Below are 109,254 nucleotides of genomic sequence, written 5' to 3'. Positions count from 1 at the left end.
CTGGAGCTGGTGAGCATCATCGAGAAGTCGGGCGTGACCTGCGTGATGGTCACCCACGACCAGGAAGAGGCCATGACCATGGCCACCCGCATCGCGCTGATGGACCAGGGCTGGATCCGCCAGGTCGGCACGCCGGACGAAATCTACGAGCAGCCCACCAGCCGCTTCGCCGCCGAGTTCATCGGCTCGGTCAACCTGATCGAAGGCGTGGTGGAGGAAGACGAAGCCGACTACGTCACCATCCGTTCGCCGCAGCTGCCGGACCCGATCTACATCGGCCATGGCATCTCGGGCTTCGAAGGACAGGAGGTCGGCTTCGCGGTACGGCCGGAAAAGCTGGGCATCGGCAAGCAGGAACCCGAACAGCCGCACAACAAGGCGAAGGGCGTGATCGAGGACATCGCCTATTTCGGCAGCCACTCGGTCTACCACCTGCGCCTGCCGAGCGGGTACAAGTTCATGGCCAACTTCGCCAACGTGCAGCGCTGGGCCAGCGAAGGCCTGACCTGGAACGACGAAGTCTGGGTGTGGTGGGGCGACAACGACGGCGTGGTGCTGACCTCATGAACATCCTCCGTTCCCTGGGCAAGCGCCTGCCGGGGCCGCGCTGGGGCGTCATCTCGGTGCCCTACGTGTGGCTGCTGCTGTTCTTCGCCATCCCGTTCCTGATCGTGCTGAAGATCTCCTTCGCCAAGCTGGCGATCGCGATGCCGCCGTACACGCCCATCCTCGAGTACATCGACGAGGCGTTGACGCTCAAGCTCAACCTGGGCAACTACACCGCGCTGTTCACCGACTCGCAGTACTTCCAGGCGTATCTGAGCTCGATCAAGATCGCCGCTATCTCCACCTTCCTCGCGCTGCTGGTGGCGTACCCGATCGCCTACGTCATCGCACGCCTGCCGCCGTCGTCGCGCAACATCGCGATGATGCTGGTGGTGCTGCCGTCGTGGACGTCGTTCCTGATCCGCGTCTACGCATGGATCGGCATCCTCAAGAACAACGGCCTGCTCAACAACCTGCTGATGAAGATCGGCATCATCGACGAGCCCCTGCAGATCCTGTACACCCCGCTCGCGGCGTACATCGGCATCGTCTACTGCTACCTGCCGTTCATGGTGTTGCCGCTGTACACCAACCTGGTGAAGCACGACAACCGCCTGCTGGAGGCCGCCTACGACCTGGGTGCGAAGCCCTGGAAGGCGTTCTTCACCATCACGCTGCCCCTGTCCAAGGCCGGCATCATCGCGGGGTGCATGCTGGTGATGATCCCGGCGGTGGGGGAATTCGTGATTCCCGAGCTGCTCGGTGGCCCGGACACGCTGATGATCGGCCGCGTGCTGTGGGGCGAGTTCTTCAACAATCGCGACTGGCCCGCGGCGTCGGCGGTGGCCATCGTCATGCTGATCCTGCTGCTGGTCCCCATCCTGATCTTCAACCGCGTACAGCAACGCGAGCTGGAAGGGAGGCTGACATGAGCCGCGTCGGACAACGTACCGTCAACTGGCTGGTGCTCGGGCTGGGTTTCGCTTTCCTGTACGTGCCGGTCTTCATCCTGATGGTGTACTCCTTCAACGAATCGCGCCTGGCCACGGTGTGGTCGGGCTTCTCGTTCAAGTGGTACGGCGAGCTGTTCCGCGACGAGAAGATGCTGCGTGCCGCCTGGATCAGCATCAAGGTGGCGTTCTGGACCGCCAGTGCCGCGGTGGTACTGGGCACGATGGCGGCGCTGGTGATGACCCGCATGCGCCGTTTCCCCGGCAAGACCCTGTTCGGTGCGCTGATCACCGCGCCGCTGGTGATGCCGGAGGTGATCATCGGCCTGTCGATCCTGCTGATGTTCGTGTCGCTGGGGCAATTCATAGGCTTCAAGCCGGGCGGCATCCTGTCGATCTGGATCGCGCACGTCACCTTCACTCTGGCCTTCGTCACCGTCGTCGTGTCCTCGCGCCTGTCGGAACTGGACAAGTCGCTGGAGGAAGCCGCGATGGACCTGGGTGCCAACCGCATCAAGGTGTTCTTCCTGATCACGTTGCCCATCATCGCGCCCGCCCTGGTGTCCGGCTGGCTGCTCGCCTTCACGCTGTCGCTGGACGATGTGGTGATCGCCAGCTTCGTCGCCGGTCCGAGTTCGACCACATTGCCGATCGAGGTGTTCTCGTCGGTGCGGCGGGGCCTGAGCCCGAAGATCAATGCGCTCGCCACCTTGATGATCCTGGTGGTCAGCGTGGCGGCATTCCTGGGCTGGTGGTTCATGTATCGCGAGGAGAAGCGTCGCCAGCGCGACGTGCAACTGGCGTTGCAGGAGAACGGATAGCAATCGGGAGGAGGAGGGGCGGGTCGCCGATGGCACGTCGCAGCGCTTGCCCGTCATCCCAGCGTAGGCCGGGATCCAACTTGCTTCTGTCCTGGATCCTGTGGGATTACGCGAAAGTCAAAATGGATCCCGGCTTGCGCTTGGATGACGGTGGAGGAGTCCTGGAACGTCAACGGGCGTTGCAGGAGAACGGGTGGCAAGTTGGAAGCGGGTGGCAGGTCGCGGATGGCATGACCAGCGCTTGCCCGTCATCCCAGCGTACGCTGGGATCCAACTTGCTTCTGTCTGGGATCCTGCGGGACTGCGCGAAAGTCAGAATGGATCCCAGCTTGCGCTGGGATGACGGGGTGGGAGTGCCAGGGCGCGGCAAGCGGGACCCGCCACGGCGACGTAACGCCACGGCTCGCAGAATACACTCGGCTTTTTCCACGTATCACGACATCGAACGAACGCCATGACCATCGAAACCGTCAATCCCGCGACCGGACAGGTCGAGTACCGCCACGAACTGATGACTTCCGCGCAGATCGATGCCGTGCTGGCGGCGTCGCAGCAGGCGTTCCCGGCCTGGGCAGCGCTGTCGCTCGCCGAGCGGGGCAAGGTGCTGCGTGCGATCGGGGCCGAACTGCGCCGTCGCCGCGATGACATCCAGCGCACCACGACGGCCGAGATGGGCAAGCTGCGCAAGGAAGCCCTGGCCGAAGTCGACAAGTGTGCCGGCGCTTGCGACTACTACGCCGACCACGCGGCCGATTACCTGCAGGACCAGCCTGTCGCCACCGATGGCCAGCGCAGTTACGTGCGCTACGAACCCATCGGCTGCGTGCTGGCGGTGATGCCGTGGAATTTTCCCATCTGGCAGGTCTTCCGCTTCCTCGCGCCTGCCTTGATGGCCGGCAACGTGGCCGTGCTCAAGCACGCGAGCAACGTGCCGCGCTGCGCCGACGTCATCGGCGAGGTGCTGGCGACCGCCGGCTTGCCTGCGGGCGTGTTCGGTGTGCTGCACATCGACAACGACCAGGCAGCCGAGGTGATCCGCGATGCGCGCGTGGCCGCCGTGACGTTGACCGGCAGCGAACGCGCCGGACGCTCCGTGGCATCCAACGCCGGCAGCCAGTTGAAGAAGAGCGTGATGGAGCTCGGTGGCAGCGACGCCTTCATCGTGCTGGACGATGCCGACCTGGAGAAAACAGTGGCCGGCGCTGTCGCGTCGCGCTTCGGCAACGCGGGCCAGACCTGCATCGCGGCCAAGCGCTTCATCGTGCAGGACGCGATCGCGGACGAATTCGTGAAGCGCTTCGTCGAGGCGTCATCGAAGCTGCAGCTCGGCGATCCCCAGGACGAGGCCACCACGCTGGCACCGATGGCGCGCCAGGACCTGCGCGATGAACTGCACAAGCAGGTGCAGGCCAGCGTGTCGAAGGGCGCGAAGGTGCTGCTGGGCGGCGAGCCCGATGCGTCGCATGCGGGCTATCCGGCGTCGATCCTCGATGCCGTGGTGCCGGGCATGCCCGCCTACGAAGAGGAACTGTTCGGCCCGGTCGCCAGCATCCTGCGCGTCAGGGACGATGCCGAAGCCGTGCGCGTGGCCAACGACACCACGTTCGGCCTGGGCGCCAGCGTGTGGACGAAGGACGTGGAGCGGGGCGACCGCATCGCACGCCAGCTGCAGGTAGGCGCCGCCTTCGTCAACGCGATCGTGCGCAGCGATGTGCGTCTGCCGTTCGGCGGCACCAAGCGCTCGGGATTCGGTCGCGAGCTGGCCGGGCATGGCATCCACGAGTTCATGAACATCAAGTCGGTCTACGTGGCCTGACCTGCGTGGTGGAGCCTGGCTTGCCCGGCTCCGTCATGGTCGAGAAAGCCCCTCCTGCAGCGGGCATGCCATCGGTGGAACGGATGGTTACGTGGGTTGCCGTTCCTAAGCCGTCATGCCGGTGCCATCTTGTCGGCAGTTGAACTGGAGGCACCATGAACACTCTGACCGACACCACGCCCGCCCGGGTGATCCGCACGATCCGCGGCCGACCCACGTCCGATGGCGCGGGCGTCAAGCTGACGCGCGTGATCGGCGGCCCCGACCTGCCGGACCTCGATCCGTTCCTGCTGCTGGATGAGTTCGGCACGGACAAGGCCGAGGACTACCTCGCCGGTTTCCCCGAGCATCCGCACCGTGGCTTCGAGACCGTCACCTACATGCTGGACGGCCGCATGCGCCATCGCGACAACCACGGCAACGAGGGCCTGCTGACGCCGGGCGCGGTGCAGTGGATGACGGCGGGCCGGGGCCTGGTGCATTCGGAGATGCCCGAGCAGGAGTCCGGGCGGATGCGCGGGTTCCAGTTGTGGGTGAACCTGCCGGCGCGCGACAAGATGACGGCGCCGAAGTACCAGGAGTTCGCACCCGAGAAGATCCCGGTTGCGCACCCGGCCAAGGGCATCGACGTGAAGGTGATCGCCGGTGCTGTCGGCGATACGCAGGGACCGATCTCGCAACCGGCCACCGATCCGGTGTACCTCGACATCGCGCTGCAGCCGGGACATGCGTGGGAGTACACGCTGCCCGTCGGTCACAACGCGTTCGCCTATGTGTTCGAGGGTGCGGTGACGGTGGGCGAGGGCGACGAAGCCCGCCCGCTGGACACGCACGAGATGGGGGTGCTGGGCGGTGGCGACACGCTGCAGGTGCGTGCCGGCAGCCAGCCGGCACGGCTGATCCTGGTGGCGGGCCGGCCGCTGCGCGAACCGGTCATGCGGCATGGCCCCTTCGTGATGAACACGCGGCAGGAACTGATGCAGGCTTTCGTCGACTTCCAGGAAGGCCGGTTCTGACGCGAAGGGCGGCATGCCTTCCCGTCGAGGATGCCGCCGGCGGCGTCAGTTGCCGGCGGACAGTTGCGCGCTGGCCGCACGCACGTCGAGTTGCTGGGCCAGCGAAATCATCGAGCTGAGTTCCTGCGCGGAGTCCGCGTTGATCCAGACCTGCGCGTACTGGTCGTCGCCGAGTTCGACCACGGTGATGCGGCGGGACGCCATGGCCGGTATGGTTTCCTGTCCGCCCAGGTCCAGCTTGTACCAGTAGATCTCCTCGCCGGAGAACGTGCTCTCTTCTTCGCGCAGGCGCCGTTCCAGGCGGATCTTCGGATCGCGCGAGGTCAGCATCACGTTCAGTATCTGGCGTCCATCGGCGGTGATCGCCTTGCAGGCGATGAAGCTGGCATCGGCGCGCTGCTCCCACTGCAGGCCGGCGCTGGCGGGCAGGGTGGGGCACGAGGGTGCGGCCTGCGCCCACGCGGAGGCGGAAAAGAGGCCAAGGCAAACAGCAATCACGGTCTTCATGGATATCCCCTGGGTGGAGCGCCCCGGTAGGCGGAGCCAACTCGTCCGCGCGTCGTGGCAGGCCGCGTGCGGCCGCTGCGTAATCCCCTGGCATTCCACGACGTCGGCTGCCGTTTTCCCCCGGCAGTTGACCCGACCATAGCCCATGCTGCGTCGCAAAACAACGCAAGCGATGGCCGAACGGCGACACCCGTCACGCCGCGGGTCGGGCCTGTGCCCGGTGGTTCCGGGCACAGGCTGCAGGGCTCAGTCGCGATCCCGTCCCATCCAGCCGTAGAGCATGCCGCCGATCAGGCCGCCCAGGATCGGGGCCAGCCAGAACAGCCACAGCTGCCCGATGGCCGCCGGGCCGGCGAACAACGCCACTGCGGTCGAGCGTGCCGGGTTCACCGACGTATTGGTGACCGGGATGCTGATCAGGTGGATCAGGGTCAGCGCCAAACCGATCGCGATCGGTGCGAAGCCGGCGGGCGCGCGTCCATGGGTCGAACCCATGATGACGATCAGGAAGAACGCCGTGAGCACCACTTCGGTCAGGAACGCCGCCGCCACCGAGTAACCGCCGGGCGACATCGCGCCATAGCCGTTGCTGGCGAATGCGCCCGCCGAGTTCGGATCGACCGCGAAGGCCGGATTGCCGCTGGCGATCTGCCACAGGATGAAGCCGGCCGCGAGGCCGCCGAGCACCTGCGCCACGATGTACGGCACCAGGTCCTTGACCGGGAACCGGCCACCCGCCCACAGCCCGAAACTCACCGCAGGATTGAAGTGACCGCCCGAGATATGGCCGAACGCGTACGCGCCTGTCAGCACGGTCAGGCCGAACGCCAGTGCCACGCCGAGAAAGCCGATGCCGAGCGGGTTGCCGTCACCGCCGAAATGGGCTGCCAGGACCGCGCTGCCGCAGCCGCCCAGCACCAACCAGAATGTCCCCAGGAACTCCGCTGCGAGCTTCTTTGCCAGACTCATGCCAACCCCCATCGGTGTGCGTCCCGTCACATGACGGTGCGCGCACGATAGCGGAAGCCGCTCGCTGCAAGTGTTTGCTTTGCGTTATGCCGGGGGCATTCAAACGGCAATGAAGGAAGTGTCACATTGGCCGCGCGTGCGGGGTCCATCAGCGTTCGGGCAGGGGAATGAACTCGGTTTCGCCAGGGACATGGCCGAAGCGACCGTCCAGCCAGTCCTGCTTGGCCTGTTCGATGCGCTCCTTCGAACTGGAGACGAAGTTCCACCAGATATGGCGGGGCGCGTCGAGCGGTTCGCCGCCCATCAGCAGGCCCTTGAGCGGTGTCTTCGCGCGCAGCACCGGTCGGGTGCCACGGTCGAACACCACCAGGTGCTTCTCCGGGATGTCGGCGCCGTCCACCTGGGCGTCGCCTTCCAGGATGTAGAGCGCGCGTTCGGCGTGGCCGTTGTCGATCTCCAGTTCCGCGTCCGGCTGCAGGTCGACGGCGACATTGAACGTGCCGCTGAACACCTTCACCGGCGACTCTTCCCCGTACGCATGGCCGGCGATGACGCGCAGCCGGACGCCCGGGCGTTCCAGCACCGGCAGCGTGGCCGCCGTGTGGTGGTGGAACTCGGGCGCGACCTCTTCGTACGACGTCGGCAGTGCCACCCAGGTCTGCATGCCGTGCACCGTGTGCTGGCCGGTGCGGATATCCACCGGCGTGCGTTCGGAGTGGGCGATGCCGCGGCCGGCGGTCATCCAGTTGACGTCGCCGGGCGTGATCACCTGTTCCGAACCCAGCGTGTCCTTGTGGTTGATCGCGCCGGACCAGAGGAACGTCACCGTGGCCAGGCCGATGTGCGGATGCGGGCGGACATCGATGCCGCGCCCGGGCTCGAACACCGCCGGCCCCATGTGGTCGACGAATACGAACGGCCCCACGCTGCGGGCCTGCAGGCTGGGTACCGCGCGGCGCACATTGAAGCCGCCGCCGAGGTCGTGCACGCGGGGAGCGATGATCGTGGTCATGGGGGCGTCCTGATCGGGGTGGGCGGAAGCATCGCACGCGGGGCCGTGGCGCCGGCAGACGATACGGAAACGATCCGTTGCAGCGCATCCCCCATCAAGGGCATGAGCCGACGCCGGTCGCCGTCAGTCCCGTCGCGATGCCAGCCGGTCGGCCAGCCGCGTGGGTTCGGGCAGGCGATAGCCCCGCAAGGTCCGCAGAACGCCGTCGAGCGCGCCCTGCATCGACACCCGGTGGCCGGGCGAAACGATCAGCGGATTGCAACGCAGCTTGCTGCGCAGTGCCCAGCCGATCTGCTCGCCACGATGGATGAGCGGCGTGCGCTCACCGGGCGCCGCGCCGAGTGCATCGTGCTTGCCGCACAGCACGTTCTTCGCCACGCCGATGCTGGGCAGTCCGGTCACCACGCCGAAATGCGCGGCGATGCCCAGCCGGCGCGGATGCGCGATGCCCTGGCCATCGATGAAGGCCAGGTCCGGCGCGTGCGGCAGGCGTTCCAGCGCCGCCACCAGCGCGGGCAGTTCGCGGAAGCTCAGCAGGCCGGGGACGTAGGGCATGGAGGTGGGGACGCGCACCACCTCCGATGCGACGGGTTGCAGCGTGTCGGCGGCGAGCAGCACGGCAGCGGCGCGCGTGATGGCGCCTTCGTCTTCGAAACCGACATCGAATCCCGCCAGCCAGCGTGGTACCTCGGGCCTGTCGTCGCGCAGCACGACTTCCGCCGCCAGCAGCTCCTGCAGCCGGCGTGCGTGCGCGATGCTGCCATCCCAGTCGCCGAACAGGGCCTTCATCGCGCGGTCGGTGCGCCGTAGCGCTGCACCTCGAGGGTTGCCGGCCGATCGGCATGCACACGGACGATGGAGACGCGGTCGTACTCCGTCTCGTCCATCGGCGCTGCGGCGCATCCGCACAAGGCCGCGACCAGGTCGGGCACGGTATTGCTGTGGCCCACCACCAGCACGGTGCCGGCGCGATGCCGCTGTTTCCACTGCGCGGCGACTTCACCGGCCGGGCCACGCGCGTAGTACGCCTCTACCGGCAATCCGTGGGCGGTGGCGGCCGGATGCGCGGTCTGGCGGGTGCGGCGGAACTCGGTGGCATACACCGCGATCAGCGGGACATCGTGCAGGCGTTGGGCCAGTGCATCGGCGCGGGCCAGGCCGGCGGCGGAGAGACTCGGATTCTCCGGGTCGTCGGTGGCCTTTTCGGCGTGCCGCACCACGATGAAGGTCAGGGGGGCCGAGGCGGCCTCCCGCGCCGGTCCGGAAGCGCAGGCAGCGAGCAACGGGAGCATGAGCAGCAGGGCGAAAAAGCGGAGCAGGTACGGCAGGCGCATGGCAATCCCGGACATGACGGAGGCATCGAGCGTGCAACGGTGGGCAGGACCGCGCAAGCGGTGTCCTCACACGGCTGCGGCTACGATAAGGCTCCATGCGTGAAGAAGGGGACACCATGCGCAGGTGGTTGCGTCGGCTGGGTATCCTGCTGCTGATCCTGGTGGTGGCGTCGTGCACGGCGCTGTACAGCTACGGAAGGTTCGCGGAGGCCGCGCGTGGGCCTGCCTCGATGTCGCTGCCGATCGCCGCCGATGCCACGCCGCTCGACCGCGCCATCGCGCCCTTGCTGCGCGAGCATCCGGGGCGGAGCGGGATGGCCCTGTTGCAGGACAACCTGGACGCCTTCACCGTGCGTGCCGCCACGGCGCGCGCGGCAGGCCGCAGCCTGGACCTGCAGTACTACATCTGGAACCAGGACTTCACCGGCAACCTGCTGAGCTACGAGGCCCTGCGCGCGGCCGATCGCGGCGTGCGCGTGCGCCTGCTGCTGGACGACATGACCGCGCATGGCAAGGATTCCCAGCTCGCCGCACTGGATGCGCATGCCAACATCGAGGTGCGCCTGTTCAATCCCTCGCGCAGCCGTGCCGGCGTGCTGGGCCGTGCCAGCGAGATGCTGTTGCGCCCGGTCAGCATGAACCGCCGCATGCACAACAAGGCCTGGATTGCCGATGGACGCGTGGCGGTCGTGGGTGGCCGCAACGTGGGCGACGAGTATTTCGACGCCGCCGCGCAGACCAATTTCCTCGATCTGGATGCGGTACTCATCGGACCTGCGGTCGCGCAGGCAGCGGCGATCTTCGACGACTTCTGGAACAGCGCCTCGGTCATTCCACTCGCAGCGCTGACGACCGCGGAGAAGGGCGCGCTGGAGCGGCTGCGCGAGAACGGCGATGCCGGGTATGCGTCCGCACAGGCGGGCGACTACGTGGCGAGGTTGCGGCGTTCCCCCGGCGTCCGCGCGCTGGTGGGGGGCACCACGCTGCACTGGCTGGATGACGTGGGTGTGTATTCCGATCCCGCCTCCAAGGGCCAAGGGGAAGGACAGGGCCAGTGGCTGGTCCATCGGCTGGGCAGGGCGATGGGCGAGGCCAAGCGCCAGCTGCGGGTGATCTCGCCGTACTTCGTGCCGGGCGACGAAGGCGCGCGCTGGCTGGTGGCCAGGCGCGCGCAGGGCGTGGACGTCGGCGTGCTGACGAACTCGCTTGCCGCCAACGACGTCATGGCCGTGCATGGGGGTTACGCACCCTATCGCGTAGCGTTGCTGGAAGGCGGCGTGACGCTGTTCGAGCTGATGCCGCATGGCGAACAGGACAGCAGCCTGTTCGGTTCCAGCGGTGCCAGCCTGCATACGAAGGCGTTCGTCGTGGACGATGACGCCGGCTTCATCGGTTCCTTCAACCTCGACCCGCGCTCGGTCAACCTCAACACCGAGATGGGCGTGCTGTTCCGCGATCGCGGTGCCGCGGCCGCGCTGCTGCGCAGCTACCAGGCCAAGATCGCACCCGACCGGAGTTATCGCGTGTCCCTGAAAGATGGCGCGCTGCGCTGGGAGGACGCGTCCACGCAGCCGCCGAAGGTGTGGGAGCGTGAACCGGAAGCCAGCGCGTGGCGCCGATGGGTGGCGCGTGCCGTCGGCTGGCTGCCGATCGAATCGCAGCTGTAGCGCCAGGGTCGCACGCGGTCGCGACGGATTGCATCGGCTCACCCCCGCAGGAGGGGCTGGAGCCCCTCCTGCAAGGGCCAATTCGCATCACACCGCCAGCGTGGTCAGCAATGCCTTGGCCGCATTGAAACGGTCGGGCGCCTCCGGCAGCGGCACCTTGATGCGCAGCTTGTCCGGACCCTCCATCGTGTAGAGCTTGGGTTGCTTCTGGATCAGCTGGATCACGGCCATCGGGTCGATCTTCGGCTTGGCCTCGAACACGATGCGGCCGCCATGCTCGCCGAGTTCCAGCTTGCGTATGCCCATCTCGTTCGCGGCGAGTTTCAGTTCCGCCGTGGCGAACAGGTACTTGGCCGGATCCGGCAGCAGGCCGAAGCGGTCGATCATCTCCACCTGCAGGTCGCGCAGTTCGTCCTTGTCGCGCGCGCTGCTGATGCGTTTGTACAGCGTCAGGCGCGTGTGCACGTCGGGCAGGTAGTCGTCCGGGATCAACGACGGCACGTTCAACTCGACCTCGGCTCCGCGGCGTTCCTGGCCCAGGTCCACGTCGGGCAGGTGGCCGGCCTTGATCGAACGCACCGCGCGCTCGAGCAGTTCGGTGTACAGGCTGAAGCCCACCTCGGCCATCTGGCCGCTCTGGTCCTCGCCCAGCAGTTCACCGGCGCCGCGGATTTCAAGATCGTGCGTGGCCAGCGTGAAGCCGGCGCCCAGTTCGTCCATCGAGGCGATGGCTTCCAGCCGGCGTTGCGCATCGGCCGTGATGCTGCGCTTGTCCGGCACCACGAGGTACGCGTAGCTGCGGTGGTGCGAACGGCCGACGCGCCCGCGCAACTGGTGCAGCTGCGCCAGGCCGAACTTGTCGGCGCGGTTCATGATGATGGTGTTGGCGTTGGGAATGTCGATGCCGGACTCGATGATGGTCGTGCACAGCAGCACGTTGAAGCGCTGCTTCTGGAAATCCAGCATCACCTGTTCCAGCTCGCGTTCGGGCATCTGCCCGTGCGCGACGCCGATGCGTGCTTCGGGCACCAGCTCCTGCAGGTCGCGCTGCATGCGGCCGATGCTCTCCACGTCATTGTGCAGGAAGTACACCTGGCCACCGCGCGCGAGTTCGCGCTGGAACGCCTCCTTCAGCATGGCCGCGTCCCACGGCGTGACGAAGGTCTGCACCGCCATGCGGTTGGCCGGTGGGGTGGCGATGATGGACAGGTCGCGCAGGCCGGCCATCGCCATGTTGAGCGTGCGCGGGATGGGCGTGGCGGTCAGCGTCAGCAGGTGCACGTTCGCGCGCAGCGCCTTCAGCGCTTCCTTCTGGCGCACGCCGAACCGCTGCTCCTCGTCCACGATCACCAGCCCAAGGTCCTTGAATTTCACGTCCGATTGCAGCAGGCGATGCGTGCCGACGATGACGTCCAGCTTGCCTTCCGCCAGGCGGTCGAGTTCGGCCTTGATCTCCTTGGTGGTCTTGAAGCGCGACAGGACCTCCACCTTCAGCGGCCAGTCGGCGAAGCGGTCACGGAAGTTGCGGTAGTGCTGCTCGGCCAGCAGCGTGGTCGGCACTAGCACCGCCACCTGCTTGCCGGCGCTGGCCGCAGCGAAGGCGGCGCGCACGGCCACCTCGGTCTTGCCGAAGCCGACGTCGCCGCAGACCACGCGGTCCATCGGCTGGCTGCTGGCCAGGTCGCGGATGACCGCTTCGATGGCATGGTGCTGGTCGGGTGTCTCCTCGAACGGAAAGCCCGCCGCGAATGGCTCGTACATCGCGCGGTCCAGGTGCAGCGCCAGGCCGGCGCGGGCCTGCCGGCGCGCCTGGATCTCGAGCAGCTCGGCGGCCACGTCGCGCACCTTCTCCGCCGCCTTCTTCTTCGCCCTGGCCCAAGCTTCGCCCCCGAGCGAATGCAGCGGTGCCGTTTCCACCGACGCGCCCGAGTAACGGCTGATCAGGTGCAACTGCGCAACCGGCACGTACAGGCGATCGCCCTTGGCGTATTCGATCTCGAGGAACTCGCCCGGCATGCCGCCCACGTCCATCGCGATCAGGCCGCGATACCGGCCCACGCCATGATCCTCGTGGACGATGGGCGCGCCCTCGGTCAGCTCGCCGAGGTCGCGGATGATCGCTTCCGGTTCGCGGCCGGTGCGCTTGCGCCGGTGCGCCTGGGTGGCGCGCTCGGGGAACAGCTGGCGTTCGGTGAGTACCGCGATGCGCGGATCGTCCAGCGCGAAGCCATCGGCGAGCGGCGCTACCGCGATGGCGAAGCGAGGAAGCCCCTCTCCCTGCGGGAGAGGGGTTGGGGTGAGGGTGCGTGACGTGCGCGATGATTCGGTTGCCGGCGCCTTCGCCGCACCCTCATCCGACGCTTCGCGCCACCCTCTCCCGGCGGGAGAAGGGAGAAAGGCGCTGAAGTCTGCCACCACGTCGGGCTTCAACTCCGCCGCCTGCAGCACTTCCAGCAGCGCTTCGCGACGGCCGGGCGAGTCGGCGGCGATCAGCACGCGGCCCGGGTAGTGGCCGAGGAACGATTTCAGCGCATCGCCCGCAGGCGCGTCCTTCGCCGCGACCGGCAGCAGCGGCAACGGCTGGTCGCCCAGCGGCAGCGCATCGGCGTACCGGCTGTGCTGCGCGCCGCAGACCTCGATGCGCGCACGCCGGTTGAGCTGCTCGCGCAGGCCGTCCGGTGACAGGTACAGCTCGTCCGGCGGCAGCAGCGGGCGCTCGATGTCGTGGCGGCGCTGCTCGTATCGGTTGCGGGTCTGTGCCCAGAAGGCCTCGGCGGCTTCACCGAAGCCGTCGGTGAGCACGGGCAGCGTGTTTTCCTGCAGGTAGTCGAACAGCGTGGAGGTCTGGTCGAAGAACAGCGGCAGGTAGTACTCCACGCCCGCCGGTGCCAGCCCGGACTTCAGATCCTGGTACAGGGCACTGCGGCGCGTGTCCACGTCGAAGCGGTCGCGCAGCAGCGTCATCGCGCGCTCCACCGAACGCTCGTCCAGGGGTACTTCGCGCCCGGGCAGCAATTGCACGGCATCGGTCCTGTCGAGCGAGCGCTGGCTTTCCGGATCGAAATGGCGGATCGAGTCGATGCTGTCGTCCAGCAGTTCGATCCGCAGCGGCGCCTCCGCGCCCATCGGATAGACATCCAGCAGGCCGCCACGCACGGCGAAGTCGCCCGGGTCCAGTACCTGTGGCACGTGCCGGTAGCTGGCCGCTTCGAGCCGGCGCTTTTCGGCGTCGAAGTCCAGGCGCTGGCCGACCCGATAGTCGAAGCTGCCGCCGACGATGTGGCGCAGCGGCGACAGGCGCTGCATCAGCGTCTGCACAGGCACGACCACGATCGCGCGCGACAGCGTCGGCAGGCGGTGCAGCGCGGACAGGCGCTGCGACACGATGTCGGGGTGCGGGCTGAACTGGTCGTACGGCAGCGTCTCCCAGTCCGGGAACGGCACCACCGGCACGTCGGCCGCGATGCCCAGCAGCGTGTGCAGGTCCGCTTCCAGCTGGTGCGCCTCGTGGTTGTCGCGCGCGACCACCAGCACCGGGCCGGCATGCGCACGCGCGGCTGCGGCGATGGACCAGGCCAGCGCGGTGGGCGACGCGGGCGCGCGCCACCAGGCGCGGGATTGGCCGCCACGAGGCAGGGGCGGAGCGGGCAGGGAAGGTTTCTTGGTATCGGTCATGGGTACACAAAACAGCGGCAGCGCCGGACACCGTGGGGTGCCCAGCGCGAAGGGAGGTGGAGTTTACCAAGCGCGCGCCGGCCGGCCGTCACGCCCGGCTGGGGTCACTCGGCGGTCAGGGGGTCGATCACCTGCGTCACCGCGGAAATGCGGTTGGCCGGAAACCCACCGAGGCGTGCGTGTTCGCGGACCAGTGCTTCGCTGGGCGCGCGGTAGACGCAGTAGATCTTGTCGTCGGTGACGTAGCTGTGTTCCCACTGCACCTGCGGGCCGAGTTCGTCCAGCACGCTGCACGACTTCTGCGCGACCGTCCTGAGCTCGGCCGGCGTCATCAGGCCGGCACCTTCGATATCGCGTTCGATCAGGTAGCGGGGCATGGCGGACTCCTCGGCAAGGTTCAGGGACGGGCTTCCAGTACCAGGTTGAACGGCGTTTCCGCCGCGCGCCGGAAACGCCGGAATCCGCCTTCGGCCATCACCTGTTGCAACCGGGCCTGTCCGGCCTGGGCCCCCAGCGCGGGGCCGTGGCGGGCGAGGGATACCGGTACGCAGATCTGCGAAGAAGCGCCGTAATAGACGCGCCCCACCGGGTTGAGGTTGTCCTGTACGCGGTCGCCGGCGAACGGCTCCACCAGCAGGCAGTGGCCATCCGGCTTGAGGGCCTGGTACGCATGCCGGGCCGCGCCGATCGGATCGCCCATGTCGTGCAGGCAATCGAAGAATGTCACCAGGTCGAGGTCTTCTTCGTCATAGCCCACCGCATCGGCCACCTCGAAACGCGCGTTGCGGATGCCGGCGGCGCTTGCACGCTCGTTGGCGGTACGGACGGAATCGGCATGGTAGTCGTAGCCGACGAACTGCGAATGCGGGAAGGCTCTTGCCATCAGCAGCGTGCTGGCGCCATGGCCGCAGCCCACGTCGGCCACGTGCGCGCCGTGCCCGAGCTTCTCGACCGCGCCATCCAGCGCGGGCAGCCATTCGGTCAGCAGGTGGGCGTGGTAACCGGCACGGAAGAAGCGTTCCGTACCGTGGAACAGGCAGGCATGGTGTTCGCCCCATTCCATGCCCTGGCCGGTGCGGAAGTTCTCGGTCGTGCGTTCCAGCGCATGGAAGGCCGCTTCGACGATGTAGTAGGCGCCGGCCAGGTCGACGGGACTGTCGGGGCTGGCCAGGCAGAGCGTCTGCGCGTCATCGAGCGAGTAACGTCCGCTGTCGGCGTCGTAGGTGACGTAGCCGCCGGCCGCCTGGTTGGCCAGCCATTCGCGGATGTAGCGCTCGTGCGTGTGCGTGCGCTGCGCAAGGTCGGCAGGCGTGGCAGGGAATGCCGCCAGCGCGCGGTACAAGCCCAGGCGGTCGCCGACCAGCATCAGCGTAGCGCTGATCGCCGCGCCGAGATCGCCGACAGCGCGGCCGAGGAAGGTGTTCAGGCGATCATTGTCGATAGCCATGGGCCGTGACCTGGGCGAACACGGCAGGGCTTGCCGCCAGCCCCCTGCACGGCAGCCTACGCCTGCGCGCCGATGCCGGGGCGGCCGTTGATCGGAACGCCAGCGCTGCGCGCCTCAGGCTTCTTCGTTGAGATCCAGTACCACGCGGACCAGACCGGAGCCGTCGTTCTCGCGCACGCGCTTGAACCCCAGCGACTGCGCCAGCGCGAGCATCGGCTGGTTGGAATCCAGCACGTCGCCATACAGGCGGTCGAGCTTCTTCGAGCGCGCCCATTTGGCGAGCTTGCGCATCAGGTGGCGGCCCAGCCCCTGCCCGGCGATGAAGTGGCTGACCAGGATGGCGAACTCGGCATCGCGCGTACGCGGCACCATGGCCGCGCGGGCGACGGCGCCCACCAGCGCTTCGCCCGGCGGCAGCGTTTCGGCGGCGACCAGCGCGAATTCGGTATTGGGGTCGGGATGCGCCAGCCGCTGCGCCATCTCCGGCGTGAGTTCCTTCAGTGCGTAAAGGAACCGGTGGCGTATTTCCTCCGGACCCAGCAGTCCGAACGCGCCCTGGATGGGGCCGGCGTCTTCGGGCCGGATCGGCCGGATCAGCAATTCGCGCCCACTGGGCAGGCGGAAGTGTTCATGCCAGGGCGGGAGGCGTTTCGGCGCGGTCATGGTGTGATGCTCGCATGAAATCCGGAGACGGGGCGAGGGCCGTGGCGTCGCTGGTTCAGGCGCCGTGGCGTTTGCCGCGCAGGCGCGAGATGGCGGTGACCACGGCCACGATGATCGCACCGGCCACCACACCGACGCCTGCATTGAACAGGCCTTCCCACAACCAGCCCACGCTGCCTTCCGCGTAAGGCTGGATGAAGTGATGCAGTGCCGGGATGCTGTGGACGAGAATGCCGCCACCGACGAGGAACATCGCGGCGGTGCCGGCGATGGAAAGGAATTTCATCAGATAGGGCGCGCTGTAGAGGATGCCGCGGCCGAAGGCGCGCTTGAGCCGCGCCCAGCCGCTCTCGCGGGCATCGGAGGTCAATGCCAGGCCGGCATCGTCCAGCTTCACGATGCCGCCCACCAGGCCGTAGACGCCCACGGTCATGATCGCGGAGATCGCCACCAGCGTGAGCACCTGCTCCATGAAGGTGCGTCCCGTCAGCGTGCCCAGCGAGATGACGATGATCTCCGCCGACAGGATGAAGTCGGTGCGGATGGCGCCGCGGATCTTGTCCTTCTCGAACGCGACCATGTCCACGTTCGTGTCCTGCACCGCCTTGACCAGTTCGGCGTGGTGCTGGCTGTCCGTCTCCTTGCCATGCAGGAACTTGTGCGCCAGTTTCTCCACGCCCTCGAAGCACAGGAAGGCGCCACCCAGCATCATCAGCGGCGTCACCAGCGGGATGTTGTAGCCCTTGCCGTGCAGCCAGGTTTCCAGTGCGCTGATCGCCAGCGCGGCCGGCACCAGGATGGCCTTGTTGACCACCGATCCCTTCGCCACTGCCCACACCACGGGCAGTTCGCGGTCCGCCTTCACGCCGGTGACCTGCTGGGCATTCAGTGCCAGGTCGTCGCCCAGTACGCCTGCCGTCTTCTTCGCAGCGACCTTGGTCATCACGGACACATCGTCCAGCAGCGTGGCGATGTCGTCGATCAGGGCGAAGAGGCTGGATCCGGCCATGGATGAGGGTCGTCGTGAAGGGGAAGGGCGCGATTCTCGCACAGCGCCCTGACCGGGCCGCGTGATCCCGCCGCCGGGGTCAGTCCGGTGCGCGCAGCCACTCCAGCCGGTGGCTGGCGCCGGCCTCGCCCAGGGCGGCAGCGAGCGCCGGCAGCACCGGCGCCAGCGCCTTGTCCAGTTGCCAGGGCGGATTGAGCACCAGCATGCCGCTACCGGTGAGGCGCAGCGGCGAGTCGTCCGGCCGGACCTGCAACTCGGCGACGAACGCCCCCTTGGAGGGCAGCGAAGTCGCCTTGCGGAAGAAGGGCGACAACGTGCGCCGCTGCTTGATGGGATACCAGACCGCGTAGGTCGCGGCCGGCCAACGCTCCAGGGCATCGCGCAGCGAGGCGATGATCTGCGGGTACTCGGCATCCTGGGCTTCGTAGGGCGGATCGATCAGCACCAGGCCGCGAGCGATGCGCTGCGCGCCTGCACGGGGCGGCAGCAGCGCCTTCATCGCCGCGTAACCGTCGCGCGCATGGACGGCAACACGGTCGTCGCCGGCGAACAGGTCCTTCAGCGCCTGCGCCTCGTCCGGTTGCAGTTCGCAGGCCGCCAGCCGGTCCTGGGCGCGCAGGGCCTGCGCGGTCAGCAGCGGCGACCCGGGGTAGGCGACCAGCGCGCCGACCGGGTTGCTCGCCTGCACCGCACGAAGATAGGCCTCCACGAGTTCCGGCATGCGTGGCGCGTCGAGCAGCTTGAACACCCCTTCGTCGGCTTCGGAGGTCTTGCGGCTTTCCGAGCCGCCGAGCAGGTAACGGCCGCGCCCGGCATGCGTGTCCAGCACGAAGAACGGCGCGTCCTTGCGTTTCAGCGCATCGATCATGGCCAGCAGCACGATGTGCTTGAGGACATCGGCGTGGTTGCCGGCGTGGAAGGCATGGCGGTAATTCATGGCGCGCAGCATATATGCTTGCGCCATGCCCCGTGTATTGATTGCCGAAGACGAAGCCGCCATCGCCGATGCCGTGCTGTATGCCCTGCGCAGCGAAGGCATCGAAGCCGACCACTGCCTGCTGGCGCGCGAGGTCGCGCCGCGCGTGCGCGCCGGCGGCGTGGACGTGGTGGTGCTCGACGTCGGCCTGCCCGACGCCAGCGGCTTCGATGTCTGCCGCGAACTGCGCGGTTTCAGCGACGTGCCGGTGATCTTCCTGACCGCACGCAACGACGAGATCGACCGCGTGCTGGGGCTGGAACTGGGCGCGGACGACTACGTCACCAAGCCTTTCTCGCCACGCGAACTGGTGGCGCGCGTGCGCGCCCGCCTGCGGCGTGCCGGCGGCACGGTCAAGGCCGTGGAGGGCGAATGGACCGCGCGCGGTGACTTCGCCATCGACCGCGACGGCCACCGCATCCGCTACCGGCAGCAGTTGCTGGACCTGACCCGCTACGAGTACGCGCTGCTGGATGCGCTGCTGCAGCGGCCGGGCGCGATCCTCAGCCGTGCGCAGTTGATGGACCGCGGATGGGACAGCGACGCCGACAGCGCCGACCGCACCGTCGACACCCACGTCAAGACACTGCGCGCCAAGCTGCGCGCGGCTGGCGCCGACCCCGACCCGATCCGCACCCATCGCGGCCTGGGTTACGCGATCGAGGCCTGAGATGCGGCTGGGGCTGAAGCTCGTCCTCGGCTTCTTCCTGATCGTTGGCATCGCCGCGTTCTTCGTGATGCGGGTGTTCGTCAACGAAGTGAAGCCGGGCGTGCGGCAGGCGATGGAATCCACGCTGGTCGATGCGGCCAACATGCTGGCCGAGATGGCCGCCGACGACCTGAAGGCTGGCCGCATCGCCGGGGGAACCTTCGCCGGCAACGTGGCCCAGGCGCAGCAGCGTGATCCGAAGGCCTGGGTATGGCGTTTCCAGAAGCGTTCCGTGGACTATCGCGTCACCGTGACCGACGCGCGCGGCACGGTGGTCTTCGACTCTCAGGGACGCGATGTAGGCCGCGACAACTCGCGCTGGAACGATGTCTACCGCACCTTGCGCGGCGAATACGGGGCCCGTTCCAGTCCCGAAGCGCCCGGCGACGAGACCAATACGGTGATGCACGTGGCCGCGCCAATCTACGATCCGGCCGATCGCGCCACGCTGCTGGGCGTGCTGACGCTGTCGCAGCCCAACCGCAGCATCGAGCCCTTCATCGTCGCCAGCCAGCGCAGCATCCTGTTGCGCGGCGCCTGGCTGATCGGCATCTCCGCCCTGATCGGCGTGCTGATGACGTGGTGGCTGGTGCGCGGCATCGGCGGATTGAACCGCTACGCGCAGGCGGTCAGCGCGGGTGAGCCGGTGCCGCCGCCACGCCCGCGCGCCGACGAGATCGGCGACCTCGGCCGCGCACTGGAGACCATGCGCCGCAAGCTGCAGGGCAAGGCGTACGTCGAGCAGTACGTGCAGTCGCTCACGCATGAGATGAAGAGCCCGCTCGCCGCGATCCGCGGTGCCGCCGAGCTGCTGCAGGAGCCCCTGCCCGAAGCGGACCACCAGCGTTTCGTCCGCAACATCCAGACCCAGGAACACCGCCTCACCGAGACCATCGACAAGCTGCTGGCCCTGGCCGAAGTGGAACAGCACGGCTGGCTGCAGCGCCGCGAACGCGTGGATACCTCGGCGCTGGCGGACGAGGTGGTGCAGGGCCTGGACGCCAAGCTCACCCCGCACGGCGTGGACGTGGTACGTGTGCCGCAGACGGGGGCCTGGGCGGTGGAAGGCGACGCCTTCCTGCTGCGGCGCGCACTGGGCAACCTGCTGGACAACGCCATCGCCTTTTCACCGCCGGGCGGCACGGTGGAGCTCGCGGTCGAGGCCACGGACGGACTGGTGCGCTTCATCGTCCGCGACCGCGGGCCGGGCGTGCCCGACTACGCACGCGAGCGCGTGTTCGAGCGCTTCTATTCGCTGCCTCGGCCCGATGGCGGCCAGCGCAGTTCCGGCCTGGGCCTGCCGTTCGTGCGCGAAGTGATGCGCCTGCATGGTGGCGAAGCCACGCTGGACAACCGCCACGACGGTGGTGCCGAAGCGGTGCTGTCGCTGCCCAGGCTCTAGTCCGCACTTCACACAGCCTTCAAACACGCTTCCTGCCGGTTGCACACCGGCACCGGACGATGCATCCCGTATCCAACCGGGGCATCGACATGAAGTCATTGAAGTTGCTGTTGCGTTTCCTCACCGTCGGCGGGCTGGTCCTGCTGCTGCTCATTCCACTGGTGATGATCCGCGGGGTCATCCAGGACCGCGAGCGTTACCGTGCGCTGGCCGAAACGCGCGTCTCGCAGAGCATGGCCGGGCCACAGCAGGTGGTCGGCCCGCTGCGTGTCATCCCGTGGCGCGAAGAGCGCCTCGTCAACGCGTTGAACGAAGACGGCAAGCCCGAGGTGCGCCGGGATGTGAAGGAGGGCTACCTGCTGCAGACCCCTGCCACCCTGGCCGTGGACGGTCGCCTGCAGCCGGGCGAGCGGCGCATCGGGCTGTACACGGTCAATGTGTACGAATGGAAGGCGGCGATGAAGGCGAGCTTCGCACCCCTGCAGGTGCCGGGTGCCGACGGGCGCGTCTACGGGCAGCCCTACGTGGTGGTCGGGATGGCCGATGTGCGCGGCCTGGTCGGCACGCCGTCGCTGAAGGTCGATGGCGTGCCGCGGACGCTGGCCGCCGGCACCGGCGCGATGTCGTCGCGGATGGAAGGCATCCACGCGCTGCTGGAGGTGCAGGGCGGCGTACTACCCGCGAGCGAGGTGCACCTGGACATGGCATTGGCCGGCACCCAGACGCTCGGCATCGCGCCGATCGCGGACAGCAACGACATCGCGATGAGCTCCCCCTGGCGGCAGCCGCTGTTCGGTGGCCGCTTCCTGCCCAACAGCAAGACGCTGGGCGATGCGGGCTTCACCGCGCGCTGGCAGGTCTCTTCGCTGGCGAGCGCGGCGCAGAGCCAGCTGGAATCCGCATCGGGCAAGCTGACCCAGCCGCCGTCGTTGAGCGCCACGCCATCCGGCTACGCTGCCGACGACAGCAGCGACACCGCCATCGACAGCGCGGTGGTCAGCCTCGCGGATACCGTTGACGTGTACACGCAGGTCGACCGCGCCAGCAAGTACGGCATCCTGTTCGTGGTGCTGACCTTCGTCGGTTTCGCGCTGTTCGAACTGATCAAGCGCCTGCCGATCCATCCGCTGCAGTACCTGCTGGTGGGCCTGGCGCTGGCGATCTTCTTCCTGTTGCTGCTCAGCCTGTCCGAGCACATCGCGTTCTGGCAGGCCTATCTCGTCTCCGCGGCCGCCTGCATAGGACTGCAGTTCTTCTATCTGTCGGGGGTGCTGCAGAGCTGGCTGCGCGCGGCGGGTTTCGCCACCATGCTGACTGCGCTGTACGGCGTGCTGTACATCCTGCTGAAATCCGAGAACAACGCGCTGCTGATGGGCTCGCTGCTGTTGTTCGGCATCCTGGCCGTGATCATGTGGGTCACCCGCAAGGTGGACTGGTATGCGCTGGGTACGGAACTGCGCTGAGGCGGCCATGATTGATCCCGCCACCCTGCATCGGCGTGCCCGGCGCGTACTCCCCGAGAAGATCGGGACCGAGGCGGTCATCGTCGAGGCCATGGACGACGCCACGCTGGCCACGCTGCTGTTCCCGCTCGTGCATCGACGCAGAGGGTGTCTGCTTTTCAGGCTTTCGTCGCAGACGATCGCCGCCCTGGTATCGCGCGCGGCCGGTTATCTGCAGGACGCACGCCAGGCCAGGGAAGGCCTGGGGCGTTGGACGCATCCCCTGACGTACGCCGCGTGGCGCGACCAGGGCCAAGGCGCGTCGCAGCGGTTCGACACGCGCAGCGACGACGGCCGCGCGGCGTTGTGCCTGCTGCCTGCGGCGGCCTGCGCGGTGTACATCTGGGACGATCGCGGACTGCAACACATCGACGCATTCCCCGCACCCCGCTAGCGTCGGGACGCTGTGCGGTTGCCTCGCCCCGGCCGGTGGCGTGCGCTAGAGTTCAGGGATGAACTCTGCGCACACCATCGGCCTCTTCCGTGGGCCGGAAATCACGTCCTGGCTTGACGATGTCGCGCGCCTGCGCGTGACCGTGTTCCGCGACTGGCCCTACCTTTACGAAGGCGATCTGGACTTCGAGCGCGATTACCTGGCCGCGTATGCGCGCTCGGCGGAAAGCGTGTTCGTGCTGGCGATGCAGGGTGGGGAGGTGGTGGGTGCATCCACCGGCCTGCCGTTGGCGGACGACACCGAAGCCTTCCGCCAGCCGTTCCTGGACAGCGGCATGGATCCCGAGGACGTCTTCTACTTCGGCGAATCCGTGTTGCTGCCGGCCTACCGCGGCCATGGCATCGGCCACGCGTTCTTCGATCACCGCGAAGCGCATGCGCGGGCGCTGGGACGGTTCGGGTGGACGGCGTTCTGCGCGGTGGACCGTGAAGCGGACGACCCGCGCAGGCCCGTCGGGCATCGCACCCACGAGGCGTTCTGGGACAAGCGTGGCTACACGCGGCAGCCCGGCATGACCATGCGGCTGGCATGGAACGAGATCGGGCGCGGCGAAACCGAGCACGCGCTGACGTTCTGGCTGCGCGGGCTGGAGGGCGCGCGATGAAAGTCGCCGTGGCCAAGCATGTCGTCCAGGCACCAGCGGATTTCACCGCCTTTGCCGACCGACAGGCGACGGCATTGGGCGAGGTGGCCGCGCAGGGCGCACGCATCGCCGTCCTGCCGGAGTATCTGTCGCTGGAACTGGCCGCCACGTTCGACGCCGGCGTGCGCGGCGACCTGCACGCTTCGCTGGCTGCGATACAGCGTTATCGCGACGACTGGCTCGCGCTGTATGCACGGCTTGCACGGGCGTTCGATCTGTACATCGTGGCCGGTACGTTCCTGCTCGCCCACGCTGGCGGCCGCTACCGCAACCGCTGCGACGTGTTCACCCCCCAGGGCGCGTATGCGTGGCAGGACAAGCTGCAGCTCACCGGGTTCGAGAAGGCGCTGGGCGTCATGGAGGGCGGCGACGCGGTAAAGGTGTTCGACATGGACGGTGTGCGTGCCGCCGTGGCCGTCTGCTACGACAGCGAATTCCCGCTGCCGGTGCGTGCGCAGGCCGAGGCCGGCGCACGGCTGCTGCTGGTGCCCAGCTGCACGGATACGGCGGCCGGTGCCACCCGCGTGCGCGTGGGATGCCTGGCACGCGCGCTGGAGAACCGGATGTTCGTGGCGCAGTCGGTCACTGCCGGCGAGGCGGCGTGGAGCCCTGCGCTGGACATCAATACCGGTGAGGCCGCGATCTTCGCGCCGATGGATCGCGGGCTGCCCGACGATGGCATCGTGGCGCAGACCGCCGACCAGGCCGCCTGGGCCATCGCGGACCTGGATGTCGACGCCCTGGACCGCAGTCGCGCCAGTGCCCAGGTGGCCAACGATCGCGACTGGCCGGGCCAACTCCAGCCCGCTCTCCTTCGCGTGCGAGCCACCGCATTCGAAATGCCGTAGGAGCGCCCGTCGGGCACTCCTGCAGGCCCGTCGTGCTCAACGCTCCCAGCCGAACACTTCGACCAGCGGCTTGCCGAACACCTCGGCGATGCGGAACGCGCATTCCAGCGTCGGCGAATACTTGCCGGCCTCGATCGCGGCAATGGTCTGCCGGGTCACGCCCACGCGCTTGCCGAGGTCGGCCTGGGTCATTTCGCCGGCCAGGAAGCGCAGCGTGCGGATCTGGTTGGTGACCCGGGCCTCAGACACGTACGCCTCGACGATAGCCGTGGATGATCAGGCCGGAGTGGACGAACTCGGCGGCGGCGATCGCCAGCAGCGTTGCATGCACCAGCGTCCAGCCACCGGCAAGGAACGGCATCACGCAGCCCACGATGATGATGCCGGCCATCAGCACGTAATAGGCGTAGACCGACGCGCGCGACTCGATCCGGCGATCGCGCTCGTCGGTGGGCGTGGGCGAGCCGTCTTCCTCGCGCTGCCGGCCCAGCAGGTAGGTAAGCCCCGCGATGATCCCCAGCGATCCCAGCGCGAGCGCCAGCAGGCCGATGCGCTGCCCCATGTGCATTGCTGCGACGGCATTGGCATAGACCGCGAGGTAGGTGAAGTACAGCGCGAACACGACGGCCAGCGCCGTCAGCCAGACCCAGGCGAAACGTTCCTTCGACAGCATGGTGGTGCTCCCCGTTGGTGGATGGACGGGGAGTAAGGTAATGTTTAATTTACTCAATGTCAACAAAATATAACATTGAGATGACAAAAGATAACTCTGAGTTCGCTCTTCTTGTCGCTGTGGGCGTTGCCCAGCTCAGCCCAGCAGGCTTACGCCCGGCACCAGCCAGATCGAAAGCGTCGCCAGTGTGGTGCCGATGACCGTCGCTGCCAGCACGTCGCTGGGGTAGTGCAGGCCCAGTACCACACGCGAGACCGCCACGCAGGCGGCGAACGGGATCAGCAAGGGGGCCAGCACCGGGTAGTGCGCCAGCGCCACGATGGTGAAGGCCACCGCGTGCAGCGTGTGGCCGGACGGGAAGCTGAACTCGTCCAGCGGCGCGATCCATGCGCGGATGCGTACATCCGACGCGAACGGGCGTGGCCGCTTCGTCCAGCGCTTCAACGCCTTGTACAGCGTCAGCGCGATCACACCGGTCGCCGCCAGGTGCGCCGAAGCCGCCAGCCCGTCCAGGCCATCGGCGACCACCAGCGCCGCCATCAGCACGTACCAGAACACGCCGTCGCCCAGCCGGCTGACAAGGGCGAAGAAACGACGCACGCCGTTCCATTCGCCCCAGCGATTGGCGAGCAGGCACCAGCCGGTGTCCCGGCCGATGAGGGGATTACGCGGCAGCAACGGACGCATGGTGGCTTCTCCGTGTCAGGGCGAGATCGGTCAGCAGGGCATCGAAGTCGGCGGACACCTGGTCAGGGTGCAGTGCGCGCATCGCATCGCTGGCGGCATCGGCCATGGCGCGGCGCGCAGGGGCATCGCCCGCCAACCGCAATGCCGCCCCGATGAAGTCGTCGTCGTTGTCGACGGCGGCGCCGTGCACGCCGTCGATCAGGTGCTCGCGCGCGGCACCATAGTTGAACGCCACCGTCGGCACACCGCTGGCCATCGCTTCCAGCGTCACGTTGCCGAAGGTTTCGCTATGGCTGGAGAACAGGAACAGGTCGCCGCTGGCGAAGTGCCGCGCCAGCGCGTCGCCACGCTGCACGCCGCAGAAGATGAAGTCCGGATTCTCCTGCGCGAGCCGCTCGCGCACCGGTCCGTCGCCGACCCAGACGAATTTCGCCGTCGGCTGCAACTGCTGGATGCGGCGGAATGCCCGGATCGACAACTCGAGGTTCTTCTCCGCAGCAATGCGACCCACGTAGATCACGGCGAGGTCGTCCGGCCCCAGGCCCCACGCCGCACGCAGCGTCGCGTCGCGTCGCGATGGGCTGAAGTGGCGCGCGTCCACGGCGCGCGCCAGCCGCACCACGCGATGGAAGCCCTGCGACTGCAGGAAGTCGGCCAGTTCGCGCGTCGGCACCAGCGTAGCGTCCGCGCCGTTATGGAAGCGGCGCATCCAGCGCAGTGCGGTGTGCTGCAGGAAGCGCACGCCGTAGTCGCGCATGTATTCGTCGAAGCGGGTGTGGAATCCTGTCGCCACCGGGATGCCGAGCCGCCGCGCGGCACGCAGCGCCGACCACCCCAGCGGGCCTTCCGTCGCCACGTAGATGGCATCGGGAGGGGAAGCCTTCCACTGCGCCACCAGGCGGCGCGTCGCAGGCAGGCCGAACTTCAGTCCGGGGTAGCGCGGCAGGCTGGCGCCACGCACCAGCAGGGTGTCTCCGCTGTCGGCGGCGTCGGCGGGCTGGCGCGGCCGGATCAGGGAGACGGCATGCCCGCGCTGGCGCAGGCCGGTTTCCAGCCCCTGCACGGTCAGGGCCACGCCGTTGACTTCCGGCGGATACGTCTCGGTGACGATGGCAAAGCGCATGCGCAACTCCACGTTTTGCGCATGCTGGGGGCGGGAGATGTAGCGAGTATTGCGGTGCGGTTACCGCTACATGACGCTGCTGAAGAAGGCGACTCAGCGCTTCTTCGGCTTGTCTGAGCGGCGGCCGCCCGTGGTCGCCTGGCTCAGCAGATGCCGGAACCGTGGGCATTCCAGGTGGCTGGGGGCGGAGCAGGCCGCGGCGTGGCGCAGTCCGTCGCGCATCGCGGTCAGGCGCAGGATCATCACGTCCAGTTCGCGCGCCTTCGCGCGCAGGCTGCGGCGGTCGATGTCGGGTCGGCCATCGGCGCCGAACATCGCCGCGATTTCGTCGAGCGAAAACCCAGCCGTCTGCCCCAAGGCGATCAGCGCCAGGCGTTCCAGTACGTCCGGATGGAAGGTACGGCGCAGGCCATGGCGTCCGATCGACGCGATCAGCCCTTTCTGTTCGTAGTAGCGCAGTGTCGACGCCGGCAAGCCGGATCGTTTCGCAACCTCGCCGATGTCCACCAGAACCCCGCTTGACTTCAAGTCGACTTGAAGTGGCATCGTGCGCGCAACGGTCGTGCGGCACAAGCCAGCGCCGGACCTTTCTTGGAGATCGACATGGATTCTGTGATCCGCACGCTGCTCATCGGCATCGGCGCCACACTCGCAATGGATGCCTGGGGCCTGCTGCGGCGCGGCCTCTTCGGCGTGCCGACCGCCGACTATGCCCTGGTGGGCCGCTGGCTCGGCCATATGCCGACGGGGCGATTCCGCCATGCCGCCATCGCCCGGAGCGCCTCCGTCCGCAGCGAGCGGACGCTGGGCTGGTGCGCGCACTACCTGACCGGCATCGCCTTTGCCGGTGTGCTCCCCATTGTCTGGGGCGTTGCGTGGCTGCGTGACCCTACGCCGGGGCCGGCACTCCTGGTGGGCCTGGTCACCGTCGCCGTTCCGTTCCTGCTGATGCAGCCTGGCATGGGCGCCGGCGTCGCGGCGTCCAGGACGCCGCGTCCGGCCAATGCGCGCATGCACAGCGTGTTGAACCACCTGATGTTCGGTGCAGGGCTCTATCTGTCGGCCCTGCTCGTACGTCTGCTGTTTTCCTTCTGATCCCGTCCTTCCAGCAGGAGTCTCCCCATGCGTATTCCCGCCCGTTTCGCGCCGCTGCTATTCGGCGCGCTGCTCTCCGCCATCATGGTGTCCTTGGTGTCCGCGTTCGTGCTGCTGATCAACCAGGGACTGCATGCGGACTTCCTGGCAACCTGGGCGCGCAGCTGCGCCACGACGTGGCCGGTGGCCTTCATCGCCGTCACGCTGGTGGCGCCCTGGGTCCGTCGGGTCGTCGCGAAGCTGACAGCCTGATTCCATCGCGGATGAAGGCGGCCGCCTTCAGGCCGCGCGTTGCCCCCGCGCCGACATCCGGTGCCCCAGCCACGCCATTGGCAGGTAAGCGAACACCAGATCCACCACGGTGAACCAGAGCGGCGAGGGCAGCATGGTGATGGCGGCGATGCCGCCGATCAGGAAGCAGGCGCCGACCGCCCACGCGGGGCCGCGGGTCCGGCCGGGCGTCGCCAGCGTGGCGACGAAGGCGCCCACCAGCGTGCCGATGGCGTGGGCCAGGAAGGGGAACAGGAAATGCTTCGGTTCGAACAGCGGCATCGCCGCCTTGAGGCCTTCCGCCGTGGTGGTGTCCACGCCGGCCGGTGGCGGGATGACATGGCCACTGAGCATGACCAGCGCCATGTTGGCGATGCTGCCGACGAGCAGGCCGGCAATGACGGCAAGGATCAAACGGGACACGCGCTTCATGACAACCTCCGGCAAGGATGCGAGGGACTGCCCGTCGGCGTGGGGCCGGCCGCGACTGGGGGCGACTATAGCCGAGCCCGCGCCGGCTGAGCGACACGCTGTCGGACATGGGGGTTGATGCCACCCGGAACGCGCCACAGGGTCACCACGCGAACCCTTCCTTCCACGCGCTCTGCGGCAACCACGTCGTCTGGTCCGGTGAAGCAGCGTCGATGCAGCCTGATGCCACGCGACGCGCCACCATCGGCTCGATGTCCGCGAACCGGGTCGCGCGCGATCCGATCCCTGCACCGATCAGGTTGTTGTGGATGTCCATGGTGTTGGCGCGCTTTCCGCGCCGCTCCATGACGCCATTGACGAGGTGGACGGCACGCGCGTCCAGGGTGTAGGCCACGATCGCGCTGGCCAGGGTGTGCCGGTACGCGTCCAGCGGCCCATGCCGGCCACCCGGGAGTGGGCTCTGCAGGACATGGGACCAGGTGTAGGTCAGGACGGATGCGGGATATGCCGCCACGATGAGTGCGGCCAGCATGAGCCTGCGCAGCCACGGACGCTTGCGCTTCGACGGCTTCATCGGGGTCAGTAGTCGCGCGGCTCGACCACCACCGCCGTGCCGTAGCACAACACTTCGGTGAGGCCTGCCATCACGTCGGTGGCGTCGTAGCGGACGGCGATGATCGCGTTGGCCCCCAGTTGCCGGGCGTGCTGCATCATGTCGCGGTAGGTCTCGTGGCGCGCCTGTTCGCACAGCTCGGTGTAGATGGTGATGTTGCCGCCGAACAGTGTCTGCAGTCCGCCGAGGAAATTGCCGACGATCGAGCGCGACCGTACCGTGATGCCCCGCACCAGACCCAGGTTGCGAATGATGCGGTAGCCCGGCAGTTCCAGTGCCGTGGTGACCATCGTGTCGTTCAGAGGTGAAGCCGTCGGGCGCGCTGCCGGGGAGTTGTAGGGGTCAGCCATGCGGTCTGCCTGTGGTGGTGTCGGATGCTGGACGGCGTACGTCGGTAAGAGGATCGAGGTTCTTCGTCTCGCGTGTCCAGGTCCTTCCAGCATCCGATCCCCGTCGACCCATCAAATGATGCATGCGTATCGATCTGCCACGGATGCCGAACACCTCGGTCACGTCATGGACTGCTTTCCGGCGAGGATCTGGAAGCAATGTCAGGGTGAAACCAGCGATTGCGCCGCACCATTGCTGGCGCCTATCTCGCCGATGCTCGCGAGATCGATCCTCTCGATGCACGCCAGGTTGTAGCCGTATTCCGTCGGGACGCTGCGGCGCTGGTGATGCGTGTAGATGCCGCAGATGCTGCAGAAATAATGCCTGGCGATCTTCGTGTTCCACTGGTACAGGCTGAGCTTGTCCTCGCCACGCGTGACGCGCAACCGGTCCACGGTGACGCCCGCCATGATGGCGCCCCGGCGACTGCACATGGAGCAGTTGCAACGGCGTATGTTCTCGTGGCCGTTGATCAGGTCAACCTCGAACTCGACGGCCTTGCAATGGCAGGTTCCCTTGACGGTCTGCTGAGTGATCACCGCTGCGCTCTCTTTGTCGGCTGGCCGGCGGGGCCGCCGTGATGCGGCATCATAAGCGCGGACTGCCGTGGGTAGACAGGTGGGGCCAGGGACTGCCTCAGGGCACGCGTTCGCCGCGCGCCGCAGTGAACAATGCGTACCAGTCTTCCCGGCTCAGCTCGACGCTGTCGGCTGCGCAGCACGTTGCCAGGCGAACCGGGTCGGTGGTGCCGACGATGGGTTGGATGCCGGCGGGGTGGCGCAGCAGCCAGGCAAGCTGGATGGCCTCCGGGGCGACACCTTTTTCTTCCGCCAGTTGGCGGAGCAGGGTCGAAGTGTTGCGGACCACCGGATCGGCGAACTCCGAGGCAGTCGCGAACTTGCCGCCCGCCAGCGGCGACCACGCCTGCACGCGGATATCGTGCAGGCGACAGTAGTCCAGCGTGCCGGCCGCTGCCGCGTAGGCATGGCCGGTGGTGTTGGCCACCACGCCGTCGTCGATCAGGTGATGGTGCAACAGGCTGACTTCCACCTGGTTGGCAACCAGCGGCTGCCGCACATGCCTACGCAGCAGTGCGATCTGTCCGGCCGTGTGGTTGCTCAAGCCGAAATGGCGCACCTTGCCGGTGGCATGCAGCGCGTCGAATGCACGCGCGACCTCCTCCGGCTCCACCAGCGCATCCGGGCGGTGCAGCAGCAGCATGTCGAGATGCTCCACGCCCAGTCGCGACAGGCTGCGCTCGACGGAGGCCACGATGTGGGCCTGGCTGAAGTCGTAACGTCCCGGTGAGCCTCCCGGATCGTCGGCAAAGCGGATACCGCACTTCGACTGCAGCAGCATGCGCTGGCGCAGGCCGGGCGAGGCGCGCAGCACGTCGCCGAACACCTGCTCGGACTTGCCACGCGCATAGATGTCGGCATGGTCGAACAGCGTGATGCCATGGGCCAGCGCGGTTTCGACCAGACGCTGTGCCTGGCGGCGTTCGTCGGCGGTCACCGGCGTGCTGTCCCACGCGCGGCTCAGCTGCATGCAGCCGTAGGCGATGCGCGAAACCGGGGTGTCGTCGGCGAGGAGGAAGGTCTTCATCATGTGCGTGCGGAGGGAGGACGCGGCATCATGCCAGAGCGCTCCGGTGGTTCAGTTGCGCTGGCGTTCGGCCATGAGCTTCTGCGCCAACGCCTCGACCTCCAGCGGTCGCGCCAGGTAATAGCCCTGCACATCATCCACGCCGAGCGCCTGCAGGGCGGCCAGTTCCGACGCGGTCTCCACGCCTTCGGCGACCACGCGGGACTGCGTCTGGCGGGCGAACTCGATCAGCGCCGCAGCCAGCGCCCGCCGTGGTGAATCGGTGTCGATGTCGCGGGTGAGGCTGAGGTCGAGCTTGATGATGTCCGGATGGATGGCCAGCACGTGCCGCATGCTGGCGTAGCCGGCACCGGCATCGTCCACCGCCACGCGCACGCCGGCCTCGCGGAGCGGCACCAGGCGCTCGTTGAGCAGCTTGTAGTCTTCGACCAGCGAATGCTCGGTGATTTCCAGCACCACGCGATGCGGGTCCAGGTCGTCGATGTAGCCGTCGATGCCGCCACTGATGATGGTCTGCGGCGAAACGTTCAACGCCACGTAGAAATCGCCATGGACATGGCGGAGGCCATCCAGTGCCGACAGGATGGCGTTGAGCTCCAGGCGCACGCCCAGGCCGATCTCGCTGGCTTCGGCGAACCACACGTCCGGCGTGCGGCGGGGTTCCAGGTCGAAGCGCGAGAGGCATTCCACGCCGATGATGCGGCGCGTGCTGCTGCGGTAGATGGGCTGGTACACCATGTGCGGCTGGCCCAGTTCCAGCACCGCGGTGATGCGCTCCACCTTCGCCTCGTGTTCCTGCACGGCATCCAGGTCGCCGTCGATCTGGTAGGCCAGCAGGTCGGCGAAGGCACGCATCATGTGCAGGTCGCGCTGGCCCAGCGAGAGGTTGGACGACAGGCTGAAGCAGCAGAAGGTGCCGTACACGCGTCCGTCGCGCAGCTGGATGGGGACACTGATGTGCGCGCCGATCGGCACGGTGCGCGTTTCGGGCAGGTGCTCGAGCAGCGGGATGGCGGCGGTGTCGGGAATCAGCTGCGGGATGCTGCCTTCGACCACCCGCATGCAGTAGCCCTCGTCGAGTGGGCTGGAGTCGCCGGGCAGGATGGGCGCGCGGTCAAGCCGCGTGGCGACATGACGGAAGACGCGATGACGGCCATGGAATTCGCTGACGAAGGCCACGTCCATGTCGAGATGGCGGCGGACGGCATCCAGCAGGCGGTCCACGTTGCGGCTGATGGACACGGCTCCCGGGCCGCCTTCCAGCCAGGCGTCGGACAAGGGCGCCTCGGGATTGCTTCGATCGATCACGGCTTCCTCCTGAATGCACGTACGCGACGAATCATGGCCGTCGGACCGGCTCCCGCCACAGGAGCGGACGGGGAGGATGGCGTGGGGGGAAAGGGATGGGCCACGCCGCAAATCCGGGGCGGGTCCGAGTGTAACCTCAAGTCACACTAGAGGGGACGTGGGCCATTCACGCCACGAAGGGCTTGAACGCCACGCCCAGGCCCTGCATGTCTTCGGGTTCGCCGACCAGGTCGGAGCGGAGCAGGGGGCGCGAGTCGATCCACTTCTTGCTGACCACCAGGTCGAGACGATCGCCGTTTGCGGTCAGGTCCAGCCGCGGGATGGCCTCCGCATCATGCGAGCGGTGCAGCAGCACCGCCAGCCGCAGCAGCGCGGCCTTGCGCTTGGCGCTCAGCAGCAGGCGGTCGGGCAGGGCATCGAAGGCCGTCTTGGGTACGCCGCGGCGATGGGTGCGGACCAGCGCGGACAACACCTGCTGCTCCTGGCGCGAGAAGCCCTCGATGTCGGAATGCTCCAGCAGGTAGGCGCCGTGCACGTGGTACTGGCTGTGTGCGATGGCCAGGCCGATCTCGTGCAGGCGCGCGGCCCAGCCGAGCATCCGCGCATCGTCGTCGTCCAGGCTCCAGCGCTGTTCCACCTGCTCGAACAGGCGCATCGCGGTGGCTTCCACGCGCGCGGCCTGGAATTCGTCGATGCCGTAGCGCTGCATCAGCGCCGCCGTGGAAAGATCGCGCGGATCGTTGTCGCTGCCGCGGCCCAGCATGTCGAACAGGATGCCTTCGCGCATGGCGGCCTTGCTGACCATCAGGCGCTGCAGTCCCAACGCCTCGAAGGCCGCCTCCAGCACCAGCACGCCGCCGGCGATGATCGGCCGGCGGTCACTGGACAGGCCGGGCAGGTCGATGTCTTCGATGCGGTCGGCCTGCAGCAGGCGGTCGCGCACCTGCGGCAGGGCCTCGGCGGTCACCGCGCCCTTGGTCAGCTTCATCGCCGCGCAGATGTCGCCGATGGCCTTGTTGGTGCCGGACGAGCCGATGGCTTCCTGCCAGCCCAGGTTGCGGTACAGGCCGGCGAACTGCTGGAACTCGGCGCCGATTTCGGTCAGGGCTTCCTTCCAGCGCTTGCGCGACAGCTTGCCGCCGGGAAAGAAGCGTCGCGTGCTGGCGATGCAGCCCGCCTGCAGGCTTTCGCGTTCCAGCGTCTCGAAGCCGCGGCCGATGATGAATTCCGTCGAGCCGCCGCCGATGTCGATCACCAGCCGGCGCTGATTGGACTTCGGCGGCTGCGCGTGCGCGACGCCAAGGTAGATGAGGCGCGCTTCCTCGCGGCCCGAGACCACTTCGATGGGTTTGCCGAGCGCGGCTTCCGCGGCGACCAGGAAATCCTGCGGGTCACGCAGTTGCCGCACGGTATTGGTGGCCAGTGCGCGCACGCGCGTGCCGGGGATGTCGCGGATGCGCTGGCCGAAACGCGACAGGCAGTCGAGGGCGCGCTGGCGGGCCGCAGCGGACAGTCCGCCCTTGCCATCCAGGCCATCGGCCATCCGCACGGTCTCGCGCAGCCGGTCCACCACGCGCAGCTGTCCCAGCAGTGATCGCGCGACCACCATGTGGAAGCTGTTGGAACCCAGGTCGATCGCGGCCAGCAGGTCCCCGTCCTGGAGCGGCGGGGAGGTGGAAGAGGTCAGGGGCGCCATGCGATCAGTTTAACGGGTGCGGGCACGCAATGTGTCAGCGCGATGATGCGACGCAAGGTCGCAGCGTCGCATCACACCTTCGCCAGCAGGGTGCCCTGCGCGGAGTGCGGCGCTTCCTCGCCCGGCGACAGCTTGAGGTAACTCCCGTCCGCCTGCAGTTCCCACGCATTGCAGTTGTCGTCCAGGTAGTTCTGCAAGCCATCCTTGAACACACGCGCGGCGAGCTCCTTGTCGAGGATCGGGAAGCAGGTCTCCACCCGGTGCAGCAGGTTGCGCTCCAGCCAGTCGGCGCTGGCGCAATACAGTTCGGGCGAGCCGTCGTTGCCGAACCAGTAGATGCGGCTGTGCTCGAGGAAGCGCCCGACGATGGAGCGCACGCGGATGTTGTCCGAAATGCCGGGCACGCCAGGACGCAGGGCGCACGCGCCGCGCACGATCAGGTCGATCCGCACGCCCGCCTGCGATGCGGCATACAGGGCGCGGATGATGCGGGGTTCGTTGATCGCATTGATCTTGGCGATGATGCGGGCGGGCTTGCCGGCCCGGGCCAGCTTCGCCTCGCGTTCGATCTTCCTGATCAGCCCCGGGTGCAGGGTGAACGGCGACTGCAGCAGGCGCTTGAGCTTGGTGGTGGGGGCGAGGCCCGACAGCTGCTGGAACAGCAGGTGCACGTCGGTGCCGATATCCGGATCGCTGGTGAGCAGGCCGATGTCGGTATACGCGCGCGCCGTGCCGCTGTGGTAGTTGCCTGTGCCCAGGTGCACGTACCGGCGCAGCTTGCGGCCTTCGCGACGCACGATCAGCAGCATCTTGGCGTGGGTCTTGTAGCCCACCACGCCGTACACGACCTGCGCGCCGGCTTCCTGCAGCTTGTCCGCGACGCCGAGGTTCGCATCCTCGTCGAAGCGCGCACGCAGTTCGACCACGACGGTGACGTCCTTGCCGTTGCGCGCGGCCTGCACCAGTGCCTCGACGAGCGCCGAGTCCTTGCCGGTGCGGTACAGCGTCTGCTTGATGGCCAGTACGTCCGGATCGACAGCGGCCTGCTTGACCACCTCGAGCACGGCCGCGAACGAATCGAACGGGTGGTGCAGCAGCACGTCGCCGTCGGCCACCTTCTCGAAGATCGCATCGCTGTCGCGCAGCGTGCGTGGGGTGAACGCGGGGTACTTCAGTTCCGGACGCTGCACCAGGTCGTAGACCTGGATCACGCGATTGAGGTTCACCGGCCCGTTGATCGGGTACACCGCGTTGTCGGGCAGGGCGAAGTTCTGCAGCAGCTGCCGCACGATGGGCTTGGGGCAGTCGTGCGCGATCTCCAGCCGCACGGCCGGCCGGTAGCCGCGACCGACCAGTTCATCGCGCAGCGCCAGCGCCAGGTTCTCCACTTCCTCCTCGTCGACCACGACTTCGGAGTTGCGGGTCACGCGGAACTGGTAGGAGCCCTTGACCTCCATGCCCGGGAACAGTTCGTCCACGAACACCGACAGCACCGACGAAAGCAGCACGAAATCGTTCTCGCCACCGGACACGCGCTGTGGCAGGTGGATGATGCGCGGCAGCGAGCGCGGCGCGCGCACGATGGCCAGGTGGCCGGCGCGGCCGAACGCATCCTTGCCCTTCAGCACCACCACGATGTTGAGCGACTTGTTGAGGATCTTGGGGAAGGGGTGCGCCGGGTCCAGGCCCAGCGGCGACAGCACCGGCATGATCTCGTTGCGGAAGTAGGCGCGCAGCCAGCGCTTCTGGCGCGCGTTCCAGCTGTCGCGACCGAACACGCGCACGCCGGCTTCGGCCAGACCTGGGCGCAGCACGTCGTTCCAGCACTTGTACTGGGCATCCACCAGCTCGGCGGCGCGATCATGGATCCTGTTGAGCACCGTGGCCGGGCTCATGCCGTCGGCACCGGGGGGCAGGCCGAAGTCCAGCGCATGCCGCACGGTGGCCGCGCGGATCTCGAAGAACTCGTCCAGGTTGGTGCATGAGATGCACAGGAAGCGCAGGCGCTCCAGCAGCGGCACCGACGGATCCTGCGCCTGCGCCAGGACGCGGAAGTTGAAGTCCAGCTGCGACAGTTCGCGGTTGAGGTAGAGCGAGGGGTCGCGCAGCGCGTCTTCGCCGGTCGCGGGGGCGGGCGTCGTATCCAGGGCGGCGTTCATGCGGTCTGGCTGTCCGTGATGATGGGGTGGGGGGCGTCGAGGCGTGGCTCCACGCGCTCGGCGCCGAAATGCACGGAGAACGTGCTGCCGTGGCCGACCTCGCTCTCGATCTCCAGGCGCGCCTGGTGCAGGTTGAGCACGTGCTTGACGATGGACAGGCCCAGGCCGGTGCCGCCGCTTTCACGCGAGCGGCTGGTGGAGACGCGGTAGAAGCGTTCGGTGATGCGCGGCAGATGCGAGGAGGGAATGCCGTAGCCGGTGTCGCGCACGCTGAGCATGGCGCCGTCGCCTTCGCGCGCGAAACGCACGGTGATGGTGCCGCCCGCAGGCGTGTAGCGCACCGCATTGCTGACCAGGTTGGAGAACGCGCTGTGCAGTTCCTTGTTGGAGCCGGACAGGTCCAGGGGAGCTTCGTCCTGGATGACGATTGTGTGGCGGCGCTGGCTGAGCGCTTCGGCTTCACGGCGCAGGGTGGCCAGCATGGGCGCCATCGCGACATTCTCGTCGGGCAGGCTGTCCTGCGCTTCGAGGCGCGAGAGCGTGAGCAGGTCTTCGACTAGCTGGGTCATCCGCTGCGATTGCTTCTGCATTTCGCTCAGCATCGGCGCCCAGTCCGGATACTCGGTGGGTTCCAGCATGTCCAGGTAGCCATGCACCACGGTCAGCGGCGTGCGCAGCTCGTGCGAGACATTGGCCACGAAGTCGCGGCGCATCTGCTCGAGCCGCAGCATCTTGCTGACATCGCGCGCGACCAGCAGCCAGTACTCGTCGGAATACGGAATCAGGCGCAGGTTGAGGCGCAGGTTCGGATCGACCGGCGAGGCTGCATCCAGCATCGGTTCGGCATTGCGGCCGGCGGCCAGCCAGTGCGACATCGGCAGCGGCTGCAGGCGATCACCGACCGGGGCGCCGATGTCCGTCGGGTATTGCAGGCCGAGCAGGCTGGTGGCGGCCTTGTTGAACCACTGCACGCGCTGGCTGTTGCGTTCCACCACCACGACGGCGTCCGGCAGCGCGGCGGCGGCGGCGCGATACGCGCGCAGCATGTCGAGCAGGCGGCGCTTGCGGGTACGCATTTCGGCCTGGCCACGGAACAGCAGGCGATCCAGCTCGTTCCACACCCCCCTGCCTTGCGCCGGCTCGAGTCGCTGGCGTGCGGTCAGGCGCAGCAGCACCTTGCGCAGGCGCCAGTAGTGCCACACGACCACGCCCAGCGCGGCGATGGTCACGATCGGCCACACCTGGCCGACCAGCAGGCCCACCACCACGGCCAGCGCCAGGATCAGCGCCAACTGGCCGAGCGTCTTGAACCAGGCGGAACGGATGTCATGGGGCATGGGGCGATTGTAGGCAGATGTGTATGACAGGAGGGATGGGACTGCAGGGGGTGTGATGGGTAAAGGGATCGGAAGATGGTCAGCCGGGGCGCGATGTGCCGTGCGGGCAGTGGTCCGTCGTCATCCCGGCGAAGGCTGGGATCCATGTCGCTCTTGGCGCTGCTTGCGTCACTCCAGAGCAGGAACAACGGCGAACGCAAAATGGATCCCAGCCTTCGCTGGGATGACGAAAGGGGGCGGCAGTTTGTTCCTCACATCCCCAGAGCGGTGGGAAAAGGCGCGTTCACACCGACTGTCCGGACCTTCCGGAATCGTCACATCGAGGCCGAGAAGCGGTAACCGGAACCGCGCACGGTCTGCACCATGTTCTCCAGGCCGTGCGGTTCAAGCGTCTTGCGCAGGCGCCGGATATGCACGTCGACCGTGCGTTCCTCGACGTACACGCTGCCGCCCCAGACGTGGTCCAGCAGCTGCGTGCGCGAGTAGACGCGCTCGGGGTGGGTCATGAAGAAGTGCAGCAGGCGGTACTCGGTGGGGCCGATGGCGACCGGCGTGTCACCGGCGAACACACGGTGGGCGGCGCCGTCGATACGCAGGTTGCCCACGGCGACGCTGCCGTCTTCGTCATCGTCGCGCGAGCGGCGCATCACCGCGCGGATGCGGGCCAGAAGTTCGCGCGCGGAGAATGGCTTGACCACGTAGTCGTCGACGCCGGCTTCCAGGCCGCCCACGCGATCGTTTTCTTCGCCACGGGCGGTGAGCATGATGATGGGCACGTCGCGAGTCATCGCGTCCTTGCGCCAGCGGCGGGCCAGCTCCAGCCCGCTGGTGCCGGGCAGCATCCAGTCCAGCAGGATCAGGTCCGGTACGCGGTCGGCGATGGCGTTCTGCGCCTCGCGGGCGTCGCCGGCATGGATGGGCTCGTATTCGCCCTTGCGGAGGGCGAACGCCACCATGTCGCGGATGGCGGGCTCATCGTCAACGATCAGGATGTGCTTCTGCACGCAAAATCCGGGGGCGAGGGGGACCGTGCCAGTAGACGACAATTTTATGACGTTTACATGACACGCCGTCGGACTGTCACAAGGCGCGCCGAATGAGGGTCAACGGCGCTCGACGTCGGGGTCGCGGATGCCCTGGCGGCGCAGTTCGAGCACTTCCGGGGTGATGGTGGCGATGCGGGCATCGATCCTGGCGCGGGCGTAGAAATCCAGGTCGCCCTGGTTCTTGAGATTCTGCAGCTGGATCAATGCCTGCTCCGGCCGGCCATTCAGGTAGGCGGCCTCTGCGTAGGCTTCGCCGGCACGGGCGGTGTCGCCCGCCAGTTCGTTGGCTCTGGCGAAGTGCTGCTGGAACACCGGGTCGTCGCCCGCGCGCGCCATCAACGGGCGCAGGATGGCTTGCGAGCGCTGCCCGGCCTCGCGTCCGCCCTGTTCGTTCAGCACCTTCGCATAGGTCAGGACCGCCGGGCGGTTCTGCGGAAGTCGTTGCAGCAAGGCGTCGAAGCGACGGTTCGCCGCCGCCGGATCGCCGGTGCGCGATTCCGCCTCGCCCAGTGCCAGCGTTATCCAGAGGTTGTCGGGATGTTCGTCGTCCAGGCGGCGCAATTCCGTCAACGCGGTCCTGCTGTCGCCGCCCTGCAGATGGGCGATGGCCAGTCCGTAGCGCTGGGGTGCCGTCAACGGCTTGCCGGCCTGCCGGCGCAGCGTTTCGTACTCCCGTACGGCGGCAGAAGGCGTGCTGGCGCTGAGTGCCCGCAGGCGTTCGCGCGCCCAGTCGAACTGGCCGGTATCGCCACGCTGGAAGACCTGGGAGGGCAGGGTCACAGGGATGGGCAGCAACGGGTTGTCGCTACGCGACTCCGGTAGCGTCACGCCTCGCCGGTCGAAGCGTTCAACGTGCTCGCCACCGGGAACGCGGGTGGTCGCGGTGATCTGGTCGCCACGCAACTGGTCGGCGCGTTGGCGGGCTTCGCTGATGCGCGTGGTGGTGACCGGGTGGGTCTGCAGGTAGTCCGGCACCTGTTCGCGCCCGCTGCCGCGGCTGGCGCGGGTGGCCTGCTGGAGTTTGGCGAAGAAGCCGGCCATGGCGTCGATGTCGTAGCCGGCGCGGGACAGGGTGCGGATGCCGACGCGGTCGGCCTCGGATTCGTTGGAGCGGGTGTAGTCGATCTGGCGCTGCTGCATCAGGCCCATGGCCGAAGCGATCGCCGCCTGGGAGGCATCGCCGCTGGAACTTCCGCCCGCCGCCTGGGCCAGCACGATGGCGCCCAGCATGCCCAGCAGGATAGGAACCTGGTCGCGTTGCGCCCGCTCCACGCCGCGCAGCACGTGTTGCTGGGTCACATGGGCGATTTCGTGGGAGAGCACCGCCGCCATCTCGTCTTCGCGATCCGCCGTCAGCACCAGGCCGGCATTCATGCCGATGTAGCCGCCCAGCGTGGCGAAGGCATTGATCTGCCGGTCGCGCATCATGAAGAACGTGTACGCCTGCTGCGGGTTGTCGCTGTCCGCACCCAGCCGGCTGCCCACGGTCTGCAGCCAGTCCGTGATCAGCGGGTCTTCCAGCAGGTACCCGTAGTTGCGGAGTTCGCGCAGCATCATGCCGCCGTACTCGGCCTGGCGCGCCGGGGTGAGCAGCTCGCCTGCGGATGAGCCGATATCCGGCAGGCGGCTGTCCTGGGAGGCTGCCAGCGGTGCCGCGAGGGCCAGGGTCAGGGCAGTGGCAAGCAGGATGGGACGCAAACGGGGGCTCCGTGGCGGATAATGGGGGTCTCGATCAGGATGACGGGTCGCTGATCCGGGCGAGTGAATACGTGGTTAACCGGACCAGTACCGGTCCGCACTGTTCCATGTCGCCGGCTGTAACCCGACCCCGTCGACCCGATATTGGTTGGGACCACAGCATGTCCCTTTCGTTCCGGAGAACTCCCTTGAGCGACACCCCGCAAGGCGCCCCCGCCCCCGAGATCACCCTCTACAGTACCGCCATCTGCCCTTACTGCGTGGCGGCGAAGAACTTCCTCAAGAGCAAGGGCCAGACCTGGACGGAAGTACGCATCGACCTTGACGCGGACGCGCGCGAGAAGATGATCGCCAAGGCCAGACGTACCAGCGTGCCTCAGATATTCATCGGCGAAACCCATGTGGGCGGCTACGACGACATGATCGCGTTGCACCGTGCAGGCAAGCTGGAAGCCCTGCTCGCAGGGGAGGCGGCATGAGCGCGGCCGACGACAGCCAGGACCGCGTGAAGGCATTCACCGAGTTCCGGCAGCGGATGAACAAGCGCATCCTGGATGAACCCAACCAGGTCGTCCGCCGCTTCTTCGCCCTGGACACGCAGACCTACCAGGCAGGCGCGCTGGACGTGAAGACGAAGGAACTGCTGGGCCTGGTGGCTTCGATGGTGCTGCGTTGCGACGACTGCATCAGCTACCACGTCGCCCAGTGCAAGGAGGCCGGCGTCACGCGCGAGGAATTCTTCGAGACGTTCTCGGTGGGCCTGGTGGTGGGTGGCTCCATCGTCATCCCGCACCTGCGCCGGGCGGTGGATTTCCTCGACCAGCTGGAAGGCGGGCAGGCTGACGCGCCGGCGGCGCACGACCACTGAGGCTGGGACAGGGACAGGACGCAGGCATCCCCGAGCACCTCGGCTGCCTTCGTGCAGTCCGTTCATCCCACTCCCGTCATCCCGGCGCAGGCCGGGATCCGACTGGATCTTGGCAATGCCTCCGACCATCGTCGATTTGGGCCCCCGAGGGGGCCTCGGGCATAATGGCGCGCACAGACCTTCCCCTTTGCGTCCGCGCCGGCCCCCGGCCAGCGCGCGCCCCTGTTCGGAAACACCACTCAAATGACCCAGACGATTACGGTCATCCGCGGCGACGGTATCGGCCCGGAGATCATGGACGCCACCCTGCACGTGCTCGACGTGATGAAGGTCGGCCTGACCTACGAAGAAGCCGATGCTGGCCTGGTCGCGCTGGAAAAGCACGGCGACCTGCTGCCGCAGGCCACCCTGGATTCGATCCGCAAGAACGGCGTGGCGTTGAAGAGCCCGCTGACCACGCCGGTGGGCGAGGGCTTCAGCTCGATCAACGTCGCGCTGCGCCGCCACTTCGACCTGTACGCCAACGTGCGCCCGGCCAAGTCGTTCCCGAACACCAAGTCGCGCTTCCCGACCGGCGTTGACCTGATCACGGTGCGCGAGAACACCGAGGGTGCGTACATCGGTGAAGGCCAGTCGATCTCGGAAGACGGCGAAACCGCCCTGCTGACGCAGAAGATCACCCGCAAGGGTTCCGAGCGCATCGTGCGTTACGCCTACGACCTGGCCCGCAAGACCGGCCGCAAGAAGGTCACCATCGTCCACAAGGCCAACATCCTGAAGACCACCTCGGGCCTGTTCCTGAAGGTCGCGCGCGAAGTGGCCGCGCTGTACCCCGAGATCCAGACCAACGAGATGATCGTGGACAACACCTGCATGCAGCTGGTGATGCGTCCGGAGCAGTTCGACATCATCGTCACCACCAACCTGTTCGGCGACATCATTTCCGACCTGTGCGCCGGTCTGGTCGGCGGCCTGGGCCTGGCACCGGGTGCGAACATCGGCGTCGACGCGGCGATCTTCGAGGCCGTCCACGGCTCCGCGCCGGACATCGCCGGCAAGGGCGTGGCCAATCCCTGCGCGCTGCTGCTGGGCGCGGCCCAGATGCTGGACCACCTGGGCCAGCCGGAAAAGGCCGAGCGCCTGCGTGCGGCGATCATCGCCACGCTGGAAGCCAAGGATTCGCTGACCCCGGACCTGGGCGGGGAGGGCACCACGATGTCGTTCGCGAAGGCGATCGCCAGCCGCGTCTGAGCCCACATAGCCAGGCAACGCACTGACGGGACGCACAGCGTCCCGTTTTTGTTTGCATGTGTCCCATCCATGAGGTTGGATGGGAGACCGAGGGCACGCACAATCCGGGCCCCACGCAGAAGGCCCCGTCATGTCCGTCCGTCCCAGCGCGCTGGCGCTGACTCCGCTGCTGCTGTTCCTCGCGCTGTTCTTCGGTGCCGGGTTGTACTTCACCGCGCAGGGCGAGGCGATGGGGTTCTATCAGTTGCGCGCGCCGGTGGCGATCCTGCCGGCGCTGGTGCTCGGCGTATGGCTGGCGCGTCGTCGTGGCGTGCCTGCGCAGCAGACGCTGCTGGCCGGCATGGGCGACAGCAACGTCATGCTGATGTGTCTGATCTTCCTGCTGGCAGGCGCGTTCGCCACGGTATCCAAGGCGATCGGTGCGGTGGATGCGGTGGTGGCGCTGGGCCTGGGCGCCTTGCCGGCGAGCCTGATCCTGCCGGGATTGTTCCTGGCGGCGGCGTTCGTTTCGCTGTCGATCGGCACCTCGATGGGGACGGTGGCGGCCGTGGTGCCCATCGCATTGGGCGTTGCCGATGCCGCAGGGCTGGACCGGGTGCTGGTGGTCGGCGCGGTGCTGGGCGGCGCCATGTTCGGCGACAACCTGTCGATCATCTCGGACACCACCATCGCCGCCACGCGCAGCCAGGGTGCGGAGATGCGCGACAAGTTCCGCGAGAACTTCAAGATCGCGTTGCCGGCCGCCATCGCAACGCTCGCGGTACTGGCAACGCTCGGCGACGCGGCGCCGGTGGCCGCGCCCGATGCGGCTTCACCGTGGCTGGTGTTGCCCTACGTGCTGGTACTCGGGCTGGCCCTGGCCGGGCTGGACGTGGTGCTGGTATTGGCCATCGGGCTGGTCGCGGCGGGCATCTTCGGTTTCGTGCTGGCGGACGACTACGACGTGGTGTCCTACGTGGGCGACATCTACGTGGGCTTCGAGGGGATGGTCGAGATCACGCTCCTGTCCATCCTCATCGGCGGACTGGCCGCCCTGATCAAGGCCACGGGAGGACTGGACTGGCTGGCGCAGGTCATCGCGAAGTTCGCGCGGGGGCATACGGGGCGCCGGTCCGGTGAAATCAGCATCGCGGCGCTCGCGGCTGGCACCGACGCACTGACGGCGAACAACACCGTCGCGATCCTGGTCACCGGCAGCCTGGCCAGGGACATCGCCCAGCGCCATGGCATCAGTCCCCGGCGCGCGGCGAGCATGCTCGACATCTTCGCCTGCGTGGTGCAGGGCGTGCTGCCCTACGGCGCACAGATCCTGCTGGCGGCCTCGCTGGCTGCCGTGTCGCCGCTGGCGCTGGCCGGCAGCGTGCACTACTGCTGGTGGCTGGCGGGGTCGGCGCTGGTGTTCATCGCCTGGTCGACGCGGCGCGCCGCCGAGGTCGCGGGCCCAGCGCCACCGGACGAGACGGTCGGCTCATGAAAAAAGGGGGCGCCGAGGCGCCCCCTTTTCTTTCGCGAGGAATGGAATCAGTCGCGCGATTGCAGTTTCGACAGCAGGCGCAGCAGTTCCAGGTACAGCCACACCAGCGTGACCATCAGGCCGAAGGCGCCATACCACTCCATGTACTTCGGTGCGCCCTGTTCGACGCCGGTTTCGATGAAGTCGAAATCCAGCACCAGGTTCAGCGAGGCGATGACGACGACGAACAGGCTGAAGCCGATGCCGACCAGGCCGGATTCGTGGATCAGCGGGATCTTGATGCCGAAGAAGCCCAGCGCGATGCTCGCCAGGTAGACCAGTGCGATGCCGCCGGTGGCCGCCACCACGCCCAGCTTGAAGTTCTCGGTGGCCTTGATCAGACCACTGCGGTAGGCGAACAGCAGCGCGAACAGGATGCCGAAGGTCAGCATCACCGCCTGCATCACGATCCCGCCGAACTGCGCGTTGTACACCGCAGAGATCGCGCCCAGGAAGAACCCTTCGACCAGCGCATACAGCGGGGCGGTGACGGGCGACCAGGTCTTCTTGAAGACGGTGATCAGCGCCAGCACCAGGCCGCCGATGGCGCCACCCCACATGTACACCGCGAAACCGGGAGCGGGCAGGCCGTCCGGGCCGAGCGCCTGGTTCCACGAGAACGCCGCCGTCAGCACGGTCAGCAGCAACAGGATGCCGGTCTTGTTGATGGTGCCGTTGAGCGTCATCGCCTCGCCGTCGCGCGAGACGACCGTCCCGCTGCCAAGGTCGAGGAAGGTGGATTCCTTCAATGCCGGATTGCCGCTGCGCATCATCGTTCCCTCATGTGGTTGCCGGACGTCTGTCCCCAGCGCCTGAGCATATCGCAAGCGAAGGAACATCAGGTTTCGTTTGACAGCAGGGCCGCAGGTTCCGACAATACGCGACCTCGTTGGCGTCCAGACGCCATGCCGGGACCCTCGTCGGGGTATAGCGCAGTCTGGTAGCGCATCTGCTTTGGGAGCAGAGGGTCGGGGGTTCGAATCCCTCTACCCCGACCAGTCTGATGCAGTGCCAGTGTGTTCCGGCATGACGGGGATGCGACAATCCGGACCGGGCGCCCGTAGCTCAACCGGATAGAGCACCGGCCTTCTAAGCCGGCGGTTACAGGTTCGAGTCCTGTCGGGCGCGCCACTTCCGGTGCGATCCGGAAGGATGCAGGTTTCAGTGGTGGCTGTAGCTCAGCTGGTTAGAGTACTGGATTGTGATTCCAGATGTCGGGGGTTCGAGTCCCCTCAGCCACCCCACTGATCAAGGATCTCCGCACTGCGGGGGTTCACAGAAAAAGAAGATGCGGTTACACTACGCAGCCAGTTTTTCGGGGCCGTTAGCTCAGTTGGTAGAGCAGTTGACTCTTAATCAATAGGTCCAAGGTTCGAATCCTTGACGGCCCACCAAACCCGAGAACGCCCGGCTCACGCCGGGCGTTTTTCTTTGCGTGACGATGCACCTTGGCGTGGGTCGGTGGTTCCGGCGGATGGGGTCGACAGTCGCCTGTCGTCTTCCGGCCCCGGCCGGCTCGCGCGTACAATCATCAGGCCTTGCGAAAGTGGCGGAATTGGTAGACGCACTGGATTTAGGTTCCAGCGGGTAACCCCCGTGAGGGTTCGAGTCCCTCCTTTCGCACCACGCCGCGCCGTAGGCCGGAAAGTACGGTCGTGAACCCGCCAGGGCGGTGAGCGGCCGGCTTCGTGAGCGGGTGATCCCGGTACCGGGCGCCGAAGAGGGCATGGCGCTATGCGTCCTGGCGTACGCCGATGATGAACCGCCGGCCATCCCTGCCGTCGGAAACTCGTTGATGAAGCTCCAGCGACGGGCCCCATCGATCTCGTCGAGGCCCGGGGCCAGGCATGGCGCCAGAAGCCCCTGTGCCTGGGACCGGCCCATGCCTCCACCCGAAACGCCCGCCCCGCTGGCAGCCCGCCCCGGAATCAGCGAAACTATCAAGTTCCGCCGGGCGGGCCTTGCGCGCTTGCCCCAGGCGTCCCGGATTATCAACATCGCCCCGGCTGTGCCGTGGCCGCAGGAGTCAGTGAGTATGCAAGTTTCGGTCGAATCGGTCGGCAACCTCGAACGCCGCATGAGCTTCAGCCTGCCGGCTGAGCGCCTGGACACCCACATCGGCGGTCGCCTGCGCGAACTGTCGCGCACCGCGCGCATCAAGGGGTTCCGTCCCGGCAAGGTGCCGGCGAAGGTCATCGAACAGCGTTATGGCGACCAGGTCCGCGCCGAGGCGCTCGACGGTCTGCTGCGCGAGACGTTCAACAATGCCGTGCGTGAGCAGGAACTGCAGCTGGCCGGCAATCCGCGCATCGAGAAGCAGGGCGAGGGCGAGCTGGATTTCGTGGCCACGTTCGAAGTGGTGCCGGACTTCGGCGACGTCGACGTCTCCAAGCTGACCGTGATCCGCCACGCCGCCGAAGTGACCGACGCCGACATCGACCAGATGGTCGACAACCTGCGCATGCAGCGGCGTACGTTCCAGGTCGTCGAACGCGGCGCAAAGGAAGGCGATCGCGTGGCGCTGGAGACCTGGTCGCAGGCCGGTGACGAGCGCATGCCGGCGGAGGGCATCGAGAAGGGTGCCACGCTGATCGGGTCGGGCGTGATGTTCGGCGAGATCGAACAGGCGCTCGTGGGCCTGGCCAAGGGCGACGAAAAGACGGTGTCGGTCACTTTCCCCGCCGACTGGCGCGTTCCGCCGCTGGCGGGCAAGCAGGTCGACGTGCACGTCAAGGTCACCGAGGTGGCCGAGTCGGTGCTGCCCGAGGTGGACCGCGAGTTCATCCGCAGCTTCGGCGTGAAGAGCGGCGACGCCGAGCAGTTCCGGGCGGATATCCGCAGCAACCTGGAGCGCGAGCTCAAGGGTGCCCTGATGACCCGCCTGCGCCGCGAGGTCGGTGAGCAGCTGATCGCCGTCTACTCGCACGTCGAAATGCCGCCGCGCCTGGTCGAGAACGAGGCGCGCGTGATGGTCCAGCAGGCGGCCGAGCAGGCGCGCCGCCAGGGCCAGCAGGTGCAGGTCCCCGACAACGCCTACGAGGGCTTCCTGGATGCGGCGCGCAAGCGCGTGCTGGTTGGCCTGCTGGTGGGCGAGGTGGCCCGCCGCAACCAGCTGCGCCTGGACTCCAAGCGCCTGAACGAGACGTTGCGTCTGATCGCCTCGACCTACGAGGAGCCGGAGCAGGTCATTGAGTTGTACCGCAACGATCCCCAACTGATGAACAGTCTGCAGGGTCGTGTGATGGAAGAGCAGGTGATCGACTGGATCGCCGAGCGCGCCCAGCACACCGAGCAGACGCTTTCCTTCCAGGAAGCCATCCGCAACTGAGCCGGGCACCCGTCCGGACAGAAGGTCCGGCTATCCTAGGCCGGACCTTCCCACGAACGACAGGCGCGAGAACCGAATGAGCATCCAAACCCAAGCCCTTAACCTGGTGCCGATGGTGGTCGAGCAGACCAGCCGCGGCGAGCGCGCCTACGACATCTATTCCCGCCTGCTGAAGGAACGCGTCATCTTCCTGGTCGGCGGCGTGGACGACCACGTGGCGAACGTCATCGTGGCCCAGATGCTCTTCCTCGAAGCGGAAAATCCCGAGAAGGACATCAGCCTGTACATCAATTCGCCGGGCGGCGTGGTGACCGCGGGCATGGCGATCTACGACACCATGCAGTACATCAAGCCCGACGTCAGCACCATCTGCGTGGGCCAGGCGGCCAGCATGGGTGCGCTGCTGCTGGCATCCGGCGCGAAAGGCAAGCGGTATGCGCTGCCGAACTCGCGCGTGATGATCCACCAGCCGCTGGGCGGCTTCCAGGGCCAGGCCACGGACATCGACATCCATGCCCGCGAGATCCTGACCCTGCGTGCCCGGTTGAATGAAATCCTGGCCAAGCACACCGGGCAGTCGCTGGAGACGATCGAGCGCGACACGGAGCGCGACAACTTCAAGAGCGCGGCCGATGCCCAGGCCTACGGACTGGTCGACCAGGTGCTGGAACGTCGCCCCGACGACTCCATCCAGTCGGCCTGATACCCCGGATTGCCCGCTTTTACGGCACGAATCCCCCTGTTCACGGACCCGGCTGACACGCCGGGGCCGTGTGCTATTCTCCGACCGCAAGCCCCCGAGGGCAGGTTGAGCGACCGAGTATTACCAGCATGAGCGAAGATCGTCAGGGCCGTTCCGGCGACAGCACCAAAATCCTGTACTGCTCGTTCTGCGGCAAGAGCCAGCACGAGGTGCGCAAGCTGATCGCGGGTCCCAGCGTGTTCATCTGCGATGAATGCGTGGAGCTGTGCAACGACATCATCCGCGAGGAGCTGGAGGAGAAGGCGCAGTCGGCCCGTAGCCACCTGCCCAAGCCGCGCGAGATCCTGGAAGTCCTGGATCAGTACGTGATCGGCCAGAACCGCGCCAAGCGCACGCTGGCGGTGGCGGTCTACAACCACTACAAGCGCATCGAGAGCCGCAGCAAGAACGATGAGGTCGAACTGGCCAAGTCGAACATCCTGCTGGCCGGCCCGACCGGTTCGGGCAAGACCCTGCTGGCCGAGACGCTGGCGCGCCTGCTCAACGTGCCGTTCACCATCGCCGACGCCACCACGCTGACCGAGGCCGGTTACGTGGGCGAGGATGTGGAGAACATCATTCAGAAGCTGCTGCAGAAGTGCGACTACGACGTCGACAAGGCTCAGCAGGGCATCGTGTACATCGACGAGATCGACAAGATCTCACGCAAGAGCGAGAACCCGTCGATCACCCGAGACGTGTCCGGTGAAGGCGTGCAGCAGGCGCTGCTGAAGCTGATCGAAGGCACTGTGGCCAGCGTGCCGCCGCAGGGCGGCCGCAAGCACCCGCAGCAGGAATTCCTGCAGGTCGATACCAAGAACATCCTGTTCATTTGCGGGGGCGCGTTCGCCGGCCTGGACAAGATCATCCAGCAGCGCAGCACCGAGGCCGGCGGCATCGGGTTCGGCGCCAAGGTGAAGAGTTCCGAGAAGAAGTCGGAAATCGGCAAGGTGTTGTCGGAGGTCGAGCCGGAAGACCTGATCAAGTTCGGCCTGATTCCCGAATTCGTGGGCCGCCTGCCGGTGGTCGCGACGCTGGAGGAGCTGGACGAGACCGCGCTGGTCAAGATCCTGACCGAGCCGAAGAACGCCATCACCAAGCAGTTCAAGAAGCTGTTCGAGATGGAAGGCGTGGAACTGGAGTTCCGTGCGGACGCCCTGTCCGCCATCGCCCGCAAGGCGCTCAAGCGCAAGACCGGTGCCCGTGGCTTGCGGACCATCGTCGAATCGGTGCTGCTGGATACGATGTACGAACTGCCTTCACTGGAAAACGTCAGCAAGGTGGTCGTGGACGAGTCCGTCATCGAGCACAAGTCCGAGCCGTATCTGATCTATCAGAATCCGCCCGCACCGAAGGTCGCGGCCGCCGAGTGATCGGCCCCGTGATGCGGTCGACGACAGGCGCCCTCGTGGCGCCTGTTCATTTTTCGCGCGCCGATTCCAACCCACTGCTTTTCTTGCGGTTTCAGGCCCGCTATTGCATCCCGATGCCGATGGCCCCATAACGGCCCCATTGGTGTTTCGACACCCCCGCATTCCGCACTTCGCTGGAGCCCCCATGCCCCGCCATCCCCAGACTGAAACCCTCGACCTGCCGGTCCTGCCGCTACGCGACGTGGTGGTGTTTCCGCACATGGTCATCCCGCTGTTCGTCGGGCGCGACAAATCCATGCGTGCGCTGGAACAGGCGATGGAGGCCGACAAACGCATCATCCTGCTCGCGCAGAAGTCCGCGGAAACCGACGATCCCGCTGCCGCCGACCTGTACACGGTCGGCACCCTGGCACAGGTGCTGCAACTGCTGAAGCTGCCCGACGGCACGATCAAGGTGCTGGTCGAAGGCACGTCGCGCATCAGCGTCTCCAACGTGGACGAACGCGATGGCGCGCTGTACGGGCAAGGCGAAGAGATCGACTCCACCGACGGACGCGAGCCGCGCGAGATCGAGGCCGTTGCGCGTTCGCTGATGGGCCTGTTCGAGCAGTACGTGAAGACCAACCGCAAGCTGCCGCCCGAACTGCTGCAGACGCTGGCAGGCATCGACGAACCCAGTCGGCTGGCCGATACCATCGCCGCGCACTTGGGCGTCCGCCTCAGCGACAAGCAGCGTTTGCTGGAGACGATCGAAGTCGGTGAACGGCTCGAGCTGCTGGTCGGTTTCGTCGACGGCGAGATCGACGTGCAGCAACTGGAGAAGCGCATCCGCGGCCGCGTGAAGTCGCAGATGGAGAAAAGCCAGCGCGAGTACTACCTCAACGAACAGATGAAGGCCATCCAGAAGGAGCTGGGCGAGCTCGACGAAGCGCCCAACGAACTGGAGGACCTGGCGCGACGGATCGCCGAGGCGGGCATGCCCAAGCCGGTGGAGACCAAGGCGCGCAACGAGCTCAACAAGCTCAAGCAGATGTCGCCGATGTCGGCGGAAGCCGCCGTCGTGCGCAACTACCTGGACTGGGTGCTGGGCGTGCCGTGGAACAAGCGCACCAAGGTCCGCAAGGACCTGAAGGTCGCACAGGACACCTTGGACGCCGACCACTACGGTCTGGAGAAGGTCAAGGAACGCATCCTCGAGTACCTCGCGGTGCAGTCGCGGGTGAAGAAGCTGCGCGGACCGATCCTGTGCCTCGTGGGACCGCCGGGCGTGGGCAAGACCTCGCTCGGGCAGAGCATCGCGAAGGCGACGAACCGCAAGTTCGTCCGCATGTCGCTGGGTGGCGTGCGCGATGAGGCCGAGATCCGTGGGCATCGCCGCACCTACGTGGGTTCGATGCCGGGCCGCATCGTGCAGAACCTCAACAAGACCGGCAGCAAGAATCCGCTGTTCGTGCTGGACGAGATCGACAAGATGTCGATGGACTTCCGCGGCGATCCCTCGTCGGCCCTGCTGGAGGTGCTCGATCCCGAGCAGAACAACGCATTCAACGATCACTACCTGGAAGTGGACCTGGATCTGTCCGAGGTGATGTTCGTCGCCACCTCCAATTCGTTGAACATTCCGGGTCCCTTGCTGGACCGCATGGAAGTGATCCGCATCCCGGGATACACCGAGGATGAGAAGGTCAACATCGCGCAGCGTTACCTTGTCCCGAAGCAGTTGAAGGCCAATGGCCTGAAGGCGGACGAGCTGAAGATCGCCGAAAGCGCGATCCGCGACCTGGTCCGCTACTACACCCGCGAGTCGGGCGTGCGCAACCTGGAACGCGAAGTCGCCAAGATCTGCCGCAAGGTGGTGAAGGAGATCGCGCTGGGCGGCGCCAAGGCGCTGGCAAAGAAGAAGACGGCGAAAGCGGCGACCGTGCAGGTCGGCTCGAAGAATCTGGAGAAGTACTCCGGCGTGCGTCGCTACGACTTCGGGCGCGCGGAGGAGCAGAACGAGGTCGGTCTGGTGACCGGTCTGGCATGGACCGAAGTCGGTGGCGATCTGCTGCAGATCGAGGTGGCGCTGGTACCCGGCAAGGGCGGCATGATGCTGACCGGACAGCTGGGCGACGTGATGAAGGAGTCGGGCTCCGCCGCCTTGTCGGTGGTGCGCAGTCGTGCGGCCAGCCTGGGTGTGGATGCGGAATTCCTGCAGAAGCACGACGTGCACCTGCACGTGCCGGATGGCGCCACACCGAAGGACGGACCCAGCGCCGGCATCGCGATGGCGACCGCGCTGGTGTCCGCGCTGACGAAGAATCCGGTTCGCGCCAACGTCGCCATGACCGGCGAGATCACGCTGCGGGGACGGGTCACCGCGATCGGTGGGCTGAAGGAAAAGTTGCTCGCAGCGCTGCGTGGCGGCATCACCACCGTGATCATTCCTGACGAGAACAAGAAGGACCTCGCGGATATCCCCGCCAACGTCACCGAGGGCATGAAGATCGTGCCGGTGAAGTGGATCGACGAAGTGCTGGACCTGGCGCTGGAACGTCCGCTGGCCCCGGTACCCGCCGATGGCGGAGGCGAGCGCACGGTGCCGACGGCGGAGAAGGAAAGCGACAAGGGATCGCAACAACCGGGCGTGAAGCATTGAACGATGTGACGGATGGCGGCTGGAATCGCCTCGAAACCCGCGTCATTGCTGGGTTTTCGGCTTGCGTGGCATTTTTTGCACTGGTATAACGGCGTCACCCGCGCACATGGGGCGATGCCTCGCTGTGCGTGGATATAACGACCGGTTCCCGTGAGGCGAGCGAGCCCCGAGGTCCCGGTTACTCATTCCGCGGTTGTGCCGCAAAGGGAGTTACTCAATGAACAAAACCGAATTGATCGATGCCGTCGCCGACGAAGCCGAAGTGTCCAAGGCCGAAGCTGGCCGTGCCGTCGACGCCGTCATCTCCAGCATCACCAAGGCCCTCAAGAAGGGCGACACCGTGACGCTGGTCGGCTTCGGCACCTTCCAGGTCCGCAAGCGCGCAGCGCGCACGGGCCGCAACCCGAAGACCGGCGATACCATCAAGATCAAGGCTTCCAAGAACCCGGCCTTCAAGGCTGGCAAAGCCCTGAAGGATGCCGTAAACTAATCGACTCGCTGCCGATGGCAGGGTGCGTGATGCACCTGGGGTGCTTAGCTCAGCGGTAGAGCGTCTCCCTTACACGGAGAGGGTCGGGGGTTCGAAACCCTCAGCACCCACCACCTCGGGGCGATGCAAGGTTAAAAAATTTGCAGGACGGTCTAGCGGAAACCGCGCAAATCGTCTTACAATGTTTGTCTCAGCGCGGAGTGGTAGTTCAGTCGGTTAGAATGCTGGCCTGTCACGCCGGAGGTCGCGGGTTCGAGTCCCGTCCACTCCGCCATTACACCCGGAAAGCCCGCGAAAGCGGGCTTTCTGCTTTCTGTACGCGTCACGCCGCATTGTGGCCGGGAAGATGCTCCCCGGCGGCGGGATCCGCCAGGTGGCGAGACGCCGTTGTCCCGGCACGCTAAACTTCGCGGCTGAAAGAATCCGAGCCCCGTGCACACATGCTGCAGAAACTCCGCGACAAAACCTCCGGCTGGGTCGCCAGCCTGATCCTGGGTCTGCTGATCATTCCGTTCGCCTTCGTCGGCGTGAACGAGTACATGACCGGTGGCACCGCCAGCGACGTTGCCCTGGTCGAAGCGCCGCCGACATGGTGGGATTCGGCACCCCAATGGTGGCCGGCTTCGATGCTGTGGCAGCGCGAGGAAGTCACCCAGGATGAATTCCGCGCCGCATTCGAGCAGGCGCGCCAGCAGCAGCGACAGGCGCAGGGTGAAGCGTTCGATCCGCGCGAGTTCGAGAGTGTCGACAACAAGCGCAAGGTGCTTGAGCAACTGATCGACCAGAAGGTGCTGGCGCTGGCGTCCAAGCGCGCCGGTATCGTCGTGGGCGATGCAGCCGTGCAGAAGATGATCCTGAGCGAGCCCGCGTTCCAGATCGACGGCAAGTTCAGCCAGGAGCAGTACCAGATGCTGCTGTCGTCGCAGGTACCTGCGATCTCCCCGCTGAAGTTCCAGGAAGACCAGCGCGAACGGCTGCGCATGATGCTGGTGCCCCAGGCGATCAGCGATTCCGACTTCGTCACCGAGGGCGAGCAGGAGCGCATGTGGAAGCTGCTGGGCGAAACGCGCGACATCGGCATTGCCCTGTTGCCGCCGGCCGCGGAGGACGCCACGCCCGTCAGCGATGCGGATATCAAGGCCTGGTACGACGGACACAAGGACGACTTCAAGCAGCCCGAGCAGGTCTCGCTGGAGTATCTGGAAATCAATGGTGCCGCGCTGCCGGTCACCGCCACCGCCGACGAGGCTGCGTTGCGCAAGCGCTACGACGCCGAGAAGTCGCGTTTCGTCTCTCCCGAACAGCGTGTGGTCGCCCACATCCTGATCGCGGCTGACGCGAACGCCGATGCCGCCACGCAGAAGAAGGCGGAAGAAAAAGCCGCTGCGCTGGCCAAGCAGGCGCGTGAGGGCGCCGACTTCGCGGCACTGGCGCGCGCCAATTCGGAAGACCCGGGTTCGAAGGACATGGGGGGCGAGCTGCCGCCGTTCGCGAAGGACGGTTCGATGGTGAAACCCTTCGAGGACGCTGCGTTCGCCATGCAGGCCGGTGAGATCCGTGGACCGGTGAAGAGCGACTTCGGTTACCACGTGCTGCAGTTGAAGCAGGTCACGGGCGGTACCGGCCGCAGCTTCGAGGAGGTGCGCGAGGAACTGGCGGCGGAAGAAGCCAGCAGCGAGCGTGATCGCGCGTTCAACGACCTGGCGGGCCGCGTGGTCAATGAAACCCTGAAGAATCCGACCGCGCTCGCCCCGGCCGCGCAGGCGACAGGGCTGCCGCTGCAGAAGGTCGGCCCGTTCTCCCGCACCAATCCCCAGGGCATCGCGACCGTACCGGCCGTGTTGCGTGCCGCCTTCTCGGACACGCTGGTCCAGGACGGCACCATCAGCGATCCGATCGAAATCGCGCCCAACCACAGCGTGGTCATCCGGGTCGCCCAGCACACGCCGGAACAGGCGTTGCCGATGGACAAGGCGCGCGACGCCGTCGTGCTCGCCATCCGTGCCGACCGCCGCGAGAAGGCCGCCGAGGCGGCTGCGGACGCGCTGGTCGCACGCGTGCAGAAGGGTGAGTCGCTCGCGACCATCGCTGCGGCCGATGGCCTGCGCTACAACGAGTTGCCCGGCCTGCGTCGTGGCATGCCGATGCCGACGGCCGAGGCGAACGAAGCGATCTTCGCGGCGGCGCGCCCGGCGGAAGGCAAGGCGACGGCGGGCAAGGTGGCGCTGGGTGATGGCGCTTACGCCATCTTCACCGTCAACAAGGTGACGGAGGGTGCGATTGCCGACATGCCAGCCGAAGAGCGCGCGACGATGCAGCAGCAGATGACGCAGTTGAACGGCGGCGTTGCGACACAGGCGTACGTCGATGCACTGCGCAAGCGTTTCAAGGTCGAAGTGTTCGAAGACCGGCTCTGAGCCGGGCACCCCTCGCGACATGAAGAATCCCGCCGAACGGCGGGATTTTTTTCAGCCCGGCCCGCGCATCAGGCCGGATCGTCGTCCAGCTTCAGCACCATGCCGGGGCGAAGGACGGCGTCCGCTTTCAGGCCATTCACGCGCAACAGGTGCGTGGTGGAAATGCCGTACCGGCGCGCGATGGTCCAGGCCGACTCGCCGCTTTTCACAACGTGCGTGCGTGAAGGGGCGGGTTCGGTGCCAGGCATGTCCGCGCTGGCGACGGCGGGTGGGGCGGCAGGGGTGTCACTCGTGCCGGTTGCGCTGTCGTCGCCGGCGATGGCGGGCGCGAGCAATCGCAGGGGCTTCGTTCCGCGGCTGAAGCGGCCTGCAAGCGCAGGATTGAGGCGTTTGAGAAGCGTGGCGGGTTGTTGCTGGCTGCGCGCCCAGGATTCCAGCGTGGCGTCCCCTGGCAGCGTGTGTGCCGCCAACCGGGGCACGGGGCGGTCCATCTGCCGCAGCCAGGCATCGCGGTCGTCGGCCTGCTGGAAGACGCAGGCCAGTGCGTGCAACTTCTCCACGTAGGCGTACGTGATGCCGGAGAGCCCGGGCAATTCCGCCGGCCTTGCATTGCGTGCGTTCATGCCTGCGCGGCGCATGGATTGCAGCACGCGGTATTCCCCCGCGTTGTAGGCCATCACCGCCAGCCTCCAGTCGCCGCCGAACATGCCGTGCAATGTCTTGAGGTAGCGGATGGCCGCCTGCGTGGAGTCCACCGGCGATAGCCGTCCGTCGTAGCCCTCGCGCATGGGGACGCCGTGGTTGCGGGCCGTGATGCCGATGAATTGCCACAGCCCTGCCGGGCCGCTGGGGTTGCGCGCACCGGGCTTGTAGCCACTTTCGACGAACGGGATGAGCGCGAACTCGGTGGGCAGGTGGGCATCGCGCAGGGCGTCGACCACGTAGCCGAACAACGGCAGCAGGTCTTCCTGTGCGCTGGCGAGCTGGCCTGGCGCATGGCTGAAGTGCTTTTTCCAGCGACCGTTCGTTGCCTGGCTGTCGCACTCCGGATCGGCGAGCCCGTCACGGAAGCGCTGGTAGATCTCCAGGCCGCTGCGCTGGTGCGTGGCGGACAGGCTCGCGGGAGCAAGCGGATCGACCGCTGGCGCTTCTGGCAGCTGCGCCTGCGTTTCGATGGAGGGCGCAGGATCGGCAGCCATCACGGGGTGGGCGATGATGGCCAGGCCGGCGGCGAGGATCGTCCGATGCATTCGGTTGCGTCTGCTCATGCGCGAAAATCGTTCTTCCATTGCCTCAGTGTCGCGAACGTTTCCACCCGGTCGGCAGGCGGCCTTCCCAGCCGATGCGTGACCGCTTCGCGCACGGCTTCATCGTCCACGCGCAGGAAGGGATTGGTGGCCACCTCGGCCGCCAGCGAGGTGGGCAGGGTGGGGCGGCCGGTACGGCGCATGGCGCGGGCTTCCTGGATGCGCAGGCGCAGGGCGGGGTTGTGCGGATCCACGGTTTCGGCGAAAGCGGCGTTGGCCAGGGTGTACTCATGGCCGCAGCAGACCAGCGACGAGTCCGGCAAGGCGGCCAGGCGTTCCAGCGAAGCGAGCATCTGCGGCGGCGTACCTTCGAACAGTCGACCGCAGCCCAGGCTGAACAGCGTATCCCCGCAGAACAGGTGGGGCGGACCCTCGCTGCCTCCCCCGTGGAACGCGACATGGCTGCGGGTATGTCCGGGGACCGACAGCACCGACAGTCGCCAGCGCTTCACCCGGACGACGCTGCCGTCGCCCACGCGCTCCGTGGCATCGGGAATGCGTTCGTCTTCAGGCGCGAACACCGGCAGCGTCGGCCAGCGGTCCCGCAGGGCGGCGATGCCGCCGGCATGGTCGGGGTGATGGTGGGTAATCAGGACCGCGGCAGGCCACAAGCCGTTGCCGGTGGCCGCAAGGACAGGCGCCGCGTCGCCGGGATCCACCACGAGCGCGTCACCGTCGTCGTCCACCAGTGCCCAGATGTAGTTGTCTTCGAAGGCGGGCAGGGCGAGCAGGCGCATCGGGGGACGGGCTCCGGGCAAGAACGGACGGCCGGGCGCGGCGTCCTCTACAATCCGAACATGCCTGCCTTCGCATTTACCCGTCAACCCGATGCCCTGGCGTGGTTCGGGACGGGGCGAGGCGGGCCGATACTCGCGTCGGAGCATGCCCGGGTAAGCCAGGCGCTCACCAGTCGCACCCCGCAGCCCTGGCTTTGGGTCTTGCCGGAGGGCACGGATCCCTCCGCCACCGCTCCCGCGACGCGCGGGCTGCGCCTGAGGGCAACCGCGGGCTCGCATCGTCTGTCAGGGCCTGTCCACTGCGGGTTGCCCTTGCCGCTGCCCACCGAGGCCGTGGGCGTGATCGTGCTGCAGCACGCCCTGGACGCCGGCGATCCGCAGCCGCTGCTGCAGGAGTGCGCCCGGGTGCTGGAGCCCGGAGGACGCCTGTGGCTGTTCGTCCTCAATCCGTGGAGCCCTTATCGCCTGCGCTGGCGCGGCACCGGGTTGAAGTCGCGTGCGCTGGACCAGTGGCGCCTCCAGTTGGCGGCGGCGGGGCTGACGATGTCGCAGCATGTCCTGCACTACGGCCCGGTCTGGCGCGGCATGCCGGACGCTCCCGGCAACGGCCCTGCACCGTTGCGCGCCGCCCGCCTGCTGGAAGCGGAGAAGCGCGTGGCCGGCCTGATTCCCCCCGCGCCCGTGGCGCGCGCGTGGCGCACCGCGCCCGCAGCCTGATACCCGACCAAGAGGACACATGAAGCACGTCAGCATCCATACCGATGGTTCCTGCCTGGGCAACCCGGGCCCCGGCGGCTGGGCAGCGCTCCTGCGCTACGGCGAAAAGGAGCGGGAAGTGGTCGGCGGCGAGGCGCAGACCACCAACAACCGGATGGAGCTGATGGCCGCCATCGCTGCGCTGGAAGTGCTGACGGAAGGCTGCGAGGTCACGCTGCATATCGATTCGCAATACGTTCGCCAGGGAATCACCGAATGGATGCCCGGCTGGGTGCGGCGCGGCTGGAAGACCGCGGGCGGCGATCCGGTGAAGAATCGCGATCTGTGGGAGCGCCTGCACGCGGCTACGGCTCGCCACAAGATCGACTGGAAGTGGGTCAAGGGCCATAACGGCGACCCCGACAACGAGCGCGTGGACGTGCTCGCGCGCAACGCGGCGGTGCGCTTTCGCAGCGGTGCCGTGGCGTGACCGTGCCACTCCTGCCGGGACAGGTTGTCGCCCAGACCGCCCGATTGCGCCTGTACGCGATGTCCGATGACGCACACGCCGACGCGGCCCTGATGCTGGCACTGCTCAACGACGCCGCCTTCATCCGCAACATCGCGGACCGCGGCGTCCGCAGCCTGGAGCAGGCACGCGACTACCTGCGCAATGGCGCGCTGCGCAGCTATGCGGAACACGGGTTCGGGATGTACGCCGTCCAGCTGAAGGACACCGGTGCGTTGATCGGGAACTGCGGGCTGGTGCGGCGCGAGGGCCTCGATGGGCCGGACCTGGGTTATGCATTGCTGCCCGACCATTGCGGCCGGGGCTACGCATGCGAGGCCGCGCATGCGGTGATCGCCGATGCGAGGACCCGGCTCGGCATCACCCGGCTGCAGGCCATCGTCAATCCGGACAATGCGGCCTCCATCGGCCTGTTGCAGAAGCTGGGATTCGAATTCGACAGAATGGTCGTCTTGCCGCACGTCGAGCATGCGCTCGATCTGTTCCACCTGAATGTACCTACGGAAGCCAACGCCTGATGCGCCAGATCATCCTCGATACCGAAACCACCGGCCTGGAGTGGAGGAAAGGCAACCGGGTGGTCGAAATCGGCTGTGTCGAACTGCTTGAACGCAGACCCACCGGGCGCACGTACCATCAGTACATCAACCCGCAGCGCGAATTCGAGCAGGGAGCGGCGGAAGTCACCGGGCTCAGCCTGGAATTCCTGTCCGACAAGCCACTCTTCGCCGCCATCGCGGATGAATTCCTGGCCTTCATCGACGGCGCGGAGCTGGTGATCCACAACGCCGCGTTCGACGTGGGCTTCCTGGACTATGAGCTATCGCGGCTGGGTGAGCACTACGGCCGCCTGGCGGACCGGGTCACCGTGGAAGATTCGCTGCTGCTGGCGCGACAACGCTATCCCGGCCAGCGCAACTCGCTGGACGCGCTGTGCAAGCGGCTGGGCGTGGACAACACCCACCGGCAATTGCACGGCGCCCTGCTGGACGCCCAGCTGTTGTGCGACGTGTACCTGAACCTCACCGCCGGCCAGCGGGAAATCGGGTTCGGAGGAGCGGAAGACACGGCGCCCGGGTCAGCCGCGACCGTGGTGCATCGGTTCGATTCCGCCAATACCGGCGCCCGCCCGCGCGTTTCGCCCACCGTGGACGAACTGGCCGCACACGAGGCACGCCTGGCGACCCTGCGGAAGAAGGCGGGTGGGCGGTGCCTGTGGGACCCGCCCGCGTTCGAGGCCGTTTGAGCGGCCCCTGATGCGTCAGTGGCAGCGCACCAGGACGGCGGTGACGTTGTCCGAGCCACCGCCATCCAGCGCGGCGGCGATCAGGGTATCCACGCATTCCTGGGCGCTGCAGTCGTCGTATTTCAGCGTGGCGGCGATGCTGCCGTCGTCCACCTCTTCGGTCAGGCCATCGCTGCATAGCAGGAGCTGCATGCCGGGCCGGAGTTCACCGGTCATGGTTTCCACGTTGAGATGGTTGGGGTCCGTGACGCCCAGGGCCTGGGTGACGACGTTGCGGTGCGGGTGGGTGCGGGCCTGTTCACTGGTGAGCGCGCCCTGTGCGATCAGTTCCTGCACGTAACTGTGGTCCTGGCTCAGTTGCGCCAGTTGGCCTTCGCGCCACAGGTAGGCGCGGCTGTCGCCGACCCAGGCCACTTCGAACCGGTTGCCCTGGATGCGGGCGGCCACCACGGTGGTGCCCATCGGCAGGGTGTCGTTGCGTCGGCGCGACGTGCGGATGATCTCCTCGTCGGCGATCCGGATGGCCTGCGCCAGCGGTGTGCCGTCGCGGATCTCGCGCACGATGGTCTCCCGCGCCAGCGCGCTGGCCACCTCGCCGCAGGCGTGGCCGCCCATGCCATCGGCCACCAGCCAGAGCCCGAGCTCGCTGTCGCCGTAGTAGGTGTCCTCGTTGAGCTCGCGCCGGAGCCCGACGTGGGAGATGTGGCCGAATTCGATCATGGTGCCCTGTCTGTTCGGACGGATTTCGCCTATCCGGTCATACGCAATGATCCGGTCGGACAGGACATCGGGCAAGGTTGGCGTGGTTCCGGACGGCAACCGGGGTTCATTCACGTGCAGACGGAGTGATGCGGCCACGCGGATTGTGCCTTCCGGCTTGTCCGGATGCAGTCCGCCACGTATCATTCACGCCCCCGGCAAGCCCGGGGCCACCGGAGAGGTGGCAGAGTGGTTGAATGTACCTGACTCGAAATCAGGCATACGTTAATAGCGTATCGAGGGTTCGAATCCCTCCCTCTCCGCCAGTTTCAAGAAAGCCCCCGCAAGGGGGCTTTTGCGTTGTAGGAGGGCTGACCCAGCGCTGCCGCGACTACCTCGCGGGCGGCTGCGCCTAGAATGGCGTTCTTTGCCCGGGAGCCGTCATGTCCGAAATCCTCGTCCCCGTTTCCTTCGGTGAGCTGCTGGACAAGATCGCCATCCTCCAGATCAAGTCCGAGCGCATGAGCGATCCCGCCAAGCTCGCCCATGTGCGCGATGAGCTGGCGGCGCTGGAACACAGTTGGATGGCCCACCCGGTCGCAGGCCACAACATCGCAGAGCTGCGTGCGCAGCTGAAGGCCGTCAACGAGCGCCTGTGGGTGATCGAGGATGATGTGCGCCTGAAGGAGAAGGCGCAGGCATTCGACGAGGATTTCATCCGCCTGGCCCGCAGCGTCTACATCGAGAACGATGAGCGGGCCCGGATCAAGAAGGCGATCAACCTCGCGCTGGGTTCCAGCTACGTGGAAGAGAAGTCGTACCAGGACTATCGCCCCGGCGGCACGTCCTGACGGGACCCCGGGCTACCCGCCAAGATCGTTGCGGCGACGTTCGAAGGCGGCGATGGCGTCTTCCACGGTGATCAGTTCCATCACGCCATCGTGTTCGATCTTGGTTCCCCACTTCAGCGCCGCGGCCGGCCGGCCCTTGTAGCGGCGCGCGGCATCATCGTAGCGATCCACGCAGTAGCGGACGCTGGAGTAAGGGCCGCTGCGAAGCGGGTTGCTGGCCGCATGCAGTCCCAGCACGGCCGCACCCATCGCGTTGGCGATGTGCATGGGGCCGGAATCCGGCGTCATCACCAGGTCTGCGCGCGCCAGCAGGGCCGGCAGTTGCTTGAGGGTGTCCTTGCCCACCAGGTCCAGCACCGGCGAACGCATGCCGGAGATGATCGCGTCGGCGGTGCGTCGCTCCAGGTCGCTGCGGCCTCCGCACACCACGATGCGCCAACCCTGCGCGGCAGCGTGGTCGGCCACCGCGGCGTAGCGGTTGGCGTACCAGTTGCGCCGTTCGTGGCTCGAGCACGGTGAGATCACCAGCGTGCGCTGGTGATCGGCGCTCCACTGCGCAGCCGCCCAGGCGTGCGCGTCGGCGGGGACCGGCAGGTCCCACACCACATCGGTCTGCCGCAGGCCGAGGGGTTCGCAGAAGCTGCCGATCGCGTCGAGCACGTGGATGCCGGGCCGGTCGGGGATGCGTTCGTTGACGACCAGGCCATGCAGGTCCTTCGAGCGGCTGCGGTCGTAGCCGATCCGGCGCCGGGCAGGAATGAAGGCCGACAACAAATTGGCGCGCAGGGCCACCTGCATCTGCAGCAAGGCGTCGAATCCTCCTGCAGGCAACGCGCGGCGCAAGGCGCGCATGCCGGCCAGCCCGGTCTTCTTGTCGTAGGTGTGGAAGGTCACGCCGTCCAGTCCTTCGAGCAGCTTGAATCCGCCCTTGTCGATCACCCAATGCAGGTGCGCCCGAGGCCAGTGCCGTTGCAGGGTGCGCACCAGCGGCACGACATGGGTCACGTCGCCGAGTGCGGACAGGCGGAGCAGGCAGAGTGATTGGGGAATCGTGGACAAGTGTTGTTAGACTCGCTGGATGGTCGGATTTGACGCCTCGGAATCCCTGACGCCGTTCCGCGAAGGCAGCGGATACGGTGCGATTCTGTTCGACCGCAAACACCTGCGGCAAGCGGATCCCGACTGGTTCGCACCGGAGAAGTGGGGAGACCGTGCCCGCCCGGTCGACAGTGGCGGACGGGGCGGGGCCTGGTTCATCGATGCCCCTTCCAGCCAGTGCGTGTTGCGCCACTACCGGCGCGGCGGCCTGGCCGCGCGTTTCAGCCAGGACCGCTATCTCTGGCACGGACCGGACCGCACACGCAGTTTCGCCGAATTCCGGCTCACGCGCGCGCTGCTGGCGCGCGGCCTGCCGGTGCCGCGCCCGGTGGCCGCCAGCTATGTGCGCGACGGCATGTTCTACCGCGCCTCCATCCTGCTGGAACGGTTGATGGAGGTGCGTACGCTGGCCGATATCGCAGGCCAGGCCGCCGGCAATGCGCCATGGGAGAGCACCGGCAGGCTGGTGGCGCGCTTCCATCGCGCGGGCCTGGACCATGCCGACCTCAACGCCCAGAACATCCTTTTCGATGGCGGCGGACATGGCTGGCTGATCGATTTCGACCGCGGCCGGCTACGCATCCCGGCCACCGCATGGCGCGAGCAGAATCTCGCGCGGCTCAGGCGCTCCCTGCTCAAGCTGCGCGGCGAACGCAGCGAGGACGAAGTGGGCTACGACTTCGCGAACCTGCGTCGTGCCTACGACCATGCCTGGTCGCGAGGCTACTGACATGGACTGGGCGCTACGCTTCCTCGGCGTCGGCAATGCCAGTGCCGTCGAGCTGGGTTCGGCGATGGCCACGCTGGAACGGGGCGGGCAGCCCTGGCTGGTGATCGACTGCGGTGGCGAGGGACTGACGGCGTACCAGACCCGTTATGGCGGGATGCCCGATGCCATCTTCCTCACCCACCTGCACCTGGACCATGTCGCCGGCTTCGAGCGCCTGTTCGTGGGCAGCTATTTCGATTCCGCACGGCGGGGCAGGGTACGCCTGTACGTCCCCGCGCCGCTGGTTCCGCTGCTGCACCAGCGCGTCGCCAGTTATCCGAACGTGCTGGCCGAGGGCGGCGCGAATTTCTGGGATGCGTTCCAGCTGGTGCCCGTGGGCGATGCGTTCTGGCACGACGGCCAGCGGCTGGAGGTGTTTCCCGTTCGCCATCACTGGCCCGAGACGGCGTTCGGGCTGCGCCTGCGTGGCAGCGTGGTCTGGACCGGCGACACGCGCCCGATCCCGGAGATGCTGGCACGCCACGCCGATGCCGACGAACTGATTGCCCACGACTGCGCGCTGCACGGCAACCCCTCGCACAGTGGCATCGATGACCTGGAGCGCGAGTATCCGGCGCCGTTGCTGGCCCGCTGCGTGCTGTACCACTACGCGAGCGCGGAAGAAGGCGCGGCACTGCGCGCGCGCGGCCATCGCGTGGCGATGCCCGGCGAGGTGATCCCGCTGGCGCAGCCCCTCCCGACGGTGCTGCCGTGAACAGTTCTACGCTGCCGCATGACCTGCTGGGGCGGCCGCTGCACGACCTGCGCCTGTCGGTCATCGATGCCTGCAATTTCCGGTGCGGCTACTGCATGCCGGCCGACCGCGTGCCCGAGGACTACGGCACCGACGCCTCGCAGCGGCTTTCCTTCGACGAAATCGAGACGCTGGTTCGCGCCTTCGCACGGTTGGGCGTGCGCAAGCTCCGGTTGACGGGTGGCGAGCCGCTGTTGCGCAAGCGGCTCCCGGAACTGGTGCGACGACTGGCGGGTATTGCCGGGCTTGAAGACATCGCGCTGACCACCAACGGCATGTTGCTGGCGGCGCAGGCGCGTGCGCTGCACGACGCGGGCCTGCGCCGCATCACGGTCAGCCTGGATGCGCTCGACCCCGAAGTGTTTGCCGACATGTCGGGGCGCCGCGGACAGGTGCGCGACGTGCTGGCCGGTATCGATGCGGCCATGGCGGCCGGATTCACCCGCCTGAAGATCAACGCCGTCGTCCAGCGCGGCGTCAACGAAGCGCAGGTGCTGCCGCTGGTCGAACGCTTCCGCGGAACGGGACACGTGGTGCGCTTCATCGAATTCATGGACGTCGGCGACAGCAACGATTGGCGACGTGACCGGATGGTCCCGTCCTCCGTGCTGCGCGATCGCATCGGAGCGCGCTGGCCGCTGCATGCGCTGCAGGCGGACTATCGCGGCGAAGTGGCCGAGCGCTATGCCTTCGATGACGGCGGCGGCGAAGTCGGCTTTGTCAGCTCCGTCAGCACGCCGTTCTGCGGCGACTGCCACCGGGCACGCGTGTCGGCCGATGGCCGGCTCTTCACCTGTCTGTTCGCCTCGGAAGGCGCCGACCTGCGCGCGGTGGTGGGGCAGGGCGAGGAGGCGCTGGTCGCGCACGTCGCCAGCCTGTGGAACGCGCGCGGCGACCGCTACAGCGAACTTCGCGGCAGTCCGGAAGTGCGGGACCGGCGACGCGTCGAGATGTATCTTATCGGCGGTTGAAGCCCCAGGACCCGCATGCCCCGCAAAGCCCTGACCCATCTGGATGCCGATGGCCGACCCGCGATGGTGGATGTATCCGGCAAGGAGGCCACTGCACGCGAAGCCCGCGCCACCTGCCGCGTACGCTTCCCGGCAGATGTCGCGCGCCAACTCAGACGGAATCGCCTGCGCAGCGCGAAGGGCGGCATCGTCGACACCGCCATCATCGCCGGCACGATGGCGGTCAAGCGCACCCACGACCTGATCCCGTTCTGCCATCCGCTGCCGATCGACGGCTGCAGGCTGACTGTGGACTGGGACGGCGAGTCCACGCTGCGCATCGATTGCCACGTCCGCACCGTCCATCGGACCGGCGTGGAGATGGAGGCGCTCACCGGCGCCACGATTGCCGCGTTGACGGTCTACGACATGTGCAAGGCGCTGTCGCATGCCATCGTGCTGGGTCCCGCCAAGCTGGTGGGAAAGCGTGGCGGCAAGCACGACGTGGGCCGGGTCTGATGGTCACCGTGACATTGCTCTATTTCGCCAGCCTGCGCGAGCGCACCGATGTGGCCAGCGAGTCGGTCAGTACCCGCGCCAACGATCTTGCCGGACTCTATGCCGAGGTCCAGGCGCGGCATGGCATCGCCTGGCCGCGCGAACATCTGCGGGTCGCGATGAACGGCGAATTCGCCCACTGGCACGATGCTCCCGTCGAGGGCAGCGAGATCGCCTTCATTCCCCCGGTGAGTGGAGGCTGAGCATGCACGGTTTCCGACTCTCCGAGGTTCCACTCGACGTGCCCACGCTGCGCGGATCCCTCCTTGATGCGCGCGCCGGCGGATATGCCAGCTTCGAGGGATGGGTGCGCGACCATCACGCGGGTCGGGCCGTCGACGGCCTCGACTACCAGGCCTATGCCGCCCTGGCCGAGATCGAGGGCGGACGCATCCTCGCCGAGGCGATGACGCGGTTCGATGTGGTGGCGGCGGGCTGTGTGCATCGCGTGGGCACGCTCGCCATCGGGGACCTGGCGGTATGGGCGGGCGTGAGCGCTGCGCACCGCGGTGCCGCGTTCGATGCCTGTCGCTACATCATCGATGAAGTGAAGCAGCGCGTGCCGATCTGGAAGCGGGAGCACTACCGCGAAGGCGATGCGGATTGGCTGCATCCGATGGGGGATGGGCCTTGAAGCCACGGCGCACCCTTCTTCTTTCTGCGTGCCTGGCAACCGTCACGTCGCTTGCCATGCAGGTCGGCAACGCGGCGGAGCTTCTCGTCGGCAACAAGTCCGCGGACACCGTCTGGCGGCTGTCGTTGCGTGATGGACGCAGGATCGGCGAATTCCGCACGGGCGAAGCGCCGCACGAGATCGCGGTGGCCCCGGATGGCCGTCTTGCCGTGGTGACGAATTACGGTGCGGCGAAATCCGGCAACACGCTGTCGGTGCTGGACTTGCGGAGCGGCAAGCCAACGCGATCCATCGATCTGGGGCAACACAGTGCCCCGCACGGGCTCCGCTTCCTGCCGGATGGCCGCCGGGTACTGGTCACCACCGAAGGCTCGGCCAGCGTACTGGTGGTCGACGTACCGAAGGGCGAGATCGAGCGCGTGATCGAGGTGGGAGGTGGCACCGGACACATGATGGCGGTGTCGCCGGACGGACGTGTCGCCTACCTCACCAAGATCCAGGCCGGCACACTGAGCCGCATCGACCTGCAGACGGGCGTGAAGACGGTGGAGCGGCCTGCCGGGAAAGGCGCGGAGGGCGTCGCGGTCCGCCCCGATGGCACCGAGGTCTGGGTGACCAATCGCGAGGACGGCACGATCACCGTGCATGACCCGCGGACGCTGGTCGTCAAGCGACGCATGAGCAGCAAGGGATTCCCCATCCGGGTGGTGTTCTCGCCCGACGGCACGCTGGCGTTCGTCACCAATGCACGGGCGGCGACACTGGCTGTGTTCAACACGCGCACCAGGGTGCCGGTGGCCTCCCTGTCGCTGTCGCGCGAAGACATGACCTACCAGCCCACGATGCTGGGCAATGCGGCGTTGCCGATCGGCGTTGCGGTCGCGGCGGACCGTCCACGTGCCTACGTCGCGATCAGTGGCGGTGACAGGATCGCCGTGATCGACACGCAGCGCTGGCAGGTGATCGACTACTGGGTCACCGGCCGCGAACCGGATGCGTTGGGCATCGTCGCGGACTAGGGATGTGACCGCTGATGTCGCGTGCCCGAAAAGGCGGTGGCCCCGCCGGCTGACCTCGGCGCCCGCATCAGTCGATACCGTTGCTGCCTTCCGGCCCTGGCGGAGTTTTCAACCTAGCGTCGCGAGGGGCCGACGGGGCCACCATAGAAAACGAAACCGCGCTCGGGCGCGGCTGCGTCGTTCATCCCGATGGCTCGGGATGGATGAAACTGGCGGAGAGAGGGGGATTCGAACCCCCGAAGCGCGGTTTAGACGCTTACACACTTTCCAGGCGTGCTCCTTCAACCACTCGGACACCTCTCCGGGACCTGAATGCGACCATGGGCTGCTTTCAGGGCCGTGAATTCTAGCCTTCGCCGGGGCCGGCCACAAGCGAAGCCTTGCGGCGTCCGCGAGCGGAGGGGACGGCGGGCGGGGCGTGGCACAATGTCGGCATGTCCTATCTCGTCCTCGCCCGCAAGTGGCGCCCCAAGCGTTTCGCCGAACTGGTGGGCCAGGAACACGTGGTCCGGGCACTCACCAATGCGCTGGACAGCGGCCGCGTGCACCACGCCTTCCTGTTCACCGGTACGCGCGGGGTCGGCAAGACCACGATCGCGCGCATCTTCGCCAAATCGCTGAACTGCGAGAAGGGCACCAGCGCCGATCCGTGCGGCCAATGCGCTGCCTGCCTGGACATCGATGCCGGCCGCTACATCGACCTGCTGGAGATCGACGCCGCGTCGAACACCGGCGTGGACGATGTGCGCGAGGTCATCGAGAACGCGCAGTACATGCCTTCGCGCGGCAAGTTCAAGGTCTACCTGATCGACGAAGTGCACATGCTGTCGAAGGCGGCGTTCAACGCGCTGCTGAAGACGCTGGAGGAACCGCCGGAACACGTGAAGTTCCTGCTCGCCACCACCGATCCCCAGAAACTGCCCGTCACCGTGCTGTCGCGCTGCCTGCAATTCAACCTCAAGCGGCTCGATGAAGAACAGATCCGCGGCCAGATGACGAAGATCCTCGGCGCCGAAGGCATCGAGGCCGACACGGGTGCGATCGCCCAGCTCGCGCGTGCCGCCGATGGGTCGCTGCGCGACGGTCTTTCGCTGCTGGACCAGTCCATCGCGTACGCCGGCGGTGCCCTCCGCGAGGATGGCGTGCGTACCATGCTGGGCACGGTGGACCGCACCCAGGTCAATGCGATGCTGGCCGCCCTGGCGCAAGGCGATGGCGAGGCGTTGCTGCAGGTGGTCGCGCGGCTGGCGGAGTTTTCCCCGGACTGGGCCGGCGTGCTGGATGCCGTCGCCGAAGCGCTGCACCGCATCCAGGTGCGGCAGCTGGTGCCGTCGGCCAGCGTGGAAGCGGAGGGGGTCGACATCGAAGCCTTCGCCGGGCAGCTGCGCCCCGAAGTAGTGCAGCTCTGGTACCAGATGGCGATCAATGGCCGGCGCGACCTGCATCTTGCGCCCAGCGGACGGGCCGGCTTCGAGATGAGCATCCTGCGCATGCTGGCCTTCAGGCCAGCGCAGGCGGGCGAAATGCGCGGCGATGCTCGCGCTGCGGCAACGGCAGCGCCTGTCCAGACCCCGACCCCCGCATCCACTGCCAGCCCTGCCCGCACGACACCTGCGCCGGAGTCGCTGGCGCAGCCGCAACAGATGGCGCGCGAAGAAGCCCCGGCTCCGCCGCGCATGGCGGCACCTGTCGTCGAGGACGCGCCGCCGTGGCTTCCCGCGCAGGCGAAACCGTCACCCGCCACGCCGGCCGCCTCGTCCATGCCGGCGGACATCGGCATCACCGATGCCGAGACGTGGCTGCATTTCGCCGGCAGTTGCGGGCTGAAGGGCGTCGGCAAGCAACTGGTCGACAATGTCGCGTTCGCGGGCTACGCGAATGGCACGCTGACGCTGGCGCTGGACAGCGGCTTCGATTACCTGCGCTCCGAGCGCACGCTCGGCGAGCTTGCCGATGCCATCGCTACTCGTTACGGCGTGGCTCCCCGTCTCGCATTCGCCGCAGCGGCGAGCGATGCCGAAACGCTGAAGGAGCGCAGCCATCGGCAGCGCGACGAACGCCAGAGCGAGGCCGAAGAAACCTTCATGAATCATCCGGACGTGCGGCAGCTGATGCAGCAGCATGGCGCCAGGCTCGTCCCGGACTCCATCCGACCTTACGAAGAGTGATCACGACATGCGTGGAAACATCGCCCAACTGATGCAGCAGGCGCAGAAGATGCAGGAGAACCTGCAGCGCGCCCAGGAAGAGCTCGCCAAGCTCGAGGTGACCGGCAATGCCGGCGGCGGCATGGTCAGCGTGACCCTGACCGGCGCCAAGGAATGCCGGAAAGTACGCATCGATCCCTCGTTGCTCTCCGATGCGGAGATGCTGGAAGACCTGATTGCGGCTGCGTTCAATGATGCATCCAACAAGGTCGATGCCGAATCCAAGACGCGCATGGGCGCAGCGACGTCCGGCATGCCGCTGCCGCCGGGCATGAAGCTGCCGTTCTGATATTCGCCAATGGCCGGCCTGTGCGTGGCACCCGCCATCGCTGGTCCGGATGACGATCATGTCCAGTCCGCTGCTCGAACAGCTCATCGAGTCGCTGCGCGTCCTGCCCGGAGTGGGGCAGAAGACAGCGCAGCGCATGGCCTACCACCTGCTCGACCGCGAGCGGGACGGGGGCAAGCGCTTGGCCGGCGTGTTGGCCGAAGCGCTGGACCATATCGGTCATTGCGCGCATTGCCGCGATTTCACCGAAGGCGAGATCTGCACGCTCTGCGCGAGCGGCAGTCGCGACCGTCACCAGCTGTGCGTGGTGGAGTCACCCTCGGATCGCCTGGCGATCGAACAGGCGACGGGATACCGCGGCCTCTATTTCGTCCTGCACGGCCGGCTGTCTCCCCTGGACGGCATCGGCCCGCGCGAGCTGGGACTGGATGCGCTGTCGGCGCGGCTGGCGCAGGGCGAGGTCACCGAGCTGATCATCGCCACCAATCCCACCGTCGAAGGTGAAGCCACGGCCCACTACCTGGCGCAGCTGGCGCGGCAGCAGGGCGTGCGCCCGAGCAGGCTTGCCCATGGCGTGCCGCTTGGCGGCGAACTGGAATACGTCGACCGCGGCACGCTGGCGCACGCGTTCGGCGGCCGCAGTGAAATGACCTGACCGCACTCACACGGGGACGCGTGAACACCATGACCGACACCATCTTCGCCAGGATCATCCGCCGCGAGATTCCCGCCACCATCGTCTACGAGGACGATGAGGTGCTGGGCTTCAAGGACATCGCGCCGCAGGCGCCCGTGCACGTGCTATTCATCCCGAAGAACGACCCCATCCCCACGCTGGATGATGTACAGCCGCAACAGGCGCACCTGATAGGCAGGCTGGCGTTGGCTGCGGCGGAGTACGCGCGCCGGGAAGGCTTTGCCGGGAATGGCTACCGGGTGGTCATGAACTGTCGCGAGGATGCAGGGCAGACCGTGTTCCACATCCACCTGCATCTGCTTGCCGGTGCGGCACTGGGCCGTTTCGGTACGCAGGCCTGAAAGACCGCCATTTCGACCACGCAAGAAAAAAGCCGCTCGTAGAGCGGCTTTTTTCCTTCCCGGCGCGAGGTATTACCACCAGCCCCAACGGCCCCAGCGCGGTCCCCAGAAGGGGTCGTAGTACGGGTAGGGGCGGACCTCCACTTCGCGCACTTCCGGCCACAGATACACCACGTCCGCCGCGACACGGGGAAGCTGGTAGTCGTAGTCGCCGATGCGCGTGCTTTCGTAACCCTCGATCTTGCCAACGAAGGTCACCTCGCGGCCCTCGGAGAACACGGCCGGATCGTAGAAACCCGCGCGGCACGCAATGAAGCGGCCATCGGTCGCATCCGGTGCCGAGGACAGCGGCCGGCCGGTGGCGGCGAGCGGACGCGATACAAGCTGGAAGCAGGTACCGTTCTGGGCCGGGGTGGTACTGATGATGCGGCCGCCCCATCGCACCGGCGCGCCCACCTGTGGCGTACCGACGGAATCCCGCGGGTTGACCGGGGTGAACGTGCCCTGCAGCGGCGCGGGTGCCGTAGCGCAGGCGGAGAGCAGCGCGGCGGCTGCGACGACAACGGCGAAGCGAAGTTTCATGGCCAGTCTCCAGCGGGTTATGGGCGGTGCCGGCGCAGGTCTTCGATCAGTGCGCGGTTGTCCCCCTCATCCGCAGCGTAGCGCGCTGCAGCGAAACGCCGGCTGAGCGAAACCAACGGGTTTGCGCCCTCAGGTCGCTGGGCGACCACTCTGTACGCCCAGGCGCCGGCAGTCTCGTGTGGCTCCCGCCCCAGGCCCAGCCGGGCGTAGCGTGCCCCCAGGCGGTGCCAGGCGCGCAGCAGCGGGTCGCGCTCGCGCTCGCCCCGGGCCAGCAGCCAGGCCATCCAGCCCACCGCGATCATCGCGAACACGCCGAACAATGCGGCCAGTCCGGATGGCCCAAGCTGCTGCGCACCCAGCTGCTGCAGGATGCGCGTCTGGCGCTTGGCATCGAAACCCAGCACCATGTCGTTCCATCCGCGGCGCAGCCAATCGCTCATCTGGCCCAGGCCATCGATGCTGATCAATCCGGCGCCGCCGGCGCGGGCACCGCCAAGCCTGTCCTCGAGAGTGTCGTAGATGCGCTCCGGTGCGACTGCAGCGGTGGGGTCCACGCGAACCCAGCCCCGCTGCGGCAGCCAGACCTCGGCCCACGCATGCGCGTCCATGTTGCGGACGATCCAGTAGTCGCCCAACCGGTTGTAGGTGCCGCCGGTGTAACCGGTGACCACGCGCGCCGGGACGCCACCGGAGCGCATCAGGAAGACGAAGGCCGAACTGAAGTGCTCGCAGTATCCCGCCTGCTGGTCGAAGAGGAATTCGTCGACGGTGTTGCGCCCGGGGAAGGGCGTGTTCAACGTGTAGGCGAAGCTGGAGCGGATCCAGTCGAGTGCGCGCGCGACCTGCACGGCGTCATTGCCGCCGGCTTCGCGCCGCCATTGGGCACCCAGTGCGCGTGTCCGTGGATTGAAGCCGGCGGGCAGCTGCAACGCCTGCCGGCGCACGGCGTCGGGCAGCTGGACATCGAAGCGGGTCGGAGCCGACGATTGCACGCGCCAGCGGCTGAGTGCATTCAATGGAAGGCGCGTACGCGTGCTGTAGTCGCGCGTCAGGCGGGTGCCTTCCGGTGCGGCGACGGGAAGGTCCAGCATCACCAGGTCGCGATTGTCGGTCGGCTCCACGTCCATCTGGTAGTCCCATACCGTGGGTGCGCGCATGCTCTCCGCCGGCGGCATATCGGACAGCGGATTGCCGCGGGTCCAGGTCCGGCCGTCGAAGTCCGCCAGCACCGGGCCACGCCAGTACATCTGGGAGGTCGGTGGCGTTGCGCCGAAAAACTGCACACGCAGGGCGGGCGTGTCATCGGCGATCAGGTCCAGCCAGCCGCCGGGGGACATTTCGTCGCTCAAGCCCGGCTTGGAGAGGGCGCGTTCGGGCACTCCCCACAGTGGCGTGGGAAAGCGCGGGAAAAGCCAGAACGCCGCCATCACCAACGGGACACCGATCAGCACGAGCTTCCCGACCTGGCGGAGTTGCTGCAGCGGCCGGGCCGGGACAGCGGACAAGGTGACCTCGGCGTCGGCAAGGCGATGCAGCGCGACCAGGCTGCTCAATACGCCGACCAGCCCCAGGGCCATGCTCAGTGGTCCCTGGTCGAGAAGGAAAGCAGCGAAGGGTGCGAACAGTGCGAAGCCCAGCAGGCTGCGGTTGTCACGCAGGCTGCGGGTTTCGGTGGGCTTGATGGCCAGCATCGCGGCCAGCAGAGCACAGCCCGTATCGCGCCCGAACTGCATGCCGGTGAAGGCCATGACAGCGACCACCATCGTGATGGCCAGCAGTGCACGCAGAAGCGCGGGCAGCGGACGCTTCCATGATGCGAAGGCGAGCGCGACGCCCGTTGCGCCCAAACCCGTCGCCAAGGTAGGGGGCAGGTGGACCAGCAGGGCGAGCAGGCAAACGCCCGCCGTCGCCAGCGTCCATCGGCGGCTTGCCGGATCCAGCGTCGTGGGCTCAGGCGAGGGCATGCGGCATCAGCGCCAACGCGCGCAGGCAGAGGTGTCGATGGGCGGTGCCCGCGCCTGGACCGAGCGGAGGTTGGCCAGGCAGCAGCAGGCGATAACGACGGCCCTCGCGTTCGGCCAGGTCGATCCAGTGCGCCAGGCGCTGGATGCGGTGCTCGTGGAGCAGCGCGGGCAGCGCAGTCCATGCGAGTTCCACTTCCTGCCCCAGCGGCTGCTCGTATTCGCGTACCAGCAGCTGATCGTGCCGAGCCGAGGGTTTCCATGCGATGGAACGCCGTGCATCGCCCGCGCGGTAGTTGCGCAACTGATGCACGTCCTCGCCACCGGCGTGCAATCGCGTGCGGCTTCCGGCCCCCGAGATGTCGGGCAGCGGTGGACCTTGCGGCTCGGGAGCCGGGTAGACCAGCAGAGGGGAGGAGGGCCATACCCAGGCCCAGGCGCGCGCGAGTCCCAGCGGTTGCGTGGTGGACAGGCGGATACGGTCGAGGTCGTACCATCCGCGCTGCTGAGTCGGAAGTGACAGTTCCGCCACGACGCCGTCAGATGGCGCCAGCGTGGTGAAGACGTGCCTGTCGCAGGCATCCACGCGCAGGCCATGGCGCGCGCGCGCGTCGCGTGAAGACAATGCCACCTGCAGGCGCAACGGGGTGCCTGCCGGGACGGGGTCGGCGGCGATTGCATCGATCCGCAGGTCCGCCAGTTGCAGGTGCGCGAAGATCAGGCTGGCCATCGCCGTGGCACCCAGCAACAGCGCCAGCAGCAAACCCGGATTGTTGTTGTAGTTCAACGCGCCCAGCGCCATCGTGAACACCAGCGCCGCGAAGAAAAGACCGAACCGCGTGGGCAGCACATAGATGCGCCGACGGTCCAGCTGCACGGGCAGGGATTCGGGTTGGCGGGGTCTGGCCAGCCTGGCGAAACGGCGGGCGAGGCGGGCGCGCGGCGTGCTTGCCATGCTCAGTCCACGGGAACCGCGTGCAGGATGGCCTTGGTCAACGCGATCGCCTGACCGGTCTCGGCCTCGGCGACGATGCGATGGGAGGCCACGGCGAGGAACAGCGTCTGCACGTCCTCGGGCAGCACATGGTTGCGGCCCACCAGCAATGCATAGGCACGTGCGGCGCGCAGCAACGCGATGCCCGCGCGCGGGGACAGGCCGACACGCACGCCGGGGTGTTGCCGGCTGCGGGCCAGCAGTGCCTGCACGTAGTCGATCAGGGCATCGCTGGCATGCACTTCGCCAACGGCTTTCCGCAGCGCCACCACTTCTTCGGACGACAGCAATGGCATCGCCCGCGCGATCATCATCCGCCGGTCCGTGCCGGCCAGCAGTGCGCGCTCGGATTCCGCATTCGGATAGCCGAGCGCCAACCGCAGCAGGAAGCGATCCAGTTGCGAGTCCGGCAACGGATACGTGCCGGAGAGATCCACGGGATTCTGTGTGGCGATCACGAAGAAGGGCTCCGGCAACGCGTGGGTCACGCCATCCAGCGTGACCTGGTGCTCGGCCATGGCTTCCAGCAACGCGCTTTGCGTGCGCGGAGGCGCGCGGTTGATCTCGTCCGCCAGCAACACGTTGGTGAAGACCGGTCCCGGATGGAAGCTGAAGGCGCGCGCCTGGGCATCGTAGACCGACACGCCCAGGACATCGGCCGGCAACAGGTCCGAGGTGAACTGTACGCGCTGGAACGTCAGGCCCAGCGTGGCCGCCAGTGCGTGTGCGAGCGTGGTCTTGCCGAGCCCCGGCAGGTCCTCGATCAGCAGATGGCCATCGGAGAGCAGCGCCACGAAGGCGAGGCGTACTTCATGGGCCTTGCCCAGCACCAGGGAGTTGACCTGTGCCTGGGCGCGCTTGAGGGCGTCGGCCAAGCCTTCGGATAGCATAGGGCGGGTGCTGGGAATGGCGGACATCGCGCTCTCGGTTTCCGATCGTGGGTTCAGGGAAGTGTAGCGAGATGGAAGAAGAACAACGCGCGCGCCAATGGTTCCTTGCAGTGTGGACAATCGTGACGGTCGTCAAGATCGCGATCGCTTCACGCTTGCCGTTGTTCGTGGACGAAGCTTTCTACTGGCAGGAAGGCCAGCATCTGGCGGCTGCGTATTCCGACCTGCCGGGATTGACGGCTTGGTTGACGCGCCTCGGAACCGAGTTCGGCGGACATCACGTACTGGCGGTGCGCGCGCCCTTTCTGCTGTTGGCGGGCGTGCTGCCATGGCTGGTGGCCCGGAGCGCGGCACACTGGTTTGGTGCTGCAGTGGGGTGGCAGGCGGCCTTGCTGACCGTGCTGATGCCGCTGTCGGGCACGCTCGGCCTGCTGGCGTTGCCGGATGTGCCGATGGCGGTCGCGACGGTGCTCTGCGCCGATGCCGGTGCGCGGCTGCTGCGTGACGTCGATGCGATGTCGGCGACCGAACTGGCCCTCGGGCTGATGCTGGGCGCGCTGAGCCACTACCGCTTCGTGGGTGTGATCGGCGTGGGCCTCATCGCCCTGCTGTGGTTGCCCGAGGGCCGGAAAGTACTCCGTGATGCGCGGGTCTGGGTCGCGCTTGCGGTGGGCCTGCTCGCCTGGGCGCCACTGCTCGCGTGGAACCTCGAGTACGCCGACGCCGGCCTGCGTTTCCAGTTGCTCGATCGCCATCCCTGGGCCTTCCACGGAGACGGCGCGCGCTTCCTGCTGGTGCAGGCGGCCCTGGTCACGCCGTTGCTGTTCTGGGCCATGCTCGTGGTGTGCCTGCGCGGCTTGCGTGGCAGCGAGGATGCCGGCACCGCATGGCGTTACTTCGCGTTGCTTGGCGCAATCTCCACACTCGGTTTCTTCCTCATCGGCTTCTTCGCCGACAACGAACGCGTCAGCTTCCATTGGCCGTTGCCGGGCTACCTCGCCCTTCTGATGGTGGTGCCGTTGCTGTTGCGCACGTGGTCTCCCGCGCGGCGCAAGGCGAGCTGGGGCATCGCCGGCATCGGCGCGGCGCTGATGCTGGGCTACTACGTGGTGGTGTCGTTGCCGGGGCTGCGCACGCAGATGGCTGGCAGCAAGTACTACCCCGAGAACTTCGCGGGCTGGGACACGCTGGCGGCGGAAGTGCGCAAAGCCCAGGCCGGGTTGCCCGAGGGAACGGTGCTGCTCGCGGACAGCTTCAAGACCGGCGCGGAACTCGGCTTCGCGCTGGGGGATGCGGAAATCCCGACCCTGGATCACCCGTTGAATCGCAAGCACGGGCGGGCTCCCCAGCTCCGGCTATGGGGCCTCGAGCACGATGGCAAGCGCAGCGTACCCACCTTGTTGGTGGTCGCCGCCACCGACGTGAAGTTCAGCGCATTGCTCGCGCACTACCAGCAGTTGTGTGCCGTGGTGGGGCCCTTGCCGCCAGCGGAGGTGGTGAACATCGATCATGGCGCGCGGCGTTTCCTGCTGTTCGCTCTGCCGAAGGAGCCCGCCGGAGGTGAATGCATGACGCCTGTCGTGGCCAACATCGACGTGCCGGAAGCCGGCGCCACTGTCGGCCGCCGCTTCAGCGTGGGTGGCTGGGCGGTGAAGGACGTGGTGGGCGTGACGAAGGTGGAAGTGCTGATGGATGGCCGGGTCGTCGCCGAAGCCACGGACGCCAGCGCCAATGAATGGTTGACCGTTTTCCTGAAGGGCGCTTCGCGCGATCCGCGCATGCCCCGCGTGCAGTTCAATGTCGAGTTGGACGCCGGCGCGTTGCCGGCTGGCCGGCATTGGCTGGGGCTGCGTCTGACCGGTGGCGACGGCAGTGTGGAGACCTGGGCGGAACAGCCTGTCGTGGTGCGGTGACGCTTCAGGGCAGTTCGAAGCCGGCCTCGCGCAGCATCCGCGCCACCGCGATCAGGGGCAGGCCGACCAGGGCAGTGGGGTCCGACGATTCGATGGCATCGAACAAGGCGATGCCGAACCCTTCCGATTTGAAGCTTCCGGCGCAATCGAAGGGCTGTTCCGCGTCCACGTACCGCTCGATCTCGGCGGAATCCAGGCGGCGGAAGCGCACGGTGGTGACGTCCTGCGCCTGCAGGACCTGTTCATCACGGACCAGGCATACGGCTGTGTGGAAGCGGACCTCCCGGCCCGACATGGCGTTCAGCTGGGCGATGGCGGCCTCGCGCTGGCCCGGCTTCCCCAGGGGCTGCCCGTCGAGCTCGGCAGCCTGGTCCGCGCCGATGATCCAGCTGCCCGGGTGCTGGTGGGCGATGGCATCGGCCTTGGCCCGGGCCAGGCGGCTGGCCATGGCCGGCACGGATTCGCCGTCCAGCAGCACTTCGTCCACTTCCGGGCGCGCGATGTGGAACGGCACGCGCAGCCGCTCGAGCAGCTCTCGGCGGTAGCGGGAAGTCGAGGCAAGCATCAGCGGCATGGCGTCGGGTGACTGGCAGGGGCGGGCGGGGGAGTCTGACGGGCGGCGGGGCGCCCGGCAAGCCATCCTCCTCGGGCGGGGTGGTTTGACAGTTCGGTCCTTCATCCTTAACATTCAGCGGCTTATGTCCGTGAATACGCCCGAGATGTTGGATGCTTGGCGCATGGTCGCGGCCCGGCGCAGCTTTGAAGGCCGCCTGCCGTTGTCCGCGATGACGCGTCTGCAGGGTCTTCTGGTCGATACCGAAGGCGATGTGCGCTACACGATCGAATTCGACCGTGACGCGCTGCAGGTGCCTTACATAGGCTTGCGGATCGAAGTGGGGTTGCCGCTGGTGTGCCAGCGCAGCCTGCGGCGTTTCGTGTTGCCGGTGACGGTCGAGCAGCGGCTCGGGCTGGTCCGGAGCGAGGATGAGGAATCCGCGCTTCCGCCCGGCTACGAGGCCCTGCTGGTGCCGGAAGACGGCATGCTGCGCCCCAGCGAACTGGTCGAGGACGAACTGGTCCTCGCCGTGCCGGTGGTGCCGGTGGATCCAACGTCCGAGGCCGTGGAGCGCGAGTGGGCCGCGGATGAAGAAGAGGTGGCGAAGACCAGTCCGTTCGCGGCGCTGGCCTCGCTGAAGAAGAACTAGCCGCTACCGCGGTCTGGCAACACGAACCGCAAGGTTCACCAACAGATACAAGAGCTGGAGCAATCCCATGGCTGTGCAGAAATCCCGCGTTACCCCGTCCCGCCGTGGCCAGCGTCGTTCGCACGACGCGCTGACCGCCAAGCAGCTGTCCACCGACCCGACCACGGGCGAGATCCACCTGCGCCACCACGTGACCGCCGACGGTTACTACCGTGGCAAGAAGGTCATCGCCACCAAGACCACGATGGTCGAGGAAGATTGATCCGCGTGGCGCGCCCTTCGCGGGGCGCGCTTTCCGCATGATCAATGACAATCAGGGCCCTTCGTGGGGCTGGCAACGGGAGTGTGCATGAGCGAGCCGGGTAACAAGGGGCGCATTTATGCGCGCATCGCCGGTACGGGCAGCTATCTGCCCGAGAAGGTGCTGACCAACGAAGACCTGTCGAAGCTGGTGGATACCAGCGACGAATGGATCCAGTCCCGCACCGGCATCCGTGAGCGCCATATCGCCGCCGAAGGCGAGACCGCGGGCGACCTGGGCTACCAGGCGTCGCTCCGCGCCCTCGAGGCGGCCGGCGTCGATGCCTCCGAGATCGACCTGATCGTGGTGGGCACCACCACGCCCGACCTGATCTTTCCCTCGACCGCCTGTCTGATCCAGGCCCGGCTGGGTATCGCGGGCTGCGCGGCGCTGGACGTCAATGCGGCCTGCTCGGGTTTCATCTACGCGCTCAGCGTGGCCGACAAGTTCATCCGCTGCGGTGATGCCAAGACGGCACTGGTCATCGGTACCGAGACCCTCAGTCGCATCGTCGACTGGACCGAGCGCACCACCTGCGTGCTGTTCGGCGACGGTGCCGGCGCGGCGGTGCTGAAGGCCGATGGTGAGACCGGCATCCTCAGCACCCATCTGCATGCCGATGGCAGCAAGAAGGAACTGCTCTGGAATCCGGTCGGCGTGTCGGCCGGTTTCAAGCCGGATGAGCCGAACAACGGCATCCGCATCCACATGAAGGGCAATGACGTCTTCAAGTACGCCGTCAAGGCGCTGGATGGCGTGGTGGATGAAACGCTTGAAGCCAACGGACTGGACAAGCACGACCTGGACTGGCTGATCCCGCACCAGGCGAACCTGCGCATCATCGAAGCCACCGCCAAGCGACTGGACATGTCGATGGACCAGGTCATCGTGACCGTCGACAAGCATGGCAACACGTCGTCGGGCTCTGTGCCGCTGGCGCTGGATACTGCCGTGCGTTCGGGTCGCGTGGAACGCGGGCAGCTGCTGCTGCTGGAAGCGTTCGGCGGAGGCTTCACCTGGGGTTCCGTGCTGCTGCGCTACTGACGCCTGCGGCAACAGGACGCACGAAAAGGCGACGCCGTTAAGCGTCGCCTTTTCCATTTCCGGCGTGCATGCGCGAAGGGTGTGCGTGCCACGCATACGCCCCGGTACAGACAATCCGGCGTCTTCACCCGTATCATCGCCGCCTGTTTTCACTCAGGATGTCCTGGTGACTTCCACGCAACTCGCTTTCGTCTTCCCGGGCCAGGGCTCGCAGTCGGTCGGCATGCTGGCCGAGTTGTCCGAATTGCATCCGGTAGTGCGCGAGACGTTCGCCGAAGCGTCCGATGGTGCGGGTGTCGACCTGTGGGCGCTGTCGCAAGGCGGCCCTGAAGAGATGCTCAACCGCACCGAGTACACGCAGCCGGCATTGCTTGCAGCGGGCATCGCGGTATGGCGTGCCTGGCAGCAACAGGGTGGCGTGCAGCCGTCCCAGCTCGCCGGGCACAGTCTGGGCGAATACACCGCGCTCGTCGCGGCAGGCGCGTTGTCGTTGAAGGACGGCGCCCACCTCGTGCGCCTGCGCGGCCAACTGATGCAGGAAGCGGCTCCGCAGGGCGTCGGCGCGATGGCCGCCGTGCTGGGCGCCGAGGATGCCCTGGTGGCCGAGGTCTGCACGCAGGCGTCCGACAGCAAGGTCGTCGTGCCCGCCAATTACAACTCGCCAGGCCAGATCGTGATCGGCGGCGACGCCGAGGCGGTCGATCGTGCAATCGTGTTGCTCACCGAGCGTGGCATCCGCAAGGTGGTGAAGCTCGCGGTCAGCGTACCTTCGCACACGCCACTGATGCGCGAAGCGGCCAATCGCCTCGCGGAGGTGATGGCAGGGCTCGACTGGCACACGCCGTCGTTGCCGGTGGTGCAGAACGTGGATGCACACGTGCACGCCGGGGCGGACGCCATCCGCGATGCACTGGTTCGCCAGTTGTACCTGCCCGTGCGCTGGACCGAGTGCGTCCAGGCGCTGGCGTCGAATGGCACCACGCGCATTGCGGAGTGCGGTCCCGGCAAGGTGCTCGCGGGGCTGGCGAAGCGCATCGACAAGGGCCTGGACGCGCGCGCCATCGGTGGTGTGGGCGACTTCCAGGGTGCGCTTGCCGATTGGCAGGCGTGACGCCCGCGCGGCTCCCTTCCCTTATCCTGACCTCCCGCGCTCGCGCGGAACCGTTCCGAGGACATCATCATGAGCAAGCCCCTGCAGGGTGAAATCGCGCTGGTCACCGGCGCCAGCCGCGGCATCGGCGCCGCGATCGCCGACGCTTTGGCTGCCCACGGCGCCACCGTCATCGGCACCGCGACCACCGCCGCCGGGGCGCAGGCCATCGGCGAGCGGATGGCCGCATCCGGTGGCCACGGCCGCGAACTCAACGTCACCGATGGCGCGGCAGTCGAAGCCCTGATCGATGCCGTCGCCAAGGAGTTCGGCCCGGTGTCCATCCTGGTCAACAACGCCGGCATCACCCGCGACAACCTGCTGATGCGGATGAAGGACGAGGACTGGCAGGCCATCCTCGACACCAATCTCACCAGTGTCTATCGCACGTCCAAGGCAGTCATGCGCGGCATGATGAAGGCACGCAAGGGCCGCATCATCAACATCGCCTCGGTGATCGGCGTCACCGGCAATGCAGGGCAGGCGAACTATGCCGCCGCCAAGGCCGGCATCATCGCGTTCTCCAAGTCGCTGGCGAAGGAAATCGGCAGCCGCGGTGTCACCGTCAACGTGGTCGCTCCCGGTTTCATCGCCACCGACATGACCAAGGACCTGCCCGAAGAGACCAAGAAGGCGCTCGGTGAGCAGATCGCACTCGGTCGCCTGGGCGAGCCGGCCGACATCGCGAATGCGGTCGCCTTCCTCGCGGGGCCGGCGGCCGGCTACATCACCGGCGAGACCCTGCACGTCAACGGCGGCATGTACATGCCGTAAAGAATTAGCTGTAAGTGGTTGATTCGGTGGCGATTGGCGATACCTGCCCGCCGTCGCCGGTTTCCACTACACTATCCCCGGTTTGCCCTCGCCCCGCGTCGGCAGAATCCAACACGTCACCCATCTCCGTCTGGAGCGAATCCATGAGCAGCATCGAAGAACGCGTCAAGAAAATCGTCGTCGAACAACTCGGCGTGAAGGAAGAAGAAGTCACCACCAGTGCATCGTTCGTCGATGACCTGGGCGCCGACTCGCTGGACACCGTTGAACTGGTGATGGCGCTGGAAGAAGAGTTCGAATGCGAAATTCCGGACGAGGAAGCCGAGAAGATCACTTCGGTGCAGCAGGCCATCGATTACGTCAAGGCGCACGTCAAGGCGTAAGTCCCGCACCTGCAGCAAACCGTGTCGGGGCCGCGCATGCGGCCCCGCGCGTATCCGGCCCCCATGCGCCCGCGTAGGGCGCGGCCGCCAAGATCCATGAGGAATCCGATATGAGCCAGCGTCGTCGCGTCGTCATCACCGGCATGGGCCTGGTGTCCCCCCTGGGCAATGACATGGCCAGCAGCTGGGACGGCATCGTCAACGGGCGGTCGGGCCTGGGTCCGATCACCACCTTCGATACCGAGGGCTACAGCACCAAGATCGCGGGCGAGATCCGCGGTTTCGACCCCACCGCCTTCGTGCCGCCGAAGGACGTGAAGAAGATGGACTCGTTCATCCACTACGGACTGGCCGCGTCGCTGATGGCGATGGACGACTCCGGACTGGAAGTGACCGAAGCCAATGCCGAGCGCATCGGCGCCATCATCGGTGCAGGCATCGGCGGCATCCTCGGCATCGAGGAGACCGCGGTGAAGCTGCACGAAGGCGGCCCGCGCAAGATTTCCCCGTTCTACATCCCAAGCACCATCATCAACATGCTGCCGGGCCACCTGAGCATCATGAAGGGCCTGAAAGGGCCCGGCTATTCGGCGGTATCCGCCTGCGCCACCTCGAACCACTCGATCGGCATCGCCATGCGCAGCATCCAGTACGGCGACGCCGACGTGATGATCGCCGGTGGCGCGGAGCGTGGTTCGTCGCCGACCTCGGTGGGCGGGTTCTGCGCCATGAAGGCCATGTCCACCCGCAACGACGATCCTGCCCGCGCCTCGCGTCCGTGGGACAAGGATCGCGATGGCTTCGTGCTGGGCGACGGTGCCGGCATCCTCGTGTTGGAGGAGTACGAACACGCGAAGGCGCGTGGCGCGCGCATCTACTGCGAGCTGGCCGGTTTCGGCGCCTCGCAGGACGCCTACCACATGACCGCGCCCAGCGAGAACGGCGAGGGCCCATCACGCTGCATGCGGTCCGCACTGAAGGACGCCGGCCTGAATCCGGAGCAGGTGGAATACCTCAACGCGCACGGCACCTCCACGCCGCTGGGCGACCTGGCCGAAACGCTGGCGATGAAGCGCGCGCTGGGCGACCACGCGTACAAGATCATGGTCAGTTCCACCAAGTCGATGACCGGCCACCTGCTGGGCGCGGCCGGCGGCGCGGAAGCCATCTTCTCCGTGCTGGCCATCCACCACGGCATCATCCCGCCGACCATCAACCTGGACGAGCCGGGCGAAGGCTGCGATCTCGACTACGTGCCGCACACGGCGCGCGAGAAGAAGATCGATGTGGCGGTGTCGAATGGCTTCGGCTTCGGCGGCACCAACGGCACGCTGGTGTTCAAGCGGATCTGATCCTGTTCCGTCCTTCTCCCTCCGGGAGAAGGTGGCGCGCAGCGCCGGATGAGGGTGCGGCGGAATCATCGACCCCTGAATCATTGCATCTTCTCCGCACCCTCTCCCCAACCCTTCTCCCGGCGGGAGAGGGGCCAGGAACGACATGATCGAGACCCGCGCGCTTCCTTCAGACACCGACCTGCTGGCCCTGCACCGCCAGGATCCGCAGCGCTATCCCGTGCTGCTGGAATCCGTCGCGTCCGGCACCGCGCAGGGACGCTGGGATTTCCTGCTGGTGGCCGATGGCACGGGGCTTCGCCTGGGGGCCGACGGCGTGACCCGCGACCTTCGAGGCAACGCGGAAGCCGGCGATTTCCTCGCCGTGCTCGATCACCACTGGCAGGCGCAGCGCATTCCCCGTGAAGAACCACGCTGGCCGTTCCGTGGTGGCTGGGCGCTGCTGCTGGCGTACGAGCTGGCCCAGCAGGTGGAGCCTGTCCTGCATCTGCCCCACGCGCCGGCGACGCAGCCGGTCGCGCTCGCCCTGCGCTGTCCTGCCGCCGTGCTGCGCGATCGCAGTACCGGTGATTGCGTGGTGGTGGCCGAAGCAGGACAGGGCGGACTGATTGCCCGCACGGTGGACGATGCCGCCATTGCGGCGCGACAGCCCGCGCTACCTGCTTGGGTACCTCCCGCACGCATCGACGAAGATGCGCCGCGCCGCTTCACCGACGGCGTGGACCGCATCCTCGACTACCTGCGTGCGGGCGACATCTTCCAGGTCAACCTGTCGCGGGCCTGGCGCGCGCATTTCGATACACCGCTCGATCCCGCCACGCTGTACGCACGGCTGCGCACCGCCAATCCCGCGCCGTTCGCCGGCCTGTTCAGCACGCCGGAATGGACCGTGGTGAGCTCATCCCCCGAACGTCTGGTGTCGGTGCGTGGCGACGTGGTCGAAACCCGGCCCATCGCCGGCACGCGTCCACGCTTCGAAGGCGATGACGATGCCGCACGCATCCGCGAACTGGTGGGCCACCCGAAGGAGCGCGCCGAGCACGTCATGCTCATCGACCTGGAACGCAACGACCTGGGCCGCGTGTGCACGCCCGGCAGTGTGCAGGTGGACGAGCTGATGACGGTGGAAAGCTATGCCCACGTGCACCACATCGTCAGCAACGTGCGCGGTCACCTGCGTGACGATGCCACGCCCGGTGATGTCATCCGCGCCACCTTTCCCGGCGGCACCATCACCGGCTGCCCCAAGGTGCGCTGCATGCAGATCATCGCCGAACTCGAACAGACGCCGCGTGGCGCCTACACCGGCGCGTTCGGCTGGCTGAACCGCGATGGCGATCTCGACCTGAACATCCTGATCCGCAGCGCCGAGATCGTGGCCGACGGACAGGGCAGCGTGGCCCGCTTCCGTACCGGGGCCGGCATCGTCGCCGACTCGATTCCGGACAGGGAACTGGATGAAACCCGCGCCAAGGCCCGAGGCGTACTGAAGGCGCTGGAAGGCTGATTGCTGTTGCCTTCTCCCCATATATGGGGAGGAGGGGGGGGCGCCGCTGCGGCTGATCAGGCCGCGCCTACAGCCTGAGACGGCGACCGGGTATCCTGCACGGCCTGCTTCAAGCACCGAGGACTACGTGGCGTCAGCTCTCAAGCGCGGTTGCCGCTTCATCGTCATCACCTTCCTCCTGTTGCTGGCCCTGGCGGCCGGCGCGGCGTTCTGGCTGTGGCAGGGCCACCGCGGGTTCGCCGATACCGCCATCGGTGGCGTCAGCGCGGAGGCCACCGTGGAGGTCGCCAGTGGCGATGCCTTTCCCACCGTGCTGCGCAAGCTGCGCGCGCAGGGCGTTTCGCATGGCAGCGACCTGCAATGGCGGCTGCTGGCCCGCGAGACCAATACCGCCAGCCAGCTGAAGGTCGGCGAGTACGCGCTGTCCCCGGAACTCACCCCGCGCGAGCTGCTGCAGCGCATGCGCGAGGGCCGCACGCTGCAGTACCGCTTCACCCTCGTCGAGGGCTGGAACATCCGCCAGGTGCGCGCCGCGCTGCGCAACGCCACGCCCCTGCAGCAGAAGACCGCGCAGATGAGCGATGCCGAACTGATGGCCGCGCTGGGTCATCCCGGGCAGCACCCCGAAGGCCGCTTCCTGCCCGAAACCTACGTCTACACGCGCAGCGAATCCGACCTCGACGTGCTCAAGCGTGCCCATGCCGCGATGGAGAAAGCCGTGGTTGCCGCGTGGGAAGGCCGTGCCAACGGCATCCCGCTGCAGTCGGCCGAGGAAGCGTTGATCCTCGCCTCCATCATCGAGAAGGAAACCGGCATCGCCGAAGAACGCCCGGCCATCGCCGGCGTGTTCGCGCGCCGCCTGAAGATCGGCATGCCGCTGCAGACCGATCCCACCGTCATCTACGGCATCGGCAGCAGTTACGACGGCAACATCCGGCGCCGTGACCTGACCACCGACACGCCGTACAACACGTATACCCGCAAGGGCCTGACGCCCACCCCGATCGCCATGCCGGGCGTGGACGCGTTGAAGGCGGCGGTGAATCCCGCCGATGGCGACGCGCTGTACTTCGTCGCAGTCGGCGACGGCAGCGGACGGCACATCTTCTCCGCCACCCTGGCCGAACACAACGCCGCCGTGGCGCGCTACCTGGTGACGCGCCGCGAGACGCTGCGCAAGGCGGAAGCCCCGTGAGCGAAGCCGTGCTGTCGCAGCCACGCCTGATCACGCTCGAGGGCGGCGAGGGTGCCGGCAAGACCAGTGCGATCGCGGCCATCCGCGACCGTCTGCAGGCCGCCGGCCACGACGTCGTGCAGACGCGCGAACCCGGCGGCACACCGCTGGCCGAGCGCATCCGCGAGTTGCTGCTCAATCCGCAGGACGAAGCACTGGCGGCGGAAACCGAATTGCTCCTGATGTTCGCCGCGCGCGCGCAGCATGTGCGCGACGTCGTGCGTCCGGCGTTGCGGCGCGGCGCATTCGTCGTCAGCGATCGCTTCACCGATTCCAGTTATGCCTACCAGGGAGCGGGACGCGGATTGGACCCCGAGTGGATCGCCGCGCTGGAGCGTCGTGCGGTGGGCCTGAAGCCCGGCCTGACGCTGCTGCTGGACCTGGACGTGCGCGAAGGCCGCGCACGCACGGCGGGGCGCGACCTGTGGCCGGACCGCATCGAGAGCGAGCAGGACGATTTCTTCGAGCGCGTGCGTGCAGGCTTCCGCGCGCGTGCGGCCGCCGAGCCGCAACGCTTCCGGGTGATCGATGCCGCGCAGCCGCCGGCCGGCGTGGGTGCCGCCGTCGATGACGCCATCGGCGCCTACCTGCGCACCCTGACGGACAGCGACCTGGCATGAGCATGAGCACCGTGTTCTCGCCCTGGCAGCAGCGCGCCTATGACCACGCCGTCGCGGCGCTGGACGCCGGTCGTCTCGGCCACGGGCTGCTGGTCTGCGGTCCCGCCGGGCTGGGCAAGCGGGCGGTGCTGGATCGGCTGGCCCGCCGCGTGCTGGCGCAGCAGCGCGACGCGCACGGCGAACCCGCCCCCGGCGACCGCAGCACGCGCCTGATCGACGCAGGCACGCACCCCGACCTGCAGGTCATCTCGTTCGTCGCCACCAAGGATGGCAGCAAGCTGCGCACCGAGATCGTGATCGACCAGATCCGCGAGGTGTCGCAGAAACTGGCGCTGACGCCCCAGTACGGCGGCGCGCAGGTGGCCCTGATCGACCCGGCCGACGCGATCAACCGTTCAGCCTGCAACGCCTTGTTGAAGACGCTGGAAGAGCCCGCGCCGGGACGCTACCTGTGGCTGGTCAGTGCGCAGCCCGCGCGTTTGCCGGCGACCATCCGCAGCCGCTGCCAGCGCATCGAGTTCCGCCTGCCACCGCGTGAAGAAGCCCTGGCCTGGCTGCAGGCGCAGGGCCACGCGACGGCCGAGGCCGCGCGTGCGCTGGATGCCGCGCGTGGCCATCCCGGCCTGGCGGACGACTGGTTGCGCCACGACGGGCTGGCCTTGCGCGAGGCGGTGGCCCGCGACCTGCAGCGGCTGGAAAAAGGCGAGATCGGCGTGGTGGAAACCGCGCAGCGCTGGGCCAACGACGAACTGGCCGATGCGCGGTTGCGGCATGCGGCCGACCTCGCGCTGGAACAGGCCGGCACCGTCGGCTTGACCGATCCGGCCCGATTGAACAAGCTGGCCACCTGGTTCGATGCCGCCAACCGCACCCGCGATCTGTTGCGGACCACGGTACGCGGCGATCTGGCCATGGTGGAACTGCTGCTGGCCTGGGCCGGCAGCGACCGCGGTCGCGCTGTCGGTGCGCGGCGCGGATGACCGACACGCACGGAGACGGGGAATGAATGCAGCAGGTGGACGACAGGGCATCCTGTCGCTGGCAGTGAAAGACAAGGCCGCGCTGTACAACGCCTACATGCCGTTCGTGAAAGGCGGCGGCATCTTCGTGCCCACGCCGAAACGCTACTTCCTCGGCGACGAGGTCTTCCTGCTGCTTACTTTGCCCGAATCCAGCGACCGCCTGCCGGTGGCCGGCAAGGTGGTATGGGTGACGCCCATCGGCGCGCAGGGCAACCGTGCTGCCGGCATCGGCGTGCAGTTCGCCGAGAACAGTGAAGGCGAAGCCATCAAGAACCGCATCGAAACGATGCTGGCGGGCAGCCTCGGCGGCGAGAAGCCGACCCACACGATGTAAGCCGGATCGCAGCGGCAGCTCGAACACCCCCAGGGGTTCCCCGGGTGCAGGGCGCCATGCCCCGATCCCCTCAGGAAGCGCCGCGCTGCACGCGGCGGAGATAGCGGATCGTGGCGGTCTCCCACTGCCGCGCACCACTCGCACCCACGGCGGCGCGCTGCAGGCGGCCGTCTTCCCACCCGCTGAATACACGCGGGTCCACGTAGTTCTTCTCGCAGATGCGCGGCGTATTGCCCAGCAGGTCGGCGGCCCCACGCAGCACGGCCAGCCGCACCTGCGCGCGGGCCGATGCATCCTCCTTCGCCGGCGCTGGCAGTGCCGCCAGGGCGCGGAAGGCGAACAACGTGGCGCCCAGCGTGCGGAAATCCTTCGCGGTGTACGGGCCATGCAGGTGCGTCTGCAGATAGTTGTTGACGTCGCCCGAGGTAATGCGCTGCACGCAGCCATGCTCGCGATACTGGAACAGCGCCTGTCCCGGCAGTTGCCGGCACTGGCGCACCAGCCGCACCAGGCGCGCATCGCTGACGCGGGATGCCAGCGCCTTGCCGCCCTTGCCGCGGAAGGCGAAGCGCACTTCGCCCCCGGCGATGAAGTGCGCGTGCACGTTGCGCAGGGTGGTGAGGCCGTACGAACCGTTCTCCTTCGCGTAGCTCGCGTTGCCCACCCGCAGCAGGGTATGGCCGAGCAGGGCGACGACCAGCGCCACCACTTTTTCGCGCGGGAAGCCCGGCAGGGCGAGATCGGCGCGCACCTGCCGTCGCAGGCGCGGCAGGGCTTCGGCGAATGCGATCAACCGGTCGTACTTGCGTGTCCCGCGCTCGGCCTGCCACGCGCGGTGGTAGCGGTACTGCTTGCGCCCGCGCGCGTCGCGCCCGGTGGCCTGCAGGTGGCCGCGTGCATCGGCGCAGATCCATACATCGGTATAGGCGGGGGGAATGGCCAACTGGTGGATACGCGCAAGCGTGGCGGGATCGCGAACCGCGCGGCCGCGCGCATCCAGGTACGTGAAGCCACGTCCGCGGCGGCGCCTGCGCAGGCCGGGCATCGCATCCGTCGTGTAGTGCAGGCCGCCCATCGCGCCTCAGAAGTCGTCGACGTACTCGAGCACCAGGCCGTACTGCGCGGCGACATCGTCGGCAGCGTCGCGCACGGCATCGGCGTGCGAAGGACCTGCTTCGACCTCCAGTGCATGCACGTCGCTGCCGCCGATGTCGTCGGTGAGGCCGGCGGAACTGGAGTCGTCGTCGTCCATGTGCGGCATCAGGTCCGCCAGTTCCTCCGCGCGTTCCACGCCGTCCAGTCCGTGCAACGCCGTCACCAGCGCATCGAAGCCGGTGCGCGGACCGGTGGCCCGCAGTCTGATCATGGTCATGGGGTTCCTTTGCGCCATGCGCATTCGTGGTTCGCCCGACCATAGGGCGGCTCCGGTCACGCCCTCGTGAAGTTCATCCGGGTATCGGTGGAGTGGCGTTCAGCACGTCCTTCTCGCGACAGGGCCATGGCAGGTCTCATGCCCGCTACACGATGACTGCGGACGGACCACGCTTTCCTTTTCCCCGTGCGGCGGGGAGAAGGTGGCCGAAGGCCGGATGAGGGGCGAGCGCAGTCCCCTCCACCGCAACGTCTTCACGCCGCGCTACCATCCGCCCCGGGGCTGTCGGAGTCCCGCAGGGAGCAGGGAATGAAGGAATCACGCGCAAGCCAGCCGTCGCGCTCATGGACTGTGCTGTTGTTGATGTTGGTGGTGTGCGCGCCATTGCTGGCGCAGGCGCAGACGTTGTCGGGCCTGCGGGTATTGCCGCATGAAGGTCCGGACTCTTCGTTCTCCGGGTGGCAGAGCGAAGGTGCGGTGCCGGCGGCGTTGACGGTGTCGCTGGAGCTGGGCGACGAGGTGTACGGCGCGACATTGCGGGTGCAGCCGGCGAAGGCGGGCGAAACGTACCGGGTACGCGTGCAGTACGAAACCAGCCTGGGCTTGAGTGCGGAAGGTCCGCACCTGGATCTCACGGACTGGAAGCACTGTGTGTCGGACTGGGAGGCGGCGGACGCGCTCGATGCGGTGTCGTTCGTGTTGCCGACGCCGTCAGCGGAACAGCACGCGTGCTTCCCGAAGTACACGCGTGGGGAACTTGAGCAGGCGGTGCGTGCGTACGCGGTGGCGCAGGGCGATCCGGCGATGGCCGATGACTGGATTCCCCGCATCGGGGAAGGAGACGCGCTGGGCACGGTGGTGCCGTTTGTGGCGATCAGTGCGGTGCGCGTGAGGGTGGAAGTGCTGCGAAAGGGGAAATGGGTCGAGGTGACGACGGTGGCGTTCTTGCCGCCGATGGGATGTTGAGGGAGGGTGTCGATTGTGGGTGAGCTCGCGAACCCCGACATCGCAATATCGGAAAGCCAGCGGTGTCGGGCTTCACTTCGTTCAGCCCAACCTGTCGCGGGTTGCTGGTGCACAATGCGGCACCTTTATTTGATCTGGACGCATCATGGATATCGAAGCCCTTCTGAGTGCCGCTCTGCGCGAGGCGGGTTACGGGCAGGACGCCATAGGCTCGGCGATGCCGAGGATCCTGCGTATCCTGGAGGCCGAGGACGTACGCATCGAGATGGGGCGCAACCTGTCGCGCAAAGAGCGCGAATACGTGCGCCTGCAGCTCGAACTGGGACTGAGCGTGCGGGAAGTCGTTGCCGGCCTGAAGAACAGATGAGCGGCAACCGTAGGATGGGTTGAGCCGAAGGCGATACCCATCGATACGACGGCATGGCAGAGATTGAAGTTTGCGTTGCGCTGCTTCTGTCGCTGTCACAACTCGCTGTTGTCGCTCCCTGCACGCGATGGGTATCGCCTTCGGCTCAACCCATCCTACGCGCTAGCCCAATCCCGTTGTGAGCATCCATGCAGAAATATTCGCGCGCAACAGACGTCATTGCCGCCTTTGGAATAGGCGCCGCCATCCTCGCGGCGACGGCCGTTTTGGGAGATCCCATCTATACGGGCGTCTGGTACTACGTCCTCGCCTGGACGGGCCTGATAGGCGCGGTGCAGATTGCGCGCGTGCCGCCCCTGTTTTCTGCCGGTGCATCGTCGGCGTTGGGCGTGTCTGTACTCCTTTACTGGGCTTGGCAAGCATCCCTGCCACAGCCGGAAGGACTTCTTGGGCTCGGCCACCTGTTCTCCCTGCCTGGCTTGGCCGTTGGCGCGGTCATTGCAACCATCGTCATCCGGCGCCGCCAGCTGCGCCCCGCATCCGCCTTCGGTATCGGTTTCCTTGCCTGCTGCGTCGGGTTTGGCATCGCGCAGATCGCGGTATGCCGCACGATGATGTACTGCGGCGCGCTGTCGGGCAGCGTGGGATGAGCCTGTAGGATGGGTTGAGCCAAAGGCGATACCCATCGATACGACGGCATGGCAGAGCCTAAAGTCTCCACTGCGTTGTTCGTGTAGCCGTCGCCGTCACAACTCGCTGTTGTGGATCCCTGCACGCGATGGGTATCGCCTTTGGCTCAACCCATCCTACGCGCGTGCTTCCATCGTAAGGGGGACCATCAATTCGGCCGGTCGCCCGGCGCATGGCGTACGACGCCGGCCTCGCTGTGATCCGTTTTCCCCGCTGCATTGGAAAGCGGCATCTGCCCGAATTCTTCCTCCGTCATCCCGGAGAGTTGTATCCGGAGATCGTTCTCCACCTCGACTCTCCGCCGGTCGACCAGGGTCTGCAGCGCATCCAGAAGTTCGGAAAAATCCATGGCCTCAAGACGGCCCAGGGAGAACATCGGGACCCGTTCGCAGCCGATACGGAGGTAGCCGTCGCGATCACGCACGGCCTTTGCGGCGTAGGTGTGGTCGACGCCCCCAGGGTGGGAAACCAGCGTGTCGCGCAGCCTCCTGAAGTGCCGGTGGCGCACCTGAAGCAGTTCTGGGAGGCTCCCGATCACCTCGGCAGCACCCCAAGGCGCGACGCCCTTGCCGAAGCAACGGCCATAGTGAACCAGGGCCGCCGTCCACCACGCCTCGACGTCGCCGTTTGGCGCTGCATCCAGTATCCGATCCACGTACATGGCCGCCGCGACCAGGTCATCGGCAATACCACTCAGTATCTCCAGCCGACGCGCCTGATTGCCGTCCAACTGTCTGGCTTCCGACATTCCTTGCTCCTGACTCACCGTTGCAAGCAGATGACCTTACGCCTGCTATCACGGTTAAAGGATGAAATCCGGGCAACCGCACATCGGAGAATTTCAGGTAAACACGTCTACCTGCGTGAGCACCTGTGGTTCGCAGGACGAGTAAGTCGCGGATGGCCTTCAACGGCGCAGCCAATCTGCCTGTTGCATGAAGCGAACCACGCCAGCCGCTTGCAATGGCGACAACAAACCGGATGAATCATCGACACTCCACAGGCTCACCCACAACAAACGACAGGTCCCGGATGAAGGTCCCAAACACCGCCTTGCTGCTTCTCCTCACCTGTTCTACCGCCCTCGCAACGGAACAGCCCGAGCACAAGGAATGGGAATGGCGCGGCCCCGGTGAGGCGGGTGCGTGGCTGCAGACAGAGAAGCGCGGAAGCGCGGTCACGTTCAGCCTCGAATTGAACCGGGGGGAACCGTCGTACAACATCGGTCTGGCATCCGGGCAGTTCCCCCTGGAACACCATCTGGGTATCTACCAGCCCTACGAACTCCCCGGATGCGCGTTGGCCTTCGCGTTCGTCGGCGATGAGGTGGAGATCAAGCAGGTCGGCTCCGACGCGGATTGTGGCTTCGGGTTTGGCGTGATGGCGAGCCATGTGCTCACGCTCAAGCAGACGGAGTGAGCAGCACGGTGGGCCGAGTCGGGTGTCCCTTCGTTCGTGAGGAATCAACGGCAGGTGGCGGGTGAGGTGCGGCTCGGCGCGCGTGGGCCCGCTCTGTGGGGGCGCCGGTGGTCTGGCGGGGGCGGACGTTCGCTTTCCGGAATCCGCGCGCAAGCACCGGAAACTCGCCGGCAACCGTCGAATTCCCACGGCTGACATGCGCATGCCTTGCGCGCGACGCCGGAACACGTGCATGCGAGTGTCGGACGGTCGGGGTGCAAGCCTCCAGGACTCGGCCGCAAGGTCCGGAGACTCGGTCGCAAGTCTCGAAGCCCTACGCGCCTCACATCGAGCGTCGCCGGCGAGGTTCCGGGGCTTGAAGCCGCAAGCCTTCCCACCTCGCCTGCAAGCATCAATTACTTGCTGGCGAATCCTGGCAGCTTGCGCGCGACTCCTGGCGGGTGAAGCCTCGCGTTCGAGAGCTTGCAGGCAAGTCTCCGAACCTTGCCGTGACATGTTTCCCATTAGCGCGGGACGTATGCGCAGCCCGCGCGCCGCGCGTTACGCTGCGGTTGCCGGCCTGTGAGGCCGGCGTCCCATGACATGGAATCAAGGAACGACAATGAGTCAGAACCGCATCGCACTGAACTACCCGCAAGCCTCGCTCGACGCCATCGACGCCGCCCTCGGCGTGCTGGACGCCGAGTTCGCCAACCTGATCGGCCTGTCCATCGACGAACGCCGCCAGCTCAACAAGATGGGCGACAAGTCCGAAGCCTTCTGCCGTCAGGCCGTCGTGGTCTTCACCGAAAACAGCGGTGTCCTGCCGCGCAACTTCGATCTGGACGGCTACGTGGCCGACCTGGCGGCCCTCGATGCCCTGCGCCCGCGCCTGGCCCGCGTGCGGCGTCTGTTCGAACGCATGAGCGACAGCGAGATGGCACTGGGCAGCGACCTGATGTCCGGTTCGCTGGAGGGTTATGCCGTGCTGAAAGTGTCCGGGAAGGGCGAAGGGCTGGAAGGCCTGCGCGAGATCCTGTCCAACCGCTTCAGCCGCAAGCCGCGCCCTGGCACACCCGCGTCCGGAAGCAGCGGCGGCAACGGCTGACGCCGCGGCATCCTTCCAGGAAAGGCCCCGCATCGCGGGGCCTTTCCACTTCATCTTCTGGCGATTCGCAGTCCGTGTCCCGACGCATCCTGCGAGTCCATTGGATGGGATGTAGCCCGCCCCACGGAACCTTCGGCATGGCCGCCGACATGCGATCCCTTCGTTGGCACGGTCGAGCTTCCACGCTCGATCAAGGGAGAATCCGTCATGGACGTGAGACGCATGCCGCGCTGGGCGGCGGTCGCGGCAGGGTGTGCGATGGCCTGCAGTCCCGATGCCTGGGCAGGCAAGTCGGTGGCCGAATGCCAAGCATTCGCGCACCAGTCGCTGGACATGAAGCGCGACGCGTTGGCCAGGAACTGCGGCTTCCCCGACAACTGGATCGGTACATGGCAGCAGAACTTCGACTACTGCCGCAGCGCCGAGGCATCCTCGACGGATCAGATCGTTCACCGCCGCAACGTGATGATGAACATGTGCACGAATGTCTGCCCGGGGTACGCGGCGGCGGCAATGAACGACATCCGCATCGCGACGGAAGGTGGATGTCTCCAGGGCAATACCCTCGTCGGTGTGACCGGTGGCGCGGGACGTTGGGCCGGCGACTACGCGACGCACTTCCGTTGGTGCATGAGCGGCCCCAGCCTGGGCACCATCGATCGCGAGCGTCGGATCCGGGCTACCGAAGCTCCCCGATGCGGCATATGCGGGCGCTATGCCGATACCACCGTGCAGCAGGCGCAGGTCCAGCAGCAGAAGCGATGTGGATACGGGAGTTTTCATGGTGGGCATCAGTGGAGCCTGGAGCGCGGACTGCACTTCAGCCACTGCATGGGCCACCCGATCGACCGGGTGCAGGCTTGGGCGAACGCGCAGACCAACGATCGCGCCAACCTGCTTAATCGGTGCCCGTCGTTGCAGACGCAGGCGACGTGCCGCTTTTATGCACAGCGCGCTGCCCAGCAGCGGGCAGCGCTGGACAATGTCCGTTTCACCTGCGACTTCCAGGGGTTGGACCACTCGCGCTGGAATCCTGACGAGCAGGTCCACTTCGAGGGCTGCCTGAGCAACCCGCAGACCACGCCGGGCGAAGACCAGGCGCGCGAGCAGCATCTGGTGGCCTGTGGGGCGTCACGGAAAGCCAGTCCGCCCGTGGTGCCTCTGGACCCGGGCAAGACATGTCGCTTCGGTGCTGTCACGACGCTGGTCGAATGCCTGGATCCGCGCGGTGTGCCGGTGGCGAATTGGGACCCACCGCTGATGGAGCCGGCTTGTGGTCTGGGCTCGACCGCAGAGGAGGCGGAAGACAACGCCCTGTTGGCATACAGGGTCGCGCATGGGCTGACGGTCACCGAAAATCCCGGAAACGGGGAGTGTTCGTACGAGGCTACCCCGATCAACGGTTGCAGTTGCGACACGGGCTTGGCGATACGCTCGTTGCGGTTCCGTCAGGGCCCCGCCATCCAGGTGAGGCAGCCGATCGTACCGCGCGTTCAGCCCGATCCAGCGAACACATTGCATCCGCGGGTACTGGAGCCCCGCCGCGAACCGCGACCCGATGAACTCATCGAACCCGGGCGGATTGAGCCGCAGCCACAACCTTGAGCCATACGCACCCACGCATGGGTCGAGGAGGACTTGCGGACACCATCTCGGGACGTCGCAAGGTGGCCGGCGAAACCGTGGCCGCGGCATCGCGGCACCCACTCAACGCGGCGGCTGTATGGCCGGCGCATGCTGCGCCATCAGCTCCACGATCCAGTCGATGAACACGCGCAGCTTGCGGCTGACGTGGCGGCTTGGCGGGAAGGCCACGTACAGCGGCATCGGGTCGAGCTGCCAGTCCTCGAACAGCGGCACCAGTTCGCCGCGCGCCAACGGTGTGCGCGCCATGTACTGCGGTAGCCACAACACGCCCAGGCCGGCGATGCCCGCGGCCAGATACGTATTGCCGTCGTCCACCGACAGCACATGCCGGCCGTGCACGCGCAACTGCTCGTCGCCGCGCCGCATCGCATACGCCAGTGGCGTGCCGGCGCGCGAACCGCGATACCCGATGATGCGGTGGTCGCTGTCTTCCAGTGCCTGCGGATGCAGCGGCTCACCCGCACGCGCCAGATAGTCCGGCGCGGCGTACACCCCCAGCGCCAGGTCGGCGATGTGGCGCGCGCGCAGCGACGGCTCGGTGAGCTCGCCGCCGCGCACCACGCAGTCCACGTTCTCGTCGATCAGGTCCACCTTGCGGTCGCTGGCGCCCAGGTCCAACTGGATGTCCGGATACCGCGCGTGGAAGGCGGGCAGGGCCGGCACCACGACCAGGGTGGCCAAGGGCGCGGGCACGTCGACGCGCAGGCGGCCGCGCGGCGAGGCGGAGGCTGCCGACAAACTGGTCTCGGCATCGTCCAGGTCGGCCAGCAGGCGCACGACGCGCTCGTAGTAGGCGGTCCCGTCGGCAGTGGCGTTGACCCTGCGCGTGGTGCGGTGGAGCAGCTTCACGCGGAGGTGGGTCTCCAGCTGCTGCACGAGCTGGGTCACGCGCGTCCTGCTGGTCTGCAGCGTGTCGGCGGCCTTGGTGAAGCTGCCGGTTTCCACCACGCGGATGAAGGCCTGCATCGCATCGATACGGTCCATGTGGTCTCCAGAGGGCCGAACGGGATTGTTTGGATTCTACAAACAGTGATCCCCGGGCCGGCGTGTTTATCGCGCGGACGCGGCTGCCTAGAGTGGCTCCCACGCGCCGGAATCGCCGGCCCCAGGAGATATCCCATGAGTCCTCGTGATGCTGTTTTCCCCGCCGGCCGGCATGCGCTGTACGCAACCCACCGCTATTCCGCCGCGATCAGGTCGGATGACCTGCTGTTCGTGTCCGGTCAGGTCGGCAGTCGCGACGACGGTTCGCCCGCGCCGGATTTCGAGGCCCAGGTCCGCCTGGCGTTCGCCAATCTGGAAGCGACCCTGCGTGCGGCCGGATGCGGATTCGACGATATCGTCGACGTCACCACCTTCCATACCGATCCCGCACGCCAGTTCGACACGGTCCTGGCCGTGAAGGACGAGATCTTTCCGCAAGCGCCCTATCCGGCCTGGACCGCGATCGGCGTCACCTGGCTCGCGGGCTTCGACTTCGAGATCAAGGTCATCGCGCGCATTCCGCGCTGAACATCCGTGTGGCGAAGGTCGGGCACGGCCAGGTGCTCAGGCCGCACCCGACTGGATGTAGTGTGTCGTTTCACCGGTATCTGAAAAATGTGTCGCGGGCTTTTCCCGCCGCGACGATCCGGTTCCCCGTCATCCCGCGCGGGTCAGTCTGCGCTGCGCGGCATCGGCGTGTTGAGCAGTTGCTGTTCCCACAGGTACGCGATCCCGCTGCCTGCGGCATGCTGCTTGAGCACCTCTGTCAGTTCGGCGGCGTGGTCGGTCCGGGCCCAGTCGCGCTGCCATTCGGCCGCGACTGCCAGCCAGGTCATCATGTTCGCGCCCGCTGCGATCATGCGCTGGATGGCCACCTGGTGCGCCTCGACCGACACCGCGCCGGAGGCATCGGTGATGACGGTGACATCCCAGCCTTCGCCCAGTGCCTGGATCACCGGCATGGCGACGCAGATCTCGGTCCACAGGCCGGCGATGATGAGTTGCTTGCGGCCCGTCGCCTTGACCGCGTCCACCACCTTGCGGTCTTCCCAGGTGTTGATGAACGTCCGGTCGATCACCTCCTGGCCCGGAAACACGTCGGTGATCTGCGGAAAGATGAGGCCACCGCGTTCGGCGATGACGCTGGTCAGGATGGTGGGCACACCGAACGCCTTGGCGGATTTCGCCAGCGCGGTCGCATTGTTGACCACCATGTGCGGGTCGTGGCTGTTGAGGTTGGCGAGCTGGTACGGCTGGTGGTCGATCAGAACGAGGACCGAGTCTTCCGGACGAAGCAGCGACGCAAGACCATTGCGAAAAGTCATGGATACATCCTGTGGTGAGGGGAAGGTGCAGAGACGGACGCAGCGGTGGGTGCATCGTCCCGGCGCAAACCTTGTCATCCCCTTGCGCGGGGCGGTAGCGCCCGTTCGTGCCAAGCTGTGTCGCGGAATCGGGAACACGGGATTCGCGACGGCTGTGGCAGGCTATGTCGCGCATCCGGGAGACCACGTTGGATATCGAAGACCTGCGGACATTCGTGGAAGTGGCCGATGCCGGCGGCGTTTCCCCCGCTGCGCGTCGGCTCGGCGTTGCCAAGTCCGTCGTCAGTCGGCGGCTGGGCCGGATCGAGGCGGAACTGGGCGTGCAACTGCTCGCACGCACCACGCGCGGCGCTGCGCTCACCGATGCCGGCACCACGTTCCGCGAACACGCCGCCCGGGCCTGCGCCGAGATCGACGCGGCCCGGGAAACCATCCTGCCCAGCGGTGACCTGCGTGGCCGCCTGCGCATTGCGGCGCCGCTGTCCTTCGGGCCGACCCACTTCGCTTCCGTGCTCGCGGAAATGGCGCGGCGCCACCCGCAGCTGCACGTGCATACCGCCTACAGCGATCACTTCGTCGATCTGGTCGCGGAGGGGTTCGATTGCGCGATCCGCGTGGGCTATCTGCAGGATTCCACTCTGGTCGCGCGCTGCGTGGGGCCGCTGTATGGAAAGCTCGTCGCGAGCCCGGATTATCTCGAGGTGCATGGCGCCCCCGAGGTTCCGGGTGACCTCGCCGCGCATGAAGCGCTGATGCAGGGAACCGAAGCGTGGCAGTTCATGGACGGCGACGAGGTCATCACCGTGCACCCGCGCGGGCGCTTCAAGGCCGACAACGGCGCCGCGCTGATTGCCGCCGCCGTCGCGGGGCTCGGCATCGCGTGGCTTCCCGATGGCCTTACCCGCGACTACGTGGCCTCCGGCGCGCTGGTTTCGGTCATGACCCGCTATCCGCCGCCGCCGGCCGGCATCTATGTCATCCGGCCGCCCGGCCAGCATCCTTCACTCAAGGTGCGGGCGCTCACCGAGTTGCTGATCGAATGTTTCGAACAGGCGCCGCACCTGGCGGATGTCGGCGGCTGAGCCGCCCCGCGGTGGCGGCGACCACATCGAGGGCAGGGCAGCGGGCCGGGTGGCACCGTTCCATGGCACAGTGCGGCGGCCTGCGCGGGCGTGGAGCATCGAAGCCGCTGCGGCATCCGCCCACCATGTTCATCCCGGAGAATCCTGCATGCGGTTCCACCTTGGCCGTTGGTCCGTTATCGCGATGCTGGCCTGCAGTGCGCTGCCTGCGTGGGCAGCGCAACCCAGGGAGTCCTTCGACCTGCGCGTACCCGTGGCGCCGATGGCGCGCGCGATGCAGGAAGGCCACGAACTGGTGTACGAACTGCACCTGGACAACCATGCCCGCCGCGATCTGCGGCCCGTGCGCGTTGACGTACTGGATGCAGCTGATGGGCGTGTGCTGGCCGCCTACGAAGGCGCGGCGCTGGAGCAACGGCTGGACCGCTCGGGCGTGCAGTGGAAGGCCGAGACCTTCGATGCGATCCCGTCGGGGCGGCGCGGCGTGGTGTTCATCGAACTGCCATTGAAGGGCGCGTTGCCCGGCGCCTTGCGCCATCGGGTCGGCTTTGCGGATGTGGATGCCGGTGCAGGCATCGACACGATCGAAGGCGGTTCGACACCGGTGCTCGAAGGCAGGACCCCGGTGCTGGCAGCGCCGCTCGACGGCGGTCCGTGGGTCGCCATCCATGATCCCCGCTGGGCGCGCGGGCATCGCCGCGTGGGCTATGCCTTCAACGGTGCCCTGCGTACCCCCGGTCGCCATGCGGCCGACTGGGTGAAGCTGGATGCATCCGGCCGCAAGGCGCCGGCGGGCAACGATCTTGCCGCACGCACCTACAGTCATGGACAGCCTGTGTATGCCGTGGCCGATGGCGTGGTGAGTCGCGTGCACGACCGGTCGCCGGAGCGCACGCGACTGTCGGACGGCATCACCGGCACCGAAGGCAACCACGTGGTCCTGCAGCTCGACAACGGCTACTACGCGCACTATGGCCACTTGCGCCCCGGCAGTGCGACGGTCACGCCGGGCTCGCGCGTCGAGGCGGGCGACAGGATCGCCGAGGTCGGGTTCAGTGGCAGCGCCTCCGCTCCGCAACTCCACTTCGCCCTCACCGACGGCCCGGATGAACTGGCCAGCGAAGGCGTCGCGTACACGTTCGCGCGCTACCGCCTGCTGGGCACGTTCGACGATGTCTCGCGGATCGGCCACGGCATGTGGACGCCCGCCAGCGCGCAGCAGGAGGTCCGGACCTCCATGCCCGCTGGCATGAGCGTGGTGCGCTGGCCGGAGTAAGGCGTGCGCAAGGGACCGAGGCTGATTCGTCGGTCCCATCGCGGCTTCGTCACATCCTGCTGGCCGGCACGGTGGTCTGCGTGCATCCTCCCGCGCTGGACAGGCGCTGGTTCCCACCCTCGCCTGACATGGCCAACACGACATGCCGGTACCGGCAGGGGAGGACAGATGCGTTTCAGGACGTCATGGCGGGTGGCCGCGGTACTGGTCGCGATGCTAGTGTCGGGCAGGGCGGGCGCCGCGGATGCGCCCGCGGGCGTGGCGGGCGAGGGCATCGATGCCCGTATCCAGGCGCGCATGGCCGGGTCCGGCCTGGTGGGCGTGGGCGCGGCGGTGATCATCGACCGGAAGGTGGCGTGGTCGAAGGGCTACGGCTTCGCCGACAAGCAGCGCGGCGTGCCGTTCACGCCCGACACGGTGATGGCGATTGGCTCGATCAGCAAGACCTTCACCGGCGTGGCGATGATGCAGGCGGTGCAGGACGGCAGGCTGTCGCTGGACGAAGACATCAACCGCTATCTGCCTTTCAAGGTGGTGCATCCCGCGTTCCCGGAGGCGCGCATCACGTTGCGCCAGCTGGCCACGCACACCTCGGGCATCACGGACCGCTGGGCGGTATACGAGCGCCTGTACCACCGGGGCGGCGATGCGCCGGAAACGCTGGGTGATTTCCTGTCGGGCTATCTGATTGCGGGCGGCAAGGACTATGTGCCGGAGAACTTCGTGCCGCACGCGCCGGGCACGCACCGCGAGTACTCCAACATCGGGGCGGCACTGGCGGGCTACATCGTGGAGCGTGCGGTCGGCGAACCGCTGAACACCTATACGCGCCGCACCATCTTCGCGCCGTTGCGGATGGCCCGCAGCGGCTGGTTGCTGTCGGAGGTGCCGGCGGGTGCGCATGCCACGCTGTACGTGGCGCAGGACGGCTTCAGCATTCCCCTCCCGCCCTACGGCCTGACCACCTATCCCGATGGTGGCGTGCGGACGTCGGTGGCGGAACTGTCGCGGTTCTTCATTGCGCTGCTTGGCGGCGGCCAGTATCAGGGCGCGCGCATCCTGCAGCCTGCCTCGGCCGCGGAGATGATGAGGCTGCAGTACACCGCGGCGAACAAGCCGGACAACATCGTACTGGCGGAGAAGAACTCCGGCCTGTTCTGGGCCACCAAGTACGATGGCCGCTTCGTCGGCCACGGCGGTTCCGACCCCGGCGTGCGGACCGAGATGCTCGCCACGCCGGCGGGAGACGTGGCCGTGGTGCTGTTCACCAATACCTCGCTGGCGGAACGCGACGGCAAGGTCTACGCGGAGCTGTTCAAGGATGTCTGGGAGCACGCGCAGGCATTGAAGTCCGCGGCGAAGTAGTCCGGTCGGCCGGCAGCCGATCCTGCGAGAATGCGGCCGGGCCCGCAGTGCGCGGGCATGGGGGTGACGACATGATCCGCTGCACCATGGTCATTCTTGCGTGGCTGCTGGTGGCCGCGATGCCGACGGCCCGGGCGGCACCGCCTGCGCCGACCGGCGAAGACGGCGCCGCGCCGCGCGTACCGCTGGACTATCTGCCTGCGCTGAAGGGGGACTACTTTCCGCTGACGGATCGCGGATCCGGGCGCGTGCACCACGTCTATGTGCGCTATCCAGAAGGCTACGACGTGTCGGCACCGACGCGTTATCCGGTGGTGTACCTGCTGGATGGCGACAGCCTGTTCCCGTTGCTGGCGCCCACGCATCTGTTCCTGCACTACGACGAGAAACTGCCGGAGGCCATCCTGGTGGGCATCGCCTATGGCGGCTTCGACCCGGCCACCAACAAGCGCAACACCGACTTCACTGCGCCGGGCGCGGACGCCACGCCGGAGCAGGGCGGGGCGCCCGGGTTCCTGGCCTTCCTGCGCGGGCAACTGGTGCCCGAGGTGGAGCGTCGTTACGCCGTCGATCCGGCGCGACGCATCCTGGTGGGGCAGTCGCGCGCGGGTTACTTCGTGCTGTGGTCGGCGCGCGAGGCGCCGGACCTGTTCTGGGGGCGCATCGCCAGCAATCCGGCGCCTGGTCCGGCGCGTGACGCGCTGTTCGCCGGGGCGCGGCCGCACGCGCGCGACGACCTGCGCGTGGCGGTGGCCAGCGGCACGCGCGACACCGTCGAACGCCGGCGGGTGGCGAGGGAGTGGGCCGATGCGTGGACGTCCCGCGCGGATGCGCCGTGGCGGGTCGGCTTCTTCGAGATCGCCGACGGTACGCATGCGGCCAGCATCGGGGAAACCTACCGGCGCGCGATGCTGTGGCTGTTCCGCGAGGGGAACGATCCGCCGGCACCCACCCGCTGAGTGTTCGCCCGAACGTAATCGCGTTCACAGAACAGTGCCGGCCGTCGGAAAAACCGCCGGCATGTCACACAACCGGCATGTGCGCCCCTTACGCTGCGGGCATGGACACGTTGGCCACCATCCGGGCCGCACTGGCCGTCGCCGGGGAACGCATCGAACGCGATGCGTTGCGCGAGGACCCGCGCGTGTTCATGGATCAGCTGTGGCGCCAGGTCTACGACGCCGCCCCCGACGATCTGCAACCCTACGTATGGGCGCGGCTGGCGGACTTCTCCACGCAACTGGGCCTGATGGGCGAACTGCCCACGCACCGCAGCCCGGTGCGGGCGCCGCCCGAAGTGTTCGTGCGGCGGTAGCGGCGCTCACTGCGCCGGCGGGTCCCAGAGGCTGTCATCCACGGGCGCCTCGGACAGTCCGCGCACCAGCGTCATCACCATCTCGTTCTCGCTGACGCCGTTCTGTCGCGCCAGCTGCTTGAACACGTCCTCGCTCATCGTGACCAGCGGGATCAGGTTGAAGTGCCAGCGGCCCTGCTCGCGCTCGAATTCGAAATCGAAGGGCATCTCGACGGTGCCGATCTTCAGCCGTGCCGCCGCGTGGTCGCCGTCCACCTGCAGGGTGCCCAGTTCGCTGCGCTCGACGCCTTCGCGGCCGATCCAGCCGCGGTCCACGGCATGCGCGAACACCGTGCGCCCATCCATCGCACGCAGGTCACGGGCCGGGACGCGGGCGCGGATGATCAGCACCTGCAGGCGCTCGGTCATCGGCAGTGCTTCCAGCTCGGTGCGTGGGGCGCTCAACGCCAGTTCGCGATAGCGCGCGTACTCGCGCAGCGTGCCGGTGGTGACCTGGTCGGCGGCGCGTTCGCCCTGCCGGGCGAGCACGGCGGACTTGTACGCCGCGAATGCGGCGCGCACCGCGGTTTCGTCGTCGGCTGCGTGGACGCTGAAGATGGGGGCGAGCAGCAGGCACAGGAGCAGCCAGCGGGACATGCGGTACTTCCATGGCGTGGGGCGCGCCATGGTAGGCGATCAGGGGTGAGGACAACTCACACTGACCTCATCCGCTGCGCGTCTGCGTTATGCAGGGCATGGAAGCACGTACCATGCACGCTGCATGAAAACCGAAATCCGCCCCGCACGGCTGTCCGAAGCCGCTGAACTGTCCGCGATGATGCGGCGCACCTTCCTTGCCGCGAACGGCCATTGCAGCACGCCGGAAAACGTCTCGGCCTTTGTCGCGCAGGCCTATACGCCCGAGCGGCAGGCGCAGGAGATCCGCGACCCCGACACGCTCACGCTGATCGTCGAACAGGACGGCGTGTGGGCCGGCTTCGCGCAACTGCGCTGGGGCACGGTGCCGCCGGCCGAAGTGGGGCTGCGGCCGACGGTGGAACTGGCGCGCATCTACCTGGACGAAGCCTTCCACGGGCAGGGCATCGCCGCCGTGCTGGTGTCGCACCTGCTGGCGGCGGCGCGGCTGCGCGGGTCGCGATCGGTCTGGCTGACGGTCTGGCAGGAGGCCCCGCAGGCGATCCGCTTCTGGCGCAAGCATGGCTTCCAGATCGTCGGCCGCTCCGTCTTCCACGTGGGCGATGATCCCAAGGAAGACTGGGTGATGACCCAGGTGCTGCCGACGGGGTGAAGAGCCTGGTGCAGTACGCCGGGCAACGATGCGGATATCGTGAGCGCGCGATTGAAGCGTCAGCACGTCTTGCAACGCGGTGCGGCCTTTTCCGAGGCGCTGCGCGGCAACGCCAACGACATGGACCCGGGCGCCGTCGCGTCCTGATAGAACCGCGATCCGCGCGTCACGCGACGCGCGGCATCGTCTGCATCAGACGGTGGGCGTACGCAGCACCGGGTTGTCCCAGCCGGGGCGCGGGGCGAAGCGGTCGCCGTGGCGGGCCTGCAGGGCCTTGAGCTTTTCCAGCAGCGCATCGGGACCGACCGCCTTGACGTGTTCGATCGGGCCGCCGCGGAACGGGGCGAAGCCGGTGCCGAAGATCACGCCTGCATCGAGCAGATCGCTGTCGGCCACCACGCCATCGTGCAGGCAGGCGACGGCTTCGTTGAGCAGCGGCAGGATCAGGCGGTCCTCGAGATCATCGGGTGCCTTGTAGTCCTGCGGGACCTGCGGCTTCACGGCTTTGCCGTTCTCCCACTTGTACAGGCCCTGGCCGTCCTTCTTGCCGCGCTTGCCGGGTTCGACCGTCGCCAGCGCCGCCGGCAACGTCAGGCCGAGGAACGGCGACAGTTCCGCCCCCACGCCCTGGGCCACGTCCAGGCCGACGGTGTCGATCAGTTCGATCGGGCCCATCGGCATGCCGAACTTCACCGCGGCCTTGTCGATCACCGGGCCGGGGATGCCTTCGGCGTAGGCGGTCGCGGCTTCGAGCATGTACGGGAACAGCACGCGATTGACCAGGAAGCCCGGCGTGCCGGCGACCGGCACCGGAAACTTGTCCAGCGCCTTGCAGAAGGCGGCGAGGCGTTTGACGTTGGCGTCGTCGAGCGCGTCGTGCTGCACGATCTCCACCAGCGGCATCAGCGCCACCGGGTTGAAGTAGTGCAGGCCTGCGAACTGCGCGGGACGCTGAATGTGCTCGCGCAGCTCGGTCAGCGGGATCGATGACGTGTTGGTGGTCAGCAGCGCATCGGCCTTCAGGCGCGGCTCGACGGTCTCGTAGAGATCGCGCTTGGCCTCGGGGTTCTCGATGATCGCTTCGATCACCAGGTCGGCCTGCGGCACGCCATCGCCGGCCAGGTCGCCTTTCAGGCGCGCAGCCACGGCGGGACGCTTGCTCTCGTCCTTCACCTTCTTCGCGAACAGGTCCTGCGCACGCGAGAGGGCGCCGTCGATGAAGCGCTGCTCACGGTCCTGCAGGGTGACGTTGAAGCCTTTGTAGGCCGACCACGCCGCGATGTCGCCGCCCATCACGCCGGCACCGACGACGTGCACGTTCGCGATGCCATGGTCTTTGCCGCCGAGGCCTTTCAGGCGTTCGGTGAGGAAGAAGATGCGGATCAGGTTGCGCGCGGTCGGCGTGCCCGCCAGCTTCACCACCGCCTTGCGCTCGGCGTCCAGACGCGCCTGGATGCCCTTGCCGCCGGCGGTCTTCCACACGTTGATGAGGGCATACGGCGCGGGGTAGTGCGCCTTCGGCGCCTTGCGCGCGACCTGCTTGAGCATCTGCGGCGCCAGCAGCTGGCGGGCGGGCCAGCTGTTGCTGATCCAGCCGGTGAAGCGCTGCTTGAACGGGCGCTGCGGGCGCGAGGCGATCAATGCGATCGCGGCATCGATCAGCACGGCCGGCTCGGCGATCTTGTCGACCAGGCCCATCGCCTTCGCCGAGCTGGCCGACAGCGTGCGGCCGGTCAGCATCATGTCCATCGCCTTCGGTGATCCCACCAGGCGCGGCAGTCGCGCGCTGCCGCCCCATCCGGGGAAGATGCCCAGCTTCACTTCGGGCAGGCCGATGCGCGTGGATGGGTCGCTGCTGGCCACACGGTAGTCGCAGGCCAGCGAAATCTCGGTGCCGCCGCCCATGCAGAAGCCGTGGATGGCCGACACCGTCGGGCAGGGCAGTTCGGCCAGTTTCTGGAACACGGCCTGGCCGCGGCGGATCGCGTCGTTGACGGTGCCCTTGCGGTCGAACTCCTGGAATTCCTTCAGGTCCGCGCCGGCGATGAAACCCGATGCCTTCGCCGAACGCAGCACCACGCCTTTCGGCGGATCGATGGACAGGCGTTCGATGATGTCGGCCAGTTCGATCAGCACGTCCTGCGAGAACGCATTGACGCTGGCGCCCTGGCGGTCGAAGGCCAGCACCACGATGCCGTCCTCGCGTAGCTCGGTCTGCCAGTGACTGAATCGCAGCCCATCGAAGTTCGCGGCCATGCAGGGACCATCCGTTCACGTATGGATAAGGCCGCTATCATCCCGAGGTTGTTTCATCCCCGTCAAATCCACATATCAACGAGAACGTCGTCACGGGCGTGACCGGCGGCAGGGGGATGTTCCCGCTGCGCCGGTTAAATTCTTGATAGGGCAACGGTTTGGACAAGGCGTTGAACTTTCCTCCGCTAGCGCGGTCACAGGGCACGGCCAACGCCGAGCCGACAGGAGTGCGGCCCGGCATGGCCGAAACAGATCCAACCCAGGAGCTGGACCTCGAGCTGGTCAGGCGCGTGCAACGCGGCGACAGCGCGGCCTTCGACCTGCTGGTGCGCAAGTACCAGCATCGCGTGGTGGCGTTGATCGGGCGTTACATCCATGACTGGAGCGAGTGCCAGGACGTGGCCCAGGAGACCTTCCTGCGTGCATATCGCGCGCTGGGGAACTTCAGGGGCGATTCCCAGTTCTATACGTGGCTGCACCGTATCGCCGTGAACACCGCCAAGAATCACCTGGTCGCGCACAACCGCCGTCCGCCTACCGCGGACGTGGATGCCGCCGACGCCGAGCAGTACGACATCGGCGCCCGGCTGCGCGACACCGACACGCCCGAGCGCGAGCTGATGCGCCAGGAGATGGAGGCGACGGTGATGAAGGCCGTGGACGGCCTGCCCGAGGAGCTGCGGACCGCGATCACCTTGCGCGAGGTGGAAGGCCTCAGCTACGAGGAGATCGCGCAGAAGATGGACTGCCCGATCGGCACCGTGCGTTCCCGGATCTTCCGGGCGCGCGAGGCCATCGATGAACAGCTGCGTCCCTTGCTGGACAACGACAGTGCAACCCGGGAGCGAGCCCGCTCATGACCGCCCGCAACGAGACTCCGATCATCGACAAGCTAGAAACCCATCACCGCCAGCAACTGTCCGCCCTGATGGACGGCCACCTGCCTGCGGATGAAGCGCGCTTCCTGCTGCGGCGACTGCAGCACGACCAGGACTTGGCCGGGTGCTGGGAACGCTGGCAGTTGTGCGGCGACGTGCTGCGCGGTGAAGGCCGTGCGCCGGCGCCCGCGGGCTTCGCCGAGCGCGTGGCGCGGGCGATCGCGGCCGAATCCGTTCCCGCCTCCGCCGCATCGCAGATGCAGGCTCCGCGTTCGCGCAACCTGCTCGCGCGCTGGGGCGGTGGCGCGCTTGCGGCGTCGGTGGCGCTGGTCGCGTTGTTCATGGCGCGCCAGCAATCGCCGCAGGACGTGCCGGTGGGCGAGGGAACCCAGGTGGCATCCACGCAGACGACATCCCCCGCCGTTCCGGCGGAGACGCCTTCAGCGCCCGCGCCGGACGCCGAGGCCTACGCGGTGGCCGCTGTCGCTGCCGTGACCAGCGTGCCCCGCCGGCAGGACAATGCCGCCCGTCGCAGTGCCACGCGCAGCCAGCAGGCAGCGCGCAGCGCGCAGCGTGTGGCGCGCGCCGATGCCCCGGTCCGTGCGACGGGCACCGCGCAGAACGCGCCGATCGACACCGTCGGTACGCTGGTGGCGGCCGCACCGTCGCAACTCGCCGCCAATCCCTTCGCCCATCGGGCAGGCGATACCGGCAGCGTGCCGTCCCGGCCATGGCCGAGGTCCGCGTTGTCGGGGTATCCATCGGCCAATGGTGGTCTGACGACGGGGTACAGCTCCGATTCGGCCGCGCGCACCTTCTACCCGTTCGAGCCGCGCCTGCAGTCCGCGCCGCCGGTGACACCGCCGATCGACGCGCCGCGCGAATGACCCCGGCTTCCGGTCGTCGGCCGGAGGCGAGATGAAATCCCTACCTTTTCCTGATCGAGGCATGCGTTCGATGACTCCTCACGCCCGTTCCGGCCTGTTGGCCGTGCTGATGCTCACCACCCCCCTCGCCGCTTGCGCGCAGCAGCCTGAGGCGCCTGTGCCCACGGCGGCGACGGCGCCTGTCGTTGCGCAGTCGGCAGCCCCGCAACTGGTGACCGGCCTTCCCGACTTCACCCAACTGGTGGAGCAGGTGGGGCCGGGCGTGGTGAACGTGGAGGCAACGGTGGGGTCGCGCCGCAGCGCGCAGGCCGAAGAGGCCGAGATACCCGAAATCTTCCGGCGCATGCTGCCGCCGGGCTTCCCGATGCCGGGCCCGGGCCAGCAGGGGCCGCAACGGCGCGGTACCTCGATGGGATCGGGCTTCATCATTTCAGCCGACGGCTACGTGCTGACCAATCATCATGTGGTGGATGGCGCCGACGAGGTGAAAGTCACCCTGCCGGACCGCCGCGAGCTGACCGCCAAGGTGGTCGGCAGCGACCAGCAATACGACGTGGCACTGCTGAAGGTCGAGGCCAAGGGCCTGCCGACCGTGCGCATCGGCAACTCGGCCACGCTGAAGCCGGGCCAGTGGGTGGTGGCGATCGGTTCGCCGCTGGGGCTGGATCACTCCGTCACCGCCGGCATCGTCAGCGCCGTGGGTCGCAGTGCGTCGGCCGAGCAGCGTTACGTGCCCTTCATCCAGACCGACGTGGCGATCAACCAGGGCAACTCGGGCGGCCCGCTGCTCAATACGCGCGGTGAAGTGGTCGGCATCAACTCGCAGATCTTCTCGGTGTCCGGCGGCTACATGGGCATCAGCTTCGCCATCCCGATCGACCTGGCGATGGGGGCGGTGGAGCAACTCAAGAGCACCGGCAAGGTCAGTCGCGGGCAGCTGGGCGTGCAGGTAGGCGCGGTGACCTCCGATGCCGTGAAGGGCTTCGGGCTTCCCGACAACCGGGGTGCGCTGGTCAATGACGTGGTAGGTGGCAGCCCTGCGGCGAAGGCCGGCATCGGTCCCGGAGATGTCATCCGTTCGGTCAATGGCCGCGCGATCAACGATTCGAGCGATCTGCCGCCGATCATCGGCGCGATGGCCCCCGGGACCAAGGTCACCTTGGGTGTCCTGCGCGATGGGAAGCCGCGTGATCTGACCGTGACGCTCAGCGAGCTGGACGAAGGCGAGGCGGGGGCGGGTGTCGCCCCGGCGTCGCCCGACAGGCCGGCAGCTCCGGCCGGACGCAATGCGCTCGGCATCCAGACCCAGTCGCTGGACGCGAACAGCCGCAAGCAACTGGGCATCGAAGGCAGCGACGGCGTGCTGGTGGCGCGCGTGGACAGTGCTGCCGCCCGCGAGGCGGGCCTTGCACCGGGCATGGTGATCCTGCAGGTAGGCCGCACCAAGGTCGACAGCCCTGCGGCGCTGGACCGGGAGCTGGCCGCTGCGAAGCCGGGTGACACCGTGATGCTGCTGGTCCGCCATCGCGGCGTGACCCGTTTCGTCGCCGTGACGGTGGAAAAAGGCTGAACCACGCTCGCCGTCGCTGGTGACCCCCCGTGGGGCCCCCCCCGGGGGGGGGGGGGGGGGGGGGCGGGGGGGGGGGGGGGGGGGGGCGCGCCCCCCCCGGGCCGGGGCGGGC

At 67.3% G+C, this 109,254-nt stretch carries 113 protein-coding genes, 9 tRNA genes and 1 other RNA gene (1 of these 123 cut by a window edge); 77 read left to right on the top strand and 46 right to left on the bottom strand.

Features of this window, described 5'->3' with window-relative positions:
- The 5 genes from ACIPRS_RS02630 to ACIPRS_RS02610 form a co-directional block, all read left to right on the top strand.
- Window positions 1–567, top strand: partial view of an ABC transporter ATP-binding protein gene (locus ACIPRS_RS02630; protein WP_446537413.1) — the final stretch only. Its footprint begins 579 nt before the window's first position; the window shows 567 of its 1,146 coding nt (coding positions 580–1,146); its start codon lies off the left edge, out of view; its stop codon occupies window positions 565–567.
- Window positions 564–1,478 (top strand): ABC transporter permease subunit, encoded by a 915-nt coding sequence (locus ACIPRS_RS02625; RefSeq protein WP_446537412.1) that lies wholly within the window; start codon window positions 564–566, stop codon window positions 1,476–1,478. Before ACIPRS_RS02630 ends, ACIPRS_RS02625 begins: the two co-directional genes overlap by 4 nt.
- Complete coding sequence (locus ACIPRS_RS02620; RefSeq protein WP_446537411.1) at window positions 1,475–2,317, top strand: ABC transporter permease subunit; 843 nt, start codon at window positions 1,475–1,477, stop codon at window positions 2,315–2,317. Before ACIPRS_RS02625 ends, ACIPRS_RS02620 begins: the two co-directional genes overlap by 4 nt.
- A 454-nt stretch (window positions 2,318–2,771) precedes the next feature.
- Window positions 2,772–4,133, top strand: a complete 1,362-nt coding sequence (locus ACIPRS_RS02615) for an NAD-dependent succinate-semialdehyde dehydrogenase (protein ID WP_446537410.1) — start codon at window positions 2,772–2,774, stop codon at window positions 4,131–4,133.
- Window positions 4,134–4,288: 155 nt separating this feature from the next.
- On the top strand, window positions 4,289–5,149 hold the full coding sequence (locus ACIPRS_RS02610) for a pirin family protein (RefSeq protein WP_337730185.1): 861 nt from the start codon (window positions 4,289–4,291) through the stop codon (window positions 5,147–5,149).
- Window positions 5,150–5,194: 45 nt separating this feature from the next.
- On the opposite strand, the gene ACIPRS_RS02605 is transcribed toward ACIPRS_RS02610, so the two are convergent.
- The 5 genes from ACIPRS_RS02605 to ACIPRS_RS02585 all read right to left on the bottom strand — a co-directional run bounded on the left by ACIPRS_RS02605 (window position 5,195) and on the right by ACIPRS_RS02585 (window position 8,986).
- A complete protein-coding gene (locus ACIPRS_RS02605; RefSeq protein WP_446537409.1) occupies window positions 5,195–5,656 on the bottom strand; it encodes a hypothetical protein in 462 nt (153 codons plus the stop codon).
- 246 nt (window positions 5,657–5,902) lie between these two features.
- Window positions 5,903–6,625: an aquaporin Z gene (gene aqpZ, locus ACIPRS_RS02600; RefSeq protein WP_446537408.1), complete on the bottom strand. Its 723-nt coding sequence runs from the start codon at window positions 6,623–6,625 to the stop codon at window positions 5,903–5,905.
- 148 nt (window positions 6,626–6,773) lie between these two features.
- Window positions 6,774–7,637: a pirin family protein gene (locus ACIPRS_RS02595; protein WP_337730183.1), complete on the bottom strand. Its 864-nt coding sequence runs from the start codon at window positions 7,635–7,637 to the stop codon at window positions 6,774–6,776.
- Window positions 7,638–7,760: 123 nt separating this feature from the next.
- Window positions 7,761–8,426 carry a deoxyribonuclease V gene (gene nfi / locus ACIPRS_RS02590; RefSeq protein WP_337730182.1) on the bottom strand — a complete coding sequence of 222 codons (666 nt, stop codon included), beginning with the start codon at window positions 8,424–8,426 and terminating at the stop codon, window positions 7,761–7,763.
- Entirely contained in the window at window positions 8,423–8,986 is a 564-nt protein-coding gene (locus ACIPRS_RS02585; RefSeq protein WP_446537407.1) for a SixA phosphatase family protein, read from the bottom strand. Before ACIPRS_RS02585 ends, nfi begins: the two co-directional genes overlap by 4 nt.
- Before the next feature lie 80 nt (window positions 8,987–9,066).
- Between ACIPRS_RS02585 and ACIPRS_RS02580 the strand changes: the two genes are divergently transcribed.
- Window positions 9,067–10,638, top strand: coding sequence for a phospholipase D-like domain-containing protein (locus tag ACIPRS_RS02580; protein WP_446537406.1), 1,572 nt, complete (start codon window positions 9,067–9,069; stop codon window positions 10,636–10,638).
- A gap of 87 nt (window positions 10,639–10,725) precedes the next feature.
- Here ACIPRS_RS02580 and mfd read toward each other — a convergent pair whose 3' ends face one another.
- The 6 genes from mfd to ACIPRS_RS02550 all read right to left on the bottom strand — a co-directional run bounded on the left by mfd (window position 10,726) and on the right by ACIPRS_RS02550 (window position 18,369).
- On the bottom strand, window positions 10,726–14,313 hold the full coding sequence (gene mfd, locus ACIPRS_RS02575; protein ID WP_446537405.1) for a transcription-repair coupling factor: 3,588 nt from the start codon (window positions 14,311–14,313) through the stop codon (window positions 10,726–10,728).
- A gap of 104 nt (window positions 14,314–14,417) precedes the next feature.
- Window positions 14,418–14,690, bottom strand: a complete 273-nt coding sequence (locus tag ACIPRS_RS02570) for a DUF4242 domain-containing protein (protein ID WP_337730178.1) — start codon at window positions 14,688–14,690, stop codon at window positions 14,418–14,420.
- A gap of 20 nt (window positions 14,691–14,710) precedes the next feature.
- Complete coding sequence (locus ACIPRS_RS02565; protein ID WP_446537404.1) at window positions 14,711–15,760, bottom strand: class I SAM-dependent methyltransferase; 1,050 nt, start codon at window positions 15,758–15,760, stop codon at window positions 14,711–14,713.
- A gap of 114 nt (window positions 15,761–15,874) precedes the next feature.
- Window positions 15,875–16,423, bottom strand: a complete 549-nt coding sequence (locus tag ACIPRS_RS02560) for a GNAT family N-acetyltransferase (RefSeq protein ID WP_192200719.1) — start codon at window positions 16,421–16,423, stop codon at window positions 15,875–15,877.
- Window positions 16,424–16,478: 55 nt separating this feature from the next.
- Window positions 16,479–17,432, bottom strand: coding sequence for a DUF808 domain-containing protein (locus tag ACIPRS_RS02555; RefSeq protein ID WP_446537403.1), 954 nt, complete (start codon window positions 17,430–17,432; stop codon window positions 16,479–16,481).
- A 79-nt stretch (window positions 17,433–17,511) separates the two neighbouring features.
- The gene (locus ACIPRS_RS02550) at window positions 17,512–18,369 is read right to left on the bottom strand and encodes a 23S rRNA (adenine(2030)-N(6))-methyltransferase RlmJ (RefSeq protein WP_337730175.1); all 858 of its coding nucleotides are present in this window, start codon (window positions 18,367–18,369) and stop codon (window positions 17,512–17,514) included.
- Between the two features lie 25 nt (window positions 18,370–18,394).
- On the opposite strand from ACIPRS_RS02550, the gene creB reads away from it, so the two are divergent.
- The 6 genes from creB to ACIPRS_RS02520 all read left to right on the top strand — a co-directional run bounded on the left by creB (window position 18,395) and on the right by ACIPRS_RS02520 (window position 23,966).
- The gene (creB, locus tag ACIPRS_RS02545) at window positions 18,395–19,078 is read left to right on the top strand and encodes a two-component system response regulator CreB (protein ID WP_446537402.1); all 684 of its coding nucleotides are present in this window, start codon (window positions 18,395–18,397) and stop codon (window positions 19,076–19,078) included.
- A gap of 1 nt (window position 19,079) precedes the next feature.
- Window positions 19,080–20,519 carry a two-component system sensor histidine kinase CreC gene (creC, locus tag ACIPRS_RS02540; protein WP_337730173.1) on the top strand — a complete coding sequence of 480 codons (1,440 nt, stop codon included), beginning with the start codon at window positions 19,080–19,082 and terminating at the stop codon, window positions 20,517–20,519.
- An 89-nt stretch (window positions 20,520–20,608) separates the two neighbouring features.
- Window positions 20,609–21,982, top strand: coding sequence for a cell envelope integrity protein CreD (creD, locus tag ACIPRS_RS02535; RefSeq protein ID WP_446537401.1), 1,374 nt, complete (start codon window positions 20,609–20,611; stop codon window positions 21,980–21,982).
- 7 nt (window positions 21,983–21,989) lie between these two features.
- Entirely contained in the window at window positions 21,990–22,415 is a 426-nt protein-coding gene (locus ACIPRS_RS02530; protein WP_446537400.1) for a hypothetical protein, read from the top strand.
- A 58-nt stretch (window positions 22,416–22,473) separates the two neighbouring features.
- On the top strand, window positions 22,474–23,079 hold the full coding sequence (locus ACIPRS_RS02525) for a GNAT family N-acetyltransferase (RefSeq protein WP_446537399.1): 606 nt from the start codon (window positions 22,474–22,476) through the stop codon (window positions 23,077–23,079).
- Entirely contained in the window at window positions 23,076–23,966 is an 891-nt protein-coding gene (locus ACIPRS_RS02520) for a carbon-nitrogen hydrolase family protein (protein ID WP_446537398.1), read from the top strand. The genes ACIPRS_RS02525 and ACIPRS_RS02520 overlap by 4 nt, the downstream gene beginning before the upstream one ends.
- Before the next feature lie 36 nt (window positions 23,967–24,002).
- Here the strand turns inward: ACIPRS_RS02520 and ACIPRS_RS02515 are convergent, their stop codons facing one another.
- The 5 genes from ACIPRS_RS02515 to ACIPRS_RS02495 all read right to left on the bottom strand — a co-directional run bounded on the left by ACIPRS_RS02515 (window position 24,003) and on the right by ACIPRS_RS02495 (window position 26,995).
- Complete coding sequence (locus ACIPRS_RS02515) at window positions 24,003–24,215, bottom strand: helix-turn-helix transcriptional regulator (protein ID WP_298124145.1); 213 nt, start codon at window positions 24,213–24,215, stop codon at window positions 24,003–24,005.
- Complete coding sequence (locus ACIPRS_RS02510) at window positions 24,208–24,639, bottom strand: DUF2178 domain-containing protein (RefSeq protein WP_446537397.1); 432 nt, start codon at window positions 24,637–24,639, stop codon at window positions 24,208–24,210. The genes ACIPRS_RS02515 and ACIPRS_RS02510 overlap by 8 nt, the downstream gene beginning before the upstream one ends.
- A gap of 135 nt (window positions 24,640–24,774) precedes the next feature.
- Window positions 24,775–25,326 (bottom strand): phosphatase PAP2 family protein, encoded by a 552-nt coding sequence (locus ACIPRS_RS02505; protein ID WP_446537396.1) that lies wholly within the window; start codon window positions 25,324–25,326, stop codon window positions 24,775–24,777.
- On the bottom strand, window positions 25,304–26,449 hold the full coding sequence (locus ACIPRS_RS02500) for a glycosyltransferase family 4 protein (RefSeq protein WP_337730166.1): 1,146 nt from the start codon (window positions 26,447–26,449) through the stop codon (window positions 25,304–25,306). The genes ACIPRS_RS02505 and ACIPRS_RS02500 overlap by 23 nt, the downstream gene beginning before the upstream one ends.
- A 93-nt stretch (window positions 26,450–26,542) precedes the next feature.
- A complete protein-coding gene (locus ACIPRS_RS02495) occupies window positions 26,543–26,995 on the bottom strand; it encodes a helix-turn-helix domain-containing protein (protein WP_446537395.1) in 453 nt (150 codons plus the stop codon).
- Between the two features lie 57 nt (window positions 26,996–27,052).
- Here ACIPRS_RS02495 and ACIPRS_RS02490 point away from each other — a divergent pair, with 57 nt between their 5' ends.
- Both ACIPRS_RS02490 and ACIPRS_RS02485 read left to right on the top strand, forming a co-directional pair.
- The gene (locus tag ACIPRS_RS02490; RefSeq protein WP_446537394.1) at window positions 27,053–27,544 is read left to right on the top strand and encodes a DUF2938 domain-containing protein; all 492 of its coding nucleotides are present in this window, start codon (window positions 27,053–27,055) and stop codon (window positions 27,542–27,544) included.
- A 27-nt stretch (window positions 27,545–27,571) separates the two neighbouring features.
- Window positions 27,572–27,796 carry a DUF2798 domain-containing protein gene (locus ACIPRS_RS02485; RefSeq protein ID WP_446537393.1) on the top strand — a complete coding sequence of 75 codons (225 nt, stop codon included), beginning with the start codon at window positions 27,572–27,574 and terminating at the stop codon, window positions 27,794–27,796.
- Between the two features lie 27 nt (window positions 27,797–27,823).
- Here ACIPRS_RS02485 and ACIPRS_RS02480 read toward each other — a convergent pair whose 3' ends face one another.
- The 11 genes from ACIPRS_RS02480 to ACIPRS_RS02430 all read right to left on the bottom strand — a co-directional run bounded on the left by ACIPRS_RS02480 (window position 27,824) and on the right by ACIPRS_RS02430 (window position 40,098).
- On the bottom strand, window positions 27,824–28,246 hold the full coding sequence (locus ACIPRS_RS02480) for a hypothetical protein (protein ID WP_446537392.1): 423 nt from the start codon (window positions 28,244–28,246) through the stop codon (window positions 27,824–27,826).
- A gap of 142 nt (window positions 28,247–28,388) precedes the next feature.
- The gene (locus ACIPRS_RS02475) at window positions 28,389–28,820 is read right to left on the bottom strand and encodes a hypothetical protein (RefSeq protein ID WP_446537391.1); all 432 of its coding nucleotides are present in this window, start codon (window positions 28,818–28,820) and stop codon (window positions 28,389–28,391) included.
- Window positions 28,821–28,825: 5 nt separating this feature from the next.
- Window positions 28,826–29,209 (bottom strand): YbjQ family protein, encoded by a 384-nt coding sequence (locus tag ACIPRS_RS02470; protein ID WP_337730161.1) that lies wholly within the window; start codon window positions 29,207–29,209, stop codon window positions 28,826–28,828.
- 201 nt (window positions 29,210–29,410) lie between these two features.
- On the bottom strand, window positions 29,411–29,788 hold the full coding sequence (locus ACIPRS_RS02465) for a GFA family protein (RefSeq protein WP_446537390.1): 378 nt from the start codon (window positions 29,786–29,788) through the stop codon (window positions 29,411–29,413).
- Between the two features lie 97 nt (window positions 29,789–29,885).
- Complete coding sequence (locus tag ACIPRS_RS02460; RefSeq protein WP_446537389.1) at window positions 29,886–30,854, bottom strand: aldo/keto reductase; 969 nt, start codon at window positions 30,852–30,854, stop codon at window positions 29,886–29,888.
- Window positions 30,855–30,905: 51 nt separating this feature from the next.
- Window positions 30,906–32,162, bottom strand: coding sequence for a sensor domain-containing phosphodiesterase (locus tag ACIPRS_RS02455; protein WP_337730158.1), 1,257 nt, complete (start codon window positions 32,160–32,162; stop codon window positions 30,906–30,908).
- Window positions 32,163–32,328: 166 nt separating this feature from the next.
- Window positions 32,329–33,849 (bottom strand): exopolyphosphatase, encoded by a 1,521-nt coding sequence (gene ppx / locus ACIPRS_RS02450; protein ID WP_192201266.1) that lies wholly within the window; start codon window positions 33,847–33,849, stop codon window positions 32,329–32,331.
- Between the two features lie 80 nt (window positions 33,850–33,929).
- A complete protein-coding gene (ppk1, locus tag ACIPRS_RS02445) occupies window positions 33,930–36,017 on the bottom strand; it encodes a polyphosphate kinase 1 (protein WP_446537388.1) in 2,088 nt (695 codons plus the stop codon).
- Window positions 36,014–37,354, bottom strand: coding sequence for a phosphate regulon sensor histidine kinase PhoR (gene phoR, locus ACIPRS_RS02440; RefSeq protein ID WP_337730155.1), 1,341 nt, complete (start codon window positions 37,352–37,354; stop codon window positions 36,014–36,016). Before phoR ends, ppk1 begins: the two co-directional genes overlap by 4 nt.
- A 314-nt stretch (window positions 37,355–37,668) precedes the next feature.
- Complete coding sequence (phoB, locus tag ACIPRS_RS02435; protein ID WP_142123972.1) at window positions 37,669–38,358, bottom strand: phosphate regulon transcriptional regulator PhoB; 690 nt, start codon at window positions 38,356–38,358, stop codon at window positions 37,669–37,671.
- 99 nt (window positions 38,359–38,457) lie between these two features.
- Window positions 38,458–40,098, bottom strand: coding sequence for a M48 family metalloprotease (locus ACIPRS_RS02430; RefSeq protein ID WP_337730154.1), 1,641 nt, complete (start codon window positions 40,096–40,098; stop codon window positions 38,458–38,460).
- Window positions 40,099–40,286: 188 nt separating this feature from the next.
- Here ACIPRS_RS02430 and grxC point away from each other — a divergent pair, with 188 nt between their 5' ends.
- From grxC to ACIPRS_RS02410, 4 genes are all read left to right on the top strand, one after another.
- Window positions 40,287–40,577: a glutaredoxin 3 gene (gene grxC / locus ACIPRS_RS02425; protein WP_225590822.1), complete on the top strand. Its 291-nt coding sequence runs from the start codon at window positions 40,287–40,289 to the stop codon at window positions 40,575–40,577.
- The gene (locus tag ACIPRS_RS02420) at window positions 40,574–40,966 is read left to right on the top strand and encodes a carboxymuconolactone decarboxylase family protein (protein ID WP_055941968.1); all 393 of its coding nucleotides are present in this window, start codon (window positions 40,574–40,576) and stop codon (window positions 40,964–40,966) included. The genes grxC and ACIPRS_RS02420 overlap by 4 nt, the downstream gene beginning before the upstream one ends.
- A 243-nt stretch (window positions 40,967–41,209) precedes the next feature.
- Window positions 41,210–42,217, top strand: coding sequence for an isocitrate dehydrogenase (locus ACIPRS_RS02415; RefSeq protein ID WP_055941972.1), 1,008 nt, complete (start codon window positions 41,210–41,212; stop codon window positions 42,215–42,217).
- 130 nt (window positions 42,218–42,347) lie between these two features.
- Window positions 42,348–43,691 (top strand): Na+/H+ antiporter NhaC family protein, encoded by a 1,344-nt coding sequence (locus tag ACIPRS_RS02410; RefSeq protein ID WP_446537387.1) that lies wholly within the window; start codon window positions 42,348–42,350, stop codon window positions 43,689–43,691.
- Window positions 43,692–43,738: 47 nt separating this feature from the next.
- Here the strand turns inward: ACIPRS_RS02410 and ACIPRS_RS02405 are convergent, their stop codons facing one another.
- Window positions 43,739–44,503 carry a Bax inhibitor-1/YccA family protein gene (locus tag ACIPRS_RS02405; RefSeq protein WP_337730151.1) on the bottom strand — a complete coding sequence of 255 codons (765 nt, stop codon included), beginning with the start codon at window positions 44,501–44,503 and terminating at the stop codon, window positions 43,739–43,741.
- A gap of 148 nt (window positions 44,504–44,651) precedes the next feature.
- On the opposite strand from ACIPRS_RS02405, the gene ACIPRS_RS02400 reads away from it, so the two are divergent.
- The 13 genes from ACIPRS_RS02400 (at window position 44,652) to ACIPRS_RS02340 (ending at window position 54,721) form a co-directional block, all read left to right on the top strand.
- Window positions 44,652–44,728, top strand: a tRNA-Pro gene (locus ACIPRS_RS02400).
- Window positions 44,729–44,784: 56 nt separating this feature from the next.
- Window positions 44,785–44,861, top strand: a tRNA-Arg gene (locus ACIPRS_RS02395).
- 36 nt (window positions 44,862–44,897) lie between these two features.
- Window positions 44,898–44,974, top strand: a tRNA-His gene (locus tag ACIPRS_RS02390).
- Between the two features lie 74 nt (window positions 44,975–45,048).
- Window positions 45,049–45,124: transfer RNA gene (locus ACIPRS_RS02385), tRNA-Lys, on the top strand.
- Window positions 45,125–45,270: 146 nt separating this feature from the next.
- Window positions 45,271–45,356 (top strand) — tRNA-Leu (locus ACIPRS_RS02380).
- Between the two features lie 409 nt (window positions 45,357–45,765).
- Entirely contained in the window at window positions 45,766–47,058 is a 1,293-nt protein-coding gene (gene tig / locus ACIPRS_RS02375; protein WP_446537386.1) for a trigger factor, read from the top strand.
- A 76-nt stretch (window positions 47,059–47,134) separates the two neighbouring features.
- Window positions 47,135–47,761 (top strand): ATP-dependent Clp endopeptidase proteolytic subunit ClpP, encoded by a 627-nt coding sequence (clpP, locus tag ACIPRS_RS02370; RefSeq protein WP_142123980.1) that lies wholly within the window; start codon window positions 47,135–47,137, stop codon window positions 47,759–47,761.
- Between the two features lie 128 nt (window positions 47,762–47,889).
- On the top strand, window positions 47,890–49,173 hold the full coding sequence (gene clpX, locus ACIPRS_RS02365; RefSeq protein WP_142123981.1) for an ATP-dependent Clp protease ATP-binding subunit ClpX: 1,284 nt from the start codon (window positions 47,890–47,892) through the stop codon (window positions 49,171–49,173).
- Window positions 49,174–49,357: 184 nt separating this feature from the next.
- Window positions 49,358–51,814: an endopeptidase La gene (gene lon, locus ACIPRS_RS02360; RefSeq protein ID WP_446537385.1), complete on the top strand. Its 2,457-nt coding sequence runs from the start codon at window positions 49,358–49,360 to the stop codon at window positions 51,812–51,814.
- A gap of 184 nt (window positions 51,815–51,998) precedes the next feature.
- Window positions 51,999–52,304 (top strand): HU family DNA-binding protein, encoded by a 306-nt coding sequence (locus tag ACIPRS_RS02355; protein ID WP_343227171.1) that lies wholly within the window; start codon window positions 51,999–52,001, stop codon window positions 52,302–52,304.
- A gap of 38 nt (window positions 52,305–52,342) precedes the next feature.
- Window positions 52,343–52,417: transfer RNA gene (locus tag ACIPRS_RS02350), tRNA-Val, on the top strand.
- 84 nt (window positions 52,418–52,501) lie between these two features.
- Window positions 52,502–52,578: transfer RNA gene (locus tag ACIPRS_RS02345), tRNA-Asp, on the top strand.
- A 166-nt stretch (window positions 52,579–52,744) separates the two neighbouring features.
- Window positions 52,745–54,721, top strand: a complete 1,977-nt coding sequence (locus ACIPRS_RS02340; RefSeq protein WP_446537384.1) for a peptidyl-prolyl cis-trans isomerase — start codon at window positions 52,745–52,747, stop codon at window positions 54,719–54,721.
- A 68-nt stretch (window positions 54,722–54,789) separates the two neighbouring features.
- Here ACIPRS_RS02340 and ACIPRS_RS02335 read toward each other — a convergent pair whose 3' ends face one another.
- Both ACIPRS_RS02335 and gloB read right to left on the bottom strand, forming a co-directional pair.
- Window positions 54,790–55,971: a transglycosylase SLT domain-containing protein gene (locus ACIPRS_RS02335; RefSeq protein WP_446537994.1), complete on the bottom strand. Its 1,182-nt coding sequence runs from the start codon at window positions 55,969–55,971 to the stop codon at window positions 54,790–54,792.
- A 14-nt stretch (window positions 55,972–55,985) separates the two neighbouring features.
- On the bottom strand, window positions 55,986–56,765 hold the full coding sequence (gene gloB / locus ACIPRS_RS02330) for a hydroxyacylglutathione hydrolase (RefSeq protein WP_446537383.1): 780 nt from the start codon (window positions 56,763–56,765) through the stop codon (window positions 55,986–55,988).
- Between the two features lie 312 nt (window positions 56,766–57,077).
- Here gloB and ACIPRS_RS02325 point away from each other — a divergent pair, with 312 nt between their 5' ends.
- Genes ACIPRS_RS02325 through dnaQ form a run of 4 tightly spaced genes read left to right on the top strand, consistent with a single transcriptional unit; the run spans window position 57,078 to window position 59,236 of the window.
- Window positions 57,078–57,482, top strand: a complete 405-nt coding sequence (locus ACIPRS_RS02325) for a methyltransferase domain-containing protein (protein ID WP_192200748.1) — start codon at window positions 57,078–57,080, stop codon at window positions 57,480–57,482.
- Window positions 57,483–57,501: 19 nt separating this feature from the next.
- A complete protein-coding gene (gene rnhA, locus ACIPRS_RS02320) occupies window positions 57,502–57,951 on the top strand; it encodes a ribonuclease HI (protein ID WP_142123987.1) in 450 nt (149 codons plus the stop codon).
- A complete protein-coding gene (locus ACIPRS_RS02315) occupies window positions 57,948–58,508 on the top strand; it encodes a GNAT family N-acetyltransferase (RefSeq protein WP_446537382.1) in 561 nt (186 codons plus the stop codon). The genes rnhA and ACIPRS_RS02315 overlap by 4 nt, the downstream gene beginning before the upstream one ends.
- Window positions 58,508–59,236, top strand: a complete 729-nt coding sequence (gene dnaQ, locus ACIPRS_RS02310) for a DNA polymerase III subunit epsilon (RefSeq protein ID WP_446537381.1) — start codon at window positions 58,508–58,510, stop codon at window positions 59,234–59,236. The genes ACIPRS_RS02315 and dnaQ overlap by 1 nt, the downstream gene beginning before the upstream one ends.
- 15 nt (window positions 59,237–59,251) lie before the next feature.
- Here dnaQ and ACIPRS_RS02305 read toward each other — a convergent pair whose 3' ends face one another.
- Window positions 59,252–59,956 carry a PP2C family protein-serine/threonine phosphatase gene (locus ACIPRS_RS02305; RefSeq protein WP_192201270.1) on the bottom strand — a complete coding sequence of 235 codons (705 nt, stop codon included), beginning with the start codon at window positions 59,954–59,956 and terminating at the stop codon, window positions 59,252–59,254.
- 214 nt (window positions 59,957–60,170) lie between these two features.
- On the opposite strand from ACIPRS_RS02305, the gene ACIPRS_RS02300 reads away from it, so the two are divergent.
- Both ACIPRS_RS02300 and ACIPRS_RS02295 read left to right on the top strand, forming a co-directional pair.
- Window positions 60,171–60,261: transfer RNA gene (locus ACIPRS_RS02300), tRNA-Ser, on the top strand.
- Window positions 60,262–60,378: 117 nt separating this feature from the next.
- Window positions 60,379–60,786: a DUF6165 family protein gene (locus ACIPRS_RS02295; protein WP_446537380.1), complete on the top strand. Its 408-nt coding sequence runs from the start codon at window positions 60,379–60,381 to the stop codon at window positions 60,784–60,786.
- Window positions 60,787–60,798: 12 nt separating this feature from the next.
- Here ACIPRS_RS02295 and ACIPRS_RS02290 read toward each other — a convergent pair whose 3' ends face one another.
- Entirely contained in the window at window positions 60,799–61,845 is a 1,047-nt protein-coding gene (locus ACIPRS_RS02290; RefSeq protein ID WP_446537379.1) for a glycosyltransferase family 9 protein, read from the bottom strand.
- Window positions 61,846–61,864: 19 nt separating this feature from the next.
- On the opposite strand from ACIPRS_RS02290, the gene ACIPRS_RS02285 reads away from it, so the two are divergent.
- The 7 genes from ACIPRS_RS02285 to ACIPRS_RS02255 are packed head-to-tail and all read left to right on the top strand — an operon-like array spanning window position 61,865 to window position 66,568.
- Window positions 61,865–62,614, top strand: a complete 750-nt coding sequence (locus ACIPRS_RS02285) for a 3-deoxy-D-manno-octulosonic acid kinase (protein WP_446537378.1) — start codon at window positions 61,865–61,867, stop codon at window positions 62,612–62,614.
- A 1-nt stretch (window position 62,615) separates the two neighbouring features.
- On the top strand, window positions 62,616–63,368 hold the full coding sequence (locus ACIPRS_RS02280; protein ID WP_446537377.1) for an MBL fold metallo-hydrolase: 753 nt from the start codon (window positions 62,616–62,618) through the stop codon (window positions 63,366–63,368).
- Window positions 63,365–64,378 carry a GTP 3',8-cyclase MoaA gene (gene moaA, locus ACIPRS_RS02275; RefSeq protein WP_446537376.1) on the top strand — a complete coding sequence of 338 codons (1,014 nt, stop codon included), beginning with the start codon at window positions 63,365–63,367 and terminating at the stop codon, window positions 64,376–64,378. The genes ACIPRS_RS02280 and moaA overlap by 4 nt, the downstream gene beginning before the upstream one ends.
- A gap of 15 nt (window positions 64,379–64,393) precedes the next feature.
- Window positions 64,394–64,876 carry a cyclic pyranopterin monophosphate synthase MoaC gene (gene moaC, locus ACIPRS_RS02270; protein ID WP_446537375.1) on the top strand — a complete coding sequence of 161 codons (483 nt, stop codon included), beginning with the start codon at window positions 64,394–64,396 and terminating at the stop codon, window positions 64,874–64,876.
- Window positions 64,873–65,118: a molybdopterin converting factor subunit 1 gene (moaD, locus tag ACIPRS_RS02265; RefSeq protein ID WP_446537993.1), complete on the top strand. Its 246-nt coding sequence runs from the start codon at window positions 64,873–64,875 to the stop codon at window positions 65,116–65,118. The genes moaC and moaD overlap by 4 nt, the downstream gene beginning before the upstream one ends.
- Before the next feature lie 2 nt (window positions 65,119–65,120).
- The gene (locus tag ACIPRS_RS02260; protein WP_446537374.1) at window positions 65,121–65,549 is read left to right on the top strand and encodes a molybdenum cofactor biosynthesis protein MoaE; all 429 of its coding nucleotides are present in this window, start codon (window positions 65,121–65,123) and stop codon (window positions 65,547–65,549) included.
- Complete coding sequence (locus ACIPRS_RS02255; RefSeq protein WP_446537373.1) at window positions 65,546–66,568, top strand: beta-propeller fold lactonase family protein; 1,023 nt, start codon at window positions 65,546–65,548, stop codon at window positions 66,566–66,568. The genes ACIPRS_RS02260 and ACIPRS_RS02255 overlap by 4 nt, the downstream gene beginning before the upstream one ends.
- A gap of 39 nt (window positions 66,569–66,607) precedes the next feature.
- On the opposite strand, the gene ffs is transcribed toward ACIPRS_RS02255, so the two are convergent.
- An RNA gene (gene ffs / locus ACIPRS_RS02250) (signal recognition particle sRNA small type) lies at window positions 66,608–66,704 on the bottom strand.
- A gap of 74 nt (window positions 66,705–66,778) precedes the next feature.
- Window positions 66,779–66,871 (bottom strand) — tRNA-Ser (locus ACIPRS_RS02245).
- A gap of 131 nt (window positions 66,872–67,002) precedes the next feature.
- Between ACIPRS_RS02245 and dnaX the strand changes: the two genes are divergently transcribed.
- From dnaX to ACIPRS_RS02225, 4 genes are read left to right on the top strand one after another with little or no spacing between them, the layout of a single operon-like run.
- The gene (gene dnaX / locus ACIPRS_RS02240; protein ID WP_446537372.1) at window positions 67,003–68,736 is read left to right on the top strand and encodes a DNA polymerase III subunit gamma/tau; all 1,734 of its coding nucleotides are present in this window, start codon (window positions 67,003–67,005) and stop codon (window positions 68,734–68,736) included.
- A 7-nt stretch (window positions 68,737–68,743) separates the two neighbouring features.
- Complete coding sequence (locus ACIPRS_RS02235; protein WP_142123999.1) at window positions 68,744–69,064, top strand: YbaB/EbfC family nucleoid-associated protein; 321 nt, start codon at window positions 68,744–68,746, stop codon at window positions 69,062–69,064.
- Between the two features lie 58 nt (window positions 69,065–69,122).
- Window positions 69,123–69,719 (top strand): recombination mediator RecR, encoded by a 597-nt coding sequence (gene recR, locus ACIPRS_RS02230; RefSeq protein ID WP_337730132.1) that lies wholly within the window; start codon window positions 69,123–69,125, stop codon window positions 69,717–69,719.
- A 29-nt stretch (window positions 69,720–69,748) separates the two neighbouring features.
- Entirely contained in the window at window positions 69,749–70,102 is a 354-nt protein-coding gene (locus tag ACIPRS_RS02225; protein WP_337730131.1) for a histidine triad nucleotide-binding protein, read from the top strand.
- Window positions 70,103–70,174: 72 nt separating this feature from the next.
- Here the strand turns inward: ACIPRS_RS02225 and ACIPRS_RS02220 are convergent, their stop codons facing one another.
- The 4 genes from ACIPRS_RS02220 to ACIPRS_RS02205 are packed head-to-tail and all read right to left on the bottom strand — an operon-like array spanning window position 70,175 to window position 74,556.
- On the bottom strand, window positions 70,175–70,684 hold the full coding sequence (locus ACIPRS_RS02220; protein ID WP_142124002.1) for a Slp family lipoprotein: 510 nt from the start codon (window positions 70,682–70,684) through the stop codon (window positions 70,175–70,177).
- A 17-nt stretch (window positions 70,685–70,701) separates the two neighbouring features.
- Window positions 70,702–72,648 (bottom strand): transglutaminase family protein, encoded by a 1,947-nt coding sequence (locus ACIPRS_RS02215; protein WP_446537371.1) that lies wholly within the window; start codon window positions 72,646–72,648, stop codon window positions 70,702–70,704.
- On the bottom strand, window positions 72,635–73,600 hold the full coding sequence (locus ACIPRS_RS02210) for a DUF58 domain-containing protein (RefSeq protein WP_446537370.1): 966 nt from the start codon (window positions 73,598–73,600) through the stop codon (window positions 72,635–72,637). The genes ACIPRS_RS02215 and ACIPRS_RS02210 overlap by 14 nt, the downstream gene beginning before the upstream one ends.
- A gap of 2 nt (window positions 73,601–73,602) precedes the next feature.
- Window positions 73,603–74,556 carry an AAA family ATPase gene (locus tag ACIPRS_RS02205; protein ID WP_446537369.1) on the bottom strand — a complete coding sequence of 318 codons (954 nt, stop codon included), beginning with the start codon at window positions 74,554–74,556 and terminating at the stop codon, window positions 73,603–73,605.
- A 44-nt stretch (window positions 74,557–74,600) separates the two neighbouring features.
- On the opposite strand from ACIPRS_RS02205, the gene ACIPRS_RS02200 reads away from it, so the two are divergent.
- Window positions 74,601–76,442, top strand: a complete 1,842-nt coding sequence (locus ACIPRS_RS02200; RefSeq protein ID WP_446537368.1) for an ArnT family glycosyltransferase — start codon at window positions 74,601–74,603, stop codon at window positions 76,440–76,442.
- A 4-nt stretch (window positions 76,443–76,446) separates the two neighbouring features.
- Here the strand turns inward: ACIPRS_RS02200 and ACIPRS_RS02195 are convergent, their stop codons facing one another.
- A complete protein-coding gene (locus ACIPRS_RS02195; protein ID WP_192200765.1) occupies window positions 76,447–77,016 on the bottom strand; it encodes a Maf family protein in 570 nt (189 codons plus the stop codon).
- 124 nt (window positions 77,017–77,140) lie between these two features.
- On the opposite strand from ACIPRS_RS02195, the gene ACIPRS_RS02190 reads away from it, so the two are divergent.
- From ACIPRS_RS02190 to ACIPRS_RS02135, 12 genes are all read left to right on the top strand, one after another.
- Entirely contained in the window at window positions 77,141–77,647 is a 507-nt protein-coding gene (locus ACIPRS_RS02190; protein WP_192200766.1) for a YceD family protein, read from the top strand.
- A 67-nt stretch (window positions 77,648–77,714) separates the two neighbouring features.
- Window positions 77,715–77,909, top strand: a complete 195-nt coding sequence (gene rpmF, locus ACIPRS_RS02185; RefSeq protein WP_192200767.1) for a 50S ribosomal protein L32 — start codon at window positions 77,715–77,717, stop codon at window positions 77,907–77,909.
- 87 nt (window positions 77,910–77,996) lie between these two features.
- Window positions 77,997–78,992: a beta-ketoacyl-ACP synthase III gene (locus ACIPRS_RS02180; protein WP_446537367.1), complete on the top strand. Its 996-nt coding sequence runs from the start codon at window positions 77,997–77,999 to the stop codon at window positions 78,990–78,992.
- Between the two features lie 166 nt (window positions 78,993–79,158).
- A complete protein-coding gene (fabD, locus tag ACIPRS_RS02175; RefSeq protein ID WP_446537366.1) occupies window positions 79,159–80,103 on the top strand; it encodes an ACP S-malonyltransferase in 945 nt (314 codons plus the stop codon).
- A 69-nt stretch (window positions 80,104–80,172) separates the two neighbouring features.
- Window positions 80,173–80,916: a 3-oxoacyl-ACP reductase FabG gene (gene fabG / locus ACIPRS_RS02170; protein WP_446537365.1), complete on the top strand. Its 744-nt coding sequence runs from the start codon at window positions 80,173–80,175 to the stop codon at window positions 80,914–80,916.
- Window positions 80,917–81,059: 143 nt separating this feature from the next.
- A complete protein-coding gene (gene acpP, locus ACIPRS_RS02165; RefSeq protein ID WP_014161144.1) occupies window positions 81,060–81,299 on the top strand; it encodes an acyl carrier protein in 240 nt (79 codons plus the stop codon).
- 110 nt (window positions 81,300–81,409) lie between these two features.
- Window positions 81,410–82,651 (top strand): beta-ketoacyl-ACP synthase II, encoded by a 1,242-nt coding sequence (gene fabF, locus ACIPRS_RS02160; protein ID WP_337730122.1) that lies wholly within the window; start codon window positions 81,410–81,412, stop codon window positions 82,649–82,651.
- A gap of 145 nt (window positions 82,652–82,796) precedes the next feature.
- The gene (locus ACIPRS_RS02155; RefSeq protein ID WP_446537364.1) at window positions 82,797–84,158 is read left to right on the top strand and encodes an aminodeoxychorismate synthase component I; all 1,362 of its coding nucleotides are present in this window, start codon (window positions 82,797–82,799) and stop codon (window positions 84,156–84,158) included.
- Between the two features lie 127 nt (window positions 84,159–84,285).
- Complete coding sequence (mltG, locus tag ACIPRS_RS02150) at window positions 84,286–85,353, top strand: endolytic transglycosylase MltG (protein WP_446537363.1); 1,068 nt, start codon at window positions 84,286–84,288, stop codon at window positions 85,351–85,353.
- Entirely contained in the window at window positions 85,350–86,012 is a 663-nt protein-coding gene (gene tmk / locus ACIPRS_RS02145; protein WP_192200774.1) for a dTMP kinase, read from the top strand. The genes mltG and tmk overlap by 4 nt, the downstream gene beginning before the upstream one ends.
- A 2-nt stretch (window positions 86,013–86,014) precedes the next feature.
- A complete protein-coding gene (locus tag ACIPRS_RS02140; RefSeq protein WP_446537992.1) occupies window positions 86,015–86,992 on the top strand; it encodes a DNA polymerase III subunit delta' in 978 nt (325 codons plus the stop codon).
- A gap of 22 nt (window positions 86,993–87,014) precedes the next feature.
- On the top strand, window positions 87,015–87,368 hold the full coding sequence (locus ACIPRS_RS02135) for a PilZ domain-containing protein (protein WP_277729389.1): 354 nt from the start codon (window positions 87,015–87,017) through the stop codon (window positions 87,366–87,368).
- Window positions 87,369–87,438: 70 nt separating this feature from the next.
- Here ACIPRS_RS02135 and ACIPRS_RS02130 read toward each other — a convergent pair whose 3' ends face one another.
- Window positions 87,439–88,443 carry a DNA topoisomerase IB gene (locus ACIPRS_RS02130; RefSeq protein WP_446537362.1) on the bottom strand — a complete coding sequence of 335 codons (1,005 nt, stop codon included), beginning with the start codon at window positions 88,441–88,443 and terminating at the stop codon, window positions 87,439–87,441.
- Window positions 88,444–88,449: 6 nt separating this feature from the next.
- Window positions 88,450–88,740: a hypothetical protein gene (locus tag ACIPRS_RS02125; RefSeq protein ID WP_446537361.1), complete on the bottom strand. Its 291-nt coding sequence runs from the start codon at window positions 88,738–88,740 to the stop codon at window positions 88,450–88,452.
- 309 nt (window positions 88,741–89,049) lie between these two features.
- Between ACIPRS_RS02125 and ACIPRS_RS02120 the strand changes: the two genes are divergently transcribed.
- The 3 genes from ACIPRS_RS02120 (at window position 89,050) to ACIPRS_RS02110 (ending at window position 90,723) form a co-directional block, all read left to right on the top strand.
- Window positions 89,050–89,706 (top strand): hypothetical protein, encoded by a 657-nt coding sequence (locus ACIPRS_RS02120; RefSeq protein WP_446537360.1) that lies wholly within the window; start codon window positions 89,050–89,052, stop codon window positions 89,704–89,706.
- 145 nt (window positions 89,707–89,851) lie between these two features.
- A complete protein-coding gene (locus ACIPRS_RS02115; protein WP_277729408.1) occupies window positions 89,852–90,073 on the top strand; it encodes a polyprenyl synthetase in 222 nt (73 codons plus the stop codon).
- Between the two features lie 188 nt (window positions 90,074–90,261).
- Window positions 90,262–90,723, top strand: a complete 462-nt coding sequence (locus ACIPRS_RS02110; protein WP_446537359.1) for a hypothetical protein — start codon at window positions 90,262–90,264, stop codon at window positions 90,721–90,723.
- A 188-nt stretch (window positions 90,724–90,911) separates the two neighbouring features.
- Here ACIPRS_RS02110 and ACIPRS_RS02105 read toward each other — a convergent pair whose 3' ends face one another.
- Window positions 90,912–91,511 carry a hypothetical protein gene (locus ACIPRS_RS02105; RefSeq protein WP_446537358.1) on the bottom strand — a complete coding sequence of 200 codons (600 nt, stop codon included), beginning with the start codon at window positions 91,509–91,511 and terminating at the stop codon, window positions 90,912–90,914.
- A gap of 284 nt (window positions 91,512–91,795) precedes the next feature.
- Between ACIPRS_RS02105 and ACIPRS_RS02100 the strand changes: the two genes are divergently transcribed.
- The 3 genes from ACIPRS_RS02100 (at window position 91,796) to ACIPRS_RS02090 (ending at window position 94,874) form a co-directional block, all read left to right on the top strand.
- Entirely contained in the window at window positions 91,796–92,182 is a 387-nt protein-coding gene (locus ACIPRS_RS02100; RefSeq protein WP_446537357.1) for a hypothetical protein, read from the top strand.
- A 601-nt stretch (window positions 92,183–92,783) separates the two neighbouring features.
- Window positions 92,784–93,269, top strand: a complete 486-nt coding sequence (locus ACIPRS_RS02095) for a hypothetical protein (RefSeq protein ID WP_446537356.1) — start codon at window positions 92,784–92,786, stop codon at window positions 93,267–93,269.
- Window positions 93,270–93,476: 207 nt separating this feature from the next.
- Window positions 93,477–94,874: a hypothetical protein gene (locus ACIPRS_RS02090; RefSeq protein ID WP_446537355.1), complete on the top strand. Its 1,398-nt coding sequence runs from the start codon at window positions 93,477–93,479 to the stop codon at window positions 94,872–94,874.
- A 102-nt stretch (window positions 94,875–94,976) separates the two neighbouring features.
- Here the strand turns inward: ACIPRS_RS02090 and ACIPRS_RS02085 are convergent, their stop codons facing one another.
- A complete protein-coding gene (locus ACIPRS_RS02085) occupies window positions 94,977–95,900 on the bottom strand; it encodes a LysR substrate-binding domain-containing protein (RefSeq protein ID WP_446537354.1) in 924 nt (307 codons plus the stop codon).
- A gap of 135 nt (window positions 95,901–96,035) precedes the next feature.
- On the opposite strand from ACIPRS_RS02085, the gene ACIPRS_RS02080 reads away from it, so the two are divergent.
- Complete coding sequence (locus ACIPRS_RS02080) at window positions 96,036–96,428, top strand: RidA family protein (protein ID WP_446537353.1); 393 nt, start codon at window positions 96,036–96,038, stop codon at window positions 96,426–96,428.
- 143 nt (window positions 96,429–96,571) lie between these two features.
- Here ACIPRS_RS02080 and ACIPRS_RS02075 read toward each other — a convergent pair whose 3' ends face one another.
- Window positions 96,572–97,225 carry a hydrolase gene (locus tag ACIPRS_RS02075; protein ID WP_446537352.1) on the bottom strand — a complete coding sequence of 218 codons (654 nt, stop codon included), beginning with the start codon at window positions 97,223–97,225 and terminating at the stop codon, window positions 96,572–96,574.
- 164 nt (window positions 97,226–97,389) lie between these two features.
- Between ACIPRS_RS02075 and ACIPRS_RS02070 the strand changes: the two genes are divergently transcribed.
- From ACIPRS_RS02070 to ACIPRS_RS02050, 5 genes are all read left to right on the top strand, one after another.
- The gene (locus ACIPRS_RS02070; protein WP_446537351.1) at window positions 97,390–98,307 is read left to right on the top strand and encodes a LysR family transcriptional regulator; all 918 of its coding nucleotides are present in this window, start codon (window positions 97,390–97,392) and stop codon (window positions 98,305–98,307) included.
- 148 nt (window positions 98,308–98,455) lie between these two features.
- Window positions 98,456–99,583: a peptidoglycan DD-metalloendopeptidase family protein gene (locus tag ACIPRS_RS02065; RefSeq protein WP_446537350.1), complete on the top strand. Its 1,128-nt coding sequence runs from the start codon at window positions 98,456–98,458 to the stop codon at window positions 99,581–99,583.
- A 168-nt stretch (window positions 99,584–99,751) separates the two neighbouring features.
- Window positions 99,752–100,948, top strand: a complete 1,197-nt coding sequence (locus tag ACIPRS_RS02060; RefSeq protein ID WP_446537349.1) for a serine hydrolase domain-containing protein — start codon at window positions 99,752–99,754, stop codon at window positions 100,946–100,948.
- A gap of 71 nt (window positions 100,949–101,019) precedes the next feature.
- A complete protein-coding gene (locus tag ACIPRS_RS02055; RefSeq protein ID WP_446537348.1) occupies window positions 101,020–101,907 on the top strand; it encodes an alpha/beta hydrolase in 888 nt (295 codons plus the stop codon).
- 101 nt (window positions 101,908–102,008) lie between these two features.
- Window positions 102,009–102,263, top strand: a complete 255-nt coding sequence (locus ACIPRS_RS02050) for a hypothetical protein (RefSeq protein ID WP_446537347.1) — start codon at window positions 102,009–102,011, stop codon at window positions 102,261–102,263.
- A 6-nt stretch (window positions 102,264–102,269) separates the two neighbouring features.
- Here ACIPRS_RS02050 and ACIPRS_RS02045 read toward each other — a convergent pair whose 3' ends face one another.
- Entirely contained in the window at window positions 102,270–102,899 is a 630-nt protein-coding gene (locus tag ACIPRS_RS02045; RefSeq protein ID WP_446537346.1) for a hypothetical protein, read from the bottom strand.
- A gap of 124 nt (window positions 102,900–103,023) precedes the next feature.
- Between ACIPRS_RS02045 and ACIPRS_RS02040 the strand changes: the two genes are divergently transcribed.
- The gene (locus ACIPRS_RS02040) at window positions 103,024–103,551 is read left to right on the top strand and encodes a GNAT family N-acetyltransferase (protein WP_337730105.1); all 528 of its coding nucleotides are present in this window, start codon (window positions 103,024–103,026) and stop codon (window positions 103,549–103,551) included.
- A 192-nt stretch (window positions 103,552–103,743) separates the two neighbouring features.
- Here the strand turns inward: ACIPRS_RS02040 and ACIPRS_RS02035 are convergent, their stop codons facing one another.
- Window positions 103,744–105,807 (bottom strand): 3-hydroxyacyl-CoA dehydrogenase NAD-binding domain-containing protein, encoded by a 2,064-nt coding sequence (locus tag ACIPRS_RS02035; protein WP_446537345.1) that lies wholly within the window; start codon window positions 105,805–105,807, stop codon window positions 103,744–103,746.
- 239 nt (window positions 105,808–106,046) lie between these two features.
- On the opposite strand from ACIPRS_RS02035, the gene rpoE reads away from it, so the two are divergent.
- From rpoE to ACIPRS_RS02020, 3 genes are all read left to right on the top strand, one after another.
- A complete protein-coding gene (rpoE, locus tag ACIPRS_RS02030; protein WP_192200827.1) occupies window positions 106,047–106,667 on the top strand; it encodes an RNA polymerase sigma factor RpoE in 621 nt (206 codons plus the stop codon).
- Complete coding sequence (locus ACIPRS_RS02025; protein WP_337730103.1) at window positions 106,664–107,572, top strand: RseA family anti-sigma factor; 909 nt, start codon at window positions 106,664–106,666, stop codon at window positions 107,570–107,572. The genes rpoE and ACIPRS_RS02025 overlap by 4 nt, the downstream gene beginning before the upstream one ends.
- 70 nt (window positions 107,573–107,642) lie before the next feature.
- Window positions 107,643–109,142 carry a Do family serine endopeptidase gene (locus ACIPRS_RS02020; protein ID WP_446537344.1) on the top strand — a complete coding sequence of 500 codons (1,500 nt, stop codon included), beginning with the start codon at window positions 107,643–107,645 and terminating at the stop codon, window positions 109,140–109,142.
- The last annotated feature ends 112 nt before the right edge of the window (window positions 109,143–109,254 follow it).

Source organism: Pseudoxanthomonas sp. LARHCG66, assembly GCF_052871755.1.
The sequence above is the reverse complement of the archived record's forward strand: the minus strand, read 5'-3'. Positions and strand labels throughout refer to the sequence as shown.

Excerpts from the sequence above, each read along its gene's own strand:
- ACIPRS_RS02625 (WP_446537412.1), top strand. The coding sequence starts at position 564 with ATGAACATCCTCCGTTCCCTGGGCAAGCGCCTGCCGGGGCCGCGCTGG.
- ACIPRS_RS02620 (WP_446537411.1), top strand. The coding sequence starts at position 1,475 with ATGAGCCGCGTCGGACAACGTACCGTCAACTGGCTGGTGCTCGGGCTG.
- ACIPRS_RS02615 (WP_446537410.1), top strand. The coding sequence starts at position 2,772 with ATGACCATCGAAACCGTCAATCCCGCGACCGGACAGGTCGAGTACCGC.
- ACIPRS_RS02610 (WP_337730185.1), top strand. The coding sequence starts at position 4,289 with ATGAACACTCTGACCGACACCACGCCCGCCCGGGTGATCCGCACGATC.
- ACIPRS_RS02605 (WP_446537409.1), bottom strand. The coding sequence starts at position 5,656 with ATGAAGACCGTGATTGCTGTTTGCCTTGGCCTCTTTTCCGCCTCCGCG.
- aqpZ (WP_446537408.1), bottom strand. The coding sequence starts at position 6,625 with ATGAGTCTGGCAAAGAAGCTCGCAGCGGAGTTCCTGGGGACATTCTGG.
- ACIPRS_RS02595 (WP_337730183.1), bottom strand. The coding sequence starts at position 7,637 with ATGACCACGATCATCGCTCCCCGCGTGCACGACCTCGGCGGCGGCTTC.
- nfi (WP_337730182.1), bottom strand. The coding sequence starts at position 8,426 with ATGAAGGCCCTGTTCGGCGACTGGGATGGCAGCATCGCGCACGCACGC.
- ACIPRS_RS02585 (WP_446537407.1), bottom strand. The coding sequence starts at position 8,986 with ATGTCCGGGATTGCCATGCGCCTGCCGTACCTGCTCCGCTTTTTCGCC.
- ACIPRS_RS02580 (WP_446537406.1), top strand. The coding sequence starts at position 9,067 with ATGCGTGAAGAAGGGGACACCATGCGCAGGTGGTTGCGTCGGCTGGGT.
- mfd (WP_446537405.1), bottom strand. The coding sequence starts at position 14,313 with ATGACCGATACCAAGAAACCTTCCCTGCCCGCTCCGCCCCTGCCTCGT.
- ACIPRS_RS02570 (WP_337730178.1), bottom strand. The coding sequence starts at position 14,690 with ATGCCCCGCTACCTGATCGAACGCGATATCGAAGGTGCCGGCCTGATG.
- ACIPRS_RS02565 (WP_446537404.1), bottom strand. The coding sequence starts at position 15,760 with ATGGCTATCGACAATGATCGCCTGAACACCTTCCTCGGCCGCGCTGTC.
- ACIPRS_RS02560 (WP_192200719.1), bottom strand. The coding sequence starts at position 16,423 with ATGACCGCGCCGAAACGCCTCCCGCCCTGGCATGAACACTTCCGCCTG.
- ACIPRS_RS02555 (WP_446537403.1), bottom strand. The coding sequence starts at position 17,432 with ATGGCCGGATCCAGCCTCTTCGCCCTGATCGACGACATCGCCACGCTG.
- ACIPRS_RS02550 (WP_337730175.1), bottom strand. The coding sequence starts at position 18,369 with ATGAATTACCGCCATGCCTTCCACGCCGGCAACCACGCCGATGTCCTC.
- creB (WP_446537402.1), top strand. The coding sequence starts at position 18,395 with ATGCCCCGTGTATTGATTGCCGAAGACGAAGCCGCCATCGCCGATGCC.
- creC (WP_337730173.1), top strand. The coding sequence starts at position 19,080 with ATGCGGCTGGGGCTGAAGCTCGTCCTCGGCTTCTTCCTGATCGTTGGC.
- creD (WP_446537401.1), top strand. The coding sequence starts at position 20,609 with ATGAAGTCATTGAAGTTGCTGTTGCGTTTCCTCACCGTCGGCGGGCTG.
- ACIPRS_RS02530 (WP_446537400.1), top strand. The coding sequence starts at position 21,990 with ATGATTGATCCCGCCACCCTGCATCGGCGTGCCCGGCGCGTACTCCCC.
- ACIPRS_RS02525 (WP_446537399.1), top strand. The coding sequence starts at position 22,474 with ATGAACTCTGCGCACACCATCGGCCTCTTCCGTGGGCCGGAAATCACG.
- ACIPRS_RS02520 (WP_446537398.1), top strand. The coding sequence starts at position 23,076 with ATGAAAGTCGCCGTGGCCAAGCATGTCGTCCAGGCACCAGCGGATTTC.
- ACIPRS_RS02510 (WP_446537397.1), bottom strand. The coding sequence starts at position 24,639 with ATGCTGTCGAAGGAACGTTTCGCCTGGGTCTGGCTGACGGCGCTGGCC.
- ACIPRS_RS02505 (WP_446537396.1), bottom strand. The coding sequence starts at position 25,326 with ATGCGTCCGTTGCTGCCGCGTAATCCCCTCATCGGCCGGGACACCGGC.
- ACIPRS_RS02500 (WP_337730166.1), bottom strand. The coding sequence starts at position 26,449 with ATGCGCTTTGCCATCGTCACCGAGACGTATCCGCCGGAAGTCAACGGC.
- ACIPRS_RS02495 (WP_446537395.1), bottom strand. The coding sequence starts at position 26,995 with ATGCCACTTCAAGTCGACTTGAAGTCAAGCGGGGTTCTGGTGGACATC.
- ACIPRS_RS02490 (WP_446537394.1), top strand. The coding sequence starts at position 27,053 with ATGGATTCTGTGATCCGCACGCTGCTCATCGGCATCGGCGCCACACTC.
- ACIPRS_RS02485 (WP_446537393.1), top strand. The coding sequence starts at position 27,572 with ATGCGTATTCCCGCCCGTTTCGCGCCGCTGCTATTCGGCGCGCTGCTC.
- ACIPRS_RS02480 (WP_446537392.1), bottom strand. The coding sequence starts at position 28,246 with ATGAAGCGCGTGTCCCGTTTGATCCTTGCCGTCATTGCCGGCCTGCTC.
- ACIPRS_RS02475 (WP_446537391.1), bottom strand. The coding sequence starts at position 28,820 with ATGAAGCCGTCGAAGCGCAAGCGTCCGTGGCTGCGCAGGCTCATGCTG.
- ACIPRS_RS02470 (WP_337730161.1), bottom strand. The coding sequence starts at position 29,209 with ATGGCTGACCCCTACAACTCCCCGGCAGCGCGCCCGACGGCTTCACCT.
- ACIPRS_RS02460 (WP_446537389.1), bottom strand. The coding sequence starts at position 30,854 with ATGAAGACCTTCCTCCTCGCCGACGACACCCCGGTTTCGCGCATCGCC.
- ppk1 (WP_446537388.1), bottom strand. The coding sequence starts at position 36,017 with ATGAACGCCGCCCTGGATACGACGCCCGCCCCCGCGACCGGCGAAGAC.
- phoR (WP_337730155.1), bottom strand. The coding sequence starts at position 37,354 with ATGCCCCATGACATCCGTTCCGCCTGGTTCAAGACGCTCGGCCAGTTG.
- ACIPRS_RS02420 (WP_055941968.1), top strand. The coding sequence starts at position 40,574 with ATGAGCGCGGCCGACGACAGCCAGGACCGCGTGAAGGCATTCACCGAG.
- ACIPRS_RS02415 (WP_055941972.1), top strand. The coding sequence starts at position 41,210 with ATGACCCAGACGATTACGGTCATCCGCGGCGACGGTATCGGCCCGGAG.
- ACIPRS_RS02410 (WP_446537387.1), top strand. The coding sequence starts at position 42,348 with ATGTCCGTCCGTCCCAGCGCGCTGGCGCTGACTCCGCTGCTGCTGTTC.
- ACIPRS_RS02405 (WP_337730151.1), bottom strand. The coding sequence starts at position 44,503 with ATGATGCGCAGCGGCAATCCGGCATTGAAGGAATCCACCTTCCTCGAC.
- tig (WP_446537386.1), top strand. The coding sequence starts at position 45,766 with ATGCAAGTTTCGGTCGAATCGGTCGGCAACCTCGAACGCCGCATGAGC.
- clpP (WP_142123980.1), top strand. The coding sequence starts at position 47,135 with ATGAGCATCCAAACCCAAGCCCTTAACCTGGTGCCGATGGTGGTCGAG.
- clpX (WP_142123981.1), top strand. The coding sequence starts at position 47,890 with ATGAGCGAAGATCGTCAGGGCCGTTCCGGCGACAGCACCAAAATCCTG.
- lon (WP_446537385.1), top strand. The coding sequence starts at position 49,358 with ATGCCCCGCCATCCCCAGACTGAAACCCTCGACCTGCCGGTCCTGCCG.
- ACIPRS_RS02340 (WP_446537384.1), top strand. The coding sequence starts at position 52,745 with ATGCTGCAGAAACTCCGCGACAAAACCTCCGGCTGGGTCGCCAGCCTG.
- ACIPRS_RS02335 (WP_446537994.1), bottom strand. The coding sequence starts at position 55,971 with ATGCATCGGACGATCCTCGCCGCCGGCCTGGCCATCATCGCCCACCCC.
- gloB (WP_446537383.1), bottom strand. The coding sequence starts at position 56,765 with ATGCGCCTGCTCGCCCTGCCCGCCTTCGAAGACAACTACATCTGGGCA.
- rnhA (WP_142123987.1), top strand. The coding sequence starts at position 57,502 with ATGAAGCACGTCAGCATCCATACCGATGGTTCCTGCCTGGGCAACCCG.
- dnaQ (WP_446537381.1), top strand. The coding sequence starts at position 58,508 with ATGCGCCAGATCATCCTCGATACCGAAACCACCGGCCTGGAGTGGAGG.
- ACIPRS_RS02305 (WP_192201270.1), bottom strand. The coding sequence starts at position 59,956 with ATGATCGAATTCGGCCACATCTCCCACGTCGGGCTCCGGCGCGAGCTC.
- ACIPRS_RS02295 (WP_446537380.1), top strand. The coding sequence starts at position 60,379 with ATGTCCGAAATCCTCGTCCCCGTTTCCTTCGGTGAGCTGCTGGACAAG.
- ACIPRS_RS02285 (WP_446537378.1), top strand. The coding sequence starts at position 61,865 with ATGGTCGGATTTGACGCCTCGGAATCCCTGACGCCGTTCCGCGAAGGC.
- ACIPRS_RS02280 (WP_446537377.1), top strand. The coding sequence starts at position 62,616 with ATGGACTGGGCGCTACGCTTCCTCGGCGTCGGCAATGCCAGTGCCGTC.
- moaC (WP_446537375.1), top strand. The coding sequence starts at position 64,394 with ATGCCCCGCAAAGCCCTGACCCATCTGGATGCCGATGGCCGACCCGCG.
- ACIPRS_RS02260 (WP_446537374.1), top strand. The coding sequence starts at position 65,121 with ATGCACGGTTTCCGACTCTCCGAGGTTCCACTCGACGTGCCCACGCTG.
- dnaX (WP_446537372.1), top strand. The coding sequence starts at position 67,003 with ATGTCCTATCTCGTCCTCGCCCGCAAGTGGCGCCCCAAGCGTTTCGCC.
- ACIPRS_RS02235 (WP_142123999.1), top strand. The coding sequence starts at position 68,744 with ATGCGTGGAAACATCGCCCAACTGATGCAGCAGGCGCAGAAGATGCAG.
- recR (WP_337730132.1), top strand. The coding sequence starts at position 69,123 with ATGTCCAGTCCGCTGCTCGAACAGCTCATCGAGTCGCTGCGCGTCCTG.
- ACIPRS_RS02225 (WP_337730131.1), top strand. The coding sequence starts at position 69,749 with ATGACCGACACCATCTTCGCCAGGATCATCCGCCGCGAGATTCCCGCC.
- ACIPRS_RS02220 (WP_142124002.1), bottom strand. The coding sequence starts at position 70,684 with ATGAAACTTCGCTTCGCCGTTGTCGTCGCAGCCGCCGCGCTGCTCTCC.
- ACIPRS_RS02215 (WP_446537371.1), bottom strand. The coding sequence starts at position 72,648 with ATGCCCTCGCCTGAGCCCACGACGCTGGATCCGGCAAGCCGCCGATGG.
- ACIPRS_RS02210 (WP_446537370.1), bottom strand. The coding sequence starts at position 73,600 with ATGGCAAGCACGCCGCGCGCCCGCCTCGCCCGCCGTTTCGCCAGGCTG.
- ACIPRS_RS02205 (WP_446537369.1), bottom strand. The coding sequence starts at position 74,556 with ATGTCCGCCATTCCCAGCACCCGCCCTATGCTATCCGAAGGCTTGGCC.
- ACIPRS_RS02200 (WP_446537368.1), top strand. The coding sequence starts at position 74,601 with ATGGAAGAAGAACAACGCGCGCGCCAATGGTTCCTTGCAGTGTGGACA.
- ACIPRS_RS02195 (WP_192200765.1), bottom strand. The coding sequence starts at position 77,016 with ATGCCGCTGATGCTTGCCTCGACTTCCCGCTACCGCCGAGAGCTGCTC.
- ACIPRS_RS02190 (WP_192200766.1), top strand. The coding sequence starts at position 77,141 with ATGTCCGTGAATACGCCCGAGATGTTGGATGCTTGGCGCATGGTCGCG.
- rpmF (WP_192200767.1), top strand. The coding sequence starts at position 77,715 with ATGGCTGTGCAGAAATCCCGCGTTACCCCGTCCCGCCGTGGCCAGCGT.
- ACIPRS_RS02180 (WP_446537367.1), top strand. The coding sequence starts at position 77,997 with ATGAGCGAGCCGGGTAACAAGGGGCGCATTTATGCGCGCATCGCCGGT.
- fabG (WP_446537365.1), top strand. The coding sequence starts at position 80,173 with ATGAGCAAGCCCCTGCAGGGTGAAATCGCGCTGGTCACCGGCGCCAGC.
- acpP (WP_014161144.1), top strand. The coding sequence starts at position 81,060 with ATGAGCAGCATCGAAGAACGCGTCAAGAAAATCGTCGTCGAACAACTC.
- fabF (WP_337730122.1), top strand. The coding sequence starts at position 81,410 with ATGAGCCAGCGTCGTCGCGTCGTCATCACCGGCATGGGCCTGGTGTCC.
- ACIPRS_RS02155 (WP_446537364.1), top strand. The coding sequence starts at position 82,797 with ATGATCGAGACCCGCGCGCTTCCTTCAGACACCGACCTGCTGGCCCTG.
- ACIPRS_RS02140 (WP_446537992.1), top strand. The coding sequence starts at position 86,015 with ATGAGCACCGTGTTCTCGCCCTGGCAGCAGCGCGCCTATGACCACGCC.
- ACIPRS_RS02135 (WP_277729389.1), top strand. The coding sequence starts at position 87,015 with ATGAATGCAGCAGGTGGACGACAGGGCATCCTGTCGCTGGCAGTGAAA.
- ACIPRS_RS02130 (WP_446537362.1), bottom strand. The coding sequence starts at position 88,443 with ATGGGCGGCCTGCACTACACGACGGATGCGATGCCCGGCCTGCGCAGG.
- ACIPRS_RS02125 (WP_446537361.1), bottom strand. The coding sequence starts at position 88,740 with ATGACCATGATCAGACTGCGGGCCACCGGTCCGCGCACCGGCTTCGAT.
- ACIPRS_RS02120 (WP_446537360.1), top strand. The coding sequence starts at position 89,050 with ATGAAGGAATCACGCGCAAGCCAGCCGTCGCGCTCATGGACTGTGCTG.
- ACIPRS_RS02115 (WP_277729408.1), top strand. The coding sequence starts at position 89,852 with ATGGATATCGAAGCCCTTCTGAGTGCCGCTCTGCGCGAGGCGGGTTAC.
- ACIPRS_RS02110 (WP_446537359.1), top strand. The coding sequence starts at position 90,262 with ATGCAGAAATATTCGCGCGCAACAGACGTCATTGCCGCCTTTGGAATA.
- ACIPRS_RS02105 (WP_446537358.1), bottom strand. The coding sequence starts at position 91,511 with ATGTCGGAAGCCAGACAGTTGGACGGCAATCAGGCGCGTCGGCTGGAG.
- ACIPRS_RS02100 (WP_446537357.1), top strand. The coding sequence starts at position 91,796 with ATGAAGGTCCCAAACACCGCCTTGCTGCTTCTCCTCACCTGTTCTACC.
- ACIPRS_RS02095 (WP_446537356.1), top strand. The coding sequence starts at position 92,784 with ATGAGTCAGAACCGCATCGCACTGAACTACCCGCAAGCCTCGCTCGAC.
- ACIPRS_RS02090 (WP_446537355.1), top strand. The coding sequence starts at position 93,477 with ATGGACGTGAGACGCATGCCGCGCTGGGCGGCGGTCGCGGCAGGGTGT.
- ACIPRS_RS02085 (WP_446537354.1), bottom strand. The coding sequence starts at position 95,900 with ATGGACCGTATCGATGCGATGCAGGCCTTCATCCGCGTGGTGGAAACC.
- ACIPRS_RS02080 (WP_446537353.1), top strand. The coding sequence starts at position 96,036 with ATGAGTCCTCGTGATGCTGTTTTCCCCGCCGGCCGGCATGCGCTGTAC.
- ACIPRS_RS02075 (WP_446537352.1), bottom strand. The coding sequence starts at position 97,225 with ATGACTTTTCGCAATGGTCTTGCGTCGCTGCTTCGTCCGGAAGACTCG.
- ACIPRS_RS02070 (WP_446537351.1), top strand. The coding sequence starts at position 97,390 with ATGTCGCGCATCCGGGAGACCACGTTGGATATCGAAGACCTGCGGACA.
- ACIPRS_RS02065 (WP_446537350.1), top strand. The coding sequence starts at position 98,456 with ATGCGGTTCCACCTTGGCCGTTGGTCCGTTATCGCGATGCTGGCCTGC.
- ACIPRS_RS02060 (WP_446537349.1), top strand. The coding sequence starts at position 99,752 with ATGCGTTTCAGGACGTCATGGCGGGTGGCCGCGGTACTGGTCGCGATG.
- ACIPRS_RS02055 (WP_446537348.1), top strand. The coding sequence starts at position 101,020 with ATGATCCGCTGCACCATGGTCATTCTTGCGTGGCTGCTGGTGGCCGCG.
- ACIPRS_RS02050 (WP_446537347.1), top strand. The coding sequence starts at position 102,009 with ATGGACACGTTGGCCACCATCCGGGCCGCACTGGCCGTCGCCGGGGAA.
- ACIPRS_RS02045 (WP_446537346.1), bottom strand. The coding sequence starts at position 102,899 with ATGTCCCGCTGGCTGCTCCTGTGCCTGCTGCTCGCCCCCATCTTCAGC.
- ACIPRS_RS02040 (WP_337730105.1), top strand. The coding sequence starts at position 103,024 with ATGAAAACCGAAATCCGCCCCGCACGGCTGTCCGAAGCCGCTGAACTG.
- ACIPRS_RS02035 (WP_446537345.1), bottom strand. The coding sequence starts at position 105,807 with ATGGCCGCGAACTTCGATGGGCTGCGATTCAGTCACTGGCAGACCGAG.
- rpoE (WP_192200827.1), top strand. The coding sequence starts at position 106,047 with ATGGCCGAAACAGATCCAACCCAGGAGCTGGACCTCGAGCTGGTCAGG.
- ACIPRS_RS02025 (WP_337730103.1), top strand. The coding sequence starts at position 106,664 with ATGACCGCCCGCAACGAGACTCCGATCATCGACAAGCTAGAAACCCAT.
- ACIPRS_RS02020 (WP_446537344.1), top strand. The coding sequence starts at position 107,643 with ATGACTCCTCACGCCCGTTCCGGCCTGTTGGCCGTGCTGATGCTCACC.